85 protein-coding genes and 1 tRNA gene are annotated in these 97,865 nt (G+C 60.9%); 29 read left to right on the forward strand and 57 right to left on the reverse strand.

Features of this window, described 5'->3' with window-relative positions; all coding sequences use genetic code 11:
• Positions 1-160: 160 nt before the first annotated feature.
• A complete protein-coding gene (locus CQ019_RS16885) occupies positions 161-718 on the reverse strand; it encodes a TetR/AcrR family transcriptional regulator (protein ID WP_105553850.1) in 558 nt (185 codons plus the stop codon).
• Between the two features lie 31 nt (positions 719-749).
• Between CQ019_RS16885 and CQ019_RS16890 the strand changes: the two genes are divergently transcribed.
• Together CQ019_RS16890 and CQ019_RS16895 are read left to right on the forward strand one after the other, a co-directional pair.
• Entirely contained in the window at positions 750-2,312 is a 1,563-nt protein-coding gene (locus tag CQ019_RS16890; RefSeq protein WP_105570222.1) for an MFS transporter, read from the forward strand.
• 281 nt (positions 2,313-2,593) lie between these two features.
• Positions 2,594-3,430: a serine hydrolase gene (locus CQ019_RS16895; RefSeq protein ID WP_105570223.1), complete on the forward strand. Its 837-nt coding sequence runs from the start codon at positions 2,594-2,596 to the stop codon at positions 3,428-3,430.
• A gap of 286 nt (positions 3,431-3,716) precedes the next feature.
• Here CQ019_RS16895 and CQ019_RS16900 read toward each other — a convergent pair whose 3' ends face one another.
• The 3 genes from CQ019_RS16900 to CQ019_RS16910 all read right to left on the reverse strand — a co-directional run bounded on the left by CQ019_RS16900 (position 3,717) and on the right by CQ019_RS16910 (position 5,413).
• Positions 3,717-4,034, reverse strand: a complete 318-nt coding sequence (locus CQ019_RS16900; RefSeq protein ID WP_105570224.1) for a hypothetical protein — start codon at positions 4,032-4,034, stop codon at positions 3,717-3,719.
• A gap of 249 nt (positions 4,035-4,283) precedes the next feature.
• A complete protein-coding gene (locus CQ019_RS16905) occupies positions 4,284-5,153 on the reverse strand; it encodes a type II CAAX prenyl endopeptidase Rce1 family protein (protein ID WP_105570225.1) in 870 nt (289 codons plus the stop codon).
• Entirely contained in the window at positions 5,147-5,413 is a 267-nt protein-coding gene (locus CQ019_RS16910) for a hypothetical protein (RefSeq protein WP_105553862.1), read from the reverse strand. Before CQ019_RS16910 ends, CQ019_RS16905 begins: the two co-directional genes overlap by 7 nt.
• A 490-nt stretch (positions 5,414-5,903) precedes the next feature.
• On the opposite strand from CQ019_RS16910, the gene CQ019_RS16915 reads away from it, so the two are divergent.
• A complete protein-coding gene (locus tag CQ019_RS16915) occupies positions 5,904-6,743 on the forward strand; it encodes a MerR family transcriptional regulator (protein ID WP_105553863.1) in 840 nt (279 codons plus the stop codon).
• Positions 6,744-7,002: 259 nt separating this feature from the next.
• On the opposite strand, the gene CQ019_RS18605 is transcribed toward CQ019_RS16915, so the two are convergent.
• Positions 7,003-7,167, reverse strand: a complete 165-nt coding sequence (locus CQ019_RS18605; RefSeq protein ID WP_181148597.1) for a hypothetical protein — start codon at positions 7,165-7,167, stop codon at positions 7,003-7,005.
• A gap of 124 nt (positions 7,168-7,291) precedes the next feature.
• Between CQ019_RS18605 and CQ019_RS16920 the strand changes: the two genes are divergently transcribed.
• On the forward strand, positions 7,292-7,588 hold the full coding sequence (locus CQ019_RS16920) for a DUF4190 domain-containing protein (protein WP_105553864.1): 297 nt from the start codon (positions 7,292-7,294) through the stop codon (positions 7,586-7,588).
• Between the two features lie 676 nt (positions 7,589-8,264).
• Here the strand turns inward: CQ019_RS16920 and CQ019_RS16925 are convergent.
• Positions 8,265-8,645, reverse strand: a complete 381-nt coding sequence (locus CQ019_RS16925; RefSeq protein WP_105553865.1) for a VOC family protein — start codon at positions 8,643-8,645, stop codon at positions 8,265-8,267.
• A 415-nt stretch (positions 8,646-9,060) separates the two neighbouring features.
• Here CQ019_RS16925 and CQ019_RS16930 point away from each other — a divergent pair, with 415 nt between their 5' ends.
• Positions 9,061-10,284 (forward strand): multidrug effflux MFS transporter, encoded by a 1,224-nt coding sequence (locus CQ019_RS16930; RefSeq protein ID WP_105553866.1) that lies wholly within the window; start codon positions 9,061-9,063, stop codon positions 10,282-10,284.
• A 69-nt stretch (positions 10,285-10,353) separates the two neighbouring features.
• Positions 10,354-10,878 carry a TetR/AcrR family transcriptional regulator gene (locus CQ019_RS16935; RefSeq protein WP_181148599.1) on the forward strand — a complete coding sequence of 175 codons (525 nt, stop codon included), beginning with the start codon at positions 10,354-10,356 and terminating at the stop codon, positions 10,876-10,878.
• Between the two features lie 654 nt (positions 10,879-11,532).
• Here the strand turns inward: CQ019_RS16935 and CQ019_RS16940 are convergent.
• Together CQ019_RS16940 and CQ019_RS16945 are read right to left on the reverse strand one after the other, a co-directional pair.
• Entirely contained in the window at positions 11,533-12,387 is an 855-nt protein-coding gene (locus CQ019_RS16940) for a phosphotransferase (RefSeq protein WP_181148600.1), read from the reverse strand.
• Positions 12,388-12,512: 125 nt separating this feature from the next.
• Positions 12,513-12,998, reverse strand: coding sequence for a zeta toxin family protein (locus CQ019_RS16945; protein WP_181148601.1), 486 nt, complete (start codon positions 12,996-12,998; stop codon positions 12,513-12,515).
• A 766-nt stretch (positions 12,999-13,764) separates the two neighbouring features.
• Between CQ019_RS16945 and CQ019_RS16950 the strand changes: the two genes are divergently transcribed.
• A complete protein-coding gene (locus tag CQ019_RS16950; RefSeq protein ID WP_105553870.1) occupies positions 13,765-14,022 on the forward strand; it encodes a metal-sensitive transcriptional regulator in 258 nt (85 codons plus the stop codon).
• A 72-nt stretch (positions 14,023-14,094) separates the two neighbouring features.
• Here CQ019_RS16950 and CQ019_RS16955 read toward each other — a convergent pair whose 3' ends face one another.
• Together CQ019_RS16955 and CQ019_RS16960 are read right to left on the reverse strand one after the other, a co-directional pair.
• The gene (locus CQ019_RS16955; RefSeq protein WP_105553871.1) at positions 14,095-14,505 is read right to left on the reverse strand and encodes a BlaI/MecI/CopY family transcriptional regulator; all 411 of its coding nucleotides are present in this window, start codon (positions 14,503-14,505) and stop codon (positions 14,095-14,097) included.
• Positions 14,502-15,098 carry a hypothetical protein gene (locus tag CQ019_RS16960; protein WP_105553872.1) on the reverse strand — a complete coding sequence of 199 codons (597 nt, stop codon included), beginning with the start codon at positions 15,096-15,098 and terminating at the stop codon, positions 14,502-14,504. Before CQ019_RS16960 ends, CQ019_RS16955 begins: the two co-directional genes overlap by 4 nt.
• 126 nt (positions 15,099-15,224) lie before the next feature.
• On the opposite strand from CQ019_RS16960, the gene CQ019_RS16965 reads away from it, so the two are divergent.
• From CQ019_RS16965 to CQ019_RS16975, 3 genes are read left to right on the forward strand one after another with little or no spacing between them, the layout of a single operon-like run.
• Entirely contained in the window at positions 15,225-15,995 is a 771-nt protein-coding gene (locus CQ019_RS16965; RefSeq protein WP_105570227.1) for a thioredoxin domain-containing protein, read from the forward strand.
• Positions 15,995-16,867: a cytochrome c biogenesis CcdA family protein gene (locus CQ019_RS16970; RefSeq protein ID WP_105553874.1), complete on the forward strand. Its 873-nt coding sequence runs from the start codon at positions 15,995-15,997 to the stop codon at positions 16,865-16,867. Before CQ019_RS16965 ends, CQ019_RS16970 begins: the two co-directional genes overlap by 1 nt.
• Entirely contained in the window at positions 16,864-17,211 is a 348-nt protein-coding gene (locus CQ019_RS16975; RefSeq protein ID WP_105553875.1) for a hypothetical protein, read from the forward strand. Before CQ019_RS16970 ends, CQ019_RS16975 begins: the two co-directional genes overlap by 4 nt.
• A gap of 114 nt (positions 17,212-17,325) precedes the next feature.
• On the opposite strand, the gene CQ019_RS16980 is transcribed toward CQ019_RS16975, so the two are convergent.
• The 9 genes from CQ019_RS16980 to CQ019_RS17025 all read right to left on the reverse strand — a co-directional run bounded on the left by CQ019_RS16980 (position 17,326) and on the right by CQ019_RS17025 (position 30,213).
• Positions 17,326-19,629 carry a cation-translocating P-type ATPase gene (locus CQ019_RS16980; RefSeq protein ID WP_105570228.1) on the reverse strand — a complete coding sequence of 768 codons (2,304 nt, stop codon included), beginning with the start codon at positions 19,627-19,629 and terminating at the stop codon, positions 17,326-17,328.
• 70 nt (positions 19,630-19,699) lie between these two features.
• A complete protein-coding gene (locus CQ019_RS16985; RefSeq protein WP_105553935.1) occupies positions 19,700-19,927 on the reverse strand; it encodes a heavy-metal-associated domain-containing protein in 228 nt (75 codons plus the stop codon).
• Between the two features lie 1,213 nt (positions 19,928-21,140).
• On the reverse strand, positions 21,141-22,931 hold the full coding sequence (locus CQ019_RS16995) for an NAD(P)/FAD-dependent oxidoreductase (RefSeq protein WP_105553878.1): 1,791 nt from the start codon (positions 22,929-22,931) through the stop codon (positions 21,141-21,143).
• Between the two features lie 122 nt (positions 22,932-23,053).
• On the reverse strand, positions 23,054-24,226 hold the full coding sequence (locus tag CQ019_RS17000; RefSeq protein WP_105553879.1) for a GAF domain-containing protein: 1,173 nt from the start codon (positions 24,224-24,226) through the stop codon (positions 23,054-23,056).
• Between the two features lie 204 nt (positions 24,227-24,430).
• Positions 24,431-25,801, reverse strand: coding sequence for an FAD-binding oxidoreductase (locus CQ019_RS17005; RefSeq protein ID WP_105570229.1), 1,371 nt, complete (start codon positions 25,799-25,801; stop codon positions 24,431-24,433).
• A gap of 101 nt (positions 25,802-25,902) precedes the next feature.
• A complete protein-coding gene (locus tag CQ019_RS17010) occupies positions 25,903-26,835 on the reverse strand; it encodes a 4-(cytidine 5'-diphospho)-2-C-methyl-D-erythritol kinase (protein ID WP_105553881.1) in 933 nt (310 codons plus the stop codon).
• 2 nt (positions 26,836-26,837) lie between these two features.
• Positions 26,838-27,719 carry a 16S rRNA (adenine(1518)-N(6)/adenine(1519)-N(6))-dimethyltransferase RsmA gene (gene rsmA / locus CQ019_RS17015; RefSeq protein ID WP_105553882.1) on the reverse strand — a complete coding sequence of 294 codons (882 nt, stop codon included), beginning with the start codon at positions 27,717-27,719 and terminating at the stop codon, positions 26,838-26,840.
• Positions 27,720-27,818: 99 nt separating this feature from the next.
• Complete coding sequence (locus CQ019_RS17020) at positions 27,819-28,994, reverse strand: resuscitation-promoting factor (protein ID WP_181148602.1); 1,176 nt, start codon at positions 28,992-28,994, stop codon at positions 27,819-27,821.
• A gap of 271 nt (positions 28,995-29,265) precedes the next feature.
• Positions 29,266-30,213, reverse strand: coding sequence for a TatD family hydrolase (locus tag CQ019_RS17025; RefSeq protein WP_105570231.1), 948 nt, complete (start codon positions 30,211-30,213; stop codon positions 29,266-29,268).
• A 203-nt stretch (positions 30,214-30,416) separates the two neighbouring features.
• Here CQ019_RS17025 and CQ019_RS17030 point away from each other — a divergent pair, with 203 nt between their 5' ends.
• From CQ019_RS17030 to CQ019_RS17040, 3 genes are read left to right on the forward strand one after another with little or no spacing between them, the layout of a single operon-like run.
• Entirely contained in the window at positions 30,417-31,379 is a 963-nt protein-coding gene (locus tag CQ019_RS17030) for a MoxR family ATPase (protein WP_105570232.1), read from the forward strand.
• A 12-nt stretch (positions 31,380-31,391) separates the two neighbouring features.
• Positions 31,392-32,714 carry a DUF58 domain-containing protein gene (locus tag CQ019_RS17035; RefSeq protein ID WP_105553886.1) on the forward strand — a complete coding sequence of 441 codons (1,323 nt, stop codon included), beginning with the start codon at positions 31,392-31,394 and terminating at the stop codon, positions 32,712-32,714.
• Positions 32,711-35,119: a transglutaminase domain-containing protein gene (locus CQ019_RS17040; protein WP_105570233.1), complete on the forward strand. Its 2,409-nt coding sequence runs from the start codon at positions 32,711-32,713 to the stop codon at positions 35,117-35,119. The genes CQ019_RS17035 and CQ019_RS17040 overlap by 4 nt, the downstream gene beginning before the upstream one ends.
• 99 nt (positions 35,120-35,218) lie before the next feature.
• Here the strand turns inward: CQ019_RS17040 and CQ019_RS17045 are convergent, their stop codons facing one another.
• Positions 35,219-36,706, reverse strand: a complete 1,488-nt coding sequence (locus CQ019_RS17045; RefSeq protein ID WP_105553888.1) for an NAD-dependent succinate-semialdehyde dehydrogenase — start codon at positions 36,704-36,706, stop codon at positions 35,219-35,221.
• Positions 36,707-36,844: 138 nt separating this feature from the next.
• Positions 36,845-37,705, reverse strand: coding sequence for a 16S rRNA (cytidine(1402)-2'-O)-methyltransferase (gene rsmI, locus CQ019_RS17050; protein WP_105553889.1), 861 nt, complete (start codon positions 37,703-37,705; stop codon positions 36,845-36,847).
• A gap of 67 nt (positions 37,706-37,772) precedes the next feature.
• On the opposite strand from rsmI, the gene CQ019_RS17055 reads away from it, so the two are divergent.
• Both CQ019_RS17055 and CQ019_RS17060 read left to right on the forward strand, forming a co-directional pair.
• Complete coding sequence (locus tag CQ019_RS17055; RefSeq protein ID WP_105570234.1) at positions 37,773-39,383, forward strand: dolichyl-phosphate-mannose--protein mannosyltransferase; 1,611 nt, start codon at positions 37,773-37,775, stop codon at positions 39,381-39,383.
• A gap of 71 nt (positions 39,384-39,454) precedes the next feature.
• Entirely contained in the window at positions 39,455-41,296 is a 1,842-nt protein-coding gene (locus CQ019_RS17060) for a long-chain fatty acid--CoA ligase (protein WP_105570235.1), read from the forward strand.
• Positions 41,297-41,384: 88 nt separating this feature from the next.
• Here CQ019_RS17060 and CQ019_RS18885 read toward each other — a convergent pair whose 3' ends face one another.
• Positions 41,385-42,950 (reverse strand): TIGR01906 family membrane protein, encoded by a 1,566-nt coding sequence (locus tag CQ019_RS18885; RefSeq protein WP_105570236.1) that lies wholly within the window; start codon positions 42,948-42,950, stop codon positions 41,385-41,387.
• A 264-nt stretch (positions 42,951-43,214) separates the two neighbouring features.
• Complete coding sequence (locus CQ019_RS17070; protein WP_096287677.1) at positions 43,215-43,583, reverse strand: DUF3499 domain-containing protein; 369 nt, start codon at positions 43,581-43,583, stop codon at positions 43,215-43,217.
• 89 nt (positions 43,584-43,672) lie between these two features.
• On the opposite strand from CQ019_RS17070, the gene CQ019_RS17075 reads away from it, so the two are divergent.
• Positions 43,673-44,131, forward strand: coding sequence for a metallopeptidase family protein (locus tag CQ019_RS17075; RefSeq protein ID WP_105553893.1), 459 nt, complete (start codon positions 43,673-43,675; stop codon positions 44,129-44,131).
• A 5-nt stretch (positions 44,132-44,136) separates the two neighbouring features.
• Here the strand turns inward: CQ019_RS17075 and CQ019_RS17080 are convergent, their stop codons facing one another.
• From CQ019_RS17080 to CQ019_RS18890, 3 genes are read right to left on the reverse strand one after another with little or no spacing between them, the layout of a single operon-like run.
• Positions 44,137-46,464 (reverse strand): DUF5719 family protein, encoded by a 2,328-nt coding sequence (locus tag CQ019_RS17080; RefSeq protein WP_105570237.1) that lies wholly within the window; start codon positions 46,462-46,464, stop codon positions 44,137-44,139.
• On the reverse strand, positions 46,464-50,033 hold the full coding sequence (locus tag CQ019_RS17085; RefSeq protein ID WP_105570238.1) for a glycosyltransferase: 3,570 nt from the start codon (positions 50,031-50,033) through the stop codon (positions 46,464-46,466). The genes CQ019_RS17080 and CQ019_RS17085 overlap by 1 nt, the downstream gene beginning before the upstream one ends.
• A complete protein-coding gene (locus tag CQ019_RS18890; protein WP_105553936.1) occupies positions 49,937-50,458 on the reverse strand; it encodes a WhiB family transcriptional regulator in 522 nt (173 codons plus the stop codon). The genes CQ019_RS17085 and CQ019_RS18890 overlap by 97 nt, the downstream gene beginning before the upstream one ends.
• 282 nt (positions 50,459-50,740) lie before the next feature.
• Between CQ019_RS18890 and CQ019_RS17095 the strand changes: the two genes are divergently transcribed.
• Complete coding sequence (locus tag CQ019_RS17095; protein WP_105570239.1) at positions 50,741-51,469, forward strand: TIGR03089 family protein; 729 nt, start codon at positions 50,741-50,743, stop codon at positions 51,467-51,469.
• Here CQ019_RS17095 and CQ019_RS17100 read toward each other — a convergent pair.
• Positions 51,466-52,023, reverse strand: a complete 558-nt coding sequence (locus CQ019_RS17100; protein WP_105570240.1) for a GtrA family protein — start codon at positions 52,021-52,023, stop codon at positions 51,466-51,468. The genes CQ019_RS17095 and CQ019_RS17100 overlap by 4 nt on opposite strands.
• 240 nt (positions 52,024-52,263) lie before the next feature.
• Between CQ019_RS17100 and CQ019_RS17105 the strand changes: the two genes are divergently transcribed.
• The 4 genes from CQ019_RS17105 to manA all read left to right on the forward strand — a co-directional run bounded on the left by CQ019_RS17105 (position 52,264) and on the right by manA (position 56,947).
• Complete coding sequence (locus tag CQ019_RS17105; RefSeq protein WP_105570241.1) at positions 52,264-53,424, forward strand: 5-(carboxyamino)imidazole ribonucleotide synthase; 1,161 nt, start codon at positions 52,264-52,266, stop codon at positions 53,422-53,424.
• Positions 53,425-53,479: 55 nt separating this feature from the next.
• Entirely contained in the window at positions 53,480-54,013 is a 534-nt protein-coding gene (gene purE / locus CQ019_RS17110; protein ID WP_096287691.1) for a 5-(carboxyamino)imidazole ribonucleotide mutase, read from the forward strand.
• A gap of 113 nt (positions 54,014-54,126) precedes the next feature.
• A complete protein-coding gene (locus CQ019_RS17115; protein WP_258134083.1) occupies positions 54,127-55,653 on the forward strand; it encodes an LCP family protein in 1,527 nt (508 codons plus the stop codon).
• An 85-nt stretch (positions 55,654-55,738) separates the two neighbouring features.
• The gene (manA, locus tag CQ019_RS17120; RefSeq protein WP_181148604.1) at positions 55,739-56,947 is read left to right on the forward strand and encodes a mannose-6-phosphate isomerase, class I; all 1,209 of its coding nucleotides are present in this window, start codon (positions 55,739-55,741) and stop codon (positions 56,945-56,947) included.
• Between the two features lie 77 nt (positions 56,948-57,024).
• Here the strand turns inward: manA and glpX are convergent, their stop codons facing one another.
• Positions 57,025-58,059, reverse strand: coding sequence for a class II fructose-bisphosphatase (gene glpX, locus CQ019_RS17125; protein WP_096287697.1), 1,035 nt, complete (start codon positions 58,057-58,059; stop codon positions 57,025-57,027).
• Between the two features lie 154 nt (positions 58,060-58,213).
• Between glpX and CQ019_RS17130 the strand changes: the two genes are divergently transcribed.
• The 3 genes from CQ019_RS17130 to CQ019_RS17140 all read left to right on the forward strand — a co-directional run bounded on the left by CQ019_RS17130 (position 58,214) and on the right by CQ019_RS17140 (position 61,107).
• Entirely contained in the window at positions 58,214-58,861 is a 648-nt protein-coding gene (locus CQ019_RS17130) for a DUF4245 domain-containing protein (protein WP_105570244.1), read from the forward strand.
• A gap of 63 nt (positions 58,862-58,924) precedes the next feature.
• The gene (locus tag CQ019_RS17135) at positions 58,925-59,554 is read left to right on the forward strand and encodes a carbonic anhydrase (protein ID WP_096287701.1); all 630 of its coding nucleotides are present in this window, start codon (positions 58,925-58,927) and stop codon (positions 59,552-59,554) included.
• A gap of 140 nt (positions 59,555-59,694) precedes the next feature.
• Positions 59,695-61,107 carry a class II fumarate hydratase gene (locus CQ019_RS17140; RefSeq protein WP_105570255.1) on the forward strand — a complete coding sequence of 471 codons (1,413 nt, stop codon included), beginning with the start codon at positions 59,695-59,697 and terminating at the stop codon, positions 61,105-61,107.
• 99 nt (positions 61,108-61,206) lie between these two features.
• Here CQ019_RS17140 and CQ019_RS17145 read toward each other — a convergent pair whose 3' ends face one another.
• Positions 61,207-61,773, reverse strand: a complete 567-nt coding sequence (locus tag CQ019_RS17145) for a GNAT family N-acetyltransferase (RefSeq protein ID WP_105570245.1) — start codon at positions 61,771-61,773, stop codon at positions 61,207-61,209.
• 113 nt (positions 61,774-61,886) lie between these two features.
• On the opposite strand from CQ019_RS17145, the gene CQ019_RS17150 reads away from it, so the two are divergent.
• Both CQ019_RS17150 and CQ019_RS17155 read left to right on the forward strand, forming a co-directional pair.
• Positions 61,887-62,546, forward strand: coding sequence for a TetR/AcrR family transcriptional regulator (locus CQ019_RS17150; protein WP_258134082.1), 660 nt, complete (start codon positions 61,887-61,889; stop codon positions 62,544-62,546).
• A 49-nt stretch (positions 62,547-62,595) separates the two neighbouring features.
• On the forward strand, positions 62,596-64,293 hold the full coding sequence (locus CQ019_RS17155; protein WP_105570247.1) for an MDR family MFS transporter: 1,698 nt from the start codon (positions 62,596-62,598) through the stop codon (positions 64,291-64,293).
• A gap of 172 nt (positions 64,294-64,465) precedes the next feature.
• On the opposite strand, the gene CQ019_RS17160 is transcribed toward CQ019_RS17155, so the two are convergent.
• Both CQ019_RS17160 and CQ019_RS17165 read right to left on the reverse strand, forming a co-directional pair.
• A complete protein-coding gene (locus tag CQ019_RS17160; protein ID WP_096287711.1) occupies positions 64,466-64,933 on the reverse strand; it encodes an NUDIX domain-containing protein in 468 nt (155 codons plus the stop codon).
• A 4-nt stretch (positions 64,934-64,937) separates the two neighbouring features.
• Positions 64,938-65,432, reverse strand: coding sequence for a prepilin peptidase (locus CQ019_RS17165; RefSeq protein WP_176484236.1), 495 nt, complete (start codon positions 65,430-65,432; stop codon positions 64,938-64,940).
• An 84-nt stretch (positions 65,433-65,516) separates the two neighbouring features.
• On the opposite strand from CQ019_RS17165, the gene CQ019_RS17170 reads away from it, so the two are divergent.
• Positions 65,517-66,311 carry a hypothetical protein gene (locus CQ019_RS17170; RefSeq protein ID WP_096287715.1) on the forward strand — a complete coding sequence of 265 codons (795 nt, stop codon included), beginning with the start codon at positions 65,517-65,519 and terminating at the stop codon, positions 66,309-66,311.
• Here CQ019_RS17170 and CQ019_RS17175 read toward each other — a convergent pair.
• From CQ019_RS17175 to mca, 5 genes are all read right to left on the reverse strand, one after another.
• Positions 66,308-67,621, reverse strand: a complete 1,314-nt coding sequence (locus tag CQ019_RS17175; RefSeq protein ID WP_105570248.1) for a PhoH family protein — start codon at positions 67,619-67,621, stop codon at positions 66,308-66,310. The two genes, CQ019_RS17170 and CQ019_RS17175, sit on opposite strands and share 4 nt — an antisense overlap.
• A gap of 257 nt (positions 67,622-67,878) precedes the next feature.
• The gene (locus CQ019_RS17180; protein ID WP_096287719.1) at positions 67,879-68,640 is read right to left on the reverse strand and encodes an isoprenyl transferase; all 762 of its coding nucleotides are present in this window, start codon (positions 68,638-68,640) and stop codon (positions 67,879-67,881) included.
• 98 nt (positions 68,641-68,738) lie between these two features.
• Positions 68,739-70,847: a thioredoxin domain-containing protein gene (locus tag CQ019_RS17185; RefSeq protein ID WP_181148605.1), complete on the reverse strand. Its 2,109-nt coding sequence runs from the start codon at positions 70,845-70,847 to the stop codon at positions 68,739-68,741.
• A 182-nt stretch (positions 70,848-71,029) separates the two neighbouring features.
• A complete protein-coding gene (locus tag CQ019_RS17190; RefSeq protein WP_096287723.1) occupies positions 71,030-71,311 on the reverse strand; it encodes a hypothetical protein in 282 nt (93 codons plus the stop codon).
• A gap of 43 nt (positions 71,312-71,354) precedes the next feature.
• On the reverse strand, positions 71,355-72,221 hold the full coding sequence (mca, locus tag CQ019_RS17195) for a mycothiol conjugate amidase Mca (RefSeq protein ID WP_096287807.1): 867 nt from the start codon (positions 72,219-72,221) through the stop codon (positions 71,355-71,357).
• 208 nt (positions 72,222-72,429) lie between these two features.
• Between mca and CQ019_RS17200 the strand changes: the two genes are divergently transcribed.
• Together CQ019_RS17200 and greA are read left to right on the forward strand one after the other, a co-directional pair.
• On the forward strand, positions 72,430-72,849 hold the full coding sequence (locus CQ019_RS17200) for a DUF4307 domain-containing protein (RefSeq protein WP_096287725.1): 420 nt from the start codon (positions 72,430-72,432) through the stop codon (positions 72,847-72,849).
• Between the two features lie 291 nt (positions 72,850-73,140).
• Positions 73,141-73,635 (forward strand): transcription elongation factor GreA, encoded by a 495-nt coding sequence (gene greA / locus CQ019_RS17205; RefSeq protein ID WP_096287727.1) that lies wholly within the window; start codon positions 73,141-73,143, stop codon positions 73,633-73,635.
• Between the two features lie 78 nt (positions 73,636-73,713).
• Here greA and ilvA read toward each other — a convergent pair whose 3' ends face one another.
• The 21 genes from ilvA to CQ019_RS17310 form a co-directional block, all read right to left on the reverse strand.
• A complete protein-coding gene (ilvA, locus tag CQ019_RS17210) occupies positions 73,714-74,985 on the reverse strand; it encodes a threonine ammonia-lyase (RefSeq protein ID WP_096287729.1) in 1,272 nt (423 codons plus the stop codon).
• Positions 74,986-76,176, reverse strand: coding sequence for an AI-2E family transporter (locus CQ019_RS17215; RefSeq protein WP_258133612.1), 1,191 nt, complete (start codon positions 76,174-76,176; stop codon positions 74,986-74,988).
• Between the two features lie 209 nt (positions 76,177-76,385).
• On the reverse strand, positions 76,386-77,207 hold the full coding sequence (locus CQ019_RS17220) for a Bax inhibitor-1/YccA family protein (RefSeq protein ID WP_096287733.1): 822 nt from the start codon (positions 77,205-77,207) through the stop codon (positions 76,386-76,388).
• A gap of 789 nt (positions 77,208-77,996) precedes the next feature.
• Positions 77,997-78,078: transfer RNA gene (locus CQ019_RS17225), tRNA-Leu, on the reverse strand.
• A 119-nt stretch (positions 78,079-78,197) separates the two neighbouring features.
• Positions 78,198-79,580: an NAD(P)/FAD-dependent oxidoreductase gene (locus tag CQ019_RS17230; RefSeq protein WP_105570249.1), complete on the reverse strand. Its 1,383-nt coding sequence runs from the start codon at positions 79,578-79,580 to the stop codon at positions 78,198-78,200.
• Between the two features lie 252 nt (positions 79,581-79,832).
• Positions 79,833-81,362 carry a S8 family serine peptidase gene (locus CQ019_RS17235; RefSeq protein WP_255248491.1) on the reverse strand — a complete coding sequence of 510 codons (1,530 nt, stop codon included), beginning with the start codon at positions 81,360-81,362 and terminating at the stop codon, positions 79,833-79,835.
• A 60-nt stretch (positions 81,363-81,422) separates the two neighbouring features.
• Positions 81,423-82,349, reverse strand: a complete 927-nt coding sequence (locus tag CQ019_RS17240) for a Ppx/GppA phosphatase family protein (protein WP_105553911.1) — start codon at positions 82,347-82,349, stop codon at positions 81,423-81,425.
• Complete coding sequence (locus CQ019_RS17245) at positions 82,346-83,038, reverse strand: DUF501 domain-containing protein (RefSeq protein ID WP_105570250.1); 693 nt, start codon at positions 83,036-83,038, stop codon at positions 82,346-82,348. Before CQ019_RS17245 ends, CQ019_RS17240 begins: the two co-directional genes overlap by 4 nt.
• Before the next feature lie 56 nt (positions 83,039-83,094).
• Positions 83,095-83,940 (reverse strand): septum formation initiator family protein, encoded by an 846-nt coding sequence (locus CQ019_RS17250; RefSeq protein WP_105570251.1) that lies wholly within the window; start codon positions 83,938-83,940, stop codon positions 83,095-83,097.
• Between the two features lie 101 nt (positions 83,941-84,041).
• Positions 84,042-85,322 carry a phosphopyruvate hydratase gene (eno, locus tag CQ019_RS17255; RefSeq protein ID WP_105553914.1) on the reverse strand — a complete coding sequence of 427 codons (1,281 nt, stop codon included), beginning with the start codon at positions 85,320-85,322 and terminating at the stop codon, positions 84,042-84,044.
• Between the two features lie 108 nt (positions 85,323-85,430).
• On the reverse strand, positions 85,431-86,099 hold the full coding sequence (locus tag CQ019_RS17260) for a MazG nucleotide pyrophosphohydrolase domain-containing protein (RefSeq protein ID WP_105570252.1): 669 nt from the start codon (positions 86,097-86,099) through the stop codon (positions 85,431-85,433).
• A gap of 13 nt (positions 86,100-86,112) precedes the next feature.
• Positions 86,113-86,664, reverse strand: a complete 552-nt coding sequence (locus CQ019_RS17265) for a pyridoxamine 5'-phosphate oxidase family protein (protein ID WP_105570256.1) — start codon at positions 86,662-86,664, stop codon at positions 86,113-86,115.
• Positions 86,665-86,776: 112 nt separating this feature from the next.
• Positions 86,777-87,958, reverse strand: coding sequence for an adenosine deaminase (locus CQ019_RS17270; protein ID WP_374954812.1), 1,182 nt, complete (start codon positions 87,956-87,958; stop codon positions 86,777-86,779).
• A 102-nt stretch (positions 87,959-88,060) separates the two neighbouring features.
• Positions 88,061-88,735, reverse strand: a complete 675-nt coding sequence (locus CQ019_RS17275) for a DedA family protein (protein ID WP_096287751.1) — start codon at positions 88,733-88,735, stop codon at positions 88,061-88,063.
• A gap of 305 nt (positions 88,736-89,040) precedes the next feature.
• Positions 89,041-90,354, reverse strand: a complete 1,314-nt coding sequence (locus tag CQ019_RS17280; protein WP_105570253.1) for a thymidine phosphorylase — start codon at positions 90,352-90,354, stop codon at positions 89,041-89,043.
• A 60-nt stretch (positions 90,355-90,414) separates the two neighbouring features.
• Positions 90,415-90,825, reverse strand: coding sequence for a cytidine deaminase (locus CQ019_RS17285; protein ID WP_096287755.1), 411 nt, complete (start codon positions 90,823-90,825; stop codon positions 90,415-90,417).
• Between the two features lie 8 nt (positions 90,826-90,833).
• The gene (locus CQ019_RS17290; protein WP_096287811.1) at positions 90,834-92,105 is read right to left on the reverse strand and encodes an ABC transporter permease; all 1,272 of its coding nucleotides are present in this window, start codon (positions 92,103-92,105) and stop codon (positions 90,834-90,836) included.
• 5 nt (positions 92,106-92,110) lie between these two features.
• Positions 92,111-93,319, reverse strand: coding sequence for an ABC transporter permease (locus tag CQ019_RS17295; RefSeq protein ID WP_105553938.1), 1,209 nt, complete (start codon positions 93,317-93,319; stop codon positions 92,111-92,113).
• 20 nt (positions 93,320-93,339) lie between these two features.
• Positions 93,340-94,974, reverse strand: coding sequence for an ABC transporter ATP-binding protein (locus tag CQ019_RS17300; protein WP_105570254.1), 1,635 nt, complete (start codon positions 94,972-94,974; stop codon positions 93,340-93,342).
• Positions 94,975-95,097: 123 nt separating this feature from the next.
• The gene (locus tag CQ019_RS17305; protein WP_105553919.1) at positions 95,098-96,186 is read right to left on the reverse strand and encodes a BMP family protein; all 1,089 of its coding nucleotides are present in this window, start codon (positions 96,184-96,186) and stop codon (positions 95,098-95,100) included.
• Positions 96,187-96,449: 263 nt separating this feature from the next.
• Positions 96,450-97,646 (reverse strand): amidohydrolase, encoded by a 1,197-nt coding sequence (locus tag CQ019_RS17310; RefSeq protein WP_105553939.1) that lies wholly within the window; start codon positions 97,644-97,646, stop codon positions 96,450-96,452.
• Positions 97,647-97,865: the final 219 nt, after the last annotated feature.

The raw sequence follows: 97,865 nt of genomic DNA on the forward strand, positions 1-97,865 counted from the left end.
TCCCATTTTCCCAGTTCAGGTCACCTTTTCATCTTTTAAGTCAGTTAATGACTACCGGCCTTCATGAAATACCCGGGCTAACCTTTCAAATTCCCGCGTCTGTTCATTCCGTCGACCGTCCAACTGAGCGTTCGGCTTGCGGGATTCCGTGCTAGGTGGCCTAGATGGTGAGCAAATGATTGATGATTGGACGCAGTGCCGTACAGAATTCCGCTGCCTGTGTCGGGTCATATAGAAGCCGGAGCGCGAAGCCGTCTGAAATAGCAATGATGCCAGCCGCAGCAGCTTCCGGTTGCGCTGTACCAAAAGACCGCAAGGCCTCTACCAATTGTTCAGAGACTAGCTTGTCCTGGCCTATAAGGATTTCAGCGATCCACGGTGTGTGGATAGCCTCGGCAGCGAAGGCATTCCAGGCGATGGCCTCTTCTCTGCGCTGCTGGTCGAGGGGCAAAGTTTCCTCGACCATGCGAACCAGGTAGTCCACCGCATCTCCACTGAAAGGGAGAGCATTCATACGCGCCTCGGCTCTGGAAATAACCAGATTAACGGCGGCACGGAGCAGGGCTTCCTTGTTGGAGAACGTCTTTTGCAAGGCCCCGACGGACCAGCCCGAATCTGCTGCCACGGTTCGGATACTGACAGCTTGGATACCGCCACGAACAATCAGGTCCAGTACCGATGCGGCAAAGGCTTCCCGCTTATTTATCCCTGATTTCATAAACACCAGAATACGTGTGTATTCTCTGAATATGAAATCGCCATCAACTACCCAGAGCGCTCCCGTTCGCCAATCCTCAGCGAGGTGGTCGGCAGCGCTGGTCGGTGGCCCCGCAGACTTGCTGGATTTCCTTATTCCCCTTTGGGCGGGAACAGCGCTCGCGCTGGATGCGACCGTGATAGGCGTACTGGTTGCAGCGGAACTCTTTGTCTCTTTTGCCGCCAGGTTTCCCGCCGGGCTGCTGGCCGATGTGTGGGAACGTCGGAATATTGCAGCTGCTGGGGCAGTGTTGTATGGGCTCTCGTGCGCTGGATATGCACTATCCGCGGGTTCGGCAATGGCCTTTATCTCGGCGGCACTCGGTGGGTTTGGGGGTGCGTTGTTCTGGGTGTCGTTACGGGCCATAGTGAGCGAATCGGCGGGCACAGATTCGTTTGCCTTTCCCAAGCTGATGACGTGGCAGGAAACTGGATCTTGGGTGGCCTTCGTCGCCGGCCTGACACTAATCAGTTCACTGAATTTCCAAGGTGTTTTCTGGGCCGCTTCCGGTGCCTGCTTCGTCGCTGCGGTAATGATCGCAACAGCACCTCGACGCGCCACTGTGTCCCCGAAACAGGCAGAGTCAGCCTTCCCGACGCAGCGACTACGACCAATGCTGGTTGCTACCGCACTAACCTCGCTGGCTGAAGCAGCAATTGGCTTGCTGTTGCTGCTGCACCTTCAAAAGGCTTTCGACCTCGACGTGGTTTCCATCGCGCTGGTATTCCTGCCTGGCGCCATCGTGATAAGCCTGGTTCCAGGGCCAGCACACCGGATCACTTTGAGGATCGGACGGAGCAGAGTCGCAGCTATCGCAGCGCTATCCAGTGCCACATTCGCGTTCACTTTAGCGTTCGCGCCCTCACCTTTGCCGATCGCCGCCCTGTGGATTCTTAGTGCAGCGGCGTGGGCAGCTATCATCCCGATCGAGCAATCCGTCATCGCCGAGGTAGCACGTGAACGCGGCGGAAAAGGATTTGGGCTCTACGAGTCAGCCAAGTTGGCCGGTGCCGGAGTCGGTGCGCTAGTGGCTGGCGTCAGCTATGAGACAACTTCCTGGCAGGTTGCCTGCATCCTGTTTGCGAGCGTCATCGCCGCCGGAGCCATCGTCACGCCGTGGGCTGTACGTCGTTCTGGCGCCGCCAACGTCCCCCGGGACGAGCCAAGCCCGGTGACAGCACCGGCTGTTTCTACTTCAGAGGAAATGAACACGCCAGGCCCACAGGCCTGGCAACCCGAACATAACCAAGAGGAAAAGATGATGGCAACAACCAAGGCAGATAACTCCAAACTCACTGGCCTCGGCTGGCATCTACTCATTTTCGCCATCGCTCAGATCGCACTGGCCTTCACGGGCATGTCCTGGATAGTGGACTCATTCAGCACCAACGACTTCGGCGAACACCTCGCCTCCGGAGGCCGACCCGAGCTCGAAGGAATCCCAAGCTTCTTGTACGGCGCAGGAAAGATATGGGTCATCTTCTTCGTCATCGACGTCATATGGACACTGATCTCTAGTCGAAAAGGCAGCCAGACCCCGAACAAACAAGAGTAGTAAGCAATCCCAATCGAGAATGCCGGTCGCCCTAGCGGGGATTGCGGTCACACTAGTCACCAACTCGTATGTATCGGCTTGCGCAAGCTCGCCTACCACGGCCGGTTCCAACTTCAACCTGCTCCATCGCTGAATTACGGTCAACAAATAAATCTGAGCCGAACTCATCAAATAGTATCCCAGTGAAGGTTCCTCTTGTGCGCATTGAAATCGATCGTTTAGGAAATCAATTCAGGTGGGCACTTATCCCTCTTGTCCGAGCCTGATGGCAGGATGGAGATATGCAGCACACTGTCCCTATTTACAGCATCGCGAAATCCTACACCGCCGCCGCTGTTCTCTTGACGTTTAATCCGCAACTACACATCGGTGATCGCCTGGTCTGGCTACCAGCGCAGTTGAAATCTCTGTCGTTCGAAGACTTGCTCTCACACCGTTCCGGGCTCAATGATTATTTTGTTTGGCCGGACTATCGAGCAGCAGTAGAGAACGCCGCAGAACCTTGGGACGCAATGGACATCATTGCGCGTGCAGAGGTGCAAAACCCTGGCGGTTTTAGCTATTCAAATATCGGATATCTACTTCTACGCTTAGCTCTCGAAGAATTCCACCAGAAGCCTTTTTACAACGTGCTCGACAGCTTGATCTTTAGCCCTCTTGGGATTCAAGCCTCTCCTTTTGATTCCCCTGATGATTGGGAACAATGCAATCATCCCGCGATCACTGAAGAACTACGCAACTACCACCCAGGATGGGTGTACACCGGAACTTTCGCGGCCACACCCGATGAAGCTGCACGTGGAATTGCGTTAATCATGCGAAACGAGCTGGGGTCGGCTTTGCCTGAAGCAATGTCGAAAACCCATTTGGTTGGTGCTCCGCAGAATCATCCAATGTCGCCGGAAGCTGGGTACGGGCTGGGACTTATGACGCGCGGTCTACCTCCAGTTGTTGTTGGGCATGGCGGGCAAGGCCCGGGGTTCAATCACTTCGCTGCAGTCAGTTCCGATGGTTCTTGCTGGTGCGGAGATACGAGCGCGCAGGAAGGTGAAGATCAGGATTTGATCCGTCGATGCGTGGCCGCTGTGACCAACGATGATTTCACGGTGCCCCCGTAAAGGTTCCTCAATCGGAACGATCAGTTATCGCAATCAGGGTCATGCCACACCTTAGATCCGGCGGCAGGCCAGCGCCCACCTTCCGGAACGGTGCGACTGTTCCGTTTGGAAAAATGCGCCTCGCTGGTTCTCGATTCGAAATGAATGAATTGGCATGGTCTGCGATTAGTTGTCCCGACACTGTTTGCCGCACAGCGCCTCCGCGGTTCGAGCGCCGAGCTCGTCTACAAGTTTTGGGTCCAAGCTGTCAGCGGCAACTCGCGCAATCCCCCTACCCAAATCAGCGCTAAAAGACGGATTGGCCCGAAGCCGCAACGACGCCTGAGCGAGTACGGTGGAGTGTTTTCACCAGCATCACGGCGAACACCACGGCCAGTACATCAGCGGCCAGCACCATGAGCAGTGAAGCATGAGCTGCAATCCATAACGGATTCGCATCGGGTAGCATCTGGGCGGGATCGACTCCAGCGGCCGCCTCCATTCGATTGACGGCGGCGCTGTCCGCAATCTGCCAGAGAAAGAAAAATGCTACGACTGCGACATTAAGGCCCAGCAGCGTCAAACCGCCAAGAACCCCGAGTAGCTTATTGAAATCTCTTGGCATTCGCACTCCTAATTACAGCCGTTCCGAACGGATTCCCAGAGCCGCCGGATGAGCAACTTCGAGTCCAATCCCTATTATTCCCGCTTTGGCGCACCGGGGGTTCTCCGTGTCGGGGCGGCCCAGCCGGATACCGGACGGCAGTCGATGCCCTTGGCCGCGGGAGACCGGCCAGACAGTTCGCTGGATCGGTTGTCTGTGTCCCGGCACGGTCCAGGGTTTCTGGATGAAGGACTTTTTCTGCCCCACGAATCACTGCACTCGGTCAAATGCCGAGCCCTGGCCCGGCATAATGATTCGGCCCCGGGCGATCAGCGACGTGGAAGCGAAAGCCGGCCGCGACGACGCGCAATGGCCAGGAATACCACGGTAGCCACCGAGCACACCAAGATGGCGACGATGCTGGCTTCCGGCCCGAAGCTTCCCCCGGAAAGCCAGTCCGGTCCGCTGGTCACCGCGGTGACCAGCGAATCGCGGGCCTCGGAACCCGAGGTGATCGATCCAAAAAAGGCCCGTTGTCGCAAAGTTCCAGCCGAAGTGCACTCCGATCGCCAGCCATAGCGATCTGGTGGCAAGGTATGCGGCGCCCAGCATGATTCCGGCTTCAATCATGATGGCGAAGGCGCCCGGCAGCGAAGCATCCGGATTCACGAGGTGAACGAGCCCGAAGAGGATCGCCGAGGCGCCAAGTGCCACGGCTGTGCCCCAGCGGCCGCGCAGCAGGCGGAACACGACTCCGCGGAAGAATACTTCTTCCGAAACGGCGATCGCGCACATCATTCCGGCGATGGAGGCCAGCAGATCCAGCGTCCCCCGATCGAGATTCGGACGAAACTGACCGGCCTCGGCCTGCACCACCATCGCGGTCACATGATGGGTGACCACGTCGTGCAGCTCGTGGGCGATCCGCGCCCGTTCGGCCGTGATCGTCTCCCGTTCGGCCGCCTCGGAGCGGCTGCGACGCATCGCGGCCTGCGATCGGAGCCACGAGCCGAAGAACCACAGCGCCGCCAGAAGCGCTCCGAAAGCCAGCGCGTCGGAGACTGTCAGTGCCGCGTCGAGCGGAATCAGCGCCGCGGCGAGCGCGGCATAGCCGCCTAGGACGAGCAGCGAAGTCAGCATCCGGTGCCGCTGGAGCAATGCCCCGCGCCCACCAGGGCAACGAGCAGACCGAGGGCGGCGAAGGTGGTGGGGAACCCGAGCAATTGGTACGCCGCGAACGCCGCAAAGGCCAGCGCCAAGGACCACTGCGGCCAGCGGCGCAGTATCGCGACCGAGCCTCCCTGGATCACGATCAGACAAACGCCGAGCGGATTGAGCCGGTGATCGGGCGACGCAGCCAGCTCGAGCCCCTGCTGCGCCACACCCGGCACGAACGACAAGCCGACAAGCCGATGAGAACGACAGCGGACACGACTTCCTACTTGAGTTGCGCCACCGGAAATCGGACAGTCTTCATCCCAAAATCGTACCCGGATGCCCAGGGCGCAGGTGATGCCGCGGCGGGCAGCGCCGCGATGACGGTTCCCTCTGCCGGCGTTCCCCCAAGGGCCTGCGAGCGGGCACAGGAAGGTTGCTTCGCTGACGCCGGCGGCAGATCCGGATGATGTAGGTCAATGATCCGAGTACTGCGGTGCGGAAGTAAATGCCGCCAAACCGAGTGGATACGTTGACCTTGAGGCAGTCTCCGCTGTAACCGCCTCGCGTGTTGACAGCCGCGACCCCGTGGCGAATGGCTGTAGCCTACAAGGTGAGCACGTTCTTGCAGGGAAAACAATGATCGTGGTTGCCCCTTGGAGTCAGTCCGGCGGTTGAGTTTTCAGCGGTGAGGCATTTGGCGTCACGATTCGATCCACTAAGGAAGGTCCCGTTTTGCCTTTGTCCTTTATCCCGCCGCGTCAGGTCAATATCGGCGACGCGGCAGCATTCGTCGGCACCACACCGCAGGCGATCCGTCGCTATCACGAGATTGGCCTGCTCCCCGAGCCCGAACGGGGCAGCGATGACCGCCCCCGATACGGCTACGAAGACATGATCCGGCTGCTGTGGATCCACAAGATGACCGGCGCCGGGTTCGCCTCGGAGGAGATCCGTGACGCCTTTGCCGGCACGGCTCCTGTTGGTGCCGACAGCGTGCAAAACGCCGCTATCGCGCAACGCATGCGCACCCCAGATGGCAGAATGGGATTACTTTCCGACTTCGTCACCTGCCGCCTCAAGCCCCTGCCCAAGGGCTCCCTGCGCCAGGCGGATCTGGACAGCCTGCTGGTCACAGAGCGGATCTTCGGCCCGCTCGGCGCGGCCCTCCAAGCCACCCGTTTCATTGCCATAGCGACCCACCCGGGTCTGCAAGAAGAATCCGACCGTGTTGATATCGCCGAGGAGGCACTCGATGACACGATCGCTGCCGAGGACCCGCGTGTGGCACTGGTAGCTGCCAAACGGCACGCATTCGAATTGCAGCTGCACGCAGTCATCGAGGGTTCCAGCCTGGCGCTGAGCGACGAAGCGATCGTCGACTCCTGGGACGCGTTGCACCCCGAGAACGAAGATGAAGATGAGAGCGGAGTCGACCAAGACCCTGGCACGGGGCCAGAGACCATGAGCGCAATCGAAGCTATTGGAAAGATGCCCTACGATTTCTCCCCGGCCCGCCTGCGCTGCATGGAATTGGCCGAAGAACTCGCCACCAGCGAGTCACCCGGTTCTTGAACAAGTCCCCTCGTCCTAAACCAGGAAGTATGCTCGGATATCCGTTGAGCCAGTCGAGATTCCTTGCGCCAGTGTTGGTCCAGATATCGCACCTGGGACCAGCACGTCGATGGCTTCGCCCGAGAACGTGTCCGTAGCGGGCGCCGCTAGCGGACCGAGCGCTTCTCGGAAACAGGGCTACGCCGCACCATGGATCCAGGTCCCGACCAGTGACCGTCCTATGGGACAAATCAATATGGAGCACCAATATTGGTGCGGTCTAAGCCAGCGCCCCTTCAAACGGATTGCAAAAAAGGAAATCACGTTGCCGTTCAGGAAACAGAACACCGCCTTCCACGACGGACCATAAGTACTCAATAGTGCCGGAGCAAACCAACGCGAGCATGGACAGGGTTTCGATTCGAGAGTTGATGGCAACCACCATTGGCTGCCGCTTCCTCCGTCTTCGGCGGCCCTCTCCGACGGGCAGAGAAGCTTCAGCTACCTCGCTGGCTTTTCGAGTGCATCAACGTCTAGGCTCAGCACTAACAGCAAACGATGGAGGAACCATGGCAACGCAAAGCGTGTCGCCACACACGGGCTCGGAACCACTGAACAAGCTGTCCGTCACGGCCCTGGCCCTTGCGGCCTTAACCCTTTTGAGCATGTGGTTCCTTGGCAACTCGGGTCTGGCGATCTTTGCGGTGGGCGCGGGCCACGTTTCGCTAAACCAGATCACCCGACGGGGCGGTCGCGGCCGCTGGCTCGCAATCGTTGCGCTCGTGATCGGATACGCCGTTGCCGCCCTCTCGTTCTATTCAATTCTGACTGCCATCCCACTGTTGATCCAGTCCTACATGGCCTGACGCCGTATTTGACGAGCAAGGTTTCTTGGCCGGCGGTAAAGCCAGCCCGAGGGTTCGTTTCCTATTTTTTGATGCTTCCCATCTCTACGGGTTTCCCGGCATTGGGGTTGTTTCCCATCAGGCGGACTATCCGGTTTTTCGCGGAATGCCGAAAGTCCCCTCCCGCTCGAAGCCCATCTCGACGAACAACTCGAACAAGCGTCCTTCCGCCTGTTCGTCCACTCACCGGAGCGCCTGGGATACGTCCTGCAACTCAACGAGCGCATAGGCATCCAGATTCCATGCATTCCCGGGGTGCAGTTGCGAGCAAAAATTGACCCGATAGCAGGGCGAACTCACCGAGGCGCGTGGTTCGGCGTGGTCAGTTCCTATGGCGCGCATGGCACCAAGATACAAGGCTGTGCGGTGGAGCTCTAGAACAACCAGTTGCCTAGGTCGCATGAATTATTTGAACCGTAGAATCGCATCTGGTGAGGGTTCCGTATACTCTGCACTTGTTTTCTGGCGCCAAGCATGGACGAAGAATCGCTGGAAGTTGACTTTTATGAGCCGCATCTCGGGAGCCGCTTGAGCAGTCAGGCTTTCTCCTACTTCACAAAACCATGCCGGGTGGTCGATCACCGTGGCTGCCGGTTCGCGAAGGCAGCCTAGCCACCGCCGCCGGCCCGTTGCGGCGTCATGAATCATGGAAGTCCGCTGGCTCCGGTGCGATGCGTTTGGCCATGAGGCAGAATTTGTTGCCCTCCGGGTCAGTGAGAACGTGCCAACTGCCCGACGGGACCACATCGGTCGACATGGCCCCCAACGACAGGAGCCGTTCCAGTTCTTCCGCCTGGCCGCTATCTGTCGGACACAGATCGAAGTGCAACGTTTCGGCTCTGGGCACGACGTCGTCCGTACGCAGGAACAGCATCGTCGGGGCATTCGGAGCCCCGGAGATCGCGACTCCCGTCGCGTCCGACCCCGTGATCCGGTAGCCGAGCGCCGCGCACCAAAAACGAGCCAAGCGCTCCGGATTCCGTGCCTTGATCACGATGTCCGCAATTCGACTAGCCATGCACTCCACCCGCTTCCTGCTCGCCGACCGTGCGGCTTTCGACTTCGTGGCAACCCCGCGCGGCTGGAACTCGCACGGGCCGGCAAACTGTCAGTATCCCATCGCTTCAGGTGCCGATCGCCAACCGGACAACAGTGAGCACGAGCCACCTAATAGCTTTTCGAGAATCCCGCCATTGATCTCTGCGATTCACAGTACACCCGGCATGGTGTGATGCCGACTATGGAAAAGCTCCCATCCATCCGGCGAGCGCCGCACTTTTACTACGCCACTCCCCCTGATCGATCCAACCAATTCATACCGTGCGTCACTCCTCACATTTTCGGTTTCGAGGTAGCCATCTGGAACATTTTCAGATACTTTTTAACCTACCTACCGATAGGTAGGCAAGATTCTTGATTTAGAAGGCGTTTGCATGACTACTACAATTTCCCGCCCCCTCAAGGTGGGTGCATGGTTTGCTATCTCATTGGCACTCGTGACAGTTCTTGGTCCGGCAGGCACGGATATGTACCTGTCGTCCTTGCCCGATGTGGTGGAGCATTTAAACGGCACAGCGGCTTCAGGCCAGCTCACTTTAACCGTTTACTTGCTGGCCATGGGTGCAGGCCAGCTGGTATTCGGGCCGATTACTGATGCTTTCGGGCGCCGGCGGCCACTGCTGGCCGCCCTGATCGTTTTCCTGCTGTCCTCCGTATGGGCTGCCATGAGCCCATCAATGGGCATACTTTTAATGTCGCGCACATTGCAGGGGCTGGCAGCTGCCCTTACCCTAGTCGTGGCCCTGAGTATGGTTCGAGACGCAGCGCAAGGTGTCCGAGCCGCGCAGCTCTTTGCATTGCTCATGACGATCGAAGGCTTGGCTCCGGTATTGGCTCCCACGGTCGGTGGTTTTGTCGACCAGCATTTCGGGTGGCGTGCTGTGCTTCTGGTCTTGGCGGGGCTGGCAGCAATCGCGTTTGCGAACTCAACGGTGAGCTTGCGCGAGACACTTCCAGCTGAATCCAGAACGTCGTTGCGGTTGGGCCAGGTGATGCGCACCTACGGACGCATCGCACGGGATGGGCAATTCCTGCTACCGGCCTTAGGCCTCTCGGCAGTGTTCTTTTTCCTCTTCGCCTACATCGGCGGGGCGCCCTTCATCTACCAGGGGGAGTTTGGTCTCAGTTCAGATACCTTTGGCCTTGTTTTCGGTGGAACCGGGCTCGCCGTGATGTTCGGTGCAATTATTGCCGGGCGCACGGTAGGTAAATTCGGCGCCGGCAAACTCGGCGTCATTGGCACTATCTTGATCGCACTCGGCGCGCTGATCGGCCTAATTCTCTCAGGTATTGGGTTGGGTCTCGCAGGCATTGTCATCGGCATGTTTGTTGCACTCCTCGGAGTCGGAATAGCCGAAGCGACGTTGATGGCCTTGGCAATGGCTTCGCAAAATACTGCGCTTGGTTCAACCGCTGCGCTCCTGGGAGCTTTCCAGCTGATCATTTCCTCGGCGGCTACGCCCTTGGCAGGGCTTGCCGTGGGGATATCCACGGGGGCATGGCTGGGATTCCTTCTGGGCATCTCCTTGGTAGCCTTTATCATCGTAGGAGTGAGCATTAAGCGCGCCCCGGCGATCACCGATCTCGGAAGTCACTAGCAGAAGCCTGAACTTGTGGAGGTTTCATTGGCAAAACCCCTGTCCCCGTCAGCCCAACGCGTCTGCTTAGTGGCTGCCCAGCATTTTGCGCAACATGGCTATGATGGCTCATCACTCACCGTCATCGCCGAAGGCGCAGGCATGCGCAAGGCCTCACTGTATGCGCACTTCTCCAATAAGGATTCCTTATACGAGCAGACTCTGGATTTGGCATTTGCCGACCAGGAGGCCGCAGCGAAAGCTGCATTCGCTAGCGAAGCGGACGGGAAAATGCCGGGAATCGAGTACTTGGAGGCACTTTCCGCGAGGTATGCAGCGTCAGTGAACTTCCGATTCCTGCTGCGGTCCGTGTATGCCCCGCCGCATGCACTTGAAGCAAAGATCATTGGCAAATATCGTAACTTCGAAAACGAGCTGCGAGCCCTATTCGTGTCAGCTGCGGCCAAGGAAGACGAGAAAACGCGCGATCTGACGGAAGCGTATCTGGCGGTGGTCGACAGCCTCCAGGTCGAGCTGATCTATAATTCTGCTGAGAATTACGAGGTCAGATACCGAGCCGTGTTGCGGATGCTTCAGCATTACTACGAGAAGTGATCAAAGAGTTCCGCAATGCTTCCGGCCAAGCAGCTGAAGCAGTTCGGCACGAGCACCGCGGTGAAGCCGTCATCCGAATAATGCGTTCGAATGACGGCTTCGTGCTGTTCTGAGCCAACTAGCCTGTGAAACGTAAACACGAACGGATCCGAGCCACTACTAGGGTGCATATTCTTGGTCCTCGGAATGGAGTTCTCGTTGAGTTCAATCAAAAAGATCGTCGAGCAGAATCGATTACCGAAAAACCATGTTGCACCCCGGTGGCAGCGCATCCCTTAAGACTTGTCGAATGGTTCCGTGGATGTTTCCACTCGTTTCGGGATCATCGTGGCTCCGGGCCTGTTTTCGCCCCGGTTGTTGGACTAAGACAAATAATCGATTCCGTCACCAGTCTCGACATTCAGCGCTTCAGGCTCAGGTGCCTTACGCACGGCGGCTGCGTTCTGATTCCGGCAATGTGCCCGTCCAACGACGCTGCTTTGCGCGTATGCGCGGAGTCGAAAAAAGGTTAGTTCCATCATAATTCGCCCGGACAACTGGAGCTATTCCGCAGAACTCATAATGCATCCGAGGAAAAACCGTGATTGATTTGGAGGCATACTGTCGATGACTTCTTCAGGCACCGACTACGCTGTGCATCCAGCTGGTGTCGGCCTAGGCAAGGTTCTCTCGGAGCCATCTGGATGCATTGTCGGCCGCGGCGAGAATCTCAGGCTCTGGGCGTTGGGAGACTATCAGGAAACCCACCTGTTGAAGCCGGAAGGTATTCCTCCGAATCAATGCCCGTTGCACTTGATCGGCGGAGCAAATCTTCGATAGCTTCTCCCACCCATGCCAGACTCCCATACTGGCGAGGTCAGTTGAACGATCGCTCCCGGAAGACAAATCCCAGTCCAGAATGCCGGATACACGTCCTTGATCCCACAAGACATTATGGCCGCCCAAATCCCCATGCGAGAAGACTCGATCCTCAGCACTGATTCCGGCAAGGGCTTCAACCGCTTCTCCAGCCAACGCTCGAATTTGTGGTTCAATCCTTGGAAGGACCTCATCGATTTGAACCCGATGCCAGTCCGAGCCTCCGCAAAATGACAGGGGCTCAGCCAACAAAGAACGCAACGGCACCAGATCTATGGAGGACACCAAATCCAGCAGCCGCCTGATTTCGCCCGGCGAACCTTCACCGGCGGGGCATGGGCGTCCCGGGATGAATTCCGTCGCGACAGCTGATATGCCGTCAACCTCGATAACCGGCCCCATCGACCAGGGCAGATTCAATCCGATATCGCGCGGAATCATGTCGACAAGCTCTTGCCTCCGACACATTTGATCGCCGGTAAATTTGTCTCGCGCGATTCTGATAGCGGCCTGCTGCTCCAGCAGAACAACAACGTGGGCGGAACCTTCTTCGACGACTTTTCGACGCGCGCCACGCGCCTTGCGTGGAAGATCCGCGATCGCAAAGTCAACGATAGACGTCAGGCCGGAGTTGATTACTGGCATTGGCATAGTCATGAGCCTACAAGACTCGTTGGGCTGAAACGCTCCCTGGAAGTGACTCGCGATTCTCGCCTACGTTCCGTGTACCGAATGCATTTCCGCGTATGGATCCGGCATAAGGTGAGCCCTAGGGTCTAAAGCGCAGGGCCATGCAAAATGCGTTCAACGATCTCGTCAGGGTGTTCGTCAGCCAGAATTCGCTGCTCTGCAACAAACGACAAGGGCTGCCATCCGTGATACCAACTTTGCATATCCGCGATGCTAAATTCAGTGGCCTTTGCCCTGCTCAAATGCCGTAGAGCCGTCTCCTCGAACGTCAGGTCGAAAGCATAGAACCGGGCATCATCAACATGTTCTGCCACGCGCTCTAACATTTCGCCATATCGGGAGGCGTTGAAGATTCCTTCCAGAATCACGTTGTGGCCACGACCTATGCAATACGTAGCCGCCATTTCGAGTAGATCTTTGTGAGCTAGGCTTTCGTTTTCACGCTCGTGGTAGATGACCCGTCTGAAGTGGTCCTGCTGAAGTACCGCTGTCGGCGCCCCGAGCTTGGTCTGGAGCAAACGCGCAATGGTGCTCTTACCAGACCCCGAATTTCCACGAATCACTACCAGCATGGCTAAAACCTTCATTCCGAATGTCCGCAGATAAACCTGTTACGCAATGCTGAGCACAGGCGGTGTCATCCAATTCCAGGGGGCGCAGCGTCCCGCATCGTGTTCGCCCTGCGGACACATCGAATTGTAAAGTCCGACTCAAAGCTATCCCGGCCCGAGGACCAAAACTTCAATGGACAAAACAGGCCTGAAGATCCGGCTGGCCGTCGCCCAGCATCGCGATTAAACCGATTCCGTCGTCAGCGCCACGCTAGTTCCCTACCAAGAGAAGCTTCGATTGCATTCAACAATGAACGACTAGATGGCGCCCAACGCCTTGCCACAGGCAATTCCAGCACCAGGGCCGGAGCCGAGCTGGATCTGCGGGGGCTCGAACACGGCCCCTTCGCCCTTGACCTGACACCAGATTACTGGTTGCCCCGTTCACCTACCGACCCAAAAGGCGTGAGAAGAATCCTCGGGCGGAGCGTGATTTCTTCGGCGCATTTGGGTCGCAACTGCAGCGCTCTTTTTGTGGAATATGAGCCATGACCTGCTGGACATGCTGGCCACAGCCGGCCCAAGTTGTTTTATGGCATAGGCGACAATTGACGGCACGGCACATGCTTACACTTCCTAAACTTAGTAGCACTTTCGAGGGTATCTCCGCGAGCATATCCAGTATTGCACATACCCTAGGGGGTATTTAAAAGCATGGACTCAACCACGACAGGGAAACCCCTAGGGGTATAGACTGAACTGAACTACGACCCCGAAGGATCCCTCCATGCAGCTTGAAGTCGAAACCATGAAGCCCGCAATCAACAGGCTCAAGCGGGCACAGGGTCAGCTCAATGCAGTGATTCGCATGTTGGAAGAGGGAAGCGATTGCCGCGCAGTGGTCACGCAGCTATCCGCCGCCTCCAAGGCGATTGACCGCGCGGGGTTCTCCATCATCGCCACCGGACTGGAGCAGTGCCTGCAATCCGAAAATCCGGAACTAGACCGAGCCGACATGGAGAAATTATTCCTCTCACTGGCCTAGGCAAGAAGCCGGCGGCTGCCCTGGAGACTACGAAGCGATCCCCCATCTTGCATATGGCCGAAAGCTGGTCGCCTAGTCCCGAGCATCATCCAGCAGCGCCGCCAGGAGTGCGCGGTCTGCCCCATCAAGCAAGCCCACGAACCGCGCGAGGCAGTTCTCCTTATTGTTCGTCTCCGTTAACGAACGGACCATATGCGCTGCAGAAAACTGGCAACCGGTCAGCGTGGCCTCGTATGTCCAGACTCTCCCGATCAGCGTGCGCGCGAGCAGTCCCTTGTCGAAGAGGTGCCCAAGCACGGTGGCGACCGTGGTGTAAGCAGGTGTGACCTCCTCTTCCGCATCCATTATTTCGAGTACGGTACGCGCGGTGTGCGGTTGGCCGCTGCGCCATAAGATGTTCATCACCCGTCGCTCCAGGGACCCGAGCTGCGGGGCATGCTCCACGCTGAAGGGCAAAGACGGCGGCACAGAGTCACTGGTCATCGAGGAAGACCTCCAATCGATACGCGTGGACGCGCAGGTACAGCACACTGGACTTGGCCGGAAAGCCGGAAAATCAAAGCAACGAACGTTGATGCCACTGCGATGCCTGCCAGCCAAGGCTGCAACGGAGCAAAGTACGTAGTTGCTCCGGAATACCCTAAGACCAAGAGGGCGATTTTATTGCAGACCGGGCAACCCACGGCGAACCAAGCCAGAACGCCGCCGGTGAGCCCTAGCCTAGAAGTCGCTTTTTCTTCTTTTCCTTGCCGTTTCTCGGCGGACCGAGTTGCCGGATCCTGACTCTGCGCGGAACCACTTGAATTCATTTCTGTTGAATTTTTGACGTAGCTTGCCAAGAGAAGTCCTGAGAGTCCCGAGGTGGCGATCCACACTGGGTAATTCCACAGGGTCGCGGGGATCTCGCGGGTGAAGATGCCGTTGGGAATCAAGACTGTTGCGAGCCCCAAAAGCACTCCTACCGCCACGGTGGCGGCGATTGCCGCCAGCCACTGCCGAGTCCCCCATAAGCTCAAGGCCTGTCCCGACAAAGGAATCCGACTGATAAACCCCTTCACCCATTCGTTCGCTGGCAACCTAGCTCCTTACCGAGCGCAGGCGGTCGCTCCGCCGGCATTTGTTTATTACTATGCCCCATCGTACTGTTACTAATCAACGTAGTAGTAAGTATTGGCGCCCTGACGGCAGGGAAGGAAATATAGATGATGAGCACGAATGAAACCGCTTCGAGGACACCAAAGGGGAAACGGCTTCCGTGGTTTTGGCTCCTCCCCATTCCGATCGTCATCGTCGTCGCCTTGCTGATTTGGTCCCAAATACCGGGCAAAGCTCCAGAATCGGCGCAGGCACCTTCGGCGATAGCGGAGAGCATCCAAGAAGCACCCGCTACGCCCGCGGCACCGCCGGCCTTTCCCGACGTCTCTCGCCTGGATCCAAAGGATCCAACTGCCGTGGGGTCGGTCGACGCCCCCGTCGTCATGGTGGCCTACTCAGATTTCCAATGCCCGTTCTGCGCCAAGTGGACCGATAGCACCCTGCCGAAACTCACCGAGAAATACGTAGACAACGGGCAGCTGCGGATCGAGTGGCGAGATCTGGACATCTTCGGCGAGGCCTCGCTGACGGCCGCCCAGGCTGGCCAGGCAGCCGCACTGCAAGGCGGCTATATCGACTTCCACCATCGCCTGTCCCAGGGCGGGAACATCTCCGCGGCAAAAGACTTCACCGATGAATCCCTGTTTGCGATCGCCGAAGACCTGGGGCTGGAGGGCGACAAACTCGTCACCGACATGGGCAGCGCCCAGGTCAAGGACGCAGTGCAGCGCAATATTGCAGAAGCCCAGTCCCTGGGCGTATTGAGCACACCGTCATTCCTCATCAACCGGACACCATTCGTCGGCGCCCAGCCACTGGCCAACTTCGAGGCGGCAATCGAGGCAGAGCTCGCCAAGGCCGAAGCCGAGCAACCATAGTGGAGGCCGGAATCCTATTTGCCTTTGTCGGTGGGCTGCTCGGCCTATTTAGCCCTTGCAATGCAATGCTTCTGCCGGCGTTCTTTGCCCATGCAGCGACTTCCACCCGGCGACTTGGCGCCATCGGCTTGGCCTTTCTTGTCGGCACGCTAGCCACGCTGGTACCACTTGGCCTAGGCATGGGGTGGCTCGGCGGCGCCCTTGCCGTTGACCGCGGGCTGCTCATTGTCATCGCCGCATGGGTGATAGTGGCCTTCGGACTACTACAGATTTTTGGCGGCGGCTTTGACGCCGCGCGATTCTTGCCGTCACGAGTACGCCAACCACGCGCTCCGGGCTCGCTATGGGGTGCAGCGCTCTTGGGTACCGTTGCCGGTGTCGCAGGTTTTTGCACCGGACCGGTCCTTGGCGCAATCCTGACCTTGGTCCTCACCTCGGGCAGCCCGCTAGCCGGCGGCCTGCTGCTTTCCGTGTACGGCGCTGGCACGGTACTGCCCATCATCGCTCTGGCATGGGCCGTCAAGAAGTATGGCGGAATGCGCTGGAGGTGGATGCGCGGCCGCCAGCTTCGGCTGGGCCGGTTGCACTTGCACAGCAACACCCTGATCGCCGGAACAGTCACCTTGCTCGTCGGTGTGGCGATGCTTCTCACCGGCGGCTTGGCCACCGCCGGCGAGCTGCTGCCGCACGACATCCTCGATGGAATTTCTACAACTGCCGCGAACATCGACGCGGCCATACCAACGTGGATCTGGATCACTCTGGCCGCGGCCGGTTTCTTCGCCTGGTGGGTTGCAGAAGCTCTTCGCCGTTTATCGGCATCGGCTAGCGCTCGGTCGGCGCAGTCCACTTCCACGAAGGGAACACCATGAACCACCATCTCCTGCTCCATCTTGCCGGTACCGGCGAAGCCCCGCAGCCCAATCTGGAGATGGCTGCGCGCGTCGCCCGCAACGCCCGAGCCGAGCTCCCCGATTGGACCATCGAGCTTGTGGTCCAGGGCCCGCAGGTAGCGCTCCTGGCCACCGGGAGCGAGCTGGCCCAAGAGGTGGTTTCGCTAGTGGATGCCGGGTTCATCGTGAGTGCCTGTGCCAACAGCCTGCGCTCGGCCGCGGTTGACGGCGAAGGACTGGCAGCCGGCGTTCGAATTGTCAGCGCCGCGGTGGCGCGCCTAGCCACCGCTCAAATCGACGGTGCCGCGTACATCCGTGTTTAGTGCGGCAACACCGATTTTGGGAATCCGATGCTTACCTCATCGGACATAGAATGCCGGTGTTCCTCCGCTAGTGGAGGAACACCGGCATTCATGTTTTTGGCCTAGAAACGAAGCCTAGCTTGATCGTTGCTTTCGTCCGAACCCACGCAGCCGCAGCGAGTTCGCGACGACCAGCACTGAGCTGGCGGCCATGGCGGCACCTGCAATCATGGGATTCAAGAACCCCAGGGCTGCCACCGGAATACCAGCGGTGTTGTAGACAAACGCCCAGAACAGGTTCATCTTGATAGTTCCCAGTGTCTTGCGGGAAAGCTCGATAGCTTGCGCAACCTGCTCGACGTCATTGCCCATGATGGTGACGTCGGCTGCTTCGATCGCCACATCCGTCCCGGAACCCATCGCGATGCCAAGGTCTGCCTGAGCCAGCGCCGGAGCGTCGTTGACGCCGTCGCCGACCATTGCCACGACCCTGCCTTGCTCCTGCAGCTGGCGCACGGCCTGAGCCTTGCCTTCGGGGAAGACATCCGCGAACACGTCTTCCGGCGCGATACCAACCTTGGCGGCAACTTGCTGCGCTACCGCCTTGTTATCCCCGGTGAGCAATACCGGGCGCAACCCAAGTCCCTTGAGCCTTGCAATGGCGGCAGCCGAGGACTCCTTGATGGTGTCGGTCAGGTTGACGAATCCGGCAAAGGCTCCATCCACGCCGATCATAATCGAGGTCGCGCCACTGCTCTGCGCGGTTGCAAGATCCGCGAGCTGCCGATCGGTTAGCTCAATCCCATTTTCCTTCAGCCAGCTTTCCCGGCCGGCCACCACGGTGTGCACACCCACCGTTGCTCGCACGCCGCCACCGGCGGCGGAGACGAACCCGGTAGCCACGGCCAAGGAAGCGTTGGCACGCGCCGCTTCGACAATTGCTTGGGCAATCGGGTGCTCAGACCCCGCTTCCGCCGCGCCGGCCAGTGCCAGCAGCTCTTCTTCGTCAAATCCCGACGCCGGGGTTGTAGAGGTGACCGCAAGGTTGCCCTCGGTCACGGTGCCGGTCTTGTCCAGCAGCACGGTGTCAACCTTGCGGGTGTCTTCCAGGACTTGCGGTCCACGGATCAGGATGCCCAGCTGGGCCCCGCGTCCGGTACCCACCAGCAAACCAATAGGAGTCGCCAGGCCTAAGGCACAAGGGCAAGCAATGACCAGCACCGCTACCGCGGCAGCGACGGCCGAGCCCATATCACCGGTGAGCAATAGCCAGAGAACAAAGGTGGACAGCGCAATGACCAGCACAATCGGCACGAAGACCGCGGAGATGCGGTCTGCAAGTCGAGCGATCGGCGCCTTGCCCGTCTGCGCCTGGGATACCAGGCGTCCCATCTGAGCCAGCGTGGTGTCCTTGCCAACGCGGGTAGCACGAATAACCAGTACGCCGGAGGTGTTGATTGTTGCACCGGTAACGGTGTCATCCGGGCCGACTTCCACGGGCACCGATTCTCCGGTAACCAATGCGGTATCCACCGCCGAGTGCCCCGAGACGACAAAGCCGTCGGTGGCAATTTTTTCGCCGGGGCGCACAATGAACTCATCGCCAGGAAGCAACTCGGCCGCTGAAACCTTGGTTTCGACGCCCTCGCGGATCAATGTGGCTTCCTTGGCGCCTAGATCCAGCAAGGTCTTAAGCGCGTCGCCGGCCCGGACTTTGGCGCGGGCTTCCAACCAGCGGCCGAGCAGCAGGAAGGTCGCCACGACACCCGCGGTCTCGAAGTACAGCGCATGCTCGCTCATGGCCATGCCGACGTGGGCCGTGATATTCGGATCCGCAATCAGCTGCCACAGCGAGTAGAAGTAAGCCGCAAGTACACCAATTGAGACCAGGGTGTCCATGGTGGAGGACAGATGGCGCGCGTTGATGGCAGCGGCACGGTGGAACGGCCAGGCTGACCAGAACGTCACCGGGGTGGCAAGCGCCAGCGCAACCCAACCCCAATGCGGGAATTGAGCGCCGGGGATCATGGAAATAATGAACAGCGGCACGGTGAAGATCGCGCCGACAATGAGGCGTGTCTTCAGGTCCTGGCCTGCCTGCGCGGCGGGCTTGTTCCTGCGCGGCGGCTCAAGCGATGCTGCTGCAGTGGAGGTTCGCGCGGTTTCGGTCTGCGAACGGGCTGTCTGCTCTGCGTATTGGTCCACCTTGAGGTTGGCCTTGTAGCCGGCGGATTCGACGGTCGAGATCAGCTCTTCGTCCGTTACGCCTTCCGGAACCGTCACGCGAGCGGACTCCAGCGGAAGATTCACCAGCGCTTCCACGCCTTCCAGCTTCCCCAGCTTGCGTTCGACTCGACCCACGCAGGAAGCACAGGTCATTCCCTGAATATCCAACTCGACGATGCGTTGATTGGTGGGGAATGCGGTGTCGTTACTCATGATTCCACTTCTTTCTCACTCCCGGAGACGGGCACATATAGCTATTCGCGCCCCGTCTCGGGGCCGGTATTTAGGCTTCCGCGGAAACGAGCTTGTAGCCCGCTTCGGCGACGGCCGCTTCGAGAATCGAGTTCTCGACTGGTTTGTTGGTGGCGATGGTAGCCGTAGAGGCTCCACCGACGACGAGGTCAACCTCGACATTGCTGACACCAGGGATCTCTTGGAGTTCCTCGGTCACTGACGAAACACAGTGCCCGCAGGTCATGCCTTCAATCTTCAAGGTGATGTCGTTGCTCATGATGTCCTCCGTGTTTGTTGTATTGCTATTTGCTTCTTCATCGCTCGAGCTGCATCCGCAGCAGCTTGATTCGTTGCTCATGAGTTCCTCTTCTCGCGGGATCTTTCGGTTCTCGAAAAGTCATCTGGGCAAACGGCTGGCCTTGCAGCCATCTCCATGATTTTGCATGAGCCTCAACAGCGGCCATTGCGTTTTCCATACCTTGACGATATACCCCTAGAGGGTATCGAGTCAAGTACCCCCATAGGGTATATTTTCAGTTAAATTCAAAGCCACTGGATCCAACGAACTGCGTCATCAATACATTGATTATCCGATGTCCGGGTAGACGCTTCATGCACAATTGCCCAGCCGAGGATCGCAGTTTGAGAAATCGGAGCGCGAAGCACCACCCCGGGGATGCCGCCGATTTCCGAAAACTAGCCATTGCACTCAAGGCAGGCAGGGCTTCGCGGCACCCGCGGGAAGCGCGGCCCTAAACTTATAGAGGATGCCTCCCTCACCGCCAAGGCCAAATAGCTAACGGTGCGCAACCAGAGTGCAGCGGAACCTGCAAATACTCCACCGACCGCGTACCTTGCAGGAAAAGCCACCGCTGTCATCGGGGTGTATATGACCCCACCCAAGGGCTCCCTGAGGCTCTGCATCGAGGAGAAATCCCGAATTCAGCACCTTGCGCGAACAACACCGCTCTTGCCGATCCGAATGGAATGCAGCGAAGACGCGCCGCGGATCTGGCGCCAGGCCTTCTAGGCTTTGCTCAGCAGATTGGCCGGATCCAATCCGGGGCGTTTTCCGCACTCGCGAATGGATCATCATTCAGCTCACAATGCTTTTATCGTGAAGTGGTGGCTCGTCTCGCCGCTGCGGATCAACACTCATTCCACGCCGGCCGGCGGATCAGGGCCGAATCTGGCGAAGGATTGGATCCTGATCGCTTATCGACAGGCGAGCGAGCGCGGCAGGTCCAGCGCCGTGAAAAATCTGAATCGGCATATCCGGAAATTCACTCCGGGGTGGGTTGAGCACGGAGATCAAATTGCATAAAGCTCATCCACTGCGGAAGGCTTGCGGACGGCTCCCCCTTCCAGAACTTCTAAACACCGGGCAAGAGATCAACGATTCGGTGAAAGCGCAGTTGGGCCCGGAGGATCTTCGGCGTCTAAAGATCCTCCGGGCCCAGCTCACAAGTCAACCTTGAACAGCTAGTTGATCAGGCTTGATGATAGGTTTCGGCGAGCGCGTAGACGGGTGTGGGCAGCCCCTCGAAACGGGCCTTGAGCTGCAAGCCCAGATATTTCGAGTAGTGCCTGGACTGGTGCAAGTTCCCGCCATGGAACCAGAGATTCTTGACCTTGGTTGGCTTCCACATATTTCGCAGTTCGCCTTGCCAGGGACCTGGATCCTTAGTGGTTTCAGAGCCCAAGCCCCAGCATTTACCCACCGCATCGGCGACTTCTTGGGAGATCAGGTGGGCGGCCCAGCCGTTCATCGACCCGTAGCCTGTTGCGTAGACCACCGCGTCGGCGGGCAGCTCGGTTCCATCGGCCAGGATCACGCTGTGCTCGGTCAAGTGCGAGACCTCGCCCTGGGCCAAGGCAATGGACCCATCGGCCACCAGCTCGCTCGCGCCGATGTTGATGTAGTAGCCCGAGCCGCGGCGCAGATACTTGAGGAACAGCCCCGAGTCGTCATCGCCGAAGTCGAGGTCGAAGCCCACGTCCTCCAGGGACTTGTAGAACTCTGCATCCTGTTCGCGGACCTTGTCGAACGCCGGACGCTGGAAATCCGGCAGGACCTTGTACGGGATGGAAGCAAAGATCAGGTCAGCCTTGTGGTGATCGATGCCTGCGGCCAAGGCCTGTTCGGAATACAGCGGCCCCAGCACGGTATTCATCAAGGATTCCGAACGCACGATGTGGGTGCTGGAACGCTGCACCATGGTGGGCTTGGCACCGTTCTGGACCAAATCCGCGCAAATATCGTGGGCCGAATTGTTCGCACCGATCACCACGACGTTCTTCCCTGCGTAGCGTTCACCGCCTGGGTGCTTCGAGGAATGACTCTGTTCCCCGGCGAAGCTCTCGGCACCCGGGTAGCGGGGAACGCTGGGGATTCCGGACATTCCGGTGGCCAGGACCAATTGGGTGGGACGCAGGGTGAGCGGCACCCCGTCGCGTTCGACTTCGACGATCCAGCCGTCGCCGTCCGGGTCTTGCTTCGCACTGGTCGCTTCGGTCAGGGACCAGTAGTCCAGTTCCATGAGCTTGGTATAGCTTTCCAACCAGTCGCCCATCTTGTCCTTGGGAGTGAACACCGGCCAGTGGTCGGGAAATTCGATGTACGGCATATGGTCATACCAGACCGGGTCATGCAGGGCCAGCGAGTGGTAGCGCGAGCGCCACTGGTCCCCCGGCCTCGGATGCTTGTCGATGACCAGGGCCGGGACGCCCATGCGTTTGAGCCGTGCGGCCAATCCGATGCCGCCCTGGCCGCCACCGATGATCAGAGTGTACGGCTGCTCGGTGATTCCCAGTGTTTGCCGCTGGGCTTCGCGGCGGTCCAGCCAGTTCTCCTTGCTCATGGCCGAGCCGTGCTCGGCCCCGAGTTCGCGCCTGGACCCGGCAGGTTCGGGATATTCGCGCAGTTCCTGGGCCGTGCTCAGCAGGGTCCAGCACCGGCCGTCGCGCAGCCGGAAGAGCCCGAGCCCGTTGATGGCATCGTTCTCGAAGGTGTACCAGGCCTCGACGACTCCATCGGCGTCCTGTGCGCTGGTCACCTTCAGGTTTCGCGGCCATGCCCCGCGCTCGACGCCGAGCAGCATCTTCGCGATGTCTTCGCGCCCCTCGCTGGTGTGCAGGTTCCAGGTCAATGCGGTGAGGTCCCGCCAATAGCATTCCTCGCCGAAGAGCTCCGCGGCCCCTTGCACATCGCCTGCTTCCAAGGCCTGCTGCAGCGCTCGGCACCATTCTTGAGCCTGCGCCAGTGGATCGTTGTTCGCCATAGCCATCACTTCAATTCATCGGGAGTCCGGGAAATGATGCGGCTTATTCTGCCGCCCTGAAGCAAGGCTATGACCTGCATCACAAAATGGAAGCGTTGCAAAAGGTTGCATGCCTCCAGGGATCAAGGTTGGCGGTACACCGGTACCATCAGCCGATAGGGCCGGGAGGCAATCAGGCCACGCAGCCTTCCACGCAGCCGGGAGATTTCGGCTCGAATAGTCACGTTGGGCGTTTGCGCAGGCCACAGTTCCTGGAGCTGCGCCGCGGTGGCTCCCGCGGGGCAGCTCGCCAGAAGCTCCAAGATTTGCCAGTGCTTGGCACTGAGCCCAATGCGGGTCGTTCCGCTTGGCGTATGCACCAGCGCTTCCTGGAGGCCCCCGGCGCAGAGTTCAAGCGTCACTTGCTCATCGGCTCGTTGCAGGAGCCAGCCGCCGGCAGTTCTGCGCGCATCCACCGCACCGATGCCAATGATCCAGTTGCGCCCTTCTTCCAAGGCCGGTGGCAAGGAGATTCTACCGCTGATGCTGTATCCACGAGCGGACGCCACAGAACCCTGGGAATCAACCAGCAGGTATGCGCCCTCCGGCAGCGTTGCTGCCAGTTCGAGCCGTTGCATTTTTAAGTCGTGCTCGCCTCGCAGCAGTAGTTCCGCTTCGTGGGCGACGGATGAAACCAGCGCCAGCGAGTGCGGGTGAGCTGTGCGAAATGATCCGGCCAAGGTGATGGTGCCGACCAAGGATGAAGTGGCAGGGTTGCTGACCGGCGCCGAGGTGCAGACCCAGGAATGCTGTTCTTCGCGAGCATGCTCCGGACCAAAAATTTGCACCGGCGTCCGCTCGGCCATTGCGGCGCCGATGCCGTTCGTGCCGACGTCGCCTTCCCGCCATCTGGCCCCGGCAACAAAGCCGATGTCATCGCTTCTCCGGCGGATCATCGAAGGTCCCAGAACCCAAAGCACGTACCCCTGGCTATCGGAGATCACCAGTTGGTTTCCAGCCTGCGTGGCCAGTGACAGCAACCGGTCCTTGAACAGCTCAACGAGTCCGTTCAATTCCTCATTGGATTCCCGCCGCTCGCGGACAGTTGCAAGGTCCAGGGGAACAATGTCCTTGTACTGCGCTCCGGCGCGCGACCAGGAACGAGCCACCACGGGTCGAACCAGCGAGGGAATGCGCGTGCCTTCGGCCCAGCTCTGATGCAGGGCTTTGAGGCCCCGTGCTTTATTGGTTGGGTCTTCCCCAGCTGCCAGGGCCGCTTGGAACAGCGCCTGGGACCCACGGTGCTCCACAGTCATTTACTGAGAATGCCATGCTTCGCTAGTGGATGGGAAGCTTTCGCCGCTTAAAATCGCTGAGGCTTTCCCCGAATCGTCGAAGGAACTGGGGAAGGCCCGCGAGCAGGTGCGAGTTGGCCTGTGTGCTGCCGTGAATTCGGCGACCGCCTTGGTTGCGGCATCTACGATGCTTGCGCTGCACTCCGCAGCAGCCAGGCAACTCGCCTATCTCTTCCCCGTCACCAGATCCGCCAGGTGCGCTATGGCGGAGGTCTTCGTCCCACCCTTGGATTCGGCCCGGTCCGCCATCCCATAGGCAGCATAGAGCCCCGTGGTGGCCATCCAACGAAGCGGTTCGGGTTCCCACTGCCGCACCTTGTGGTTGACCCAGGGCAAATTGGTCAGCGCGGTATTCTGGCCTAAGACCAGATCGCGCAGGGTTCGACCGGCAAGGTTGGTGGTAGCCACGCCGGTCCCCACATATCCCCCGGCCCAGCCGATTCCAGTGCGCGGATCCATACCGACGGTGGCGGCCCAATCTCGCGGAACCCCGAGCACCCCGGACCAGGCATGAGCGATCGCCGCTTGCTTGGCTTGCGGGAATAGCCGTTGCAAAATTTCTTGGAGTCCGTTGACCGTCACCGCTGGAGTCATCCCATCAAGGTCGGTACGCGACCCGAATTTGTAGGGAACTCCGCGACCTCCAATGGCGATCCGATCATCGGCGGTGCGCTGGGCGTACATGTACACGTGGGCAAAATCGCCAAGCACTTCGCCGTTCTTCCAGTTCACCTCATCCCAGAAAGATGCATCCAGCGGCTCGGTGGCAATCATCGAAGAATTCATCGGCAGCCACAAGCGCTTATGGCCTTTAATTCCGGCGGTGAAGCCCTCGGTCGCACGAATGATGAAGTCCGCGGTGACGGTTCCACCAGCAAAATCCAGTCGGTGAGAACTGATCTCGGTGACCCTGGTGCTCTCGAAGATTTCTACTCCGAGAGATTCGACTGCCTGTGCCAGCCCACTGACCAGTTTGGCCGGTTGGATCCGAGCGGCATGCGGGTGCCAGGCGGCGGCAAGTGTGCCCGCGACATTGATCTGCTGTGCAGCTTCGGAGCTTTCCAGCAGCTGCACCCCGCTGTGCTCCCAAGACTGCTCGGCGGTCACGAAAGCGCGCAATCGTGCCTCTTGGGCCGGATTGTACGCAACCTCGAATTCGCCGCCCTGCAGGATGTCCGCGTCGATGTTCTCCGCGGCGCAGACCCGCACCACTTCGTCGATGGTTTGATTCATGGCCAGCTGAAAGTCGTCGACCGCTTGCCGGCCGTGGGATTTCAGATATTGTTCGCGTCCACCGGTAATGGTGTTGGTCAGCCAGCCGCCATTGCGTCCGGACGCCCCATACCCGATATGGCGCTGCTCCAGGATAGCGATGCGCAGGCTAGGCGCTGCTTGCTTCAAATAGTAGGCGGCCCACAGACCGGTAAAACCGGCACCCACAATGGCAACGTCAAATGCATGGGATCCGCGCAGAGTTTCCCGCGAGGTGGGTAATCCAAGGCGTTCCCACCAATGAGAGACATGGCCATTGATCATGTGATTCCTTCGTTCCACAACGAATAAATGAACCACGCTCACTTTATGGTTCCGAAATCACTCTAGAGTCACGGCACCCACCCTGGCAAGGGTTCAAGAAGCTATTCGGAAAGCTCCACATGCGCGCCCGGTGCCGGAGCACTGACCATCATGGTGGCGACTCCCACCTCGTCTCCGAGCTGCGTCATCACCTGCTCGGCGTGTTCGGCATCGCGCACCAGCAGGGCCAAGGTCGGTCCCGACCCGGACACCATGGCCCGCAGCGCGCCGGCGCCTTCGGCGAGGTCCCGCACGGTTCCAAGTTCCGGAGCCAAGGCCAAGGATGCCTGCGTCAGGTCATTGACCAGAAGCTGCGACAGCGCTTCGGTATCCGATTCCATCAGCGCTTTAATAACCTGTGGATCGATCTCTTGTGGAACCTCAACACACTGGCCGGCGCGCAGCCGGTCGAGCATCGAATAGACGCGAGGGGTCGATAAGCCAAAACTGGCAGGGATCAATACCCACTGCGTCTTGGCACGGGTCAGCAAGGGGGCGAGTTTGTCGCCGATGCCCAGGCCGATGGCCGCACCGCCCATGAGCGCAAAAGGCACATCGGCGCCGAGCCGGGCGCCAAGCCTGCCAAGCTCTTCACGGTCCAGTCCGGTCCCCCACAGCTCGTTGCAGGCAACGAGAGCAGCCGCGGCATCCGCGGAACCGCCGCCCATCCCGCCGGCAATCGGTACGCGCTTGGTGATGTGGAGGTTTGCACCCAAGGTGCAACCGGTATGCTCGCGGAGAAGCTCGGCGGCTTTCCACACGAGGTTATTTTGGCCCAGCGGGAAATTTTCCGGATCGGCAACTACCGGCGAGCCCGGTTCTAGGCTCAGCTGCAGTTCACCGTCTGCACGCAGTGTGGCTTCGATTTGCTCCAGCAGGGATACCGCGACATACAGGCTGGCGACCTCATGGTAGCCGTCCTCACGCGGTGGTCCCACCCGGAAATAGCAGTTAATTTTTCCCGGCGCGGTGGCGATGACGCGTTGCTTGGCCATCGTTAGTCTTCGGTCTGCACGAGCGCCGGCACCGTGTGAGCCGCACGAGCAATCGAGATGAATCCGTCTACGTCCAGCTTCTCCCCGCGCTCCTTCGGGTCGATGCCTGCAGCGTGCAGGATCTGCTCGGCGCGAGCGCCGGATCCGGCCCACCCGGACAGGGCAGCGCGCAGCGTCTTGCGGCGTTGGGCAAAGGCTGCGTCAATGATGGCAAAGACTTCCTTGCGGTCTGGTGCGTCGCTGCGATCCTTGTCGCGAGTGAAAGCCACCAGGCCGGAATGGATCTTGGGGGCCGGCCAAAAGACGTTCATGCCAATGACCCCTGCCTTGCGCATGGTGCCGTACCAGGCGCCCTTGACCGAGGGGACACCGTAGATCTTATTTCCCGGTGTCGCGCACATCCGGTCGGCGACCTCGTCCTGCACCATCACCAGGCCATGGGTGATGGATTCGAAATGCTCCATCAGGTGCAGCACCACGGGCACTGCAACGTTATATGGGAGATTTGCGACAAGGGCGGTGGGATTGCCCGGAAGCTCGGTGATCTTCATGGCATCGCTGAGGATCACCGTCAGGTCCTCTTCGCGGCCCGGACGGAGTTCGGCCATGGTCTGCGGCAACCGCTTCGCAAGCGGCGGGTCGATCTCTACGGCGACCACCTTTGCCGCGGCATCCATGATTCCGAGGGTCAGCGAGCCGAGGCCCGGTCCGACCTCAAGCACGGTCTCCTCCGGGGCGACATTTGCGGTGGCCACAATCCTGCGGATGGTGTTTCCGTCAATGACAAAGTTCTGCCCGAGGGTCTTCGTGGGACGTATCCCAAGCTCCTCGGCCAGTCGACGGATTTCGGTAGCCCCAAGCAGTGGCAAAGATTCCTTAGACATCACACCTACAATTCTAGTTCAGCGCGCAAGGACTGCTGACGCGACGCGACGCGCCCACCCGAATGGGGTGGACGCGTCGCGTCAAAAGTTTTCTGCTGCTTAGCGCAGCCCGAGCTTGGACGAGCAGTGTGGCCAGTGGCCCCATCCGCCGTTGGCACGCAGCTTCTCAGCGGTAGCAATCTGTTCCTGAGGGCTGGCCTGGTGTGGCAGCGGCGCGTACTTCGTTCCGCCGGCTCCGCGCCATGACGAAGCGGAGAACTGGAGTCCACCGTAGTAGCCGTTACCGGTGTTGATCGACCAGTTGCCACCGGACTCGCACTTGGCCAGAGCCGCCCAGGTAGAGGAGATGCTACCGGTTGGAGCCTTGGTCTTGGAGTCCGAGCTCTTGGAATCCGAGCTTGATTCAGGCTTCTTGGTTCCGACTCGAATAACCTCTGCGACTGGCTCCTTGGTGACCTTGGACTTCAGAACTTCTTCCTCGCCCTTTTTACCATTGCGGGTTTCCTGGCGAAGCGTCAGTTCACGCTCGCCCTTTTTGCCCTCGGTTTTGACCTTGGTCTTGCCCTTTTCGAGCTTCGAATCCTTGACCTTCTCGGTATCAAAACCGATCTCTCGCTTTTCATCCCAAGTCTTCACCGAAACGACGATGACCTCGATCTTGGTGTCGTCCTCGATCTTGGTGCTGGTCTTCGCGTCCTTGTCGGTGTCTTTACCTACTTGAACGTTGACCTCGTCGTCCTTGTCGAGCTTGACCTTCTGCTCGGCAAGCAGTTCCTTGACGGTCTGCGCGGTGGTCGAAATCTTCTGCTTCTTCTCGTCGACAAGCAGAGTCACATTTTTAGGGGTGATGATCTCGATTTCGTCGCTGAGGCTGACGAGCTCGATATCTTCGCCGAGGGATACTTCCGACTTCTCATCCAGCTTCAGTTCGTCCATGACATCCGCCACGGTCATGCCGGTGGTGTGCACTACTCGGTCGGTGCCGTCGATGCTGACCTGTACCGACTTGTTGCGGCTGATCTCGATGCGCTGCTCATCGGAAAGCTCCGAATCTGCGGCCACGCTCAACTCGTCACGCTCGTAAACGCTGATGCCTTCCTGCTCAAGGGCATCCTGCACGGTTGCTGCGCGGGTGGTGAAGATCTGCTCATCGCCATCAATGGCCACGGTCACGGACTTCTGGCCGGAAATATAAAAAACAGCTCCGGCAATGACCACGGCAACAGCCACGGCCTGGGCCAGATATTTGACCCAGCTTTTTTTGAGCAAGTGCATCACGGTAGTGAGATCCCCATCGTTTGTAGGTCGAACGCCAGGAAGATACTCCCGGTAAGTCTTGCTCAACCGTGGCGGCCAGGCCGCCGGTATAAAATTCAGTTTGCGCGTCACCCGATCCACGGAGGATCTAGTCCCCTACGGAAATACGGCAACGCACTAGGTTGCGACCGGCTCAGGGCGCGCTCGCAACTCAACGCTTTCCAATAACCGTAACCGAATTGTAATAATTGGCGCAACCTTTATATGTCGGAAACCACACCCGGCAGGACTACAATGCGCCGTACACCGCACCCGTATTCGCGGCTAGCTGCTCGCACAATTGAGCTAATTCAGCACCCCTGGTTTCAGCCATAAAGCGGACGGTATGGGGGATCATGTAGCTCGCATTTGGCCGCCCCCGGAAAGGATGTGGCGTCAGGAACGGCGCATCCGTTTCGACAAGCAACAACTGCGGGTCTGCTAGGCGCAAGGCCTGCTGGAGATCTGTTGAATTCTTGAAGGTCACGGTCCCCGAAAATGACATGTACCAGCCGTTGGCATTGCAGATCCGCGCCAGCTCGGCGTCGCCGGAAAAGCAATGGAAAACCACGCGCTCGGGCAACGGCGCATCGTTCAAGATCCGAACCACATCATGATGTGCGTCACGGTCGTGGATTTGGACTGCTTTTCCATGTTCCACGGCGATCCGCAAATGCTCGCGGAAGGACTTTTCCTGCGCATGATGCCCCGCTTCGCCCGTTCGGAAGTAATCCAGCCCGGTCTCACCGATGGCCCGCACCCGCTCGTTTGCCGCCAACTCCTCGATCTGCTCAATCGCGGCCTCAAGTTCGCCATGCAACGCTAGGCGTGCGGCATCATTGGGGTGGATAGCGATCGCAGCCAAGATGTTTGGAAAGTCCTTGGCCGCCTGCACGGCGAATTTTGACGATTCCACGTCGCAGCCAACCTGGATCAGCCCCTCCACCCCGACCGCTGCGGCCGCGCTGAGGGCCTGCTGCACACTGGCATTCACCGAACCATCGCGAAAATCCAGATGCGTATGGTTGTCGATCACCGGTACCGGCAGCGGGGCGGGTGCCTCCGGGTAACGGGTATTTCGTTTGCTTCCGTTCTTTTCTGTCTTTGCCGAGCGGGCGCGTTCCCCGGTAGGTGAAGAATTCGATTCTTCTGCCGGACGGTACCCCTCGGGAATCCGTGAGAAATCGGATTCGCTCATCTGCGCACCGGACCTTTCGTCATAAATATTGTCAGTTCTTGGGTCTAATTCTTCCACCACCGGTACACAGGGAAAGAATCAAGGTATTTAGAAGCTATTCGTGGAGAAAAGAACCCCATATGATGTGAACACAAGCTACGGGAATTGCTTAGCGTGTCAAAGATGACCTCGGCACGATAAGTTGCCCAGCCAGGAGAATGCGCATGAGTGCCCACCCAACACTCCCCTTGGTAGATTCGACGTTTAGGTCGAATTACCAACGGATGTTCGATGCTGTGCAGACAGTAATCGCGGGTAAGCCCGAAGCAATTACCAACACCATTGTGGTGCTCCTCGCGCAAGGGCATCTGCTGCTCGAAGACGTTCCCGGAGTCGGCAAAACCATGCTCGCCAAGTCATTGGCCCGCAGTGTCAACGGATCCGTGCACCGAATCCAGTTCACACCGGATCTGTTGCCCAGCGACGTTACCGGCGTCTCGGTGTTCTCCCCGCAAGATCATGAGTTCACGTTCCATCCCGGCCCAATCTTTGCAAATATCGTGATCGCGGATGAGATCAACCGGGCAAACGCGAAGACCCAGTCCGCCCTGCTTGAGTGCATGGAAGAGCAGCAGGTCACCGTGGACTCGATTACCCACCCATTGCAGAGGCCATTTATGGTCGTTGCCACACAGAACCCCATAGATTCGGAAGGTACGTTCGCGCTGCCAGAGGCACAACGGGACAGGTTCATGGGTCGAATTTCGATGGGCTACCCACACCGCGAAGCAGAAATTTCCATGCTCACCAGCCACCATGTAGCCGAACCGCTTGACTCGCTGCGCTCAGTGCTTGAGCTCGAACAACTGCGGCAAATGATCGAACAAGTGAGGCAGGTGACCGTTACCGATCGGTTGAGTGGCTACGTCGTTGATTTGGGTCGGGCCACCCGCGACCATCCGCATATCTCGTTGGGCGCTTCGCCTCGTGCGCTCGTGCAATGGGTCCGCGCCGCAAAATCCCATGCGGCTATTAACGGACGGGATCATGTATTGCCCGAAGATGTGCGTGGAGTAGCCGAGATGCTGCTCTCGCACCGGCTGATCCTGACCCGCAGGGCATTATCCGAAGGCGTGGAACCCGCTGCTTTGATCCAGGAGCTTGTTTCCGCCACACCAGTCGGATAGGCAAGGCACGCCATGGAAAAAATGCAGCGGTTCGACTCGCGCGATGCTCTGTCGTGGACACGCACGGATTCGACGCCCGCAACGCTACGCCGGTTCCAACTTGACCTGTTCACCGTGCGCGGCTGGGCAACCTTGTGCAGCGGAGCCCTGTTGATTTTCCTGGCCTACATCCTGGGCCGCCACGAGATGATGGCTTTGGGCATCGGACTGCTGACAGTGGCCTTGGTCAGTTGGTTGCTGGTATTGCGGCTACGCAATAAATCCAAACTGACCCGCAAACTGCTCACCGCAAATCCGGTGGTCGGTGACATCACCAGGTTGCAGCTGTCCTGTGCGGAGAATGCGAAGGTCAAGGAATCGCTTCCACCCGAGTTTGGGCCGGGCCCCGAATTCACCGGTCCCGGAGAGACCGTGTACGAGCTCATCTTCCGCACCCGCGGAATCCATTTGGTGGGCCCGGCAAAGCAAATTCTTTCTGACCCCTTAGGCCTAGTGGACGGCATGGTCGATTCGGGAGATGCCTTGCCCGTCCCCGTTTGCGCCGAAATTCACCCGCTGGAACGCTTCGCTTCGCTCGGAGACAAGATGCTGACCGGTGACGCACGGTTCTCCCGAAGCACCACCGCCGACTACTATGACGTGGCCACCCGTGATTACCAACAAGGCGACTCGATCCGACAGGTTCACTGGAAAGCCACCGCACGGCAGGGCAAGCTCATGGTGCGTCAAGAAAACCATGTTGCTACTGCCCAGGCATTGTTGGTCTTTGACCGCACCTATGAGCACTGGCATATTAACGGCGCGGACCTGCGTCTGGGGATCCCGCAGGGCGACGGCCCTCCGATCCCAAGCAGCCGACGTTTTGAAATGGCGCTCTCCCTGGCCTGCAGTATCGGCCAACGCTACGCCGCCAACGGTTATCAATTGCTCTTTAGAGAACTTTCGGGAGAACAGCTGCTCAAGGCCGGCAGCGTCTCGCTGTCTGGGGCTTCCGCCCAGACCGGATTTGAAGACTTTCATGCCGCGAGCGCCGAAATGTCGCTGCGCGCACCAACTAACGCCGCCGAGGGACCTGAAATTCTCGGAGAGGGATTGCGCAAGCTGCTGCTGGGCTTTCGCGACGAACCGGTCATCATGATCCTCGGTGAGCTCCGAACCAATCAGGCCGCGTGGCTGGCAACTCTGGCGCGTTCGGTGCGCCATGTCGAACTGTTCCTGCTGGTCTCCCATCCGGAGCGCTACCGCGAGGTGCAGCAACACCTGGCCGAGACTGGGTGGAAAGTGCATTTCCTGGCGGCAAACACCAACATCAACGAATTGTGGTCACGGCCATGAGCGCCGCAGTGACCCAGCGGCCAGCTCCGAACTCCAGCGCGTCGGGCGCTGGGCCCAAAAAACCCAGGACGCATCACCTGTACGCGCGATCGCTAGCGGCTGCAGCTCTGAGCCTTGCCCTGCTCGCTGGTTTAGCCTCGCTCAGCGGAGTCGTCCAAGGCGGGGCGTGGTTCGGAGCCTTGATCTGGCCAGTGGTCTTCATCCATGGCAGCGCCGGGGTATTGCGCTGCATCCGTGGCTGGCACTGGGCTGCATTGCCTGTTGCCTTGCTTGTGGCGGTTGGCGCGGTCCTGGGGCACCAAACGATGCGCGCCAATCCCCCCTCCATGAGGCTCATCGATTGGTTCGGTGCGCTAGCCTCCGAGGCCGCCATACAGTTCTCCACTCAGGTGCCCCCGGTGGCCTACTCACGATATGTCGAGTTCGTTCTGCTTTTGCTCGCGGTGGTGCTGAGCCTCGTGGTCGAGGTTCTCGCATCATTCAAGCGCCTAGCGCCACTGGTGATCATGCCATTGTGCTTCGCCCCGGTGATCGCGTCGCTGTTCAAGCAAGAAGGGGCGGGCATCGGCTATCTCGTGCTGATGACGCTGGCAATACTTGGTTATTTCGCACTGCTCCCCTATATTTTCCGTTCCGAGCCTACAGGCGCGGGATTACCTGCGAAACGACAGGTGGGAATCCTCGCCGTCACCGCTGCCGCGTGCGCCCTCGCGATGATTCTCAGCGGCCTGTTCATGCCGGGCTTTCGCAATGGCATGCTCCCCGAAGGCACTCGGCCTTCCGGCGACCTCTTAGCCAGCAACGTTGACCCGCTGCTCAATCTGGGCCGAGATCTCAGAGCGAACAATGGAAGCGTCGCTTTTAGCTATCTCACCAGTTCTGCTGAACCGGTATATCTGCGTACCTCGATTATCGAAGATCTGAGCGCCACCCGCTGGGAACCGAGCGAAGATTTGCTCCAATCCGCGTATTTTGGGGACACCGCGATGGACACCGATGCCGACATTTTCAACGGAACCCCCGAGCTCACCCAATTGACTTGGGATGGGCAGGTCAGCAGCCCTAGTCTGCCGCTGCCAGACCGCAGTTTTTATATCACCGGCATCAATGGTTCCTGGAACTGGACCAAGCAGACCTCCGTGGCTCGGCTCAGCGGGGATGCCATGGCCGAAACAGGCCAAGTCACCGTGGGACACACGCAAATGAATTTGAGCGCGGAGATGGCGCGCAATCTTGGCTACTTTGGCGGCGAGCTGACGAATGAAATAGCGAATGTAAATCTTTCTATGCCCGAGGACCTCGACGGCGAATTCGACCAATTGCTGCGCCAGACGCTCGCCGAAGCCTACGGCGCGCAGGGCCCCCCGGCGAACGACTTCGATAAGGCCGTCGCCATTCAGGATTTCCTGCGTTCGGCTTCTTTCGGATATTCCGAACGCACGCCGCTCCGCGAAGGCTATGACGGAGCTAACCGGCAGGTAATTAAGGCGTTCCTGGATCGCCGTCAAGGTTACTGCGTACATTTCGCTTCCACGATGACCCTGCTGGCACGAGCGTCCGGGATCCCTTCGCGCATCGTGGTCGGCTATGCCCCCGGCGAGCCAACCGGTGAGACGTTTAATGCTGCTGACCTTGCCGAAGGCAACGGGATCGGGCGCAATGTGCCTCCGGAAGTTGAATTCACCGAATATGAGGTAACCGGCCAACAAGCCCATGCCTGGCCCGAATTGTTCCTCCCGGGGATCGGCTGGGTTCCTTTTGAACCGACCCCCGGCCAAGGTCAGGCACCTGACTACGCCCCGGGGGCAACGCCCAACGAAACGCCGCAAGAGGTGCCCGAGGAACTGAATCCTTCCGGTGCCCCGGAACTCGATGACCCGGAGGCCGAGGAAAGCGCAACCGCCAACGCGCCGCAACAAAATACCGTGCAGGCCGAAGACTATGGCTGGATGATCGTGCTTGGAGTCTTGGTGATCGCCTTGCTACTGGCGGTTTTCCCCTGGAAGCGCGCTCGATTGCGTCGGCGCAGAATCGAACAAGTTCTTGCCGGCGGTGCCGAGAGCGCCCAGGCATTATGGGATGAGCTGCGTGCTCTGGGTGCGGACGTCGGCAGCCCCGCAGGTGAGCAAGAATCGGTCAGCGACTACACCCTGCGCTTGGCCGAGAACCACCAGCAGCTTGCAGCACCCTTGTCCAGGCTTCGCGAAGGAATCCAGGCGAGCTTCTACGCTCATCGACACCCGGATGGGGTACAAGGCGCCGAACTTGCAGCCGCGCTGGAACAGCTCGCTGCCCAACTAGGCCGCGAGCTGCACGGCACGCAACGCGTGCTCCGCTTCTGCTTCCCGGCTTCCCTGCGCGAGCGGCAACTGCGCGAGGCAAGTGGGTTCACCAACGCACAGTAATTTGCGAGATTAATTGCCTGAAGCCCAACACCTGAAAAGGCGTTGGGCTTCACTGGCTAGTACCGTCCGCCAACTACTCGCGGCCGTTGATCACCGAAATTACTTAACCGGTGCGTATGGGTCGGCAATGCCGATGTACTGCACGGTGGTGTATTCCCCGAGCCCCTCGGCGCCGCCTTCGCGCCCGAGACCGGACTGCTTCACGCCACCGAATGGTGCGGCAGCGTTGGAGATGACCCCGGCATTAAAACCAACCAGACCGAATTCGATCTGCTCGGAGACGCGGAACATCCGGTTGAAATCACGGGAGTAGATGTAGGAAGCCAGTCCGTATTCGCTCGCGTTGGCGAGGCGAATCGCGTGCGCCTCATCCTTGAAAGTGGTCACCGGAGCGACCGGGCCGAAGATCTCCTGAGTGAGGATCTTCGCGTCGTTGGCAACGTTAGCCAACACGGTGGGCTGGTAGAAGTAGCCCGGACCCGCTACCGGAGCACCGCCGGTGACTGCAGTGGCGCCCTGTGCCACGGCATCGGTCACCAGCGCGTGGACCTCGTCGCGAGCCTTCTCTTCGACCAGCGGGCCAACGGTGGACGATGGATCGGTTCCGCGTCCGGTCTTCAGCGCCTTCATCGCTTCCGAGAACTTCGCGATGAACTCCTCGGCCACATCTTCATGTACCAGGAAGCGGTTCGCTGCGGTGCAGGCTTCGCCCATATTGCGCATCTTCGCGGCCATGGCGCCTTCGACGGCTGCGTCCAGGTCAGCGTCTTCGAAGACGAGGAATGGTGCGTTGCCGCCCAACTCCATCGAGGTGCGCAGCACCTTGTCTGCGGCATCCTTCATCAGCTGCTTGCCGACCGGAGTGGAACCGGTGAAGGAGACCTTGCGCAGACGATCATCTTGCATCAGCGGGCCGGAGATCTTCGATGCCGAGGATCCCGAAACCACGTTCAGCACGCCTGCCGGCAGTCCGGCTTCCATCATGGTGGCGGCGAATAGCTGGGAAGTCAGCGGGGTGAGCTTCGCAGGCTTGAGCACCATGGTGCAACCCGCGGCGATTGCCGGGCCGACCTTGCGGGTGGCCATCGCCAGCGGGAAGTTCCATGGGGTGATCAGCAGGCACGGACCCACCGGCTTGTGGTGGACCAGAACCTTGTTCTTGCCCTCCGGGGTGGTGACGTAGCGGCCGTAGTGGCGCACGGTCTCTTCGGAGAACCAGCGCAGGAACTCGGCACCATAGGTAACCTCGCCGCGGGCCTCAGCCAGTGGCTTGCCCATTTCCAGGCTCATCAGCAACGCAAAATCGTCGGCGCGCGCGGTGACCAAGTCAAAGCCGCGGCGCAGGATTTCGGCGCGTTCGCGTGGAGCGGTCAGCGCCCATTCGGCCTGGACCGCGTCGGCTGCATCCAAGGCCGCCATCGCGTCTTCGCTGGTGGCGCTGGCCAGCGTTGCCAGCTTTTCACCGGTGGCTGGGTCAAGTACGTCGAAGGTGCCACCATCTGAGGCATCTCGCCATTCACCATTGATAAGCAGTCCGGTGGGTACTTTGGCGAGCAGTTCTGCTTCGCGTTCAGCGGTAATCGACATAACGCGGTTCTCCTGAAAGTCGTAAATGAAAGGAATCTTCGTTGATCACAACGCTAGTGCTGGTTTCGAACGGCTGTAAATCGCCTGGTGCACTACAAACTCGTTGTTTCATTGTGCATTCAGCCTAAGCGATTTCGGCTATTTTTTCGCTTCGTGACGTTCCGCCAGAACCGCTTCGTACAGGTCCCGCTTCTTCGCCCCGGCGGCTTCGGCGACCTCGGCCACCGCCTGTTTCATGCGCATCCCGTCCGCAACCAGCGTGGAGACCTTGGGAAGCAGATCCTCAATGGAGGCCGTTTCCGGGGCCGAAGCACCGGAGATCACCACGACAATCTCACCGCGAAGACCTTCATCTGCCCATGCCTTGAGCGCACCGAGCTCATCGCGGCGGACCTCTTCGAATTTCTTGGTCAGCTCTCGGGCCACCGCCGCCTGGCGCTGCGCGCCGAAGGCTTCGATCGCCGAGGCCAAGAAGTCAGCGACCCGGTGCGGGGCTTCGAAGAACACCATGGTGCGCTCCTCGTGCAGTAGCGCGCCCAAGCGCTTGCGCCGTTCACCAGCCTTGCGCGGCAAGAACCCCTCGAAGGTGAAACGTCCGGTGGGCAGTCCCGATAGCGCCAGGGCGGTCAGCACCGCCGAAGGCCCAGGCACCGCGGTGACCCGGATGCCTGCTTCCATCGCGGCTGCCACCAAGGGGTAGCCCGGGTCAGAGACCGCAGGCATTCCGGCATCCGAGACGACCAGCACGGTGGCTCCTTCGCGAGCCAGTTCGATCACTTCGCCGAGCTTATGGGCCTCATTGTGTTCATGCAGGCTCATCACCCGCCCGGCGGGTTTAATTCCCAAGGCATGAGCTAGGTGATGGAAGTTGCGGGTGTCCTCGGCGGCGATCACGTCGGCACTTTCCATAATTTCGCGGAGCCGTGGCGAAGCGTCGGACAAGTTGCCAATTGGGGTGGCGCCCAGGACGATTACGCCCTCATTATCTGAGTTCTGCACATCCTTTAGCCTACGCGAAGTACCAAAAGCACACATTCTCAGGGTTACGCCGGTAGCATGAACAACGATGAGCACCACTGCAGCAAAGACCCCAGATACCGGGCACGTGCGTTCCGCGCGCGTTGCCTTCACCTTTGAGAACCTCAAACAAAGGTTATTGCCGGTTGCGGCGCCCTCTGGTGCATTGATGTGGATTGTTCCGCTGGTAATGACCGTTATCGGTGGTCTGCTGCGCTTTATGCACCTGGCGCATCCGAATATGTTGATCTTCGACGAGACCTACTACGTCAAAGACGCTTATTCGCTCTTGCACTTCGGCTACGAGATGGAATGGGTCGACGAATCAAACGACCAATTCGTTGCCGGCGATCCGCAGCTGAAGGATACCGCCTCCTTCGTGGTGCACCCGCCACTGGGCAAATGGCTCATCGCCTTCGGCATGATGCTCTTTGGCGAATTCGACGGTTTTGGCTGGCGTTTTGCTACAGCTCTGTTCGGTACGCTCGCGGTTCTGCTGACAACACTGTGCGCCCGCCTGCTCTTCGGCTCGCATCTGCTGGCGGGTATCGCCGGCCTTTTGATCGCCATCGACGGACATTCAATCGTCATGTCGCGCACCGCGTTGCTGGATATCTTCTTGATGTTCTTCGTCTTGGCCGCCTTCTATGCGCTGCTCAAGGATCGGATCCACGGACGAACTCAGCTCGCCAGAAAACTTTCGGTGCCCGCCGGAAACAGACCCAACGAGTTCCTGCTCATCTTCGGCCCCGTGCTCTGGTGGCGCCCCTGGCGGCTCATCGCAGCGGTCATGCTCGGCTGCGCGGTTGGCATCAAATGGTCCGCGTTGACCTTCGTTGCGGTGTTCTGCCTGATGGCGGTGCTCTGGGACTTCGGCGCACGGCGCACCGTTGGAATTCAGCGGTGGCAGTCGGCCGCGTTCGTACGCGACGGCATCTACTCGTTTTTCACCATGATTCCGGTGGTGTTCCTGACCTACCTTGCCACGTGGACCGGCTGGCTCAGCACCGCCGGCGGACGCTATCGGCAATGGGCCCTAGAGAATCCCGGCGAGGGGGTCTCCTGGCTGCCCGAGACCTTGCGCAGCCTGTGGCACTATCACCAGGCCAGCTACAACTTCCATACCGGGCTGGATTCGGAACACGGCTGGGCTTCGTCCCCGTGGACCTGGCTCTTCTCCGGGCGCCCGGTACTGATGTACTTCGAAGGCTACGACAACGGGCAGAACGGTTGCACGATAGATCGCTGCACCGAAGTGATCATGGACATGCCTAACCCGGTGATGTGGTGGGCCTGCACGTTGAGCATGATCTTGCTGGTGTTCTGGTGGCTTGGCGCGCGCGATTGGCGTGCCGGAGCCCTGCTTTCAAGCGTTGCCGCGGGGTTCCTTCCTTGGCTGATGTACCCCGAGCGCACCATGTTCTTCTTCTACACGTTGCCCTTGGTCCCGTTCATGGTTCTCGCATTGACCTATATGATTGGCAGGTTCATCCCCCGCGAACCACGCTCCGATGTGGCCTACCGGTCAAGGGTTGTTGTCGTGGCCCTCTTCGTAGCGCTGCTCCTTGTGGTCTCGGCATTTTTCTGGTCCGTATGGTCCGGAGAACTGACCTCGGATGCGTACTATCGCATGCACGTGTGGATCCCTAGCTGGGGATAAGCTCCCGTGCGCAGGGTCCCGCTGCACCGTGAGTTGCGCCACCTGACCTCGAACGATTTCAAAGGATTTCCATGCACGAACTGCACGTCGAGCTCCTGCACGACCTCGACCCCCAGGTAAACGCAACCACCCTGCTGCTGGACCGGGTGGCTTCCTCGCCAAACGACACCTTGTTCATGGTCCAACGCCCCTCCGGGTGGCGAGACGTCAGCGCCCAGGGTTTCCTACGTGATGTGAAGCGACTAGCCTCCCGGCTGATCCACGACGGATTGCAACCCGGCGACCGGGTCGCCATCGTCTCGCGTACCCGCTATGAGTGGGCGCTGGCCGAAGAGGCCATCTGGTTCGCCGGCGGAATTTCAATACCTATCTATGAGACGTCAAGTCCCTTCCAAATCGAATGGATCTTGCGCGATTCCGGCGCACGGGTCGTCTTCGCCGAGGACCACGAGTTACGCGCCAACGTTCGCCGGGCCGCGGCCCAGCTCGGAGAATCCGTCACCATCCACCTTTTTGAAGGATCGCATACCTCGGATCCGGAAGCGATTCCCGCTGCAGGCCTGCAGCAGATTCTGGTCGACGATGCACAGATCGCCGAACGAGAAATCCACGACGCCTGCGCGAGCCTGAGCTTGGAAACCACGGCCACCCTGGTCTACACCTCGGGAACTACCGGGCGGCCTAAGGGTTGCAATATCACCCATGCGAATTTCGCCTTGGTCGCCTACAACCTCGCCGAGCACATGGCCGAGGTGCTGGGTGAACGCCGCCGCACGTTGATGTTCCTGCCATTGGCACACGTCCTAGCCCGTGCGGTCCAGCAAGTCTGCATTCACGGTGGCGCAATCATTGCTCATAGCAATTCGACGGCAACGTTGATGGAGGACCTGAACGCCGTCAAGCCGGGGTTTCTGCTAGCCGTCCCCCGCGTTTTTGAAAAGATCCGCGCCACGGCACTGAATAGGGCCGAGCAGTCCGGTAAGGCCGGCCTGTTCCACAGCGCCGAGCTGACCGCCATTGAGATCTCCAAGATCCGGGATGCGAAATCCCGTGGTGAAAAAGTGCGGATGCCGCTGTCCTTACGAGCCCGCCACCTATTTTTCGATAAGCTGCTTTATCCCAAACTCCGCGCGGTCTTCGGTGGACAGTGCGGTTACGCGATCTCCGGGGCCAGCGCCCTTAACCAGGATCTGGCGCATTTCTTCCGCGGCGCCGGAATCCAGCTGGTCGAAGGATACGGACTTACCGAAACCACTGCACCTGCGACGGTGAATCAGGCTCATAGCAACCGAGTGGGGACCGTGGGCCGCCCGCTTCCGGGCACCAGCGTCAGGATCGCTGATGACGGCGAAATCCTGATCAAAGGCATCGGTGTATTCGCCGGGTACCACCACAACAACGAAGCCAGTGCCGGGGCATTCACCGAAGACGGATACTTCAAATCCGGAGATACCGGGCGCCTTGATGAGGCCGGTTATCTATGGGTCACCGGGCGCAAGAAGGAACTGATCGTCACCGCCGGGGGCAAGAACGTCTCCCCCGGTCCATTGGAGGAGATGGTCCGGGCCGGCCGGATAGTGGATCAATGCGTAGTGGTCGGTGAGAACAAACCGTTTGTCGCGGCTCTGGTCACGCTAGACGCCGAAGAACTAACGTTGTGGTCCAAGGCCCACGATTTGGGCCAGCTGTCACTCGGCGAGGCGGCCCTGCACGACAAGGTACGCTCCGAGGTGCAAAGTTATATTGACGCCGCAAACCACACTGTTTCTCAGGCAGAATCGATTCGCAAATTTGTGGTTCTTCCCGCAGAGTTCACCGAGGCTTCCGGACATTTGACCAGCTCGCTAAAGCTTAAACGCCAGCAAGTCCTAGATGATTTTGTCTCCGAAACCCAAGAGCTATACCGTCGCTGACTGGCCATGGAACAGTAAAACCTCGGGATCCGTACTGCCCGGTTCCCGAGGTTTTACTGTTCCAGGGCGTTTTGCCCCGCGTAGTTACTTAGCTATTCAAGCCGTAAACTCGCGCTTCTTGGCGTAGGCGTGAGCTTTCGCGGCGGCGCCCGGTTGGCCAGCAGGCAATGAGCGCAACAAGCACGGTGACGACCACCAACACCCCGATGGCAAGCGCAGAATCGACCCAGAACTGCTCGGGGTATAGACGGATCAGGGTGTCGCTGAGGTTGAAAGTCCAGGTGCCTTCGGCGAAGAACAACTGGTGGAAACCGGAGAAGAACGTGTTCCACCCGGTAATGGCGATGACCGCGATTCCGGCAATGAGCACCAGGGTCAAGATTGCCCCGGAGAAGAGCGCTCGGCGCACTCCGCCGGAGTAACGGTTGGCCAGGTAGGCGATGAAAATTATGGCCAATACCGCTAGCACTGCCCCGATGACATAGCCCAAACCAATCAGGTTTTTCACGTCAAGCATGTGCTGCACCTCTTGGGCGGTGAACATACTGGAGCCAGTTGGAAGTTTCAATCCAGATAAAAATTCCGGGCCAGCGAAGTTATTCAGGTAGTCCACCCCGTAGCTGCCATAGGTCAGGCGCTCCGGATCGGTGAAGCCGAACTGGTCGCTGGGGAACCCTGGCCGGGCGTAGGCCAGTGCCAAGAACGCTGGGGTGGCGACCAGACGAATCGCGGCGATCAGCGTCAGTACCGGGAAGATGAGTGCAAGCAGCACCTGTGCGGTGCGGGCCAGCGGCGGCTTGGAATTTAGTGCACGTTCGCGGGCCACACGGCGTTTCACCGCTGCCTCGGATGGCTCCGATTCCGGGGCGTAGCTTCCAAAGACACGCGAACGCGCCTGGGCAACTGCGGCGGATGTAGTCTCCGGGTTGTCTTTATTTGGCGCAGCGCTGACCGGCGGCACCGTCTGTTTGGTTTCGTTGAGCGGCGCATCGGTATTGGCGGGTGCCTCGGCTTTCGTGGAGGCCTTCGGCTGCTGCTGTTCCGCGTCGAGTTCATGCGGAAGTTTAATCGCTCGAATGATGTCCTCTACCGGCTCGTCCGCTTTCGGCTTGGCTGCACTCGTAGCTGGCTTGCTCACTGCTGGCTTTGCTGCTGCTGCTGGCTTTGCTGCTGCTGACTTGGCTGCGGCCGGCTTGGCTGCAGTCGGCTTAGCTGCGGCCGCCGGCTTAGTCGCCACCGGTTTGGCCGGCGCAGGATTCGCAACGAGTTTGGTAGCTGCAGGTTTGGTAGCTGCAGGTTTGGCCGTCGCAGACTTCGTGGCCGGCTGCGCCGTGGTTGGATTCGCAGCAGGCTTGGCATCTGAAGTTCCAGGAGCCGCCGGCTTCGCCTCGGCAGGCTTGGACGCTGCTGCTTTGGCCCCTGAGGGGTTCAGGAACGCTGCCTTCGCAGCGGCCGCCGCCTTTGCAGCACGAGCGTCCTGCTGCGCTTTGGCTTGTTTCTTATGCTCTTCAAGGCGTGCCGATAATTCTTCGGCTCGCTGGCTGAGCGTGGCCTTGGTGACCGACTCGTTCGATTCAGCATTGGTGGCCGCGATGGGCATGTCCGGGCCTTCTGGGCCCTTACCACCGGGGGTGTTCTTCGCCGCCTCAGCCATGAGGAGTCCTCCTGCAAATCGCGCGATCTCTGACCATCATAAATAGACGAAACCTGCACAACAGGCCCCGCGGTTTCAGCTTATCCAGCCGATCGCGCCAATCCGCGCATTACCACACCTAAATTAGGACCGTGGTGCGGGAAACGGCAAAGCCAGTCATTCCCATCCGATTAGTAGAAATGCGAAACTGACGGCGGCGGCGCGGCCTACGGTGTAGCGGGAGGTCAGATCCCACGCGAAGCTAAATAAACTCGGTGGTAATTCTTAGATTTCTTCGGCCTCCGGCGGAAGCACTGCCAGCCGTGGGCGAGAATCGAAACGGGTGCCGCGCACCTCGCGGGGTGCAGGTGTTTCGACCGAGTGCTTGGGTTTGCGTTCTTCGCGCACGGCATTCATCAGCGCATGCAATTCATCTTCGTTTTCAATGACCTCGGGCAGGGCGCCGCGCAGCAGGTTCCACCCACTGGGCACCGTGAGCCGGTTGGCGTGCCGGGCGCACAGGTCATAGCAATGCGGCTCGGGGTACTGCGCCAATGGGCCGAGCACGGCGGTCGAATCGGCGTAGTTGTAGGTGAGGGTTGCGCGGGCCGATTCACGGCACGCGGGGCGAGAGCAAAGACGAAGACTTTCCACGGCTTCAAGTCTACTCTTGCTAGCCGTCCTAGCCCGGTAATCTGGTCCGAACGGCCACGTTCGCTCGCGCAAACGTTTACTGTGGAGCCATGGAGCATAATCCCCAGACACCACAGCAGCGCTCGCGCCGCAACCGTCATGGACGCGGACGGCGTGGCCCGTTGATGCCAATGCACCTGCCCGCCTTCCGCACACGACCGGAACGCTTTGACGACGCGGTGATGGCCAGCGCCCAGCGACTAGGCGAACGCTGGGGCCAAAAACTCGCGATCATCGATTTTCGCATCGTCCCGGTACCTGGAGACAAGGTCATGACGCAGGCCGCAGCCGCCGGAGACCGCATGCCGCTGTCTTCTGCACGACCGGCAACGGCTAAGCGCCGTGCCCGGATTTCCATTTACCGGCTGCCATTGGAACAAGCTAGTCATAGCCACACGGAATTAGTCGACCTCGTACACCAGTGTGTGGTGCACGAGGTCGCTAACTTGTGGATGCTTTCGCCCCACGAAGTTGATCCCGAATATTTTCCGGAGAACCCGGATTATTAGTCCTGCTAGCCGCCGACGTTGACGACGATACCGTCACGTCCGACATTGGCTTGAGGCATTGCAGCCCAGGCCAGTGAACGATCCGACCCGAAGATCAACTGGCCAATGTAGGCGTTTGCATCTGCGGAGAAGATCACGGCTTGGGCGTCTTCGGTGATTTCCTTCGGTTTGAACACCACGTTCTGCCCGGTCTTCACCTCAAGTTTGGTCGGCTTTGAAAGCTTCCCATCTTTGTCGACCACAACAGCTTCGACTGAGGCATCGGCGGATGGCGCGGCAATGCTGAATTCACCGGTGCCGTTCGCTGAAATAGGTGCAACCTGCTTTCCCGCCAACGGCATGGAGCTGGCGGCCCAGGCGTTGTCCGAGGAATCCTTGGGATCCGCGCCGCGCACCATGCGCACGCTGCTGGTCACCGGAGCATCAGCTTCCACGACCACGGAGTACGCGCCCGCCTCGAGACCGTTGAGGTCGATGACGCTGGTTGCGTCGGAGGCTACCGCGAGGTTCGAGCCAAGATCCGCCTTGACTTCGCCTTCGGCACCCAAGATCTTCACCTTGAAACCTGCACCCTGCGCACCTGTGGCCGAAACGTGAAGCTGCGGCACCAGTTTCTTGTCATCTTTGCTTAGTTCGTTTCGGTCATTCTTGTTGCCGAGCCAAACGCCCGGAATCACCTGCGTATTGGCTGCCGAAGCATTTGCAGCCACCAGGTCTACCCCGGAAGGCGTCAGGCCGCGCAACGCGGCCTGTTGGACCGAAGCGGTGATCTTTCCGCCGAGGCTGGTGATATCGGCGGACACCGAATCCAAATTCTGGGCGTACCCGCCAAGCACCAAGGCCCGCGAGCTTCCCGGCGCAAGCACGATGTTCTGCAGCGTGGAGGTGTCGATCAGACCCTCCGGGCCGCGCAGATCGATGGAGACCTGAGCGGTGGTGTGGGTCGGGTTCGACAGGTGAAGCACGCTGGTCGCACCGGTATTCGTCAGCAGCCCGGTGAAGCGCCAGTTGGAGGCTGGCGCCTGGCAGGTCGCCGCGGCCAGTCCCGCGAGGTCGCCATCCTTGGCCAAGAAACTGCGCATGGCGCTTCCCCAGGACGGTAGCTCACCCAAGGGTTGCAGGGAGAAGACTTGCGCCTTGTCTCGGCCGTTGGTGGTGTTTACCTTTCCAACCCGACCGGTCAGCCCCTCGTCATCGGCACCCAGAGACTGCGCCGCTTCAGCATCCGGAATGCGTTCGCTGAGCTGGGCCGGATCTGAGCTGCCCAGGTCTCGGAGCGTGGCACCGGGAATTCGCTTGCCCAAGTCTGAGACCAGGGCTGTGCGGATGTTGCTTGAGATTTGTTTTGCACCGGCGGCGAACTGTGGATCGGTACCGTCCACGCCCTTGAGAAGTTGCGGAGTTCCGGCACAGACCGACTGGGCGTCGCCGGCCGGAAGACTGGTCACCGCCGCGGGGAGCGCCGTATTGGACGGTTGTGGTGCAAGCACCGAAGCCGCGGCGACCACGCCACCAGCGGCAATGATGGCCACCAGGCTGAGCAGCACGGCGCCCGCACGACGACGCACCGGAGCAGTTTCCTGGTCCTTACGTGCTGCCTTATTTGCGTCGTCTAGTTTGCGGCGGCGTCGGCTCGCAGTCGGATCTGCGGGCACCGAAGCCTCGCTAGTTTCCGCGGCGCTTAGGATTGCCGGCTGCGCCAGGGCTGCAGCCATTTTCTCTTCCTTGGCTTCAGGATCAGCCTCGGCTTCCGGCTCAGTCTGACGCTTCGGTTCTGGCTTGGCTTGCGGCTGGGCCTTGGCCCGGTCCTTGGCTTCCGCCTTTGCGGTGGCTTTGGCCTCGGCAGCTGCTTTCGCGTCGGCTTTTGCAGTAGCCTTCGCCGCTGCCTTGGCCTCAGCCTTGGCTTCCTTCTCGGCTTTAGCCTCGGCGCGCAATTCAGACTTGCTCTTTGTTTGCCGCGCGTTTACGGCAGGTTCGGCAGCCGGAGTGGATTCCGGCTTCGCCGCAGCCACCGGTTGCGGTGCGGGCTTGGCCGGTTCGGTTGAGGAGCCGGTTTCCGCTGTGGCCGGTTTAGCGGCAGGCTTATCGATGCCGCCCGGGGAGGGGCTTTCGGCTACCGCTGATCCTTGATCCTTAGGTGGTTCCGCAGCATGCGCGGGGTGCCCGGCCTGCTCATTTTTTGCGTCATCCGCGGCGAGCTTGTCGCTGCCGTCTGGGGAGGCGTTATCGGCTACCGCTGATCCTTGATCCTTACGTGGTTCCGCAGCGTGCGCGGGGTGTCCGGCATGCTCGTTTTTTGCGTCATCCGAAGCGGGATTCTTCTCATCACTCACTACTTTTTCTCCTGCTCGGTGTCGGTGTCCGAAATACGGTCACCGAGCTTCGGGGCCAAGGTGTCACGGATCTCGTGCGTCCGTTCGCGAGCCTCCCGACGGCTCAACGGTGTTGAGCTCGTCGCGGGTTCCGCTTCGAAGGCTGGTTCTGCCGGCTCGCTGGCTACGTCGACTTCCCCGTCGGCCGATTCCTCGGCGGCGCGGAAACGATATTCGCTATTTCGGTAGCTAGCGAGGCGACGGGTACTGGGTACCGGGATCGCCAGCAATACCGCGATGAGCAACACGACGCCACCGAGGATCAGCGTAGGCAATGCCAAGGGTTCGAAGTGGGTCAGCGTCAGCTTGCCGCCTTCGGCCGGCACCTCATAGGCCTGCGCCCAGCGGGCATCCGAATCCCGGGGGTACGCTACCGCGCGCAACGGCGCGCCATCGATACTGGCACGCAGCTTTGGATCCTGCGCGGTCGCCAATACAAGCGTGCGCGATGCATCGGCTGCGGGTATTTCAAGATCCTGGATACGCCCGCGGTTGGTGGGCAGTACCTGAACCCGGTCCGACTTGTCGATCAAGCGTGCAAATCCTGCGCCCGCATTCGGCGTGGAGCTTTCATAGTTGACGCGCCAAAGCCATCCGTTGTCGGTTTGCCCCACGGCGGCCAGGCCGGTCGCGGCATCCAGCACACGCACGGTGGCCGAGACGGATTCGCCGGTCTCGTTGAGCACTACAAACCCAACACCCAGATCCCGCAAGGCTTCGCGGGAGTCGAGAGCGGATTCAGATAAAAGCATTGCCACGGCTTCGCGCTGCACGTTGCCCGTGGCCGAAGCCTCGTTTCGTGCGGGGTTCAGCAGCGATCCGCTCAGTTGCGCCACCTGCGAGGAACGGCTGATGGCGTCGAGTGTTTCGCCGGACCCGGTGAGCAGCTGGCTGTCGATCTCGCCCGAAGCCCGCGGGGTGAGCACCAAGGTGCGCTCTGCGGATTCCGAGCGGCCGGCGTCCGCCGCGGTGGCCGGAATCGTCCGTTCCTGCGAGGGAGACACCCGCTGAGCGGCGTTCAGCGCGGTCAAGGTGCCATCTGGATTCTGCGAATTCAGCTGCGCACCGAGTGCCACCGAACCGGCGGCCAATACGCTAACCACGCTCAGCGCTGCCATCAGGCTCAAGACTGCCCGATTCGCCGGATGGCGAAGTGGGCGTGGCTGCTCCTCATGGCGCAAGGCTGCCAGCGCGTTGGCGGCTGCGGCAAGCATGGCGAAGACCGCGAAGGAAACAAACGGCGCGGTGTACGCGCTGACCGTCGTGGACGAGTCCAGGGAGACCGAAATGAAACCGATCCCCCAGCCGGCCACCAAGGACAAGGCTGCGGCCCAGACGAGTTTGCGCGAATTCCGCCGCATGGTGGGGTCCAGGCTAAAGGATGACCCGAGTGCGCCCAATACCGCCAAGATCGCCACAGGCGCGCCCACCAGAGCCGCAGCGACCAAAGCCCACGGTCCGGCAGGCAGGATTCCCCAACCAAGCGGGGCGAGCATTGCGTCAAAGGCCTCGGGGAAGCCCAAAAGCATCTGCCACAGCGGGGCCGGGTTGAATGCCAGCGGTGCACCAGGTTCGGTAAACAACAGTCGTGGGTTGCCCAGTGCCTCGAAAAGCAAGGGCAGGTTCCACACCACGGCCGGCAGCGGAACCCACCACAGCGTGCGCGCCCGGCGCGGAGCCGAAAGCGCCAACACGTAGATCAGCACCACAAGTGCCAAGAAGAAAGGCATTGAACCGGTAGAAATTACCCACAGGATCAGTGCCGCGCAGGCCGAAGCAGTCCAGGCGGAAGTCTTTTTGGTTTGCTCGCTTGTTGCCGGCTTGCCCTCCGGGCGCACATGCGCGTTAAGCGCACGAAGCATGGCCAGGAAGAACAACGGCAGCAGGACGTGAATCAGTACCGAGCCCACCCGGCCGCTGGCCAGGGCCGAAATCAGGGCAGGCTGCAAGGCCCAGATCACGGCGGCGAAGAAACGTACCGCGCGCGAACGGCTCACTACGCCCACGCCCCACCAGGCGGTGAGCGCCGCCAACGGCATGGCCGCCAGGAACAAGACAACCGAAGCCTGGTTCGCGTGGTTGAAGCTCAGCACCGAAAGCAGCCAGTACATGATGTCCGTGTTATCTGGAGCGGCGCTGAAGCCGGTGCCCGCGTTCTGCCACCACGAGGTGGCATTGGCACCGATCTCATTGAGCGTGCGCGACAGCGGACGCATGGAACCGCCGCTCAGGGCGTTGGCACCGATCAGCGAACGCCAGGCGATCAGCGAGGCCGCGGTCGTGATGAGCAATGCGAGAATCAGTGACAGCACCGCGGTGGTCCGCGGCGGCCGAGCAATTCGGACAAAGTCCGAGAAGTTCTCTCCGCTTGGCTCCACCATGCCCTCGGCGCCGGAGCCATCTCCGTAAACCTGCGAGTCGTCCGCACCGCTTGACAGGTTTCGCCGGTACTCGCGCACGGCGCTATTCGAAGTCATCAGCTTGCGCACCTGGCCACGTGGCACCTTGCGGATTTGCTTGGTCCCGCGGCGCGAGGAAGCCAGCTTCACCGGCGAGAACAAGCCCCGCAAGGTCGAGCCCAAATGGCTGAACCCATGGCCCGGATCCTTGGCTAGAAGAGCCAAAAGGAAGTGCCCGATGCCGCCCAAAAGCAGGCCTAGCCAAAGAAATGGGAGCCCCAAGGTCGGTGCGAACTTCAGCCGCTGAAAGACCTCAGCGCGGCGTGCTTCGCCCGGTCCAGCCAGCGAGTCGACCACATCGACCTGATGGTAGACCTTCGCGGAGGGAACGACCACCACACGGTGCCCAGCCAGGCGGTTGCGCCAGCATAGATCCACGTCGTCGCCGCGGCCTGGCAGCGCCGGGTCGAAACCACCTAATTCTTCAAAGACGTCGCGGCGGATAAACATTCCGGCCGAGGATACGGCAAAGTAGTCGCTTCGCCCGTCGTACTGTCCCTGGTCGACTTCGTCGATATCGATCATCGTCAGGCGCTGCGCCTTGCGGTCCACGCTGAGCCCGACTTCGGCCAAGCGGCGAGGATTGTCGATGTCCAGGATCTTGCAGCCTGCAATGGTCACGGATTCGGAGGCTTCGACCGTACGCGTCAGTTGTTCTAGCGCGTCGGGAGCCGGCATCGAATCGTCGTGGATGATCCACAGCCACTCGTCGCGATCTGCACGAGCTTCGGGCAGGGAATCAACCGCTTCTTGAACCGAAAGTCCCAACGACCCCGCAGGGGCCGAGAGCAGGGTCGCATTGGAAGGAAGATTTGCTTTTAATACCTGGCGTGAAGCGTCTTGGGATGACGCATCGACCCCGAGGTACCGTTCAATCGGCCGGGACTGGTTTCGCAGTGCGGCTAAAGTTCGGGGTAAAAAGTCAGCGCCATCGTGCGCGGCAACGATGGCGGTGACATGAATTGGCGGTCGAATTAGATTGCTCGTTTCCGTAGTCGGCGGCGTTCGCGCTCGGAGAGCCCTCCCCAGATGCCGAAGCGCTCGTCGTTGCTCAGCGCGTATTCCAAACATTCTGAACGTACAACACAGGCACCGCAGACACGCTTAGCGTCGCGGGTCGAACCGCCCTTTTCTGGGAAAAATGCTTCGGGGTCGGTCTGCGCGCACAAAGCGCGGGCCTGCCAACCGAGCTCGCCTTCGTCGACTTCGCCACCGACGCCGAGCCAAACGGCCTTGATGCTTTCGCGAACCTGTTCGTCTTCATCCAGCTCCGGAGCCCACGACCCTGCGGTCGATCCGCCTTCGGTTTCCGCTGGCGCATGCTCCCGTAGGAAGTCTTCTGCGGCGTTCTCCAGATCTGCGGCAACCGCAACACGTGCGGATTCACCAGCCTGTGGATCGACAAACCAGTCCGATGGTGCACCCTCAACCCCGTATTGGGCGGACGCTACAGCCGATGTCGAAAAATCGGAGTACCCCTGCTCCAGCTTCGTCATGTTGATGTTGACCTTTCGATTGGTTTGAGAAGATCGAGCCATCCGTGCTCCCGATCCATACGTCTCTATTTATTCCATCGAAATAGTGAAACGATGGACGAGCCGAACTCACCATCTAATTACAGCCGTGTAACTCGGTCATAGTCAAGCGGGGAGGATATTCTATGGAGAGTTCTCAGGAAACTCTCGGCACAACACGCCGCGAAAGACACCAATGAATCCGGCGAGTCGCAACTTCCGCGAATTGTCGGTAAATTCTCAGTAAATTATTTAAGGTGGAAAATGCCGTTCAACTCCGCTAAGGGAGCCTTTGCCGAAGGTCTGCTAGCACCGCGCCGGGCCTCGGCCACACCATGGCTCACCTGGTACTCGACTTCCGGCGAAAGAATCGAGCTGTCGGGCAAGGTCTTTGACAATTGGGTCGCTAAGAGCGCAAACCTTCTGGGCGAGATTTTCGACCTCGACGAAGAATCGATAGTGGTCTTGGACCTCAGCGCGCACTGGAAATCCCTGGTCCTGGCGCTTGCTTCCCTGCATCACGGAGCCACCTTGGTTTCCGCCGAACATGGCCAGGCGGCCGAGGCGCAACTTTGGATCACCAGCAACCCAACAGATGAGCGCATTCCCGGCGCTGCGGAAATCTTGGCGGTCAACCCCGCAGCCATGGCGCTGTCTTTCGGCGCCGATCTAGGCCCGGTGGCCGAAGACTACAACGCCAATGTGCGCACCTATGGGGACCAGTTCTACCCCTCGGCGGTATCCGGCTCACGAATCAGCCTCATCACCGCCGGCGGCCAAGAGCTGTCTAACGCAGAATTATTTGCCGCCGAAGCACCGGCCCGCGGCACCATCTTGGTGCGCGCAGATATCCCGGTTCTTGACCTGCTGCCTTACGCGGTGGCGCAGTGGAAGGCCGGCGATACGATCGTATTGGTCGATGAAACCATGGAGGTGAGCGACCGGCTTCGCGAGGGCGAGAAAATCAGCCACGATTACCTACTCGCTGATTAGCTCTTCCCAGTGGGGATGGTGCCGGTGTCCGGGGAAACGGCCTGGGTGCCGGCAGTCTTCTCGTGATGGGCCAAAAGCTCATGGTCGTGGGCAAACTTCCCCTCTTGATCCATCTCGGCGCCGAAGACCCAGAAACGGTATGCGAAGAAACGGAAGATGGTGCCCAGCACCAAGCCAACAACGGAGCCGGCAATAAATACGCTGGTCGGGTCGGTCAGGTTCAAAACGTACTTGGTGAACCAAACACAGGCGGCGGCGATGCCCAGCCCGATGGCGTTCATAATCAGGAACATCACCAGTTCGCGAGCGACATTTGCCTGGCGGCGGTGGCGGAAGGTCCAAAAGCGATTGGCCACCCACGAGAACAAGGTCGCGACGATGCCGGCGATGATCTTGGCTTTTACCTGCGAATCGCTCATCGGTCCATGCAACAACCACACATAGATTCCGGAGTCGATGATGAACGCAATTCCACCGACAACGCCGAACTTCGCCACTTCGCGCCAGAGCAGCGAAATGAGTCCAGCTAGTTTTCGTGAGATGCGCTCGAACATTTTCCTCCAGACGTTTCGTCGCTCTTGCTGACCCAATTTCGAATCAGCAAGACCTAGAGATCGTCAGAATCCCGGGAAGTGCAGTTCCCTCGGTTATCGGTTTAGTGTTGCCCCGAATACGCAATGGCATGAGGGCACATCTGCCTATTTTATCCGCATTTCCTGACAATTCCCCGGATTTGGTGAGTAATCAGTCACCGCGAGGACGGGAAGCCAGAACTATTTCGATAACCTAGAGGGGTGAGCTTCCCTAAAATTGGTGTGATTGGCGGCGGGCAACTAGCCCGAATGATGGCCCCAGAGGCCCTGAACCTCGGATTTGAACTGCATGTTCTCGCCGAAGGCCCGGACGTATCGGCGGCACGTTGCGTGCCCGATGCGCCCATTGGCGACTACAAGGACTTGGCGACCCTGCGCGCCTTCGCCCAGGGTAAAGACGTGGTGACCTTCGACCACGAGCATGTTCCCAATGAGTTCCTCACCACACTCATTAATGAGGGGATCAATGTCCAGCCCCGCCCAGAGGCCCTGATCCACGCGCAAGACAAGCTGGTGATGCGTGCTGCGATTGAGAAGCTCGGACTTCCAAACCCGGCGTGGGCCAAAGTGGAAAACGTAGCCGAGCTGATTGCCTTCGGTGAGCAGACCGGGTGGCCGATCGTGCTCAAAACCCCTCGCGGCGGCTACGACGGCAAGGGCGTACGCATGTTGGAGAACGCCGAACAGGCGCGTGAAGCCGAAGCCTGGTTCGCCAACGGCGCCCTGCTGGCCGAAGACAAGGTGGATTTCACCCGTGAGCTCTCGGCCATGGTCGCGCGCACTCCTTCCGGCGAGCGGAAAGCCTGGCCGGTAGTCCACACCATCCAGGTTGACGGCGTCTGCGACGAAGTGATTGCACCGGCCCAAGACATCTCGGCGGAAACCGCGGCTACCGCCTCAAACGCTGCCATGCGCATCGCCGAAGAGTTTGGCGTCACCGGCGTCATGGCAGCTGAGCTTTTCGAAACTCCGGGACAGGGTGCCGGTTTCGTCATCAACGAACTTGCCATGCGCCCGCATAACACCGGGCACTGGACCATGAACGGTTCGGTCACCAGCCAGTTCGAGCAGCACCTTCGTGCAGTCTTGGACTTGCCGCTGGGTGAAACCCGCGAACTTGGGTTGACCGTGATGAAGAATTTCCTCGGCGGAGCCAACCAGGATCTGTTCTCCGCATTCCAGGCCGCATTGGCCGCCGCGCCGGATGTCAAGGTACACGCCTACGGAAAATCGGTGCGTCCCGGACGCAAGATCGGACACGTTAATGTGGTGGCCGAGGATGGCCAACGCGTAGAAGAACTACGTGAACGCGCCGACCGGGTCGCGAGCTTAATCCGTGATGGCATCACCCCGACCGCCTAGGCTTTCAGCAAGGCTCGCTCATTTTGGGCCACGATCTTCAAGGACATAGATTCTAATGACTGAAACAGCACCACTTGTCGGACTCGTCATGGGTTCGGACTCCGACTGGCCGGTTATGCGGCTGGCCGCCGAGGCGCTTACCGAATTCGGTATCCCCTTCGAAGCTGACGTCGTTTCGGCGCACCGTATGCCCACCGAAATGATCGAGTACGGCCAGCGCGCCCACACCCGTGGCCTGCGCGTGATTATCGCCGGCGCCGGTGGCGCCGCGCATCTGCCGGGCATGCTCGCCTCGGTGACGCCGCTTCCGGTGGTGGGTGTTCCGGTACCATTAGCCAAGCTCGATGGAATGGATTCCCTCTTGTCGATCGTGCAGATGCCTGCCGGCGTGCCAGTGGCTACCGTCTCCATTGGCGGTGCCCGCAATGCCGGCCTGTTAGCTGTGCGTATGCTGGCATCGGGAACCGACGAGCTCGCCAAGTCGTTACAGGTTAAGTTGCTAGCCTTCGCAGATTCGCTGCGCGATTCTGCGTATGCCAAGGGCGCCGCGTTGCGTGCCGAGGTAGCAAACGAGAACTTCTCTTCCTAAGGAAAGTCACAAAGTACATGGGTTCTGCCAGCCACCGCGCTCCAAGTCCGCTCAGGAACCCGGAGACGATTTCGTCTCCGGCCCGGAGCAAACGCGCCCTAATACTGGTCGTCTTGACCATTATTTTCCCGGGTAGCGCTCAGCTGATTGCGGGTAACCGCAAGCTGGGACGCATCGCGGTCACGATCACCATGCTCTGCTGGGCCGCGCTCATTGGGCTCGCAGTCATCTACTTCATTGACCGTTCGATCATCCTGGGTTGGGTTGCGCACCCGAACTTCCAGTTGTTCTTGATCATCGTGCTTTCGGTGCTGGCCGTCGGCTGGCTGATCATGTTCCTGAATACACTGTTCATCATCCGGCCCCGAATGCTGGCACCGGGAATGCGCGCAATCGTCTCCATTTTCACGTTGGCTGCGGTCATCGCGACCAGCGGCATCTTCGTCTATGGTGCCTCGATCCTGAACACCGGACGCGAGACCATCGTCAAGGTCTTCGATGCGGGTCCTGCTTTTGACCCGGTGGATGGCCGCTACAACATCGCGGTTTTCGGCGCCGATTCCGGCTCGAACCGAGATGGCGTGCGTACCGACTCCATCGCGCTGCTTTCGGTGGATGCCAAAACCGGCAAGTCACTGATGATCTCGGTGCCGCGTAACTTCCAGAATGCCCGCTTCGCCGAGGGTTCGCCCATGGCTGAGGTCTACCCCGACGGGTACAGCTGCGGGGACGAGTGCCTGTTCAATGCGATCTACCGCGACGCGGTAGATAACCACGCGGATCGATTCCCGGATTCGGTGAAGAACGTCGGTGCGCAGGCCGCCATGGATGCCTTGACCGGGACCACCGGGCTCGAGGTCCAGGGCTATGTCATGGTCGACATGGCCGGCTTCGAAAACTTCGTTGACGCCCTCGGTGGAGTCACCATCGACTCTGGCGGCTGGGTCCCCTACAACGGCAAGAAGTGGGAAGGCTCGCTGGTCAATACCCATTGGTTCGCCCCGGGCGAGCAAACCTTCAACGGCAAGGACGCGCTCTGGTTCGCTCGTTCGCGTGACTTCACCGATGACTACCACCGCATCAAGCGGCAGCAGTGCCTGCAGCAGGCAATCATCAAGCAGTTCACCCCGCAGACCATTCTGAGCAACTTCAGCAGCATCATGCAGGCAGGCGAGCAGCTGGTCGAGACGAACATTCCCGCCAGCCAGCTCAGCTCCTTCGTGTCGGTGGCTGACAAGGTATCGGGCACGCCGTTCAGCCGCTTGACCCTGGGCGCGCCGGACTTCGAGCGTTCGTTCTCCACCTATCCTGACTTCGGCAAGATCGATGATCGCATCACCAAGATCATTGAAAAGCAGAACGCTCCGGAGAAGCCCAAGGAATCGAAGGAATCCAAGGAGCCTGCCAAGTCCAAGGACACCACCGAGGCCGGAGGTTCGGCCGAACCATCCGAAAGCGCCGAGGAAGAATCCACCAGCATCAACGACGCTCCGAAGCTGTCCAACGGTGAACAAGAAACCTTCACGCAGCGCGACGGCAGCCCGATCGACGAGCAGTATCTGGTGGAACTTGAGATGATCGGCCAAACGACCCGCCTGGCGCAGATCGCTGCAAACAACGACGAATGCTCGGTGCCTTAATCAGCATTCAAGGTTTCGCCCACGGTTAAGACCCCCCGACCGTTTTGAAACCACTATCGTTTGTGAAAATTGAAGGGTGCAAAACGTGTTTGAGTTGAAAAATTCCATTCGGGACTATCACTGGGGTTCGAAGCAGGATATTACCGAGTTGCTGGGTCAGCCGGCACGGCTCAGCCCACAGGCCGAGCTGTGGCTCGGCGCCCACCCCGGATGCCCGAGCGTGCTCGTCGACTCCGGCCGGCCACTGCACGAGGCAATTGCGGCCGATCCGGTGAATATGCTCGGCGAGCAGGTCAATGAACGCTATGGCCGTCTGCCCTTCTTGTTCAAGGTGCTCTCCGCCGCTCAGCCCCTATCGATCCAGGTGCACCCGACCCTGGAGCAGGCGCGGGAACGTTTCGCCAAGGAAGATGCCGCCGGTGTCCCCCGTGATGCGGCAGAACGCAACTACAAGGACGACAATCACAAGCCCGAGATGCTCTATGCGCTCACCGATTTCGTGGCGCTCTCCGGATTTCGCGTGCCCGAGGAGATCATCGCGGATTTGCGCCTCTTCCTGCCCCGGCTATCCACCACGGAGACGGCCCTCACCGAAAACCTGATTGCGGCTTTGCAGTCCCCCGACCCGCTGGCACGGGCGCTGAATCTCGTGCTCACCTCGGGCACCGGTATCAGCGATCTGGTGCTCACGCTCTGCGGGACCATTACCGCGGACCCGGTCCTGCAGGAAAATGTGCAGTTCGCCGAGCTGGTGCGGATCAACGAGATCTATCCTGCGGACGCCGGGGTCCTCGTCGCCTTGCTGCTGAATCTGGTGTTCTTGAAGCCTGGCGAAGCGATTAGCCTCGGTGCCGGAAACGTCCACGCCTACCTGCGCGGGCTTGGCATCGAGGTGATGGCCAACTCGGACAACGTGCTGCGCGGCGGGCTGACCAGCAAGCATATCGATGTTCCGGAACTGCTCGAGGTGACCATCGCCGAGCCCTCCGCGGCACCGCTCTTGCAGGGCACTGCGGTTTCGGAGCACTCCCAGCTCTTCCAGCCGGCCTTCGACGAATTCCAGCTCCAGGTGGTGGACACCGCGGCGCCGCAGATTCGCACCGAGCTGCAATTGCACGGTGCCGCGCTGGTGCTGTGCACGGCAGGCGAGTTCAGCCTGGAAACCTCATCCCAGACCCTCCAGGTCTCCCGTGGCGGGTCGGTGTTCATTGCCGCCCATGAATTGCCGGTGACCGCGGTATCCGCGTCCCCGGGCGCGGCCACGCTCTTTGCCGCCAGCGCACAGGGCAAATAGCGCCAACTAGCCCATAAACGAGTCGAGCCGCAGATCGCCCTTTCGGGAAATCTGCGGCTCGACTCGTTTAATGATTTTTAGCGGGTGTAGGCTTCCCACTTGTCCTGCTGGTGCTCACCATCGACGAAACGGATGGTGCCGGACTTGGCACGCGTCACGATCGACTGGGTGTGGATGCGCCCGTTCTTGTAGCGGACGCCGCGCAGCAGGTCGCCATCGGTGATGCCGGTGGCTGCGAAGTAGCAGTTATCGCTGGTAACCAGGTCGTTGGTGGTCAACACGCGGCCCAGCTCGTGGCCCGCGTCGATGGCCTTCTGCTTCTCATCGTCATCGGTTGGCCACAAGCGGCCCTGGATCACGCCGCCCATGGCCTTGATGGCGCATGCGGTGACGATGCCCTCTGGAGTGCCGCCGATACCCATCAGCGCGTCCACGCCGGTGCCCTCGCGAGTGGCCGCGATGGCGCCGGCGACGTCGCCGTCCATCAGCAGCTTGGTGCGGGCGCCAGCGGCACGGATCTCCTCGATCAGCCCGGCATGACGTGGGCGGTCGAGCAGGGTCACGGTGATCTGGCTGATCTTCTTGCCCTTGGCCTTGGCGATCAGGTGCAGATTCTGCTTCACCGGCAAACGCAGGTCAACGAGGTCCGCGGCTTCCGGGCCGGTCACCAGCTTCTCCATGTAGAACACTGCCGAAGGGTCGAACATCGAGCCTCGGTCGGCCACGGCCAGCACAGACAGGGCGTTGTTCAGGCCCAGGGCGGTCAGGCGAGTGCCGTCGATCGGGTCTACCGCGACGTCGCATTCGGCTCCCGAGCCGTTGCCGACCTGTTCACCGTTGAAAAGCATCGGAGCTTCATCTTTTTCGCCTTCGCCGATGACTACCACGCCGTTGAAATTCACGGAGGAGAGCAGGCCGCGCATGGCGTCCACTGCGGCGCCGTCGGCTGCGTTCTTGTCACCGAAGCCAACCCAAGGGGATGAAGCAATGGCTGCCGCTTCCGTGGCACGCACCAGCTCCAAGGCAAGGTTGCGGTCCGGCTCCGAGTCGGTTACCGACAGTCGGGGAGAAAGGTGGGCATAATTGTTGTTTTCGGTCACGAAAGATCCCATCACTGAGTCGTAGTCATTGCGCCTATGCAAACAACTCCATCATATCCCCATCGATTTTCAGCATGTAATTCATGTCGTGCGCGCCGGAGCGCAGACAACGTGTGTTTGGGCACCTCGGTTCGATTTGCACAGGAACATCGGGGAGAATGGACTCGTGCAGCCAGAGAACACTCCCCAGAATGACGCCCAGACCGGCGCGCAGCCGGTCCGCCGCGACCTGAACGACCCCAAAGCAACCTTTGAGGATCTTCCGTTCACCCCGGTACTCACCGAGAAGCAGTCGAAGCGCGCCAACCAGACATTCAAGGGCATGGTCCTGTCCATTGGCTTCACCGTCGCGGTGCTCATTCCGTTGCTGCTGCTGAACCCTGGCACCAAGGAAGAAAATTTCCAGCACGCGGTTGATCTGCAAAAGGTGGCTAGCGACGCTTCCGGCATTGCAGAATTCGAGGTATTCGCCCCGCAGGTTTCCGGCGAGGATTACGCGAATTTCGCCCGCTGGAAGAGCAACCAGGTGCAGGACATCTCTTACTGGGAGTTCGGACTGGTGATGAGCGAAACGAACTTTGTCTACGTTCGCCAGACTGCCGACGCGAATCCCACATGGATTGCGCTGGTCACCGATAATGCTGCCCCCACCGACGAACGCATCGTCGACGGCTCGAAGTGGGAGGTCCGAGTTAAGGACGAGACCACCTACATGATTTCGGAACGCGAAGAGTCCACGCTGATCGTCTCCAGCGACACCGGCGAAGAAGAAATTATGGCAATTGTGCAGGCGGCCGAGGCGCAGATCTCGTAATTTTCGCTTCACCGTGGACATCAGTGCGACCTAACTCTGGACCTCAAGCGTAGAATTTCAGTTATGGATTCTGAACACAGCCAGACACCGTTGACCCCTCAAGAAGCTTGGAAAAAGCTCACCGAAGGCAACAGTCGATTCATCCAAGGCGCCACAGAGCACCCCAACCAGGACGGTGCTCGACGTCAGTCCCTCGTGACGGGACAAGAACCTTTCGCCGTCATTTTCGGTTGCTCCGACTCCCGCCTTGCTGCGGAGATCATTTTTGATGTGGGACTGGGCGACGTCTTCGTGGTGCGCACCGCCGGCCACGTGCTGGACCCGGCAAGCCTCGGCTCGCTGGAATTCGCCGTGGACATCCTCAACATCCCGCTGATCGTGATTCTCGGACATGACAGCTGCGGTGCCGTGACCAGCGCGATCAAGGCCAAGGAATCGGGCATTATGCCCAAGGGCTTCGTGCGCGACCTGGTCGAACACATCATCCCTTCGGTCTTCGCCGCCGAAAGCGCCAACATTACCGATGTCAACGGCACCGTCGTCGAGCACGTCAAGCAGACCACCGCCAGGTTGGTTGATCTGTCGAGCATCATCGAAACCGCAATTGCCGAAGGACGTACCGCAGTGGCCGGCGTTGCCTACAAGCTAGCCGAAGGCGAAGCGCAGCTGGTCTCCAATATGGGCCTGAAATAATCGAAGTGACCCGCGGATTTTCCGCGGGTCACTGCATTTAATCCCGAGCTTATTCCCGGTTTTCGTTAACCTCACTGATGACTGTGATCTTTGAGGCAGATCCCTGTTCCGGCACTCGTTCCAGGCGTATGGTGAGCCTCATGAGCAACAGCGAAGAATTCCGAATTGAACATGACACCATGGGCGAGGTCCGAGTCCCGGCCCAGGCCCTGTACCGTGCCCAGACCCAGCGTGCTGTAGAGAACTTCCCGATCTCGGGCAAGACGCTGGAGTCTGCCCACATCAAGGCGCTCGCGCAGGTCAAGAAGGCCGCCGCACGCGCCAATGAAGCCTTGCAGGTGCTGGACACCGAACGCGCAAACGCCATCGTAGCGGCCGCTGACCAGGTGGCCACCGGAAAATTTGATGCGCACTTCCCGATCGACGTCTTCCAGACCGGTTCCGGCACCAGCTCGAATATGAATACCAACGAGGTCCTGGCCGAATTGGCGACACGTGCGCTGAAGGAGTCGGGAAGCGAAACGGAAGTCCACCCGAACGACCACGTCAACGCCTCGCAGTCTTCCAATGACGTCTTCCCCACTTCGGTGCACGTAGCGGCCACCAACGCGCTACTCAACGACCTGCTCCCGGCCCTGGCAACGCTTGCCACTTCGCTGGAGGCAAAGAAGTCCGAGTTCAAGGACGTGGTGAAGTCCGGGCGCACCCACCTGATGGACGCCACCCCGGTCACCCTGGGCCAGGAATTCGGCGGATACGCGGCACAGATCCGCTACGGCATCGAACGCGTCGAGGCTGCCCTGCCGCGCGTGGCCGAGGTCCCGCTAGGCGGCACCGCGGTGGGGACCGGCATCAACACCCCGGACGGCTTCCCGCAGCGCGTCCTGGAATTCCTGCGTGAAGATACCGGCCTGCCGATCACCGAGGCGCGCAACCACTTCGAGGCCCAAGCGAACCGCGATGGCCTGGTCGAGGGTTCCGCCGCATTGCGCACCATCGCGATCTCGATCATCAAGATCGCCAACGACCTGCGTTGGATGGGTTCGGGCCCGAACACCGGCTTGGGCGAGATCGCGATTCCTGATCTGCAGCCCGGCTCCTCGATCATGCCCGGGAAGGTCAACCCGGTGATCTCCGAGGCAGCCATTCAGGTTGCAGCCCAGGTCATCGGCAATGACACCGCGATCGCTTGGGCCGGCACCAACGGCGCCTTCGAGCTCAACGTCGGCATCCCGGTGATGGCTTCGAACCTGCTTGAATCCATTCGCTTGCTGGCCAACGTCTCGACGGTGATGGCCGAGAAGATGATCGATGGGATTACCGCGAATGTGGAACGTGCGCGTTTCCTCGCCGAGGCTTCCCCCTCGATCGTGACTCCGCTGAACAAGCTCATCGGCTACGAAAATGCTGCGAAGATCGCCAAGAAAGCGGTCGCCGAGGGCCTGACGGTCCGCGAAGCAACCGTTGCGCTGGGTTTTGTGGAGCGTGGCGAAGTCACCGAAGCACAGCTTGATGAGTTGCTGGATGTTTCCACGATGACGGGCAAATACTAGGAGCGAAGGCCAACCCCTTCGTGGCGCTCCAGGTCCTGACGCGGGCGGCCACCGGAGATTCCCGGTGGCCGCCCGCGTGCATTCGCCGGGGCAGTGAGCTTAGAGCTTGATCCAATAACGGCGTTGCGGCTCCTGAAGCCCGAACGGTTCGGCGATCTCGGCTACCGGGCAGACACGTTCCAGCACCCCGCCGCAGGCCTCGATGGTTCGTGCCGAAGCGATATTCGAGTCGGCACAGGTAAGCAGCACTTCTTCGAGGCCACGTTGGCGAGAAATCTCGAGCATTTCGGCGAGCGCCCGCTTGGCCAGGCCGGCTCCGCGTGCACTGGGGCGCAGCCCGTAGCCGATATGCCCTCCGACCTGTTTGAGGGATTCGTTGATTAATGCGTGGCGCAGGCTGACCGCACCGAGGTATTCGCCCTCGCGTTCCAGCCAGAGAGTGCTCTGGTTGACGAAGCCTTGCGGCGGGAGGATTGAGTCGTCGCTGAGGTCCTTGAGCAGTCGTACCCAGCTGGCAAAATCCTCGGGCTTCTCCAACTCCCACCCGAACCTTTCGGCAAAGAATACCGAGGCTCCCTGCTGGTCCTCGCCATTCCATTCCCGGTTGCTCGCGAGCCATGATTCGTGAAGATGCGTGCTCGGTTCGAGCAGCTGTAGCAAAGTCATAGGGCCGATCCTAGTAGTTTCTGGCCGTCCCCCGCCATTGTCGGCAGGTGCCGTCCTGTGTTCCCGATTACTTAAGTTGCACTGTGTGCATCATGAGTGCAAAACTGCATCTTGTGAATAAAAGTGCAACGAACGATTCCGAACCGGCTGCGGCACCTGCCGGGCTCAGCGCACGCATGCAAAAAACGCGCCTTTCGATCACCCAGCACGCACGTGAGCTCACCGCCGAATACGGCTTTGCCGGATTCACCGTGGATCAGCTCTGCGCGGCGGTGGGCATTTCGCGCCGCACCTTTTTCAACTACTTCGCCACAAAGATCGACGCGGTCTTCGGGCACGTTGATGACGGGGTGCCGCACGGCGCAATGGATCGGTTCATGGCCGCCCGGCCGGCAGGAATCACCGGGATCTCCCCCACCCTGCAGGCGGATCTCGTCGCACTGATCATCGAACAGCTGAACCGCGACGAACAGGCTATCCGCAGCACCCAGGGATTCTTCGCAGCCGTGCATCGCGAACCCGAATTGCTCGAACGCATGATGCAGGTGGGCCCCGAGCGGCAAGCCGAATTCATGAAGCTCATCGCCCAGCGCGAAGGCGTCGAGGCGGACCATCCGGGTCTCGCGCTGCTTGTTCATTCATTGCAGTTCGCCACGTTCAAAGCCATCGACCGTTTCCTCGAATCCGAGCGCGAACGAAGCCTGGCCGAAGAATTCCTCACAGTCATCGAGCTGGCTCGGGAATTGTACTGCCAGCCCTTAACGCGTTCCTAGACGGACGCCAGAACCACCAGCCACCCATAAATCTCGCAAGGACCCACGCATGTCAACGACCACCGAGTCCCGGAAAACCCCGGAACCGGCGCCGCTGCTCCTGACGCAACGGCGTATCTGGATCATCTTCTCCGCGCTGATCGCCGGAATGATGCTCTCCTCCCTCGACCAGACCATTGTTTCCACCGCCATGCCAACCATCGTGGGGCAGCTCGGCGGCGTCGAGCACCAGGCCTGGATCACCACCGCCTACCTGCTGGCCACCACCATCGTGATGCCGATCTACGGCAAATTCGGTGACGTGCTCGGCCGGCGCAACCTGTTTTTGATCGCCATCGCGCTGTTCACCCTGGCCTCGGTGGGTGCCGCGTTTGCCGGCACCTTCTGGATGTTCGTCTTCTTCCGCGCCATGCAGGGCCTGGGCGGCGGCGGGCTGATGATCCTCTCGCAGGCCATCATCGCGGATATCGTCCCGGCCTCCGAGCGCGGCAAGTACATGGGCCCGCTGGGCGCCATCTTCGGCATCTCGGCCGTCGCAGGTCCCCTGCTTGGTGGATTCTTCGTAGATCACCTGACCTGGCAGTGGGCCTTCTACATCAACATCCCAATCGGGATCGCCGCGTTCCTGATCGCCTGGTTCGCGCTGACCATCCCGAACAAGAAATCCACCAAGAAGATCGACGTCTTGGGCGTGCTGCTGCTCTCGGCCGCCACCACCTGCCTGATCTTCTTCACCGACTTCGGCGGCTCGAAGAACCATGGCTGGGCAGCCCTGGAAACCTGGGGTTGGGGCCTTGGCATGCTGGCAGCCGCCGTGCTGTTCGTGGTCGTCGAAGCCCGTGCGGAAGACCCGATCATTCCGCTCTCGCTGTTCAAGAACCGGATCTTCATCAACGCCACCGCCATCGGATTCACCCTGGGCCTGGGCATGTTCGCGGCGATTGCCTTCGTTCCGACCTTCCTGCAGATGTCCTCTGGCACCTCCGCCGCGGTCTCGGGGCTGCTCATGGTCCCGATGATGATCGGCATGATGGGTACCAGCATCTTCTCGGGTATCGCAATCACGAAGTCCGGCAGGTACAAGGGCTACCCGATCGCCGGTGCCCTGGTCACCGCGCTGGCGATGCTCGCGTTCACCTCGCTGAGCGCCAGCACCCCGTTGTGGCTGATCTGCGTGTACCTGTTCGTCTTCGGCGCGGGCCTTGGCCTGATCATGCAGGTTGTTGTGCTTGTGGTGCAGAATGCGGTGGACCCGATAATGGTCGGCACCGCCACGTCGACGAACAACTACTTCCGCGAGGTCGGTGCCTCGTTGGGCGTGGCGATCTTCGGTGCCATGTTCACCAACCGACTCTCCGAGAAGCTCACCGAGGTGTTCACCGCTTCCGGGGCAAGCGCCACGGACGCCGGCAATGCGACCGCGACTCTGGATCCGCAGACCCTGGCCAAGCTGCCGGAGCAAATGCGCGATGGGATCGTGACCGCCTATGCCGATTCGCTGGCCCCGGTGTTCTGGTACCTGATCCCGTTCATCCTCATCGCCTTCGTCTTGGCCTTGCTGCTCAAGCAGGTTCCGCTCTCGGACACCGCTGGCATGGTGGCACGTGGCGAGGCGATTGGTGGCGAGGAAGCCAAGCTACTTGAAGATGCAGAACGACAAGCAAGGTTGGTGAATCAGCCTCCGCAAGGTGAGTCGGAGCAGGATGCAGCTACCGCCCCGAAAAGCGACGAACGCCCTAGGGTGTAGCTAGCCTCGTGCTAGGCGCCGCCCCGCACCTGCGATTCCTTTCCCCAGCCTGCTGGGAGATGAGGAATCGCTCGTGCGGGGCGTTGTCGTTTTCCAAAGTCTTCTTGTTTACCAAGCGAAGGGCAGGCAAACGACTTATGCGCTTCCGGGGAATCGCAAACTACACCTTGCTCTAGGCGGCGAAATACCCTCCGGGGCGCGGATTCAGCGCCCAGTCGATGGCCCGCTCGTGCAGCGGCGGCAGCCGCGGGCGGTCATCGAGTTCGAAGTAGCCGACTTCCACGTTTTCATCATCATTTATTTCCGCAGTGCCGCCCAGATGCCTCGCCCGGAAGACCACATCAAGATACTGGGCGTGGTCCCCGTTCGGATAGGTCGCCGGCGCGGTGACACCGATGCCCAGCAGGTGGGTCAGCTCGCAGTCGATGCCGGTCTCTTCGTGGACCTCGCGCACCGCGGTGTGCGAGGCTTCTTCGCCGGGATCGATAATTCCTGCCGGCAGGGTCCACAGCCCGTTATCTGCCCGGCGAACCAGCAAGACCTTAGTTCCGTCCAGCACGACGACCTTCACCCCGCTGAGCCAGAGCATGTCATGGCCGATATGGGTACGCAGTTCGGTGATGAATTCCGGAGTTGCCATGGGCCTATCGTGTCATAAGCAGGGCCAGGGCCGCACCGAGGATCATGAACGGGCCGAAGGCCACCGCCGACTTGGCAGTGAGCTTCCGCGCGATAATTCCCGCCAGCACCACCAGGCTGGCGAGCACAAAGGCAAATACGCTGCCCACGAATAACGCGGGCAGCGAGAAGTAGCCGAGGTTCAAGCCGAGCACCGCGGCCAACTTCACGTCGCCCATGCCCATTGACCCGCGCGAGACCAGCGCGAGCACCAAGTAGGCCCCGCCCAGAATGACGGCGCCGAGCAGCGCCCAGAGCAAAGGCATGTAGGCTGCCCGCACCGCGCTGAGCCCCAGCAAGAGCAGCGCACTGGCCGCGGCCCAACGCAGCAGCCAGCGGTTCGGCAACCGGTGGCTTTTCACATCGGCCACCGCCAGCGACACCCCGAAGCCCAGAAAGCAGGCGCAGAACAGCATGAGCAGCAACGCCGCACCCACCGATTCCTGCCAAATACCGATCATGGTTAGAGCATAAGCGGGCAGGGACTTGGACTCTAGTGGTGCTTGTGGGGTTGTGAATAACTTGAGCGCTTCTACACTTGAATTATGACCCAGCCAGCAGCACCGCAGTTGTTCCCCGAACATCCGGCACCCGATTCCGCGGCGCGCCGGCGCTTCCGTGCACTGGCCCGCTCGGCTCCCTGGCTGAGCACCTCGCTGCGGCTGGAACTCGATGTCCCGCCGGCCTTCGCCCAGCACTCGCTATCGGGCACGCTGGGCATGATCCTGCGCGGCCGTGAGGCTATCGCCATCAGCGACGAATCCGATACCTTGCGCTACCAGCGCGAATTGTTCACCGCGGACCGGGGCCGCGACTACGTGGCCGCGACCGAGTCCTCCTGGAAGCTTCCGGCCTCGCTCACCTATCCGGTCTACACCAATGACCACCTGATCGCCCGGCGGCCGGACATCGACGGCTACCAGGACCTCTTGCCCTTGGATTTCTTGGCGAGCATGCTCGACCCCTTTGAGCTGGCCGGTACCGAGCCGGCATCATTGGACCTCGCCTTCGAACATCCCACATACATCCACGAGCTGGCTCCCACACGCAGCGAGCACGGTCGCGCGCAACTCTCCGCGGTGCTCACCGCAGGCCACAGCTACCAGCCCAGTAGCGACTCATTTACCTTGGTCCCAGCCGGAACTGCTGCGCTGCTTGTCTTGGATTTGGATACCGGAATCTGCGTCGAGCGCCGGCTGCTGGATGGGAGCGAACCGCCGCTGCGCATCGCGGTGCTGGCGAAGAACGAGTACTACATCGACTCGCTGTTCACCGTAGCCACACCCACCATGACTGATGTGCGCGCACACATCCCGTGGACGGTGCGCGCACAGCGCTAGACCAGCGGCCCCTCGAGCATCTCGGTGACCAGCGCCGCGATCGCCGAGCGCTCCGAACGCATCAGCGTCACGTGCCCGAAGAGCGCATGCCCCTTGAGCTGCTCGACCACCGCGGCGACACCGTCATGGCGTCCCACGTGAAGGTTGTCGCGCTGGGCCACGTCGTGGGTGAGCACCACCTTCGAGTTCTGTCCGATACGCGAGAGCACCGTAAGCAGCACGTTGCGCTCCAAGGACTGCGCCTCGTCCACGATCACAAAGGAGTCATGCAGCGAACGCCCGCGGATGTGGGTCAGCGGCAAGACTTCGAGCATCCCCCGCTCGAGAACCTCGTCGATCACGTTCTTGGACACGATGGAGCCCAGGGTATCGAAGACCGCCTGAGCCCACGGTCCCATCTTCTCTCCCTCGGAGCCCGGCAGATAGCCAAGTTCCTGGCCGCCCACCGCATAGAGCGGTCGAAACACGGTGATCTTGCGGTGTTCCCGGCGTTCGAGCACCGCTTCCATCCCCGCGCACAAGGCCAGCGCGGACTTGCCGGTGCCTGCGCTGCCGCCCATCGAAACGATTCCGACATTCGGATCCATCAACAAATCCAGGGCGATGCGTTGTTCGGCGCTGCGCCCATGCAGCCCGAAGGCCTGCTGGTCCCCGCGCACCAGCTTGACCGTGTCGGCCGAGACCTTGCGGGCCAGCGCGCTGCCGCGCGGCGAGGTAATCACGTAGCCGGTGTTCACCGGAGAATCTTTCGCCTCGGGAAGATCGGTGAGCCGCTCGGTGTCGTAGAGCCTTGCCATCTTCGATTCATCGAGCTCCAGTGATTCCACCCCGCTCCATTCCGAGGAAGCGATCAGCTCGTTGCGGTACACCTCGGCGTGGATGCCGATGGCCGAAGCCTTGATGCGCATCGGCAGGTCCTTGGTCACCAAGGCCACGTCCTGGCCTTGGTCGAGCAGGTGCTTGGCTACCGCCAGGATGCGGGTGTCGTTGTCTCCCGAGCGCATCCCCAAGGGAAGCACCTCAGAGGCGATGTTATTCAGCTCGATGCGCAAGGTACCTCCGGCATCGGAAACCGGAACCGCATCCGCCAAGCCGCCATGGCTGGCGATCAGTTCGTCGAGCAGGCGCAACGCTTGGCGGGCAAAAAAGCCCAGGTCAGGGTCCTTGCGCTTGTGTTCCAGCTCGGTAATGACTGTCAACGGGATCACCACATGGTGTTCCTCGAAGTGGAACATCGCTTTCGGGTCCGACAGCAACACCGAGGTGTCGATGACGTAAGTTCGGACAACCGAGTCGGTAGTTCGGGTCATAGCAGCGCACCCATTCTCGAATCCGGCGTGGGGGAATCTCCCCACGCTTCAGTGGGAAGTTCCGCCACCGGATGCCGAGGGTGACCCACGAATTGCTCCGGGGAAACGCCGCATCTGGTCATCTAGTGAGGAACCTTTCGGTCAGCCGGGACTGTGTCATCCCGCCATATTCTCACCATAGACCGCAAAGGGCTCCAGTAGGTTAAGCGCAAGTATCATTTTTTTGAACGCTAGATACTTGGCATTTCACTGGGCTATTAAGCGCCGAACCGGCGCTGGCGGTCTGCGAAGTCGCGTAGCGCGCGGAGGAAATCGACGCGCCTGAAGTCCGGCCACAACGCTTCGCAGAAATAAAACTCGGAGTAGGCACTCTGCCAGGTCAAGAATCCGCTGAGCCGTTGTTCACCGCTGGTGCGTATCACCAGGTCGGGATCCGGCTGCCCCTTGGTGTACAGGTATGACTCCAGCTCATCGATGCATAGCGACTCGCTTACCGATTCCAGCGAACGTCCGTGCTCCGCTGCATCGTGCAGCAATGACTTGATCGCGTCGATAATTTCCCGCCGGCCTCCATAGCCGATAGCGACATTCACGTGCACCCCGGTGCGGTGTGCCGTGATCGTTTCCAGGGCCGATAGCTTCGTGGCAAGTTCTTCGGGCAACAGATCCAGCGCACCGACTTGCTGCACCTTGACCTGGTTGGTCTCCCCCAGCCGATCCAGGGTGTTGCCGATGACCTTGAGCAGGTCGCGCAGTTCGCTGGGTTCGCGGTTCAGATTGTCGGTGGAGAGCATGTAGAGGGTGACGACCTTGATTCCCAGGTCCTCGCACCATTCAAGGAATTCAAGGATCTTGTCTGCTCCGGCCTGATGGCCGGCAAGGGTCGGGCTTCCGGCAAGCTTTGCCCACCGGCGATTACCGTCAACCATCACCCCAATGTGGTGCGGAAGCTTGTCACTGGGCAACGACTTCGCTAGGCGCCGTTCGTAGAAACGGTACACCAGAGAGGGAAATCGCACCTGGTTCCTCGCTTTCGCACACAATCAAAGAATTCTTCTAACTAAATCTATCGTGTTTCGCCGCGTGCCCGGTGCATCCAACCGGGCCGGCTCAAGGGTTATTGACCACGCAGCATCCGCAAGAATGCGTCTACTCCGGTCACCGGAAGGTTGCACAATTGGAGCCTGCAGGGCTGGATTTGCAGGCTCTGCACGTCCTTGGACGCTTCGCCGGCGCTCCTGGCTTCGATCCCCAGTCCCCTGCAAAGCGCCCGTAATCTCACGCGTTCCGCGTTGCTGCCTCCGGTGAAATTCACATAATGCACCGTCGCGTCGAGCACCGCTTGCACCTCTAGCGCGGTTGCCACCTGGGTGGGCGCTTCGCCGGCGAGCGCCGAAGCGTGCGCGCTGAGCTTGCCTGCCTGCTCAAGCCGGTCGGCGCCCAGCGCATCGAAGCTCCCGTCCGCCATGCTCTGCAGCGCCTGGCGCGCCATGGCCTTGGCGTAGAGCGCCCCGGCGGCGGGGATGGCATCATCGAGTACCGTGACCGGTGCGATATTTGCGCGCTGCTTGCTCAGCCGTGCATCTAGGCTGACGGTATCTCTTGGGATCCCGGTTTCGGGATCGAGGAAGCTCGCAGCACGCTCAAGCAGCACCCCGGCGCGCTCTTGCCATGTGGCACGCTTTGGGCTTTGGCCCAGCGCCAGAAACCCCAGGGCGAGGGCAGCATAGTCCTGCAAGGTCCCCTCGTTGCCGGCCGCCGGCTGACCGGCGAAGCTGACTCGGGCAAGGGTCCTAGTCTGCGCGTCCCAGTGAACCTCCCAGAGCGTGGTCGCCACCTGCTCGGCAAGTTCTCCGAGCCACGGGTCGGCGAGCAGTTCGCCCGCCTCCGCGAGGGCCTCGATCGCCAGCCCGTTCCATCCGGCAATGATTTTCTCATCTCGCCCCGGACGTTCGCGAGCGGCCCGCAGGATGCGCAGCTGCTCCTTGAAGGCCTCCCAGATCTCGACCTGGTCGTTTGCCGGCGCCTCGGTCAACGACAGGTGGAAGTAGCCGGGATCTTCGGCCACCGCCGCGAGCCGCACCAGACCCGCAGGCAGTTCCACTCCCGCCCGGCGCAGCGCCTCGGCGCATTCTTCCCGGGTGAAGGTGTAGGCCGCACCCTCGACACTTTTTCCGGCACGCATTGAATCCGCATCCAACGAGGCGGCCAACGCACGATGCGCTTCGCCTTCCGCTCCGGTCAGCAGCTCGGCGGACAAGAATTGCGCGGTATCCAGCGCCGCCTGCCGGGACAGCTGCGCAAGCTGAGCTGCACGTACCGACTCCGCGGTGTCCTGTGCCGCCAACTCTTCGGCAAAGACCGCGGTGCGCGCACACAGGGAGAGCAAACCCGCATTGTCGTAGAGCATTTTTTCAAAGTGCGGGACCGCCCAGTGCTCATCCACGCAGTAGCGGGCGAACCCGCCAGCCAGATGATCGCGCAGACCGCCAAGCAGCATCGCCTCGATGGTAGTCGCCAGCGCATTGAACCCTTCAGCGCTGCGCTCGGGGTTCAGCATCACCGTGCGCCACAGGGTTTTTAGCGCCCAGCTCGGTGGGAACTTGGGCGCCGGGGTGAATCCACCTTCGGGTTTGGTCGCGGTAATCCAATGCGTGCTCGCGACCGCAAGCGCCTCGGCTACCGGAGAGGTGCTCGGCAGGGTCAATAATGCCCCTTGCCGGGAGCCAAGTTCGGCCAGATGGTTGGCGAGCATATCGGCCTGTTCTTCCAGCCCTTCGCGGCGTTCCTCCCAGGCCTGATGCACCGCGTCGAGCAGCTGGGTGAAGGATGGAATCTTCCCCCGGGGTTCGCGGGGGTAGTAGGTGCCGGCGTGGAATGCCCTCCCGTCGGGCAGGGTGAAGATCGTCATGGGCCAGCCGCCGGAACCCGTCAAGGCTTGAGTGGCCATCATATAGGTGTCATCCACCAACGGGTGTTCCTCGCGGTCCACCTTGATCGCGACAAATCGGTCATTCAATTTTCCAGCAATCCCAGGGTCATCAAAGGATTCGTGGCTCATCACGTGGCACCAGTGGCAGGCCGCATAGCCGATGGAGAGCATTACCGGAACATCCCGCAGCCGGGCCTGCTCAAAAGCCTCATCACCGTAGGGCCACCAGTCAACGAGCTGGTGCGAGTGCTGACGCAGGTAGGCAGAGGAGCTTGTGGCGATTCGTTGTCCCATAGCGCCATTCTGCCCCATGAGGATTAGAGCTCACCTGCAAACGTGGCCAAAGGCAAAATCGGTTTGCTAGGCCACACTGCGTTCCCGCATGTCCCGCCCGATCAGAAACGGAAAGCCTCGTGCCGGGCGCACCAAAAATTTGGCGCACACGGCACGAGGCCTTGATCCAACTGCCGTGAAGCTTAGCTGTCCTCGGAAGTTTTCGGATCTACCGGATCGGTAGATTCTTGGCGTGGCTGGTTCTCGCCCTTGAGCATCAGCTCATTCTGCTTAGCCTCGGCTTCCGAGGCGTAGCGCACGCGGCGTACACGGCGCACCATGTCGCGAATGAGGAAGATTACTGCCAGTGCCAGAAACGCGGTGAACACGAACCCGAGGAACCCCGGGCCATAACTGTTCTCGTCCAAGTTTTCGTTCTGCACTTTAGTGCTCGCAACCAGCATGGTCGCGTAGATCGCATTCACGGTGTGGGGACAACTCTTTTCTGGGACTGGTTGGTACTTAGCTCTATCTTAGTCCGGCAAACAGATCTGTTTCGGGCAACTCGGTGGCAACCTTCGAGGAGATCAGCGTGTAGTCCTCCCACGGCCATGACTCGGCATAGATGTGCTCGGGGACCGCGAAGAAGAAACCTTCCGGGTCAATCTGGGTTCGGTGCGCTAGCAACGCCTGATCGCGCAGTGTGAAGTAGTCTGCGCAGTGCACCTGGGTGGTGGTCGTATGTGGCGAAACCCACTTGAACATTTCGTTCTCTTCGTCGTTTTCCCACATGGCAACACGTTCGGTGTACGGAGATTCGTAGCCAGCTTCCAGCATTGCGTAGTGCAAGGTGCGGAAGCGGTCAGAGGAGAACGCACGGTCGAAGTAGAGCTTGTCCACTTCCCAGGGTTCGCCGAGCTCGGGGTACATCTCAGGGTTTCCGGCTTGTTCGAACGCGAAGGTGGCGACCTTGTGGCTTTGGATGTGGTCCGGGTGCGGGTATCCGCCATTCTCGTCGTAGGTGGTAATCACGTGCGGACGGAATTCGCGGATCAGCTTGATGACACCAGCTGCCGCGATTTCCACCGGCTGCAGTGCGAACGCGCCGAAAGGCAGTTCCGGCAACGGCTCGCCCTCGGGCAGGCCCGAGTCGACGTATCCTAGCCAGCGGTGTTTGACCCCGAGTACCGCGGCGGCTTCAGCCATCTCCGTGCGGCGCACGCCGGGCAGGTCACGATGCGCGTGGGCCAGTTCCCCGACCGCAGCGTTGAGAATGTCACCGCGTTCACCGCCGGTGCAGCTGACGACCATGACCTCGGCGCCGGCTTCAACATAGGCGGCCATGGTGGCAGCCCCCTTTGAAGACTCGTCGTCCGGGTGGGCATGAATTGCCATGAGACGCAGCCCCTGGGACGGCGCTAACTTCTTCACGTCGTGAATCTCCACGTAAAATCTTCCTTCTGCACTGTGAACAGGCCGGTATGCCGTCATGGCATACCATCAATGACAACTCTCACGTAGACCCGAGTTATTCCCTGAACCGCCTGCCGGTAGACTAAGAGATACCTCATAGATAGCGGCAGAGAGTGGTACAGGGTAAGCGATGTCTGATCCAAGCTTAACGGCTCGATACAACAACCCCAAGAAACGCCCGCTGTCCAAGCGCACCCGCTTCCTGCTCATCGGTGGCGCGCTGACCGTCGGCGTCGCCGGTGCGGCGTATATCGGATTCGCAAACTTCAGTGCCATAACCGCGCAGGACATCGAGTTTTCGGTTGCCTCGCCAGCTCAGGCGACCGCGGTGATCGAGGTCGAATACAATTCCAAGCACCGTGTGCAGTGCGATGTGAGAGCGCTGAACGAGTCCAAGGCTACCGTTGGCTTTACCAGCATCGCACTTGAATCCGCCGATCCGGGTCAGCTGACTACCCAGCGCATCACGGTGCCGCTGCGTACCGATAACCTGGCCGTCACCGCTGGGGTAGAGGCTTGCTACAAGGTCCCGAACGATTTCTCCGAGTAACAATTAGCTCGTTCTTCTTCCCTCAGAGCTGAATCTATTGGGATTATTTCCCAAACACGACTATTATCGTTGGAAAGTACGTTTAACCCCGCATCGGTTTGTGCGCCTAGTTGAAAAGCAACTGGGACAGGAGCCTAGCGGGGTCTTTGCTTGCATCCGCCGAAATTCGACAGATCGCCAATTCGTACCGAATCTGACTTCTTCAACGCCACCGCATGGTGGCGTTCGGCTTTGCCGTCCACCTCGGACGGTTAACAGAAGAAGTCCCTGACAGACCAAAGGAAGTACAACGTGAGCACCAACAGCAACGAACCTGTCGTGTGGCTGACTCAGGAGGCCTTCGACCGCCTTCAGAACGAACTGACCTTCCTCTCCGGCCCAGGCCGCACCGAAATCGTTGCCCGCATCGAGCAGGCACGTTCGGAGGGTGACCTCAAGGAGAACGGCGGCTACCACGCTGCTCGTGAGGAGCAAGGCAAGGCCGAGGCCCGCATCCTTTATCTCAAGGACCTTCTGCGCCGCGCCCACGTAGGCGAAGCGCCCGCAGATGACGGAGTGGTCGAACCAGGCATGCTGGTGGGTGCCACCATCGCTGGTGATGAGACCACTTTCCTGTTCGGTTCCCGTGAGGTTGCCGGCGACAGCGACCTTGAGGTGTACTCGGAGCAGTCCCCAATCGGCAAGGCAGTGCATGGCAAGAAGGTTGGCGACAAGCTGACCTACACCGCGCCCAACGGCCGCGATATCGCCGTGGAGATCATCTCCGCCACGCCATACGAGGGCTAGTCCCCCACGCATCAAAAGCAGCTGGCCTGACACTTGAAAAAGTGTCAGGCCAGCTGCTTTTCATCTGTAATTTCGAAATTAGGCTACCGAGCCGCCAGCGCTGTTCGTGATGTGCGGGTCGAAGCCCTCGGCACGCAGATTATCCAGCACATGCTCGGAATGCTTATGGCCCTTGGTTTCCAAATCGATGGTGATCGCTACATCGCCCATGGACAGCGAGCCGCCGATGCGCGTGTGGTCCAGACGAGTCACATTTGCATCCGATTCGGCGATGACCCGCGAGATGGTCGCCAACGCACCTGGACGGTCCGGCAGCATGATGCGCACGGTCAGGAAACGACCGGCTGCGTTTAGACCACGCTGGATCACCTTGAGCATCAGCAGCGGATCGATATTTCCGCCCGAGAGGATCACCACGGTAGTCGCCGGGTCAATTCCATGGGCTTTCAAACGGTCCTCCAGCAGGGCCGCGACGCCTACGGCACCAGCCGGCTCCACAACCAGCTTGTTGCGCTCCAGCAGCACTACCAGCGCCTGCGCCAGCGCATCTTCGGAGACCGTCACCACGTCATCAACGAGTTCCTTGATGATGGCAAACGGCAACTGGCCCGGCTTGCCCACCGCGATGCCATCAGCGATGGTGTGCACCGTGTCCAAGGGCACCAGTGCATCCGCGGCCAGCGACGGAGGGTACGCGGCGGCATTTTCTGCCTGCACGCCGATCACCTTGATGTCGCGGCCCAGCTGACGAGCTTTCTCCTTCAATGCAATGGCCACGCCTGCCAGCAGGCCGCCGCCGCCCACGCCCATCAGCACGGTCTCCACTTCCGGAAGCTGCTCCAGGATTTCCAGGCCAATAGTTCCTTGGCCGGCAATGATGTCGGGGTGGTCGAAGGGGTGCACAAACACCGCACCGGTTTCATCGGCAAAACGCTGCGCCTCGGCCAGCGCCTGATCGACGGTGTCTCCATGCAGCACCACTTGCGCGCCGTGGTCTTGGGTGGCCGCAAGCTTCGGCAGCGCCACCCCGCGCGGCATGTAGATGCGTGCTTTAATTCCTAGATGCGCCGCCGCTTGGGCCACACCCTGCGCATGGTTGCCTGCCGAAGCGGCCACCACTCCGCGGGCCTTCTCTTCGGCGCTGAGCTTTGACATGCGCACATAGGCGCCACGGACCTTGAAGGAACCCGCGCGTTGCAGGTTCTCGCACTTCAAGAACACCTCGGCGCCTGCATGCAAGGAAAGTACCCGAGAGTGTTCGATCGGGGTGCGGGCGATCACCGGTTCGAGCACCTGTGCTGCGTGTTCGATATCCGCCAAGGTGACAGGTAGTTCTGGCTTGCTGCTCATCTATTCCTCATTTGCGAAGTTCTCGGTGCGCCGGCTCACCGGCGGTTGTTCGGGGGAAGTTTCGGTGGGCTGCTCTGGAGGGGCGTGAGGATCCTCGCCAACCCCATATTGTTCGCGGACGAACGGGTCATCGTCCCATCCGCGCCGAGCTAGGTATTTCACCACCGAATTCAATACGGCCATGATCGGTACGGCGAACAGCGCTCCGGGGATGCCAGCCACCATGGCTCCGCCGGCGACTGCGAGCACCACTGCCAGCGGATGCAGGCTCACCGCCTTGCCCATGATCAGCGGTTGCAGGATGTTCGATTCGGCCTGCTGAACCAGCAACACCACGCCAAGCATGATCAGCGCGTTGATCCAACCGTTGGCGACCAGCGCCAGGAGCACCGCCAATGCGCCGGTAACCAGCGCGCCGATGATCGGGATGAAGGAGCCAACGAAGACGATCACGCCCAGTGGCATCGCTAGCGGAACGCCCAGGAAGAACGCGCCAAAGCCAATGCCCACCGCGTCAATGAAAGCCACCAGCAGCTGCACGCGCACGTAGCGCACCAGAGAGAACCAGCCGCGGCTCATCGCGCCGTCCATGGCGGGACGGGCGCGAAGAGGCAGCAGGTTGATCAGGAACAGGCCGATCTTCCGTCCATCGAGGAGCAGGAAGATCAGCGTGAACAGGGCCAGCAGGACTCCGGTGACGATCTGGCCGAGCGCCGAACCCCAGCTGATCGCTTCGCTCAAGATATTCGTGGCGTTCGAGCGTAGCTGGCCTAACGCGTCATCGATGACGTTTTGCAGGTCGTCATTGGTTAGCTGCAGGGGGCCATTAAAAAGCCAATCCTGGACCTGTTCCAGCCCTGCGATCGACTGGTTCCACAGTGCTGCGAACCCGGCGGAAAGGCGCTGGCCAGCCATCGATAATCCGCTCACCACCAACGCGAGGAAGCCAAGCACGGTGAATCCCACGGCCAATCCGCGCGGCACCGCCAACTTACGATTCAGCACGTTGACGATAGGGGAAAGCAGACCGCTGATCAGTGCGGCGATCATCACCGGGATCAGCAGCAAAGACAGCTGCGACAGGAGCCAGACAATCGCGCCTACGGCGGCGGCCACCACGAGGAAACGCCAGGACCACCAGGCCGCTAGCCGCACCCCATAGGGCATGTCATCCGCATCATGGAAATCCACGTTCGCTGAGCGTGGAGTCGGTCCCGGGCTGGTTTTAGCTGGTAGCACCACTCGGAACCGGCGCAGTCGCGACAGCCGGTTACTCTTCATTTCTCTAAGTTACCGTGAGTTCCGCGCCGCACCGGGATCCATGTCGGTATTGTGACACAAAAAACAGAACCAGTGCCCGTATTGGGCACTGGTTCTCAAAATCTATTCCAATATGGTTATTACTCTTCGCGCAGAATAGCCAGAATGCGCAGAATCTCGGTGTAGAGCCAGACCAGGGTCATGGTCAGGCCGAAGGCACCGCGCCAAGCCATGATGGCCGGGGCACCCTGGCGGGAAAGCTCCTCGATCATGGTGAAGTCGGAAACCAGCGCGTAGGTCGCAAGCAGGACCGCAACGACACCGATGATGACGCCGAGCATACCGCTGCGCATGCCGAACATGCCGTCAACCGTACCTGTCATCATCATGACCATATTGACCAGCGAGAAGACCACCATGCCGATCATCGCGATCATGAACATCTTGTTCAGCTTCGGGCTCATCCGGTACTTGCCCGAGCGGTACAGCGCCAAGGTCACGCCGGCGACGCAGAAGGTCGCGACGACCGCCTGGATTGCGACACCCGGGTATAGCCCGTTCAGGAACTGCGACAAGCCGCCGAGGAACAAGCCCTGGGCTACTGCGTACAAAAGAATGAGTGCCGGCGATGGCTTCTTCTTGAACACGTTGACCAGGCCCAGCACGAAACCGACCAGCGCGCCTGGCAACATCAGGATTGGCACAGCCCAGCCCGCTGCGGCGCCAAGCACAACAAGTCCCAAGGTAAGGATGGTCTTATTGATGGTGTCACCGACCGTCATGCGACCGGTGTCGTGGCTAGTGGCCGATGGCTGCTGGTACATGCCCTGCAACTGGTCGGCGCTGAGGTTGCCGGATTCGTGGAATCCGACCGGACTGCCTGCATTGGAGCCAGTGCCCCAGTTTGCAGACTGGTTCTTGGAACCGAAGATCGGGTTACCGCTCAACCTGAATTCCCCCATAAGTCGTTTGTTCAAGCACAAGCCCATCGCCTGTGTCCTGCTACCGATCTTATTTGGGTTTGCTGTGAATCGGCTCAGCCATAGGGATGATATCGATATATTTAGCCTGAATTATGCCTAGAGCGTGTGCATCTTCCGCTTCGCTTCATGGTTAGGCCGCTAGCCACGTTAATTGCGAGCGACAGAACTCCAATCCCATCCCCTTTGGCCCGGCAGCATGGGGGAATTTTTGCATGCAGCGTCGCAATGCAGAGCCAGAGGGAATCGCCTCGTGGAGATGGCCTCCTGCAAGTGGTGGCCCCGCCGATAGCAATAGCCTTGTGTGGTTTCAGTACCGTCCGATGCGGAAAACCAGGCCGTCCTGGCTTGCTTCCGCGCGATTCATGAGCTCTTGATGTGATCCATTTTTCTGCATTGGCAATGGCGCAGAGAATTTCAACGAGTTTTTTCGAGGGCTGGGCTGCGGGGGAAATTGAATCCTGGAGTTCCCAATACCCGGCATGCTCGACGTCGCCATAGCAATCCGGGGCCGGGACGTACAGTCCGTTGGAACTAGTTGCTTGGGGCCTCATGAGCCAATCCAAGTGGCAGAATCCAGCTCTGGAATTTGTTCCTGAGCTCCGCGGAACCAGGACGCTTCAGCGTCGCCTGTACTCGGTCGGTGGCCGAAGGACTGATGTAGATCCGCTTCGCCAGAATCGACAAGTCAACTGCAAAGCACCAGTATTCAAGCAAAGCAAAGGCCGCTACTTCCCCGTGTTTACAGGTAAGCAGCGGCCCTTTCACAGGTGCCCCCAGTGGGACTCGAACCCACAAGCCTTTCGGCAGCTGATTTTAAGTCAGCCGTGTATGCCAATTCCACCATGAGGGCAAGACTCTAAAATCTTACGCGATCAGATCGTAAAATCTGAAATTCCCGCATCGATCAGTGCCACAGGGGCCAGAAGTCACTTCCGGCCCCTGTGGCGATCATTCGTCGATCAAAACAGCTTACTTCGCTGAAGCAGCCTTCTTGGGATTAGCCGATTCTTCGAAGGCCGCGCGAGGGGTCTCCAAGTTGTTCAGCTGCACCGCGTCGCGCGAGAAGAACCAAGCAACCATCCAGTCGCCCAGGACGCGGAACTTGCGCTCGAAGGTTGGCATGGCCATACCGTGGTATCCGCGGTGTGCCATCCAAGCTGGCCAGCCCTTGAGCTTCAGGCCAACTACCTTGGCGACGCCCTTGTTCAGGCCGAAGCCTGCAACTGCGCCGAGGTTCTTGTGCTTGTACTCCTTGATGGTGCCTACGCCGTAGCGCGATGCATACAGGTTCTTCGCCAGCAGCTTGGCCTGGCGCACTGCGTGCTGTGCGTTCGGCACGCAGGTGCCATCCGGCAGACCGCCGGTGACGTCCTTCACGGCCGAGATATCGCCGGCAGCCCAGGCGCCGTCCAACGGGTTGCCGTTCTCATCCTTGATCCGCAGATCGGTGCGGGTCTCGATGCGACCGCGCTGTTCGATTGGGAAATCGGTGGAGCGCACCATCGGGTTCGCCATGACACCGGCGCACCAGATCAAGGTGTCTGTGCCGAATTCGCCGGCTGGGGACTTGTCTGCCATATTGATCAGCTGCAGGTTTCCGTCGGTGGCATCTGCCAGCGAGGTGTTCAGCAGGACCTCGATACCGCGGCTGCGCAAGTGGTCAACAACCCACAAGGCCTGCTCTTCGGTAACTTCCGGCATGATGCGGCCCATCGCCTCAACGAGAACAAAGCGGACTTCCTTCTCATCGACGCGGTCGTTGAGCTTGACCAGGTGACGAGCCATGTCTTCAAGTTCGGCAATGGTTTCGATGCCAGCGAAGCCGCCACCAACCACAACGAAGGTCAGCGCGCGCTTGCGTGCAACCGGATCGGTCATATTCGCTGCGGACTCTATGCGTTCGGCAACCTTGTTGCGCAGTGCTACCGCTTCTTCGATGGTCTTCAGTCCGATGCCTGCATCGCCCAGTCCCGGAATCGGGAAGGTGCGGGTGATGGCGCCAGCGGACATCACAATATCGGTGTATTCCAGCTCGAATTCTTCACCGCTGACCGGGGCGACAACGGCCTTCTTGCTAGCGTGGTCAATGCTCAGCACACGGCCGTTAACCAGCTCGGAGTGCTTCAGGTGCGCACGGTGGGAGACCACCGCGTGGCGTGGTTCGATATTGCCACCTGCAACTTCTGGCAGGAATGGCTGGTAAGTCATGTATGGGTTCGGGTCTACGACGGTGACGATGCCACCGTGGTCCTTGACCTTCTTCTGCAACTTCATCGCGACGTAAAGGCCAACATAGCCACCGCCAACGACAAGAATGCGCGGACGCTTCTGGGAGCTTTCGATGATCGACATACTCTTGATTCTACGCGGAATATCGGAGTTAGTGAAAACATTCACTAACTTTCTCTGTTGCCTTCGTCTCTCCGCCCGCACAAGTTCCTGCCGCGGCGGAGCGCACCGGGAGAATTCCGCGCTTTCCAGCTGAAAACCTGCCCTGGAAACGGTTATCGGACACCGGGCGCCTACCGCCACGGGTTAACCCGAACTGGCGGTGAGCCAAAGGAGGTCTATCTCCTTTGGCTCACCGCCAGCAACAAGTTTCGGCTACTTATCGTCTTCCGGGATTTCGTCGAATAGATCGCGCCCATCGCCCGACTTGCCGACCTGCAATTTACTCAGGGCCGCGAGCTCGGCTTCACGGATTTTCTTTTGCCGTCGGGCACGAATTCCTACCTGCGCTCCCCCGCCGAGGAGTACCAGCACCAGCAGGATTCCACCGCCGAGCACAATCACCGGCTGCAGTGCCGGGGCCGAGTCATCGGGAAGGATCGGTTCGGGAGCCGCTACGGGATCCAGCGTCGACTTCTCCATGGAGACCCCTGGATCCGGCGCCTCGGTCTTTTCATCTGAATTTCGGCGATGGATCCGAATCCACTCGGTAATGGTGTTCATTGGATTAGTCTCGGCCACCGGCACATTTGCGGTCAGCGCCGCGTGCGCATCGATAATGCCGTAACCGTACAGATTGTCCACACCGGCCGCGCCGGTGTCCTTGGCGGTCTGCAGGATTCGGTTGATCACCTGTGGCGCTTTCATCTCCGGATGCTCGGCGCGAATCAGCGCGGCCACGCCGGCGACCAGCGGCGCAGCGCCCGAGGTACCGGACCAGCGGGCGTATCCGCCGCCGGGCAGGCCTCCGACGAGCTGTTCGGCGGGAGCGGCGACACCGATGGAGATACCCTCGGTGGAGGAATCCTTCGAAGCCTTGCCCGACTCATCGACCCCGGCGACCGTCAGCACGCCGGGGATCGTTGCCGGGGCACCGACCTGGCTCATCCCGCCCGAACGGTTGCCCGCGGCGGCCACGATGACCACATCCTTGTCCTCCGCGTACTTGAACGCGTCATCCCAGCTTTCGGGCCACGCCGGCGAGGTGGAGCCAAGGGACATGTTGATCACCTTCGCGCCGGAATCAACTGCCCAGCGCACCGCCTTGGGGATCTGCTCCTCGACGGGAATGCCCGAAGGGTTTTCCCCGCCCATCCACAAGGACACCGAAAGCAGATCGGCTTCCGGAGCGACGCCGAGCACTCCGTCATTGCCCGCACGCAGGGGCGGCACCTTCTCGTATTCGGGTTCCTCGGGGACTTCTACCGGCTCTTCGTCGTCCGCTTTGTCTTCATTTTTTTCTTCGGCGTTCTTCTTCGCGCGTTCCCACGCGGCCTTCAGCCGTTCGTTCTCGGACTTGATCCGCTCAATTTCTTGCTTATTGTTGCCGCGCCCGCCCAGCAAGGTGGCCACCAGGGTTCCGTGCTCGCTCATCACACCGATCGGCCTATCGCCCTTAGGCCCGCCGGAACCAGACATGTCCGCCCCGCCGGCGATCGCGCCCTTCAGATCAGGGTGGCTGGTATCGATGCCGGTATCGATGATAGCGACCTTGACGCCTTTGCCCTTGGTGACCTTGTGCGCCTCGGTAATGCCCTGGGCCGCCAACCAGTATTCGCTGCTGCGGATATCGTCCGCATGGGCCGGAGCGGCGCCAAGCACCGTAGCCCCGGCCAGTAGCGCCGCCAACACGGCAGCCAACAAGGTACGCGCCGCGACGGGCTTGCCGGTAGTCAAGTGACCCACGATCATCTCCTCGCAAGGGGCTCCGGCATGCCGGGCCAGTAGGGCTAGAACTGCAGTTGGCTAGTTACGCGCGGCCGAGGCCGTGATTCCATCGAGAATATCGTGCTCCGAGGCGATCAACGTCATCGGACGGTTTTGGCTGGTTCGTTCGAGGTAACCCAGAATGCGTTCCACGATCAACGCGCCGGCCTGAATCACATCCACGCGTCCCGGATGTATGAAGCCCAACGCTTCGCGTTCCGCACGGCTATAGGAGAGCATTTCACCGGTGGCTCGGCGCATCTGCGGGAAAGAAAGCTGGGCGCCGTGGATGGCTGCCGAATCATAGGCGCTCAACTTCAGCGCCTGCGCGGTGAGGGTGGTAAAGGTACCGGCCACCACGATCACCGTATCCACCTGGGACACATCGACTCGGCCGTCCAGCGTGGCCAGCGTGTCATCGATGAACTCGATCGCCCCGTCGCGGTCGGCAAAGCGTTCGGTCACCCGCACGCAACCCATATCCAGCGAGGCCGCGGCCAGCGGTCCGGAATCGTCGCCGAGGACAAATTCGGTGGAACCGCCGCCAAGATCAATGACCAGCAGCTGGCCGTCCTTGGCGTGGCGCACCGAGGCCGCGCCGGTAAAGGACAGGCTCGCTTCTTCATCTCCGGTGATCACCTCGGGGCTCACGCCCAGGATGCCGGTGACGGTGGACAGGAAGACCTCGCGGTTCGAGGCATCACGCGCCGCGCTGGTCGCCGCAAAACGGATCTGCTGGACTGAATGCTCATCGCACAATGCCTTGTACTCGCGCACCGCGGCGAAGGTACGTTCCAAAGCTTCGGGAGCGAACCCGCCGGTGGCGTCCACGTCCTGGCCCAGCCGAACCACGCGCATGGTGCGCACGACGTCACGCAACTGCACGCCGTCGGACTCAACGGTGGCATCCGCAATCAGCAGGCGGATGGAGTTCGTCCCGCAGTCGATTCCCGCTACGCGCATCAGGCTTGATCCGCTTCGGTGGCTTCGCGCTCGGCACGCTTGCGTGCGCGCTCGGCGCGTTTCACCGCCGGGTCAACCCGCTCTTGGGTCTTCACATGGCGCGATCGATCCAGGCTCGGAGCCTCGCCGGAGGTATCCCAAGCGCCTTCGCAGAAGCATTTGTCCTTGGTCCACCATTCCGCGATCCCCGCGATGGCCTCGTCACCCAGCGGGTTCACGCCCTCGCCGGCCGCCAGCGAATGCCCCACGAGCACATGCAGGCACTTCACCCGGCTCGGCATGCCGCCGGCCGAGACGCCGTCGATCTCCGGGACCGCCCCGGTGCCCGAACGCTCGCCGATCGCCTCGCGGTTCGCCAGATAGGACTCGTGCGCCGACACATAGTCGGCGGCCAGCTGCGAATCCTCGCCCAAGCGATCGTTCATGGCGCCCATCAGCCCGGCGGCTTCCAACCGGGACACCGCGGCGGTGATGACCGGATGCGCCAGGTAGTAGGTGGTCGGGAAGGGGATGCCGCTGGAAAGCCGCGGGGCGGTGGTCGCCACCAGCGGATTGCCGCACACGCAGCGTGCACCGATCTCCACCACATCGCGTACCGGACGGTTCAGCTGGCGGCTGAGCGTATCCAGGTCCTGCTCGCTGGGAACACGTCCGGCGGCATCGAGGGCTTCGCGGATTGGCTTATCAGTCAAGTTATCGTCTTTTCGCGTCGTGTGGTTCGTCCCTGGTGCAGGGAGCCGGTAAGTTATCAGTCGGTCGCCGAGCGATGCACCGAATCGAGCAGCGCATCAACCCATGGAAGATCGGCGCGCACCTCATAGGTGCTGCCATTGCTTGTTTGGACTTCTTCCTCAGCTGGAAGTTCGCCCACCACCTTGTACAGCTTTTCGCCCGGCATCACCAAGTTTATCCGTTCGCGGGCCTGCTGCTTGATATACAGCGGATCGTCCCAACGTGCGATCTCGGCCTTCAGATCGTCGCGCTGCTGCTCCTTCGCGCTGATCGAGGCACGCAGTTCGTTGATTTCGGTCATTTGGGTGCGGTAGAAGTTCACCGTGGGCACCAGCATCACGGCGAAGAACGCGAGCACTACCAGCAGTGCGGCCACGCGTCCGGAGAAGCGATGGGCCGCCACCGGTTCGCCGGCCGGCGGCTGGCTGTGGGCCTCGGCCTTCTCCCCCGGCTTGCGGCGGACTGCGGCGGAGAACTTCACCCGGTCATCGCGGCGGCGTTCGCTCTGCTTCTCCTTGGCACGTTCGCGCAGCGGCGCCTTCGGTTTCCCCGCGGCAGGCTTGGCGGCGGGCTTGGCTGGCCGCGGCGCCGCGGGCGCGCCAGAAGAACCGGTGCCAGCTGTTTTGCGTTCCGGGGATGGAGCCGTCCGCGCCCTGCGCGCCGCCGGAGCATTCCTTTTCGCGCTTGGTACCACGTGCAACGCGTCGGTGGCTGGCTCCGCCTGGTGGGCCCCACTGGTTTCACTGCGCGCGCCGGCTGCCGGTGCTTCGTCTATTTCGCTACGTTCACCGGAGTCAGCTTCCGGTTTCCCGGTGCTTGCTGGGGTGTTTCGTCGCGGCATGCGCGGTGGTCGCTGCGCCATACTCCCCCATTCAAACTCGTACTTCCAACGGTATCTCCATTAAATAACGATAAGCCCGTCGGTATCCAACTACCGACGAGCTTATTCGTTTTATCTGAAGATTAGCTGTTGAAACGCGGGAACGCGCTGGTTCCTGCGTAAACTGCTGCCTCGCCCAGGTCCTCTTCGATGCGCAGCAGCTGGTTGTACTTCGCTACGCGCTCGCTTCGGGCCGGGGCACCGGTCTTGATCTGGCCGGCGTTGGTGGCCACGCAGATCTCGGCGATGGTGACATCTTCGGTCTCGCCCGAACGGTGCGAGGTGATGGTGGTGTAGCCGGCACGCTGGGCCATCGAGATGGCGTCCAGGGTCTCGGTGAGGGTGCCGATCTGGTTCACCTTGACCAGCAGCGAGTTCGCCGTATTGGTCTTGATGCCCTGAGCCAGGCGTTCCGGGTTGGTGACGAAGAGGTCATCGCCGACCAGCTGCACCTTGTCGCCGATGTTGTCGGTCAGGGTCTTCCACCCTTCCCAGTCGTTCTCATCCAGCGGATCCTCGATGGATACCAGCGGGAAGTCGGCAACCAGCGAGGCGTAGTAATCGCTCATCTGCTGTGCGCTGCGCGCTTCGCCTTCGAACTGGTAGGCGCCGTTCTCGTAGAACTCCGAGGAGGCCACGTCCAGCGCCAGGGCAATGTCCTTGCCCGGGGTGTAGCCGGCGCGCTTGATGGCTTCGGTGATCAGTTCCAGTGCGGCGCGGTTGCTTGGCAGGTTCGGCGCGAAGCCGCCCTCGTCGCCCAGCCCGGTGGACAGCTTCTTTTCCTGCAGTACCGACTTGAGGTTGTGGTAGACCTCGACGCCCCAGCGCAGGCCTTCGGAGAAGGTATCGGCGCCCAGCGGAGCGATCATGAATTCCTGGATGTCCACATCGGAGTCGGCGTGCGAGCCGCCGTTGAGGATGTTCATCAATGGCACCGGCAGCACGTGGGCGTTCGGGCCGCCCAGGTACTTGAACAGTGGCAGGTTGGCGCTGGCGGCCGCGGCGTTGGCCACGGCCAGGGAAACGCCCAAGATGGCGTTGGCGCCGAGCTTCGACTTGTTGGCGGTGCCGTCCAACTCGATCATCGCCTGGTCGATGGAGCGCTGGTCTGTGGCGTCCAGGCCCTCCAACTCATCGGCGATCTCTTCGATTACCGACCCAACGGCGCCCAAGACGCCCTTGCCGAGGTAGCGCTTCTTGTCGCCGTCGCGACGTTCCGCGGCTTCGAACTGGCCGGTGGAAGCACCGGATGGAACCGCGGCGCGGCCATGGGCACCATCGGTAAGTAGGACCTCGACCTCAACGGTCGGATTTCCGCGGGAATCAAGAATTTCGCGCGCGTGAATGGCGTCAATCAATGCCATGAGTAAGGACTCCTTGTATAAAGGGGTTGTCTAAGGGCTGGTCGATCCAGCGGTCCGATCGACCGTTGGCACCATTGCCTGTTCCCTAGCCTAGCGCTTCACCCCTTGTTAGGGCGACGTTGTTTCGCGCTTCGTTCCAGCATAATTTTTCGCCAGCGCGTCGCGCAGCACCGTTTCGGCATCCAAGCCAAGCTCCTCGGCCCGCGCCGAGAGGGCCAGCAGTTCGGAACTAAGGCTCTGCGCGTCATGCACCCGCTCCCGGATTTCGCTGGTGGGCTCCGGCAGTTTCGCGGCCCCCGCACGCCGGTGCCGGTCCAGCAGCTTTTGCGCCAGCGCCAGCGAGGGAAGACCGGCGGGAAGCCCGGCATTCTTACGCCGCGGCGCCCCGGCGCGTTCGGACTGCTTGGCCGCATCCCAAATTCGGATGATCTCAGCGATGTCCGTGGTGATCACCGGTTCGAGCCCACCCTGGGCATCGAAGACATGCCGGTTGCGGCTTTGCAGCTTGTCGGCCAGCGCCTTGGCCACCTCCTGCAGGCCGAAGTGCTCCCGTTCCTCGGCGATCCGCGCATGGAGCAGGATCTGGAAGAGCAAGTCCCCGAGCTCCTCGCACAATAGCTGCGCATCCTGCGCGCCAATCGCGTCGAGCACCTCATAGGATTCCTCGATCAGGTAGGTGCGCAGGGACTCATGGGTCAACGCGCCGGTCCAGGCGCAGCGCTCCCGCAAGGTCCCGACGATCCAGATCAGCCGGTCTAATTCGCTCTCGCTTTGCATGCCTACAAGCTAATCACATGGATGCGGGCAGCCCGGGCAGACCATCGATGCTCAGCAAATTCTTCTGCGTGCGGTACTCTTCCATGCCCGCGGCGCCTTTTTTCTCGGCCTGCAGGCGCAGCAGCTCCCGTTCCCCGGCGAGCTCCATCACCGGTACTCCCCAACCGCAGGAGTCGCTGATCCGGGTGAGCTGAACCGAAATCACCGCGCGGGTGCTTGGATGCTCCGGGTGCAAGGCAACAACCTTCTCGAAGATTTCCTCGCCCGGCAGGTGAACCGCCCCGCGCCCGTGCAGGCGCACGATGCGTGGCCGGTCGTCGAAGGAATTGAACATCAGGCACACCCGGGCGTTTTCCCGGATATGCGCGATGGTTTCCACCCCGCTGCCGGTGTAGTCCACCCAGGCCACCTGGTTCGGGCCCAGCACCGAAAAGGAGTCATGCCCGCGCGGGGAGATGTTCACATGCCCTTGGTCCGATAGCGGCGCGGTGGCCACGAACCACATCGGCTGCCGTTGAATCCAGGTCTTCAGGTTCTCGTCTATGCCCTCAAAGATTTTGCCCACAAATTCGAGCATAGTGCATCGATTTCGGCTCCCGCCACCCTGCCTCGGGCAGGGTTAAACGTCGCAAGGGCCACCGGTTCGGTGGCCCTTGCGCGAATGATTGCGTCGAGAACTAGATCTCTTCGTAATCCTCGTCGTCGTCCTCATCGTCGTCTTCGTCGAGCAGGTCGGCGTAGTAGTCGTTGATGTATTCGACCAGCAGTTCACGCATTTCCAGCGGCACGAAGGCCGCCTCGGCGGCGTTCAGCGTCAGATCCAGCAGGTCTTCGAGATCGTAGTCGAAGGCCTCGACCAGCAATTCGAATTCATCGGACAGGCCCGTGCCGCTCATCAGCCGGTTGTCCGGGGAGATGGTGACGTTGAACCCGGTCTGCACCAGCAGGTCGATCGGGTGGGATTCGATTCCCTCGCCGAATCCGGCGGTGGCGCCGGTCTGCAGGTTCGAGGACGGGCAGATTTCCAGCGGAATGCCGCGTTCGCGCACCCAGTTGGCTACCGGGCCCAAGGAAACCAGTCCGGTGTCCTGGTCCAGGGTTTCCCCGTCGTCGTCCACGCCGCCGAACTCGATTTCGATATCTTCCGCGACGCGTACGCCGTGGCCCAAGCGGGTGGCGCGGCCGACCAGGATTGCATCCTTGATCGAGTCCAGCCCGGCGGCCTCGCCTGCGTGCACGGTGGCGGGGAAGAGATTCTCGGCCAGCAGGTCGAAGGCGTCCTTCATGCGCGAAGGCGGGAACCCATCCTCGGGTCCGGCGATGTCGAATCCGACCACGCCCCGTCCGCGGTGGCGCAAGGCCAGCTGGGCGATCTCCAGGCCGCGGTCTGCTTGGCGCATGGCGGAGAGCAGCTGGCCAACCTGAATCGGGTGGCCCTCGTTGTTCAGCGTCTCGCAGGCCTGATCCAGCCCTTCCTGCACGGCGTCGACGACGTCGTCCAGGCTCAGCCCCTCGCGCAGGTGCTGCTCGGGTGCGTAGCGCACCTCGCCGTAGATCACGCCGTCGGCCGCGAGGTCTTCGACGAATTCGCGAGCCACGCGGATCAGCGCATCGCGGGTCTGCATTACGGCCAGGGTGTGGTCAAAGGTTTCCAGGTAGCGTGGCAGCGAACCGGAGTCGGCCGATTCACGGAACCATTCACCCAAGGCTTCGGCGTCGGTGGCCGGCAGCTCGTGGCCGACCTCCGCTGCCAAGTCGATGATGGTTTGCGGGCGCAAGCCACCGTCAAGGTGGTCATGCAGCGAAACTTTGGGCAGATCCCGGAAGTCGAACTCGGGATCATAGGCAAGATGAATCATTTCTTCAGTCACAGGTCGAGCCTAGTCGCAATTCCTCCGCACAGATAGTTCTGCTGGGTAAAGATCTGCGAGCCGCTATGTGACCATCGTCAAGCCGGCGGGTTAACCCTGTTCGCGCTCGGGCGGGACCAGCTCCAGCGCCCCGGAGGTTTCGGCCGGTGCGCCGTTCTGCGTGCGCCGCTTGTACCGGGCAAACACCCGATTGACCAACAGGTCGATGAGGTAGCCCAGCAGCACCGCGAGCACCACCGAGACGATGATTCCCAGCAGTTTGTTATGCGCCAGCCAATTGCCCGCCAACGCTCCGATGCCCACCGAATAGGCGCCCCAGGTGACGCAGCCGATGATGTCGAAGAGGGTAAAGCGGCGGTGGCTGAAGCCCGTGGCGCCCGCCGTCAAATTCACCGCGACGCGGCCCACGGGGATATAGCGTGCGGTGAAAATCAGCAGCGCCCCTGAGGTCTGGAGCTTGCGCGCGGAAAAATTCAGCACGCGTTGCGCCCGCTTTCCGCGCATCCACGCGAAGCCGCGCGCCCCGAGCTTGCGGCCGATCAGGAAGGTGATCTGGTCCCCCACGATGGCCCCGGAAATGCCAAGCACTGCAATCAATACCAGGTTGGGCGATCCGGTGTTCACGCCCACGGCGGCCAGCGAGACCAGGAAGGACTCGGAGGGCACGATCGGGAAAAACGCATCGATCATGCAGAACAGAAACAACAGCGGCAGCACCCACCATGCGCTTGCTGCCTGCGTGATCGCCTCGTTGACCAGTTCCATTAATCTCTGCTTCTTCCCCCGGGCTTGCGCCTGACGCGCCGTGATTCCATTCTCACTCGAGAACTCGCACCGATGCATCCGACCGTCGTCGCATAATGAATTTTATCCATCCACACCCACGGGTGGAGACATCTGTCCAACGATTGAACACCGCCTTCCGGTTCCCGGGAGTTTGCCGGGAGCTAGAGCCGCGCGCGGAGCAGCGGTTCACGACCACCGCGAAAAACGACAGCGGCACCCGACCACGGCGTGGGTCGGGTGCCGCCTTGCGTCGACGAGATTCCGGCGCGTTCGCGGAAGTTCGGCTACTTCGCGGCAATCCGATCGAAGATCAGGCGGGTGTCCGCCCGGTCGGTATCCGAACCGATCAGGATCGACTTTTCCACCAGTTCGATGGCGCGCGGCAGCTTCTGCGGGGTATCGGTCAGCAGCGTCGCGATCGGCTGCCCGCGGCGCACCAAGGCGCCGGGCTTCACATGCAAGCGCACGCCGGCACCTGCCTGCACCGAATCCTCCTTGCGGGCACGCCCCGCGCCCAGGAACCAGGCCGCCAAGCCGATATCCATCGCGTCGAGCTTCAGCAGCGCGCCCTCGGCCGGCGCGTAGACGGTATGCGATTCGGTGGCCACCGGAAGCTTCGCGTCCGGGTCGCCGCCCTGGGCGATGATCATCTGCCGCCAGCGGTCCATCGCCTGGCCGTTGCCCAGCGCGGCGCGCACGTCAACGCCCTTGATCCCGGCACCGGCGAGCATCTCGGTGGCCAAGGCCACGGTCAGCTCGACCACGTCCTCCGGCCCGCCGCCGGCGAGCACCTCAACGGATTCCTCGACCTCGATCGCATTGCCGGCGGTCAACCCGAGCGGGGTGTCCATATTCGTCAGCAAGGCGACGGTATTCACCCCGGAATCGGTGCCCAGGTAGACCATGGTTTCGGCGAGCTCGCGGGCCATCGCCTCGTCCTTCATGAAGGCGCCGGAACCGACCTTCACATCCAGGATCAGCGTGCCGGTGCCTTCGGCGATCTTCTTGCTCATAATCGAGGAGGCGATCAGCGGCAGCGAGTCCACGGTGGCGGTCACATCCCGCAGCGCGTACAGCTTCTTATCCGCCGGGGCCAGCCCGGTGCCCGCGGCGCAGATCACCGCGCCGGCACCCGAAAGCTGGGCGAACATCTCCTCGTTGGTCAATGCCGCACGCCACCCCGGGATGGCTTCGAGCTTATCCAGGGTGCCTCCGGTGTGGCCCAGGCCGCGGCCGGAGAGCTGCGGGACGGCCACCCCGAAGCTGGCGACCAGCGGTGCCAGCGGCAGCGTGATCTTATCCCCCACCCCGCCGGTGGAGTGCTTGTCGGTGGTGGCCAGCCGCTTGCCGTTGGCATCGGTCAACCCGGAGAAGTCCATGCGTTCGCCCGAGTTGATCATCGCGTGGGTCCAGCGCGAAATTTCCGAACGGTTCATGCCGCGGAAGAAGATCGCCATATTCAGCGCGGACATCTGCTCTTCGGCGATGGCGCCGCGGGTGTACCCCTCGATGGTCCAGTCGATCATCTCGCCGCTGAGTTCCCCGCCATCGCGTTTGGTGCGGATGATATCGACGGCACTAAATTTTTCGGCAGCCATAATCTGGTTCCTTACTCGTCAATTTCTCGGAGGTGACTTCGCTACGCAAAAGCGCGCGGGTCACAAGGCAATATCGTTCGGGCCAAAGGCGTAGGGCAGCAGCTGTTCCATGGTGAGGATGCCGGTATCGGTTTTGATCAGCATGTCGGCACCCCGGTGCTCGAAGAGCAGTTGGCGGCAGCGCCCGCAGGGGGTGATCAGTTCGACCTTGCCCGCCTCCAGCTGGCCGAAACAGACAAAGTACGCCAGCTGGCCGCCGCCGGTGGCGAACATTTCGCCGACCATGGCGCACTCGGCGCACAGGGTCACCCCGTAGGCGGCGTTTTCGATATTGCACCCCGAGACGATTCGCCCATCGGTGGTTTGCGCCGCGGCGCCCACCCGGAACTTCGAGTAGGGTGCATAGGCCGTGGACAGCGCCGCCGCGGCCGCAGCTTCGAGCTGCGACCACGGCGCGGTGTTGTTTTCCATGGGGATTGTCATTCCTTCACATACGGTTCGCCGACGGCCGCCGGGCCACGCGAGCGGCCCACCAGTCCGGCGACGGCGAAGATCGTGACCAGATACGGCATCATCGCCATGAACTGGCTTGGCACCGGTGTGCCGATAATCGTCAAGATCACCTGCAGGTTATCCGCGAAGCCGAAGAGCAGCGCGGCGGCGAAGGCTCCGATCGGGTTCCAGCGTCCGAAGATCACCGCGGCCAACGCGATGAAGCCGCGGCCGCCGGAAATCTCCTTGGTGAAGGAATCGATCGCCACCAGGGTGAAGAACGAGCCGCCGATGCCGGCGACGATGCCGCCGAGGGTGACGTTCCAGAAGCGGGTGGCGTTGACCTTGATGCCCAGGGTGTCCGCGGCCTTCGGGTGTTCGCCCACCGCACGCACGCGCAGCCCCCAACGGGTTTTGAACAGGCCGAACCAGACCAGGAAGACCGCCACGTACATCAGGTAGCCGATCAGCGACTGCTTGAACAGGATCGGGCCGATCACCGGGATGGCGCTCAACCCGGGGATCGCGATGATCGGCAGGTGGGCCGGCGAGTTGAACAGTTCCGGATCTTCCTGCATCACCGTGGTGAAGAGGAACCCGGTGATGCCCGAGACCAGCACGTTGAGCACCACGCCGACGATGATCTGGTTGACCAGGTACTTGATTGCGAAGACCGCGAGCACCAGGGAAACCAGCGCGCCGGCGATGCCCGCGGCGATCAGCCCGGCGAAGGCGTTTTTGGTCACCGAGGCGACGATCGCCGCGGTGAACGCGCCACCGAGCAGCTGGCCCTCGATGGCGATGTTGACCACGCCGGCACGTTCGCAGAGCACTCCGGAGAGCGAACCGAAGACCAGCGGCACCGCGAGCACCACCGCGCCGGCCAGCAGGCTGGCCAGCGAAATGCTGTTGATATTCGCCCCGGAGACCACCCAGATCAGGAAGCCCAGGACGAAGAGCACCGCGGCGATCACCACCGCCCAGGTCGGCAGGGCCTGCCCCTTGGCGCGCAGCCTCCACGAATAGGCCGCCAGGGCCACCAGCAGCACCCCGAAGACGATATTCGTGGCCATGCCCGGGAAGACCAGGTCCGGAATCGTGAACGCGTCGGTGGCGGTGCTCAGCGAGAAGTGCGCCGCCTGGCTGCTGCCTAGGAAGCCGAAGCTGATCAGCGTGATCAGTGCGATGACGCTGAGCACGATTGGGGTTTTCTTGCTCGGCAACAGCGTGATCGACGGTTGCAGGCCTTGAGTCGTCATGGTGGTCACTTGGCACCTGCCTTGGTGGTTTCGGCGACGCGCGCGCGTCGCTTGGGGTTCATGCCGAAGATCGATTTCACCAGCGGCGGAGCGGCGATGAACAGCACGATCAGCGACTGCACCACGAGCACGATGTCGATTGGGGTGCCGGTGGAGATCTGCATATTGACCGCACCGGCGCGGAAGGCGCCGAACAGCAGTCCGGCGAAGAAGGTCCCCCACGGGGTGGAGCGGCCCAGCAGCGCCACGGTGATCGCGTCGAAGCCGAGCGAGCCGGCCACACCGGCGGTGAGCACCTTCTCGGTGCCGGCCACCTGGGCGACGCCGGCGGCACCGGCCAGCGCGCCGGCGAAGGCCATCGCCAGCATGGTGGTCCGTGCGACGTTCACCCCGGCGGTCCGTGCGGCCTGCGGGTTATGCCCTACCGCGCGGAATTCGAAGCCGAGGGTGGAGCGCTTGAGCATCCAGGCCACCAGCACCGTCAGCCCGATCGCCATGACGAACCCCAGGTGCAACCGGGAACCGGGCATCGCCGGGAAGGTCGCGTTGGCGTCGAGGATCGGGGAGATCGGGTTCGTCTCGCCGGGACGGCGGAAGGCGGTGGTGTTCATCAAGAAGTCCAGCAGGTACAGCGCCACGTAGTTGAACATGATCGTCAAGATCACCTCGTGCGCGCCGGTGCGGGCCTTGAGCAGGCCCACCAGCCCGCCCCACAGCGCGCCGCCGAGCAGCCCGAAGATGATCACCAGCAGCAGGTGCAGCACCAGCGGCAGGTGCCAGGCGAACCCGACATAGCCGGCCATCGTGGCCCCGATGATGATCTGCCCCTGGGCACCGATGTTGAACATGCCCGCGCGGAAGGCCAGGGCAACGCCCAGGCCCGCGCAGATCAGCGGGGTGGAGACCGTCAGGGTCTCCAGGAACGGGGAGAAGCCCCGTGCGGAGTTGTAGATGGAGCCGTTGAACAGCGCCACGTAGCTTTCGGTTCCCGCGCGCCACAGCTGGGAGAAGAAATCGCTGGGTCGGGCGAAGATGTAGCTGGAGGTCTCGATGACCTTCTTGTCGGTGACCGCTACCAGCAGGCCGCCGATGACCAGGGCGACGATCACGCCGAGCAGCGAGACGATGCCCGGGCCCTGGGTGATCTTGCGGAAGAGCTCGTTGTTCGCCCGCCCGCCATCGGGCTGCGCTGCCGGCTTCTCGGCGGTCGGCATCTCGCCGATGGGGTTCTCGCTCACTGCGCTTCTCCTTCCGCTGCGTTGCTTTCGCCCGGCGCTGCTTGGCCGGGCTGTTTGGTTTCCACCGGCACCGGGGTCGCCTCGACGGGTTCGGCATCCGCCTTCACGTGCCCGGCCTGGCTGGTCGCATCCTCCTGGGAGACTCCGGCCATCATCAGGCCGAGCACCTCGCGGGAGGTGTCCCCCGGCACGATGCCGTTGATCTTGCCCTTGTAGAGCACCGCGATCCGGTCCGCCAGCTCCATCACCTCGTCCAGCTCGGTGGATACGATCAGCACCGGGGTGCCCTTGTCGCGTTCGGCGACGATGCGCCGGTGCAGGAACTCGATGGAGCCCACATCCACGCCGCGGGTGGGCTGCGAGGCGATGAACAGCTTCAAATCGCGGCTCAGCTCGCGGGCCATAACCACCTTCTGCTGGTTGCCGCCCGAAAGGCTGGACGCCGGGTTCAGCGGGTTGTCGGTGCGCACGTCGAAGTCGGCGATCTGCTTGGTCGCGTTCTTCTTCATCGCCTCCAGATTCATCGAAATCCCCTTGCCGAAGGGCTTTCGGTCGTACAGGTCCAGGATCAGGTTCTCTTCGATGGAGAACTGGGTGACCAGCCCGTGCACCGAGCGGTCCTCGGGGACAAATCCCACGCCAGAGCGCAGCACCGCCTTGACCGATTTGCCGACCAGTTCCTGCCCGTCGAGCTTGATCGATCCGGCATTCACCGGCTGGGTGCCGAGGATCGCCTCGGTCAGTTCGGTTTGCCCGTTGCCTTGCACCCCGGCCACGGCGAGGATCTCGCCCTTATGGATGTCGAAGGAGACCCGGTCCAAGGTGGTGGTGCCGGCCGGGTTGATGACGCTCAGCTCGCGCACCGCGAGACTGGCCTCCCCCGGGGTGCCCGCTTCCTTGTCCAGATTCAGCTGCACGGCGCGTCCGACCATCAGGTTGGCCAGCTCGGTGGTGGAGGTTTCGGGGGCGACCGAATCGACGACCAGGCCGCGGCGGACCACGGTGATCACATCGGAGACCGCGCGCACCTCGCGCAGCTTATGCGAGATGAACACGATCGAGGTGCCGTTGGCCTTGAGCTGGCGCATGATATCCAGCAGCTCGTCGGTTTCCTGCGGGGTCAGCACCGCGGTTGGCTCATCGAGGATGAGCACCTTCGCCTCGCGGACCAGCGCCTTGATGATTTCCACGCGCTGCTGCACGCCGACGGGCAAGTCCTCGACGACCGCGTCCGGGTCGACGTTGAACCCATAGCGATCGGAGATTTCGCGGACCTTCTTGCGCGTGACCTGCAGGTCCAGCACGCCGCCGGCCTTGGTGGCTTCGGCGCCCAGGGCGATGTTCTCGGCGACGGTGAACACCGGGATCAGCATGAAGTGCTGGTGCACCATGCCGATGCCGGCGGCCATGGCATCGCCGGGGCCGGAGAATGCCACCGGCTTGTCGTCGAGCAGGATGTGCCCCTCGGTCGGTTGGTACAGACCGTAGAGCACGTTCATTAGCGTGGACTTTCCCGCGCCGTTCTCACCGAGCAAGCAGTGGATCTGGGCATCATCGACGACGAGGTCGATGTCTTTGTTGGCGTAGAAAGAACCGAAGGCTTTCGAGATTCCTCGTAGTTCGAGTTTCACGATTCCACCATCTTTGTTATTCGGTTGCTGGCAGGTGGGCAGGCATAGAGCGCGTCACCTGCACACCGCTCGGGCGGTGAGCGGTGACGCGCTCGGATGACTTATTCTGTGGTGCGCCAAACCCTACTTAGGGCTGGCAGCCGATTCAACCTTCAGCTCACCGGAGATGATCGAGGCCTTCAGGGCCTCGAGCTCTGCCTTGGTTTCGTCGGAAACCTTGGAGTCGAAGTCGTGGAATGGAGCCAGGGCAACGCCCTCGTTCTCCAGCGTTCCGACATATGGGGTCGAATCGAAGTTGTCTGCGGCATCGGCGACGATGACCTCTTCGACGGCCTTATCCATGGTCTTGACCACCGAGGTGAGCATGACGTCCTTGTAGTCCGGCGCGGTCACGTAGCCGTCGGAGTCAACCCAAACCAGCTTGACGTCCTTGCCGGCCTTGTTGGCGTCCTGCACCGCAGCGCCGGCGCCCTTGCCTACCGGACCTGCCACAGGCATGACCACGTCTGCACCGTTGTCGATGAAGTTCTTGGTCACCTGCTTGCCCTTGTCCTGCTTTTCGAAGTCGCCGGTGAACGTGCCGTCCTGCTTCTTCTTGTCCCAGCCCAGCAGCTTGACGTCCTCGCCCTTGTCTTCGTTGAACTTGTCAACGCCGTCGGCGAAGCCGTCCATGAAGATGGTGACGGTAGGAATCTTGACGCCGCCGAAGGTGGCAACGGTGCCGGTCTCCGAGGCGGCAGCTGCCGCATAGCCGGCCAGGTAGGCTGCCTGGGCCGTGTCATAGATGATCGGCTTGACGTTTTCGATCTGCTCCTCGTACTGGAAGTCGACGATCGCGAAGTGCTTCTCCGGGTTAGCGGCAGCGGCTTCGGCGGTTGCGTCGCCGAGCAGGAATCCGACGGTGACCGTCAGATTGCAGCCGGCGTTCATCATGCCGGTGAGGTTGGTGGCGAAGTCGGCGTTCGACTTCGACTCCGCCTCGCGCGGGGTGAAGCCAATATCGTCGGCGGCGGCCAGCAGGCCGCGGTGCGAGGATTCGTTGAAGGACTGGTCGTCGAATCCGCCCGAGTCGGAAACGATGCAGCCAATGTAGTCAGAGTTGCCGGCAGCTCCGCCGGTTTCCTCTGGAGCGGCGCCACAGGCGCTCAATGCCAAAGCAGAAATGCCGAGCATGGCCGCGGCCATACCGGTCTTGCGCGATACGAAGCGCATCTAAACCTCCATGAGTGAAGTGCGAGATTACCGGGAGGCGAGGAACCTGTAACCCCACGAAGATGGCCTTCGCGAGCGGCACAAAAGTACTAGCTTTCCCATCGTTTCCATAGCCTATCGGAGATACGACAGAGGTAAAGACGTGGAAGATTGCAAACCGGTAACTTCCCGAACACGTAACGGCAAGCGCTTAACGTCAAACTCCAAGTCAGATGACGATTTGTTAATGCTTCAAAGAAGTGTTAAAAACTTTTGGGTTTCCCCTAGTTGGCCAGCGCTTCGTCGATGGCCTGCACCGCCGCGGCGGTCATTAAACGCACGCCCGTGCCGATGCATCGTTCATCTGGGTTATAGTCCCCGCGGTGCAGGTCGTAGGTCTTGCCTCCCGGAGTGCGGGTGCCAAGTCGCAACATTGCCCCCGGCACCTTCTGCGTCATCCAGGCAAAATCTTCTCCGCCCATGGACTGCGGGGTCAATTCGATCGCGGCCGCACCAAATTCTCGGCGACCGGCATCTTCGATCAACGCGGTTTCGCTCGGAGCGTTGATTACCGGCGGCACCCCGCGGGTGTGCTGCATCTTGATCTCCACCCCATAGGGGGCTGCCACCTGGCGGACCGTAGCATCGAGCAGCTCACCGGCCGCATACCAGACCTCGCCATCGAGGCAACGCATGGTTCCGGCCAGGTATCCGGTAGCGGGTATCGCATTCGGGGCGCTGCCGGCATGAATCTGCCCCCACACCACCGAGACGGCCGAGCGCACATCGACCTTGCGGCCGAGCACCGCCGGGACCTGGGTGGCGATCTGGCTCATTGCGAAGACGATGTCTTCGGTCAAATGCGGACGCGAGGTATGCCCGCCGCGGCCGTTGACCTCGATCCGAATGGTATCGCTGGCCGAGGTGATCGCGCCGATGCGGGTACCGATCTTGCCCACGTCGATCCGCGGATCGCAGTGCAGGGCCAGCACGCGTGGCACCTCATCCAGGATCCCCTGCTCGATCACCGACAGCGCGCCGCCGGGCAGTTTCTCCTCGGCAGGCTGGAAGATCACCCGAATTTTCCCGTGCAACGCCCCGGCCTCGTCCATCCGCTGCAATGCCAGCGCGACGCCGAGCATCACGGTGGTATGGATGTCGTGGCCGCAGGCGTGGGCCACCCCGTCGGTCAGCGAGGCGAAATCCAGTCCGGTTTCTTCCATCACCGGCAGCGCGTCGATATCCGCGCGCAGCCCGAGCCGGATCGGCCCCATCCCCACGTCGACGAATGCACCGGTCTGCTCCATGGCCACCGGTTCGAGCCCGGCGGCACGCAATGCCGCGAGAATTCGCGCGGTGCTCTGGTGCTCCGCGAAGGACAGTTCTGGGTTGCGGTGCAGCTCGCGGCGGAAGTCGATCAGCGCAGGCAGCAGCGGCTCGGTCCACGGTTGGACGGAAGCTAACTTGCCATTTTCATTCACGGTGGTCACCCCTGTGAGAATACGCCGTCGAGGAATCGGCGACCAGCTGGGCCGTAACCTTGAGCCTAATTACGCAATACAATCCCAGCCCAGGCCCCGGTTCATCGCGAACCGGGGCCAGGGGCACGGGACATTCGCTACTTGCCGCGGATCAGTTCGGCGCAGCGCTCACCGATCATCATCACCGTGAGATTCGGATTCACCGTCACCAACTCCGGC

Source organism: Arthrobacter sp. MYb229 (assembly GCF_002975405.1).
In the GTDB taxonomy this organism is placed as follows: domain Bacteria; phylum Actinomycetota; class Actinomycetes; order Actinomycetales; family Micrococcaceae; genus Glutamicibacter.

Coding starts and splice junctions, on each gene's coding strand:
- mca (WP_096287807.1), bottom strand. CDS start 72,221: ATGGCAATTCATGCCCACCCGGACGACGAGTCTTCAAAGGGGGCTGCC.
- CQ019_RS17145 (WP_105570245.1), bottom strand. CDS start 61,773: ATGACTTTGCTACAGCTGCTCGAACCGAGCACGCATCTTCACGAATCA.
- CQ019_RS17085 (WP_105570238.1), bottom strand. CDS start 50,033: ATGTTTGGAATACGCGCTGAGCAACGACGAGCGCTTCGGCATCTGGGG.
- CQ019_RS16965 (WP_105570227.1), top strand. CDS start 15,225: ATGATGAGCACGAATGAAACCGCTTCGAGGACACCAAAGGGGAAACGG.
- CQ019_RS16905 (WP_105570225.1), bottom strand. CDS start 5,153: ATGCTGACTTCGCTGCTCGTCCTAGGCGGCTATGCCGCGCTCGCCGCG.
- eno (WP_105553914.1), bottom strand. CDS start 85,322: ATGGCATTGATTGACGCCATTCACGCGCGCGAAATTCTTGATTCCCGC.
- CQ019_RS17025 (WP_105570231.1), bottom strand. CDS start 30,213: ATGAGCGAATCCGATTTCTCACGGATTCCCGAGGGGTACCGTCCGGCA.
- CQ019_RS16930 (WP_105553866.1), top strand. CDS start 9,061: ATGACTACTACAATTTCCCGCCCCCTCAAGGTGGGTGCATGGTTTGCT.
- CQ019_RS17140 (WP_105570255.1), top strand. CDS start 59,695: ATGAGCAACAGCGAAGAATTCCGAATTGAACATGACACCATGGGCGAG.
- CQ019_RS16955 (WP_105553871.1), bottom strand. CDS start 14,505: ATGACCAGTGACTCTGTGCCGCCGTCTTTGCCCTTCAGCGTGGAGCAT.
- CQ019_RS17185 (WP_181148605.1), bottom strand. CDS start 70,847: ATGGGACAACGAATCGCCACAAGCTCCTCTGCCTACCTGCGTCAGCAC.
- CQ019_RS17000 (WP_105553879.1), bottom strand. CDS start 24,226: ATGACTGTGGAGCACCGTGGGTCCCAGGCGCTGTTCCAAGCGGCCCTG.
- CQ019_RS16885 (WP_105553850.1), bottom strand. CDS start 718: ATGAAATCAGGGATAAATAAGCGGGAAGCCTTTGCCGCATCGGTACTG.
- CQ019_RS17040 (WP_105570233.1), top strand. CDS start 32,711: ATGAGCGCCGCAGTGACCCAGCGGCCAGCTCCGAACTCCAGCGCGTCG.
- CQ019_RS17295 (WP_105553938.1), bottom strand. CDS start 93,319: ATGCCGACCGCCGAGAAGCCGGCAGCGCAGCCCGATGGCGGGCGGGCG.
- CQ019_RS17270 (WP_374954812.1), bottom strand. CDS start 87,958: ATGATTCATCTTGCCTATGATCCCGAGTTCGACTTCCGGGATCTGCCC.
- CQ019_RS17230 (WP_105570249.1), bottom strand. CDS start 79,580: ATGTCGATCATCGAAAGCTCCCAGAAGCGTCCGCGCATTCTTGTCGTT.
- CQ019_RS17010 (WP_105553881.1), bottom strand. CDS start 26,835: ATGGCCAAGCAACGCGTCATCGCCACCGCGCCGGGAAAAATTAACTGC.
- CQ019_RS17175 (WP_105570248.1), bottom strand. CDS start 67,621: ATGACCCGAACTACCGACTCGGTTGTCCGAACTTACGTCATCGACACC.
- glpX (WP_096287697.1), bottom strand. CDS start 58,059: ATGGGATCTTTCGTGACCGAAAACAACAATTATGCCCACCTTTCTCCC.
- CQ019_RS17290 (WP_096287811.1), bottom strand. CDS start 92,105: ATGACGACTCAAGGCCTGCAACCGTCGATCACGCTGTTGCCGAGCAAG.
- CQ019_RS16995 (WP_105553878.1), bottom strand. CDS start 22,931: ATGGCGAACAACGATCCACTGGCGCAGGCTCAAGAATGGTGCCGAGCG.
- CQ019_RS16940 (WP_181148600.1), bottom strand. CDS start 12,387: ATGCCAATGCCAGTAATCAACTCCGGCCTGACGTCTATCGTTGACTTT.
- CQ019_RS16945 (WP_181148601.1), bottom strand. CDS start 12,998: ATGCTGGTAGTGATTCGTGGAAATTCGGGGTCTGGTAAGAGCACCATT.
- CQ019_RS16980 (WP_105570228.1), bottom strand. CDS start 19,629: ATGAGTAACGACACCGCATTCCCCACCAATCAACGCATCGTCGAGTTG.
- CQ019_RS17030 (WP_105570232.1), top strand. CDS start 30,417: ATGAGTGCCCACCCAACACTCCCCTTGGTAGATTCGACGTTTAGGTCG.
- CQ019_RS17100 (WP_105570240.1), bottom strand. CDS start 52,023: ATGTTCGAGCGCATCTCACGAAAACTAGCTGGACTCATTTCGCTGCTC.
- CQ019_RS17035 (WP_105553886.1), top strand. CDS start 31,392: ATGGAAAAAATGCAGCGGTTCGACTCGCGCGATGCTCTGTCGTGGACA.
- CQ019_RS17220 (WP_096287733.1), bottom strand. CDS start 77,207: ATGGGGGAATTCAGGTTGAGCGGTAACCCGATCTTCGGTTCCAAGAAC.
- CQ019_RS16985 (WP_105553935.1), bottom strand. CDS start 19,927: ATGAGCAACGACATCACCTTGAAGATTGAAGGCATGACCTGCGGGCAC.
- CQ019_RS17045 (WP_105553888.1), bottom strand. CDS start 36,706: ATGTCGATTACCGCTGAACGCGAAGCAGAACTGCTCGCCAAAGTACCC.
- CQ019_RS16895 (WP_105570223.1), top strand. CDS start 2,594: ATGCAGCACACTGTCCCTATTTACAGCATCGCGAAATCCTACACCGCC.
- CQ019_RS17260 (WP_105570252.1), bottom strand. CDS start 86,099: ATGCAAAGCGAGAGCGAATTAGACCGGCTGATCTGGATCGTCGGGACC.
- ilvA (WP_096287729.1), bottom strand. CDS start 74,985: ATGAGCAGCAAGCCAGAACTACCTGTCACCTTGGCGGATATCGAACAC.
- CQ019_RS17135 (WP_096287701.1), top strand. CDS start 58,925: ATGGATTCTGAACACAGCCAGACACCGTTGACCCCTCAAGAAGCTTGG.
- CQ019_RS17165 (WP_176484236.1), bottom strand. CDS start 65,432: ATGATCGGTATTTGGCAGGAATCGGTGGGTGCGGCGTTGCTGCTCATG.
- CQ019_RS18885 (WP_105570236.1), bottom strand. CDS start 42,950: ATGGCTGAGGCGGCGAAGAACACCCCCGGTGGTAAGGGCCCAGAAGGC.
- CQ019_RS17250 (WP_105570251.1), bottom strand. CDS start 83,940: ATGGCGCAGCGACCACCGCGCATGCCGCGACGAAACACCCCAGCAAGC.
- CQ019_RS18605 (WP_181148597.1), bottom strand. CDS start 7,167: ATGGTGGTTGCCATCAACTCTCGAATCGAAACCCTGTCCATGCTCGCG.
- CQ019_RS17200 (WP_096287725.1), top strand. CDS start 72,430: ATGTCTGATCCAAGCTTAACGGCTCGATACAACAACCCCAAGAAACGC.
- CQ019_RS17005 (WP_105570229.1), bottom strand. CDS start 25,801: ATGATCAATGGCCATGTCTCTCATTGGTGGGAACGCCTTGGATTACCC.
- CQ019_RS16925 (WP_105553865.1), bottom strand. CDS start 8,645: ATGGCTAGTCGAATTGCGGACATCGTGATCAAGGCACGGAATCCGGAG.
- CQ019_RS17285 (WP_096287755.1), bottom strand. CDS start 90,825: ATGGAAAACAACACCGCGCCGTGGTCGCAGCTCGAAGCTGCGGCCGCG.
- CQ019_RS17155 (WP_105570247.1), top strand. CDS start 62,596: ATGTCAACGACCACCGAGTCCCGGAAAACCCCGGAACCGGCGCCGCTG.
- CQ019_RS16890 (WP_105570222.1), top strand. CDS start 750: ATGAAATCGCCATCAACTACCCAGAGCGCTCCCGTTCGCCAATCCTCA.
- CQ019_RS16900 (WP_105570224.1), bottom strand. CDS start 4,034: ATGCCAAGAGATTTCAATAAGCTACTCGGGGTTCTTGGCGGTTTGACG.
- CQ019_RS16920 (WP_105553864.1), top strand. CDS start 7,292: ATGGCAACGCAAAGCGTGTCGCCACACACGGGCTCGGAACCACTGAAC.
- CQ019_RS17095 (WP_105570239.1), top strand. CDS start 50,741: ATGCCGTTCAACTCCGCTAAGGGAGCCTTTGCCGAAGGTCTGCTAGCA.
- CQ019_RS17020 (WP_181148602.1), bottom strand. CDS start 28,994: ATGCACTTGCTCAAAAAAAGCTGGGTCAAATATCTGGCCCAGGCCGTG.
- CQ019_RS16950 (WP_105553870.1), top strand. CDS start 13,765: ATGCAGCTTGAAGTCGAAACCATGAAGCCCGCAATCAACAGGCTCAAG.
- CQ019_RS16975 (WP_105553875.1), top strand. CDS start 16,864: ATGAACCACCATCTCCTGCTCCATCTTGCCGGTACCGGCGAAGCCCCG.
- CQ019_RS17160 (WP_096287711.1), bottom strand. CDS start 64,933: ATGGCAACTCCGGAATTCATCACCGAACTGCGTACCCATATCGGCCAT.
- CQ019_RS18890 (WP_105553936.1), bottom strand. CDS start 50,458: ATGACGAAGCTGGAGCAGGGGTACTCCGATTTTTCGACATCGGCTGTA.
- CQ019_RS17275 (WP_096287751.1), bottom strand. CDS start 88,735: ATGGAACTGGTCAACGAGGCGATCACGCAGGCAGCAAGCGCATGGTGG.
- CQ019_RS17075 (WP_105553893.1), top strand. CDS start 43,673: ATGGAGCATAATCCCCAGACACCACAGCAGCGCTCGCGCCGCAACCGT.
- CQ019_RS17170 (WP_096287715.1), top strand. CDS start 65,517: ATGACCCAGCCAGCAGCACCGCAGTTGTTCCCCGAACATCCGGCACCC.
- CQ019_RS17055 (WP_105570234.1), top strand. CDS start 37,773: ATGAGCACCACTGCAGCAAAGACCCCAGATACCGGGCACGTGCGTTCC.
- CQ019_RS17280 (WP_105570253.1), bottom strand. CDS start 90,354: ATGGCTGCCGAAAAATTTAGTGCCGTCGATATCATCCGCACCAAACGC.
- rsmA (WP_105553882.1), bottom strand. CDS start 27,719: ATGTCTAAGGAATCTTTGCCACTGCTTGGGGCTACCGAAATCCGTCGA.
- CQ019_RS17060 (WP_105570235.1), top strand. CDS start 39,455: ATGCACGAACTGCACGTCGAGCTCCTGCACGACCTCGACCCCCAGGTA.
- CQ019_RS17305 (WP_105553919.1), bottom strand. CDS start 96,186: ATGCGCTTCGTATCGCGCAAGACCGGTATGGCCGCGGCCATGCTCGGC.
- purE (WP_096287691.1), top strand. CDS start 53,480: ATGACTGAAACAGCACCACTTGTCGGACTCGTCATGGGTTCGGACTCC.